This window comes from Pandoraea bronchicola, from assembly GCF_902459805.1.
Taxonomy (GTDB): Bacteria; Pseudomonadota; Gammaproteobacteria; order Burkholderiales; family Burkholderiaceae; genus Pandoraea; species Pandoraea bronchicola.
In genome coordinates, this window is record NZ_CABPST010000012.1 from 1 (window position 1) to 112,233 (window position 112,233).

At 61.9% G+C, this 112,233-nt stretch carries 114 protein-coding genes, 1 tRNA gene, 7 pseudogenes and 1 riboswitch (1 of these 123 only partly in view); of the genes and pseudogenes, 45 read left to right on the forward strand and 77 right to left on the reverse strand.

Annotated features, from left to right (window positions below; genetic code table 11):
• The first annotated feature begins 142 nt into the window (after positions 1–142).
• Entirely contained in the window at positions 143–1,186 is a 1,044-nt protein-coding gene (locus PBR20603_RS18915) for an IS110 family RNA-guided transposase (RefSeq protein WP_174977985.1), read from the forward strand.
• Positions 1,187–1,432: 246 nt separating this feature from the next.
• Here PBR20603_RS18915 and PBR20603_RS18920 read toward each other — a convergent pair.
• The 5 genes and pseudogenes from PBR20603_RS18920 to PBR20603_RS18940 all read right to left on the reverse strand — a co-directional run.
• Positions 1,433–1,696 (reverse strand): annotated as a pseudogene (locus PBR20603_RS18920) (transposase); the annotation flags it as partial.
• 221 nt (positions 1,697–1,917) lie between these two features.
• On the reverse strand, positions 1,918–2,394 hold the full coding sequence (locus PBR20603_RS18925; protein ID WP_246174840.1) for an ATP-binding protein: 477 nt from the start codon (positions 2,392–2,394) through the stop codon (positions 1,918–1,920).
• 203 nt (positions 2,395–2,597) lie between these two features.
• Positions 2,598–3,374, reverse strand: coding sequence for an enoyl-CoA hydratase (locus PBR20603_RS18930; protein ID WP_150561045.1), 777 nt, complete (start codon positions 3,372–3,374; stop codon positions 2,598–2,600).
• A gap of 79 nt (positions 3,375–3,453) precedes the next feature.
• A complete protein-coding gene (locus PBR20603_RS18935; protein WP_150561046.1) occupies positions 3,454–4,398 on the reverse strand; it encodes an electron transfer flavoprotein subunit alpha/FixB family protein in 945 nt (314 codons plus the stop codon).
• A gap of 12 nt (positions 4,399–4,410) precedes the next feature.
• The gene (locus PBR20603_RS18940; RefSeq protein WP_150561047.1) at positions 4,411–5,160 is read right to left on the reverse strand and encodes an electron transfer flavoprotein subunit beta/FixA family protein; all 750 of its coding nucleotides are present in this window, start codon (positions 5,158–5,160) and stop codon (positions 4,411–4,413) included.
• Positions 5,161–5,364: 204 nt separating this feature from the next.
• On the opposite strand from PBR20603_RS18940, the gene PBR20603_RS18945 reads away from it, so the two are divergent.
• From PBR20603_RS18945 to PBR20603_RS19015, 15 genes are all read left to right on the forward strand, one after another.
• Entirely contained in the window at positions 5,365–6,582 is a 1,218-nt protein-coding gene (locus tag PBR20603_RS18945; protein ID WP_150561048.1) for an acyl-CoA dehydrogenase family protein, read from the forward strand.
• Positions 6,583–6,666: 84 nt separating this feature from the next.
• The gene (locus tag PBR20603_RS18950) at positions 6,667–7,461 is read left to right on the forward strand and encodes an enoyl-CoA hydratase/isomerase family protein (RefSeq protein ID WP_150561049.1); all 795 of its coding nucleotides are present in this window, start codon (positions 6,667–6,669) and stop codon (positions 7,459–7,461) included.
• Positions 7,462–7,566: 105 nt separating this feature from the next.
• A complete protein-coding gene (locus tag PBR20603_RS18955) occupies positions 7,567–8,724 on the forward strand; it encodes an acyl-CoA dehydrogenase family protein (RefSeq protein WP_150561050.1) in 1,158 nt (385 codons plus the stop codon).
• Positions 8,721–9,584: an SDR family NAD(P)-dependent oxidoreductase gene (locus tag PBR20603_RS18960; protein WP_150561051.1), complete on the forward strand. Its 864-nt coding sequence runs from the start codon at positions 8,721–8,723 to the stop codon at positions 9,582–9,584. The genes PBR20603_RS18955 and PBR20603_RS18960 overlap by 4 nt, the downstream gene beginning before the upstream one ends.
• A gap of 83 nt (positions 9,585–9,667) precedes the next feature.
• The gene (locus PBR20603_RS18965) at positions 9,668–10,951 is read left to right on the forward strand and encodes an ABC transporter substrate-binding protein (RefSeq protein ID WP_150561052.1); all 1,284 of its coding nucleotides are present in this window, start codon (positions 9,668–9,670) and stop codon (positions 10,949–10,951) included.
• A gap of 18 nt (positions 10,952–10,969) precedes the next feature.
• Positions 10,970–11,845, forward strand: coding sequence for a branched-chain amino acid ABC transporter permease (locus PBR20603_RS18970; RefSeq protein ID WP_150561053.1), 876 nt, complete (start codon positions 10,970–10,972; stop codon positions 11,843–11,845).
• Positions 11,842–12,906 (forward strand): branched-chain amino acid ABC transporter permease, encoded by a 1,065-nt coding sequence (locus PBR20603_RS18975; RefSeq protein ID WP_150561054.1) that lies wholly within the window; start codon positions 11,842–11,844, stop codon positions 12,904–12,906. Before PBR20603_RS18970 ends, PBR20603_RS18975 begins: the two co-directional genes overlap by 4 nt.
• Positions 12,903–13,694, forward strand: coding sequence for an ABC transporter ATP-binding protein (locus PBR20603_RS18980; RefSeq protein WP_150561055.1), 792 nt, complete (start codon positions 12,903–12,905; stop codon positions 13,692–13,694). Before PBR20603_RS18975 ends, PBR20603_RS18980 begins: the two co-directional genes overlap by 4 nt.
• Positions 13,687–14,391 carry an ABC transporter ATP-binding protein gene (locus PBR20603_RS18985; RefSeq protein ID WP_150561056.1) on the forward strand — a complete coding sequence of 235 codons (705 nt, stop codon included), beginning with the start codon at positions 13,687–13,689 and terminating at the stop codon, positions 14,389–14,391. Before PBR20603_RS18980 ends, PBR20603_RS18985 begins: the two co-directional genes overlap by 8 nt.
• Positions 14,392–14,435: 44 nt before the next feature.
• Positions 14,436–15,095 carry a TetR/AcrR family transcriptional regulator gene (locus tag PBR20603_RS18990; protein WP_150561057.1) on the forward strand — a complete coding sequence of 220 codons (660 nt, stop codon included), beginning with the start codon at positions 14,436–14,438 and terminating at the stop codon, positions 15,093–15,095.
• A 235-nt stretch (positions 15,096–15,330) separates the two neighbouring features.
• The gene (locus PBR20603_RS18995) at positions 15,331–17,016 is read left to right on the forward strand and encodes an AMP-binding protein (RefSeq protein ID WP_150561058.1); all 1,686 of its coding nucleotides are present in this window, start codon (positions 15,331–15,333) and stop codon (positions 17,014–17,016) included.
• A gap of 132 nt (positions 17,017–17,148) precedes the next feature.
• Positions 17,149–18,375, forward strand: coding sequence for an NADH:flavin oxidoreductase/NADH oxidase (locus PBR20603_RS19000; protein WP_150561059.1), 1,227 nt, complete (start codon positions 17,149–17,151; stop codon positions 18,373–18,375).
• Positions 18,372–18,860, forward strand: coding sequence for a PaaI family thioesterase (locus tag PBR20603_RS19005; protein ID WP_174977986.1), 489 nt, complete (start codon positions 18,372–18,374; stop codon positions 18,858–18,860). Before PBR20603_RS19000 ends, PBR20603_RS19005 begins: the two co-directional genes overlap by 4 nt.
• Positions 18,857–20,548, forward strand: a complete 1,692-nt coding sequence (locus tag PBR20603_RS19010; protein ID WP_174977987.1) for a class I adenylate-forming enzyme family protein — start codon at positions 18,857–18,859, stop codon at positions 20,546–20,548. Before PBR20603_RS19005 ends, PBR20603_RS19010 begins: the two co-directional genes overlap by 4 nt.
• A gap of 102 nt (positions 20,549–20,650) precedes the next feature.
• Entirely contained in the window at positions 20,651–21,778 is a 1,128-nt protein-coding gene (locus tag PBR20603_RS19015; RefSeq protein WP_150561062.1) for an iron-containing alcohol dehydrogenase, read from the forward strand.
• Positions 21,779–21,856: 78 nt separating this feature from the next.
• Here PBR20603_RS19015 and PBR20603_RS19020 read toward each other — a convergent pair whose 3' ends face one another.
• Entirely contained in the window at positions 21,857–22,246 is a 390-nt protein-coding gene (locus tag PBR20603_RS19020) for a hypothetical protein (protein ID WP_150561063.1), read from the reverse strand.
• Between the two features lie 64 nt (positions 22,247–22,310).
• Here PBR20603_RS19020 and PBR20603_RS19025 point away from each other — a divergent pair, with 64 nt between their 5' ends.
• The gene (locus PBR20603_RS19025) at positions 22,311–23,015 is read left to right on the forward strand and encodes a hypothetical protein (protein WP_150561064.1); all 705 of its coding nucleotides are present in this window, start codon (positions 22,311–22,313) and stop codon (positions 23,013–23,015) included.
• 67 nt (positions 23,016–23,082) lie between these two features.
• Here PBR20603_RS19025 and PBR20603_RS19030 read toward each other — a convergent pair whose 3' ends face one another.
• Positions 23,083–23,574, reverse strand: a complete 492-nt coding sequence (locus tag PBR20603_RS19030; RefSeq protein WP_150561065.1) for a GNAT family N-acetyltransferase — start codon at positions 23,572–23,574, stop codon at positions 23,083–23,085.
• A gap of 21 nt (positions 23,575–23,595) precedes the next feature.
• Here PBR20603_RS19030 and PBR20603_RS24380 point away from each other — a divergent pair.
• From PBR20603_RS24380 to PBR20603_RS19055, 5 genes and pseudogenes are all read left to right on the forward strand, one after another.
• Positions 23,596–23,857: pseudogene (locus PBR20603_RS24380) on the forward strand (IS21 family transposase); the annotation flags it as partial.
• 288 nt (positions 23,858–24,145) lie between these two features.
• Positions 24,146–24,592, forward strand: coding sequence for a hypothetical protein (locus PBR20603_RS19040; RefSeq protein WP_150561066.1), 447 nt, complete (start codon positions 24,146–24,148; stop codon positions 24,590–24,592).
• 75 nt (positions 24,593–24,667) lie between these two features.
• Entirely contained in the window at positions 24,668–25,039 is a 372-nt protein-coding gene (locus PBR20603_RS19045; RefSeq protein WP_150561067.1) for a PAS domain-containing protein, read from the forward strand.
• On the forward strand, positions 25,036–26,376 hold the full coding sequence (locus PBR20603_RS19050; RefSeq protein WP_150561068.1) for a sensor domain-containing diguanylate cyclase: 1,341 nt from the start codon (positions 25,036–25,038) through the stop codon (positions 26,374–26,376). Before PBR20603_RS19045 ends, PBR20603_RS19050 begins: the two co-directional genes overlap by 4 nt.
• 66 nt (positions 26,377–26,442) lie before the next feature.
• A complete protein-coding gene (locus PBR20603_RS19055) occupies positions 26,443–27,234 on the forward strand; it encodes an EAL domain-containing protein (protein ID WP_150561069.1) in 792 nt (263 codons plus the stop codon).
• 57 nt (positions 27,235–27,291) lie between these two features.
• Here PBR20603_RS19055 and PBR20603_RS24625 read toward each other — a convergent pair whose 3' ends face one another.
• The 6 genes and pseudogenes from PBR20603_RS24625 to PBR20603_RS19080 all read right to left on the reverse strand — a co-directional run bounded on the left by PBR20603_RS24625 (position 27,292) and on the right by PBR20603_RS19080 (position 30,724).
• Positions 27,292–27,564, reverse strand: a complete 273-nt coding sequence (locus PBR20603_RS24625) for an integrase core domain-containing protein (protein WP_150561070.1) — start codon at positions 27,562–27,564, stop codon at positions 27,292–27,294.
• 92 nt (positions 27,565–27,656) lie between these two features.
• On the reverse strand, positions 27,657–27,788 hold the full coding sequence (locus tag PBR20603_RS24385) for a hypothetical protein (RefSeq protein WP_246174843.1): 132 nt from the start codon (positions 27,786–27,788) through the stop codon (positions 27,657–27,659).
• A gap of 382 nt (positions 27,789–28,170) precedes the next feature.
• Complete coding sequence (locus PBR20603_RS24475; RefSeq protein WP_343041967.1) at positions 28,171–28,482, reverse strand: FAD-dependent oxidoreductase; 312 nt, start codon at positions 28,480–28,482, stop codon at positions 28,171–28,173.
• Between the two features lie 34 nt (positions 28,483–28,516).
• Positions 28,517–29,005, reverse strand: a pseudogene (locus tag PBR20603_RS24480) (FAD-dependent oxidoreductase); the annotation flags it as partial.
• A gap of 620 nt (positions 29,006–29,625) precedes the next feature.
• Entirely contained in the window at positions 29,626–29,934 is a 309-nt protein-coding gene (locus PBR20603_RS19075) for a DUF4148 domain-containing protein (RefSeq protein ID WP_150561071.1), read from the reverse strand.
• A 598-nt stretch (positions 29,935–30,532) separates the two neighbouring features.
• On the reverse strand, positions 30,533–30,724 hold the full coding sequence (locus PBR20603_RS19080; protein WP_150561072.1) for a GMC oxidoreductase: 192 nt from the start codon (positions 30,722–30,724) through the stop codon (positions 30,533–30,535).
• Positions 30,725–31,228: 504 nt separating this feature from the next.
• Here PBR20603_RS19080 and PBR20603_RS19085 point away from each other — a divergent pair.
• From PBR20603_RS19085 to PBR20603_RS19120, 9 genes are all read left to right on the forward strand, one after another.
• A complete protein-coding gene (locus tag PBR20603_RS19085) occupies positions 31,229–31,447 on the forward strand; it encodes a hypothetical protein (protein WP_246174844.1) in 219 nt (72 codons plus the stop codon).
• 10 nt (positions 31,448–31,457) lie between these two features.
• Positions 31,458–31,592 carry a hypothetical protein gene (locus PBR20603_RS24485; RefSeq protein ID WP_281356073.1) on the forward strand — a complete coding sequence of 45 codons (135 nt, stop codon included), beginning with the start codon at positions 31,458–31,460 and terminating at the stop codon, positions 31,590–31,592.
• Between the two features lie 147 nt (positions 31,593–31,739).
• Positions 31,740–32,708: a DUF932 domain-containing protein gene (locus PBR20603_RS19090; RefSeq protein ID WP_150561073.1), complete on the forward strand. Its 969-nt coding sequence runs from the start codon at positions 31,740–31,742 to the stop codon at positions 32,706–32,708.
• A 73-nt stretch (positions 32,709–32,781) separates the two neighbouring features.
• Entirely contained in the window at positions 32,782–33,777 is a 996-nt protein-coding gene (locus PBR20603_RS19095) for a YqaJ viral recombinase family nuclease (RefSeq protein ID WP_150561074.1), read from the forward strand.
• Between the two features lie 41 nt (positions 33,778–33,818).
• Entirely contained in the window at positions 33,819–34,745 is a 927-nt protein-coding gene (locus PBR20603_RS19100) for a recombination directionality factor (protein WP_150561075.1), read from the forward strand.
• The gene (locus PBR20603_RS19105; protein ID WP_150561076.1) at positions 34,742–35,713 is read left to right on the forward strand and encodes a hypothetical protein; all 972 of its coding nucleotides are present in this window, start codon (positions 34,742–34,744) and stop codon (positions 35,711–35,713) included. Before PBR20603_RS19100 ends, PBR20603_RS19105 begins: the two co-directional genes overlap by 4 nt.
• Before the next feature lie 98 nt (positions 35,714–35,811).
• Positions 35,812–36,618 (forward strand): DUF4942 domain-containing protein, encoded by an 807-nt coding sequence (locus tag PBR20603_RS19110; protein ID WP_150561077.1) that lies wholly within the window; start codon positions 35,812–35,814, stop codon positions 36,616–36,618.
• Between the two features lie 123 nt (positions 36,619–36,741).
• Positions 36,742–37,038 carry a hypothetical protein gene (locus PBR20603_RS19115; protein WP_150561078.1) on the forward strand — a complete coding sequence of 99 codons (297 nt, stop codon included), beginning with the start codon at positions 36,742–36,744 and terminating at the stop codon, positions 37,036–37,038.
• A gap of 2 nt (positions 37,039–37,040) precedes the next feature.
• Positions 37,041–37,679, forward strand: a complete 639-nt coding sequence (locus PBR20603_RS19120; protein WP_150561079.1) for a hypothetical protein — start codon at positions 37,041–37,043, stop codon at positions 37,677–37,679.
• Here the strand turns inward: PBR20603_RS19120 and PBR20603_RS19125 are convergent.
• The gene (locus tag PBR20603_RS19125; protein ID WP_150561180.1) at positions 37,657–38,001 is read right to left on the reverse strand and encodes a helix-turn-helix domain-containing protein; all 345 of its coding nucleotides are present in this window, start codon (positions 37,999–38,001) and stop codon (positions 37,657–37,659) included. The genes PBR20603_RS19120 and PBR20603_RS19125 overlap by 23 nt on opposite strands.
• Before the next feature lie 431 nt (positions 38,002–38,432).
• Here PBR20603_RS19125 and PBR20603_RS19130 point away from each other — a divergent pair, with 431 nt between their 5' ends.
• Together PBR20603_RS19130 and PBR20603_RS19135 are read left to right on the forward strand one after the other, a co-directional pair.
• Positions 38,433–39,608: a toxin-antitoxin system YwqK family antitoxin gene (locus PBR20603_RS19130; protein ID WP_150561080.1), complete on the forward strand. Its 1,176-nt coding sequence runs from the start codon at positions 38,433–38,435 to the stop codon at positions 39,606–39,608.
• A 62-nt stretch (positions 39,609–39,670) separates the two neighbouring features.
• Positions 39,671–40,009 carry a hypothetical protein gene (locus tag PBR20603_RS19135; protein WP_150561081.1) on the forward strand — a complete coding sequence of 113 codons (339 nt, stop codon included), beginning with the start codon at positions 39,671–39,673 and terminating at the stop codon, positions 40,007–40,009.
• A gap of 95 nt (positions 40,010–40,104) precedes the next feature.
• On the opposite strand, the gene PBR20603_RS19140 is transcribed toward PBR20603_RS19135, so the two are convergent.
• From PBR20603_RS19140 to petA, 14 genes and pseudogenes are all read right to left on the reverse strand, one after another.
• A complete protein-coding gene (locus tag PBR20603_RS19140) occupies positions 40,105–40,776 on the reverse strand; it encodes a hypothetical protein (protein ID WP_150561082.1) in 672 nt (223 codons plus the stop codon).
• Positions 40,773–41,687 carry an abortive infection family protein gene (locus PBR20603_RS19145; RefSeq protein WP_150561083.1) on the reverse strand — a complete coding sequence of 305 codons (915 nt, stop codon included), beginning with the start codon at positions 41,685–41,687 and terminating at the stop codon, positions 40,773–40,775. Before PBR20603_RS19145 ends, PBR20603_RS19140 begins: the two co-directional genes overlap by 4 nt.
• A gap of 329 nt (positions 41,688–42,016) precedes the next feature.
• Entirely contained in the window at positions 42,017–42,316 is a 300-nt protein-coding gene (locus PBR20603_RS19150) for a hypothetical protein (RefSeq protein WP_150561084.1), read from the reverse strand.
• Positions 42,317–42,477: 161 nt separating this feature from the next.
• On the reverse strand, positions 42,478–43,665 hold the full coding sequence (locus PBR20603_RS19155; RefSeq protein WP_150561085.1) for a YagK/YfjJ domain-containing protein: 1,188 nt from the start codon (positions 43,663–43,665) through the stop codon (positions 42,478–42,480).
• Positions 43,666–44,264: 599 nt separating this feature from the next.
• Positions 44,265–44,489 carry a helix-turn-helix transcriptional regulator gene (locus PBR20603_RS19160; protein WP_150561086.1) on the reverse strand — a complete coding sequence of 75 codons (225 nt, stop codon included), beginning with the start codon at positions 44,487–44,489 and terminating at the stop codon, positions 44,265–44,267.
• 317 nt (positions 44,490–44,806) lie between these two features.
• Positions 44,807–45,478 carry a hypothetical protein gene (locus PBR20603_RS19165; protein ID WP_150561087.1) on the reverse strand — a complete coding sequence of 224 codons (672 nt, stop codon included), beginning with the start codon at positions 45,476–45,478 and terminating at the stop codon, positions 44,807–44,809.
• 440 nt (positions 45,479–45,918) lie between these two features.
• The gene (locus tag PBR20603_RS19170; protein WP_150561088.1) at positions 45,919–47,118 is read right to left on the reverse strand and encodes a tyrosine-type recombinase/integrase; all 1,200 of its coding nucleotides are present in this window, start codon (positions 47,116–47,118) and stop codon (positions 45,919–45,921) included.
• A 196-nt stretch (positions 47,119–47,314) separates the two neighbouring features.
• Positions 47,315–47,390: transfer RNA gene (locus tag PBR20603_RS19175), tRNA-Thr, on the reverse strand.
• A 123-nt stretch (positions 47,391–47,513) separates the two neighbouring features.
• Positions 47,514–47,972, reverse strand: coding sequence for a ClpXP protease specificity-enhancing factor (locus tag PBR20603_RS19180; protein WP_150561089.1), 459 nt, complete (start codon positions 47,970–47,972; stop codon positions 47,514–47,516).
• Positions 47,973–48,048: 76 nt separating this feature from the next.
• Positions 48,049–48,660: a glutathione S-transferase N-terminal domain-containing protein gene (locus PBR20603_RS19185; protein WP_010808196.1), complete on the reverse strand. Its 612-nt coding sequence runs from the start codon at positions 48,658–48,660 to the stop codon at positions 48,049–48,051.
• An 83-nt stretch (positions 48,661–48,743) separates the two neighbouring features.
• Positions 48,744–49,463: a cytochrome c1 gene (locus PBR20603_RS19190; RefSeq protein ID WP_150561090.1), complete on the reverse strand. Its 720-nt coding sequence runs from the start codon at positions 49,461–49,463 to the stop codon at positions 48,744–48,746.
• Positions 49,460–49,699, reverse strand: a complete 240-nt coding sequence (locus PBR20603_RS24660; RefSeq protein WP_484549332.1) for a Bbp19 family protein — start codon at positions 49,697–49,699, stop codon at positions 49,460–49,462. Before PBR20603_RS24660 ends, PBR20603_RS19190 begins: the two co-directional genes overlap by 4 nt.
• Positions 49,639–50,733, reverse strand: a pseudogene (locus tag PBR20603_RS19195) (cytochrome b); the annotation flags it as partial. The gene PBR20603_RS24660 and the pseudogene PBR20603_RS19195, both read right to left, overlap by 61 nt.
• A gap of 149 nt (positions 50,734–50,882) precedes the next feature.
• Positions 50,883–51,497: a ubiquinol-cytochrome c reductase iron-sulfur subunit gene (petA, locus tag PBR20603_RS19200; RefSeq protein ID WP_150561092.1), complete on the reverse strand. Its 615-nt coding sequence runs from the start codon at positions 51,495–51,497 to the stop codon at positions 50,883–50,885.
• A 416-nt stretch (positions 51,498–51,913) separates the two neighbouring features.
• Here petA and mscL point away from each other — a divergent pair, with 416 nt between their 5' ends.
• A complete protein-coding gene (mscL, locus tag PBR20603_RS19205) occupies positions 51,914–52,360 on the forward strand; it encodes a large conductance mechanosensitive channel protein MscL (protein WP_150561093.1) in 447 nt (148 codons plus the stop codon).
• A 47-nt stretch (positions 52,361–52,407) separates the two neighbouring features.
• Here the strand turns inward: mscL and PBR20603_RS19210 are convergent, their stop codons facing one another.
• Entirely contained in the window at positions 52,408–53,157 is a 750-nt protein-coding gene (locus PBR20603_RS19210; protein ID WP_150561094.1) for a Nif3-like dinuclear metal center hexameric protein, read from the reverse strand.
• A gap of 18 nt (positions 53,158–53,175) precedes the next feature.
• Between PBR20603_RS19210 and PBR20603_RS19215 the strand changes: the two genes are divergently transcribed.
• Complete coding sequence (locus PBR20603_RS19215) at positions 53,176–54,393, forward strand: Do family serine endopeptidase (protein WP_150561095.1); 1,218 nt, start codon at positions 53,176–53,178, stop codon at positions 54,391–54,393.
• Positions 54,394–54,775: 382 nt separating this feature from the next.
• Here the strand turns inward: PBR20603_RS19215 and tatC are convergent, their stop codons facing one another.
• The 26 genes from tatC to PBR20603_RS19345 all read right to left on the reverse strand — a co-directional run bounded on the left by tatC (position 54,776) and on the right by PBR20603_RS19345 (position 73,531).
• Positions 54,776–55,567: a twin-arginine translocase subunit TatC gene (gene tatC, locus PBR20603_RS19220; RefSeq protein ID WP_150561096.1), complete on the reverse strand. Its 792-nt coding sequence runs from the start codon at positions 55,565–55,567 to the stop codon at positions 54,776–54,778.
• 68 nt (positions 55,568–55,635) lie between these two features.
• Positions 55,636–56,178: a Sec-independent protein translocase protein TatB gene (tatB, locus tag PBR20603_RS19225; RefSeq protein WP_150561097.1), complete on the reverse strand. Its 543-nt coding sequence runs from the start codon at positions 56,176–56,178 to the stop codon at positions 55,636–55,638.
• Between the two features lie 12 nt (positions 56,179–56,190).
• On the reverse strand, positions 56,191–56,436 hold the full coding sequence (gene tatA / locus PBR20603_RS19230) for a Sec-independent protein translocase subunit TatA (RefSeq protein ID WP_150561098.1): 246 nt from the start codon (positions 56,434–56,436) through the stop codon (positions 56,191–56,193).
• Between the two features lie 250 nt (positions 56,437–56,686).
• Positions 56,687–57,061, reverse strand: coding sequence for a histidine triad nucleotide-binding protein (locus PBR20603_RS19235; protein WP_150561099.1), 375 nt, complete (start codon positions 57,059–57,061; stop codon positions 56,687–56,689).
• Positions 57,062–57,115: 54 nt separating this feature from the next.
• Positions 57,116–57,538 (reverse strand): DUF4870 family protein, encoded by a 423-nt coding sequence (locus tag PBR20603_RS19240; RefSeq protein ID WP_246174847.1) that lies wholly within the window; start codon positions 57,536–57,538, stop codon positions 57,116–57,118.
• Positions 57,539–57,605: 67 nt separating this feature from the next.
• Positions 57,606–57,962 (reverse strand): phosphoribosyl-ATP diphosphatase, encoded by a 357-nt coding sequence (locus tag PBR20603_RS19245; RefSeq protein WP_150561100.1) that lies wholly within the window; start codon positions 57,960–57,962, stop codon positions 57,606–57,608.
• Positions 57,963–57,967: 5 nt separating this feature from the next.
• A complete protein-coding gene (gene hisI / locus PBR20603_RS19250; protein WP_150561101.1) occupies positions 57,968–58,366 on the reverse strand; it encodes a phosphoribosyl-AMP cyclohydrolase in 399 nt (132 codons plus the stop codon).
• Positions 58,367–58,383: 17 nt separating this feature from the next.
• Positions 58,384–59,157, reverse strand: a complete 774-nt coding sequence (gene hisF / locus PBR20603_RS19255; protein WP_150561102.1) for an imidazole glycerol phosphate synthase subunit HisF — start codon at positions 59,155–59,157, stop codon at positions 58,384–58,386.
• A 38-nt stretch (positions 59,158–59,195) separates the two neighbouring features.
• The gene (gene hisA / locus PBR20603_RS19260; RefSeq protein ID WP_150561103.1) at positions 59,196–59,945 is read right to left on the reverse strand and encodes a 1-(5-phosphoribosyl)-5-[(5-phosphoribosylamino)methylideneamino]imidazole-4-carboxamide isomerase; all 750 of its coding nucleotides are present in this window, start codon (positions 59,943–59,945) and stop codon (positions 59,196–59,198) included.
• 193 nt (positions 59,946–60,138) lie between these two features.
• Positions 60,139–60,777: an imidazole glycerol phosphate synthase subunit HisH gene (hisH, locus tag PBR20603_RS19265; protein ID WP_150561104.1), complete on the reverse strand. Its 639-nt coding sequence runs from the start codon at positions 60,775–60,777 to the stop codon at positions 60,139–60,141.
• On the reverse strand, positions 60,774–61,400 hold the full coding sequence (locus tag PBR20603_RS19270) for a MarC family protein (RefSeq protein ID WP_150561105.1): 627 nt from the start codon (positions 61,398–61,400) through the stop codon (positions 60,774–60,776). The genes hisH and PBR20603_RS19270 overlap by 4 nt, the downstream gene beginning before the upstream one ends.
• A gap of 111 nt (positions 61,401–61,511) precedes the next feature.
• On the reverse strand, positions 61,512–62,099 hold the full coding sequence (gene hisB / locus PBR20603_RS19275; protein WP_150561106.1) for an imidazoleglycerol-phosphate dehydratase HisB: 588 nt from the start codon (positions 62,097–62,099) through the stop codon (positions 61,512–61,514).
• A 27-nt stretch (positions 62,100–62,126) separates the two neighbouring features.
• Positions 62,127–63,191, reverse strand: a complete 1,065-nt coding sequence (hisC, locus tag PBR20603_RS19280) for a histidinol-phosphate transaminase (protein WP_150561107.1) — start codon at positions 63,189–63,191, stop codon at positions 62,127–62,129.
• 30 nt (positions 63,192–63,221) lie between these two features.
• Positions 63,222–63,779, reverse strand: coding sequence for a hypothetical protein (locus PBR20603_RS19285; RefSeq protein WP_150561108.1), 558 nt, complete (start codon positions 63,777–63,779; stop codon positions 63,222–63,224).
• Between the two features lies 1 nt (position 63,780).
• Positions 63,781–65,103 (reverse strand): histidinol dehydrogenase, encoded by a 1,323-nt coding sequence (hisD, locus tag PBR20603_RS19290; protein WP_150561109.1) that lies wholly within the window; start codon positions 65,101–65,103, stop codon positions 63,781–63,783.
• Positions 65,100–65,780 carry an ATP phosphoribosyltransferase gene (gene hisG, locus PBR20603_RS19295; RefSeq protein ID WP_010808174.1) on the reverse strand — a complete coding sequence of 227 codons (681 nt, stop codon included), beginning with the start codon at positions 65,778–65,780 and terminating at the stop codon, positions 65,100–65,102. The genes hisD and hisG overlap by 4 nt, the downstream gene beginning before the upstream one ends.
• Entirely contained in the window at positions 65,777–67,117 is a 1,341-nt protein-coding gene (gene murA / locus PBR20603_RS19300) for a UDP-N-acetylglucosamine 1-carboxyvinyltransferase (RefSeq protein WP_150561110.1), read from the reverse strand. The genes hisG and murA overlap by 4 nt, the downstream gene beginning before the upstream one ends.
• Entirely contained in the window at positions 67,114–67,353 is a 240-nt protein-coding gene (locus PBR20603_RS19305; protein ID WP_150561111.1) for a BolA family protein, read from the reverse strand. Before PBR20603_RS19305 ends, murA begins: the two co-directional genes overlap by 4 nt.
• A gap of 18 nt (positions 67,354–67,371) precedes the next feature.
• Positions 67,372–68,127: an ABC transporter permease gene (locus PBR20603_RS19310; protein WP_150561112.1), complete on the reverse strand. Its 756-nt coding sequence runs from the start codon at positions 68,125–68,127 to the stop codon at positions 67,372–67,374.
• Positions 68,124–69,050: an ABC transporter ATP-binding protein gene (locus PBR20603_RS19315; RefSeq protein WP_150561113.1), complete on the reverse strand. Its 927-nt coding sequence runs from the start codon at positions 69,048–69,050 to the stop codon at positions 68,124–68,126. The genes PBR20603_RS19310 and PBR20603_RS19315 overlap by 4 nt, the downstream gene beginning before the upstream one ends.
• Positions 69,051–69,370: 320 nt before the next feature.
• Positions 69,371–69,628: an STAS domain-containing protein gene (locus PBR20603_RS19320; protein WP_150561114.1), complete on the reverse strand. Its 258-nt coding sequence runs from the start codon at positions 69,626–69,628 to the stop codon at positions 69,371–69,373.
• Positions 69,629–69,632: 4 nt separating this feature from the next.
• A complete protein-coding gene (locus PBR20603_RS19325) occupies positions 69,633–70,253 on the reverse strand; it encodes an MlaC/ttg2D family ABC transporter substrate-binding protein (protein ID WP_150561115.1) in 621 nt (206 codons plus the stop codon).
• 188 nt (positions 70,254–70,441) lie between these two features.
• Positions 70,442–71,335, reverse strand: a complete 894-nt coding sequence (locus PBR20603_RS19330; protein ID WP_150561116.1) for an MlaA family lipoprotein — start codon at positions 71,333–71,335, stop codon at positions 70,442–70,444.
• Positions 71,336–71,340: 5 nt separating this feature from the next.
• Entirely contained in the window at positions 71,341–71,895 is a 555-nt protein-coding gene (gene mlaD / locus PBR20603_RS19335; protein WP_150561117.1) for an outer membrane lipid asymmetry maintenance protein MlaD, read from the reverse strand.
• A 53-nt stretch (positions 71,896–71,948) separates the two neighbouring features.
• Positions 71,949–72,716, reverse strand: coding sequence for a lipid asymmetry maintenance ABC transporter permease subunit MlaE (gene mlaE, locus PBR20603_RS19340; RefSeq protein WP_150561118.1), 768 nt, complete (start codon positions 72,714–72,716; stop codon positions 71,949–71,951).
• Complete coding sequence (locus PBR20603_RS19345; RefSeq protein WP_150561119.1) at positions 72,713–73,531, reverse strand: ABC transporter ATP-binding protein; 819 nt, start codon at positions 73,529–73,531, stop codon at positions 72,713–72,715. The genes mlaE and PBR20603_RS19345 overlap by 4 nt, the downstream gene beginning before the upstream one ends.
• A 341-nt stretch (positions 73,532–73,872) precedes the next feature.
• On the opposite strand from PBR20603_RS19345, the gene PBR20603_RS19350 reads away from it, so the two are divergent.
• A complete protein-coding gene (locus PBR20603_RS19350) occupies positions 73,873–74,367 on the forward strand; it encodes a GNAT family N-acetyltransferase (protein ID WP_246174850.1) in 495 nt (164 codons plus the stop codon).
• Between the two features lie 51 nt (positions 74,368–74,418).
• Here the strand turns inward: PBR20603_RS19350 and PBR20603_RS19355 are convergent, their stop codons facing one another.
• The 4 genes from PBR20603_RS19355 to PBR20603_RS19370 all read right to left on the reverse strand — a co-directional run bounded on the left by PBR20603_RS19355 (position 74,419) and on the right by PBR20603_RS19370 (position 77,869).
• Positions 74,419–75,612, reverse strand: coding sequence for a thiamine phosphate synthase (locus PBR20603_RS19355; RefSeq protein ID WP_150561121.1), 1,194 nt, complete (start codon positions 75,610–75,612; stop codon positions 74,419–74,421).
• A gap of 65 nt (positions 75,613–75,677) precedes the next feature.
• Entirely contained in the window at positions 75,678–76,523 is an 846-nt protein-coding gene (locus PBR20603_RS19360) for a thiazole synthase (RefSeq protein ID WP_150561122.1), read from the reverse strand.
• A 1-nt stretch (position 76,524) separates the two neighbouring features.
• Entirely contained in the window at positions 76,525–76,722 is a 198-nt protein-coding gene (thiS, locus tag PBR20603_RS19365) for a sulfur carrier protein ThiS (protein WP_150561123.1), read from the reverse strand.
• A 16-nt stretch (positions 76,723–76,738) separates the two neighbouring features.
• On the reverse strand, positions 76,739–77,869 hold the full coding sequence (locus PBR20603_RS19370; RefSeq protein ID WP_150561124.1) for an FAD-dependent oxidoreductase: 1,131 nt from the start codon (positions 77,867–77,869) through the stop codon (positions 76,739–76,741).
• Between the two features lie 133 nt (positions 77,870–78,002).
• Positions 78,003–78,130: riboswitch (TPP riboswitch) on the reverse strand.
• A 241-nt stretch (positions 78,131–78,371) separates the two neighbouring features.
• On the opposite strand from PBR20603_RS19370, the pseudogene PBR20603_RS19375 reads away from it, so the two are divergent.
• From PBR20603_RS19375 to PBR20603_RS19385, 3 genes and pseudogenes are all read left to right on the forward strand, one after another.
• Positions 78,372–79,890 (forward strand): annotated as a pseudogene (locus tag PBR20603_RS19375) (ABC transporter ATP-binding protein/permease).
• 110 nt (positions 79,891–80,000) lie between these two features.
• Positions 80,001–80,804, forward strand: a complete 804-nt coding sequence (locus PBR20603_RS19380) for an SDR family NAD(P)-dependent oxidoreductase (protein WP_150561125.1) — start codon at positions 80,001–80,003, stop codon at positions 80,802–80,804.
• 83 nt (positions 80,805–80,887) lie between these two features.
• Entirely contained in the window at positions 80,888–82,147 is a 1,260-nt protein-coding gene (locus tag PBR20603_RS19385; RefSeq protein ID WP_150561126.1) for an MFS transporter, read from the forward strand.
• Positions 82,148–82,351: 204 nt separating this feature from the next.
• On the opposite strand, the gene PBR20603_RS19390 is transcribed toward PBR20603_RS19385, so the two are convergent.
• From PBR20603_RS19390 to PBR20603_RS19415, 6 genes are all read right to left on the reverse strand, one after another.
• On the reverse strand, positions 82,352–83,284 hold the full coding sequence (locus PBR20603_RS19390) for an SMP-30/gluconolactonase/LRE family protein (RefSeq protein WP_150561127.1): 933 nt from the start codon (positions 83,282–83,284) through the stop codon (positions 82,352–82,354).
• The gene (locus tag PBR20603_RS19395) at positions 83,281–84,105 is read right to left on the reverse strand and encodes an NAD-dependent epimerase/dehydratase family protein (protein WP_150561128.1); all 825 of its coding nucleotides are present in this window, start codon (positions 84,103–84,105) and stop codon (positions 83,281–83,283) included. The genes PBR20603_RS19390 and PBR20603_RS19395 overlap by 4 nt, the downstream gene beginning before the upstream one ends.
• Before the next feature lie 175 nt (positions 84,106–84,280).
• Complete coding sequence (locus tag PBR20603_RS19400; protein WP_150561129.1) at positions 84,281–85,591, reverse strand: MFS transporter; 1,311 nt, start codon at positions 85,589–85,591, stop codon at positions 84,281–84,283.
• Between the two features lie 459 nt (positions 85,592–86,050).
• Positions 86,051–87,517, reverse strand: coding sequence for a glutamate synthase subunit beta (locus tag PBR20603_RS19405; RefSeq protein ID WP_150561130.1), 1,467 nt, complete (start codon positions 87,515–87,517; stop codon positions 86,051–86,053).
• Positions 87,518–87,613: 96 nt separating this feature from the next.
• A complete protein-coding gene (locus tag PBR20603_RS19410; protein ID WP_425495833.1) occupies positions 87,614–92,347 on the reverse strand; it encodes a glutamate synthase-related protein in 4,734 nt (1,577 codons plus the stop codon).
• A gap of 375 nt (positions 92,348–92,722) precedes the next feature.
• Positions 92,723–93,427 (reverse strand): transposase, encoded by a 705-nt coding sequence (locus PBR20603_RS19415; protein ID WP_150561131.1) that lies wholly within the window; start codon positions 93,425–93,427, stop codon positions 92,723–92,725.
• 198 nt (positions 93,428–93,625) lie between these two features.
• On the opposite strand from PBR20603_RS19415, the gene PBR20603_RS19420 reads away from it, so the two are divergent.
• From PBR20603_RS19420 to PBR20603_RS19430, 3 genes are all read left to right on the forward strand, one after another.
• Entirely contained in the window at positions 93,626–94,474 is an 849-nt protein-coding gene (locus PBR20603_RS19420) for an OmpW/AlkL family protein (RefSeq protein ID WP_150561132.1), read from the forward strand.
• A 267-nt stretch (positions 94,475–94,741) separates the two neighbouring features.
• Positions 94,742–95,491 carry an OmpW/AlkL family protein gene (locus tag PBR20603_RS19425; RefSeq protein ID WP_150561133.1) on the forward strand — a complete coding sequence of 250 codons (750 nt, stop codon included), beginning with the start codon at positions 94,742–94,744 and terminating at the stop codon, positions 95,489–95,491.
• A gap of 293 nt (positions 95,492–95,784) precedes the next feature.
• On the forward strand, positions 95,785–96,162 hold the full coding sequence (locus PBR20603_RS19430) for an ElaB/YgaM/YqjD family protein (RefSeq protein ID WP_174977988.1): 378 nt from the start codon (positions 95,785–95,787) through the stop codon (positions 96,160–96,162).
• Positions 96,163–96,302: 140 nt separating this feature from the next.
• Here the strand turns inward: PBR20603_RS19430 and PBR20603_RS19435 are convergent, their stop codons facing one another.
• The 6 genes and pseudogenes from PBR20603_RS19435 to pilM all read right to left on the reverse strand — a co-directional run bounded on the left by PBR20603_RS19435 (position 96,303) and on the right by pilM (position 103,653).
• Complete coding sequence (locus PBR20603_RS19435; protein WP_150561135.1) at positions 96,303–97,439, reverse strand: deoxyguanosinetriphosphate triphosphohydrolase; 1,137 nt, start codon at positions 97,437–97,439, stop codon at positions 96,303–96,305.
• A gap of 16 nt (positions 97,440–97,455) precedes the next feature.
• The gene (aroB, locus tag PBR20603_RS19440; RefSeq protein WP_150561136.1) at positions 97,456–98,532 is read right to left on the reverse strand and encodes a 3-dehydroquinate synthase; all 1,077 of its coding nucleotides are present in this window, start codon (positions 98,530–98,532) and stop codon (positions 97,456–97,458) included.
• Positions 98,533–98,759: 227 nt separating this feature from the next.
• Positions 98,760–99,278, reverse strand: a pseudogene (locus PBR20603_RS19445) (shikimate kinase); the annotation flags it as partial.
• Entirely contained in the window at positions 99,184–101,949 is a 2,766-nt protein-coding gene (gene pilQ, locus PBR20603_RS19450; RefSeq protein WP_150561138.1) for a type IV pilus secretin PilQ, read from the reverse strand. The gene pilQ and the pseudogene PBR20603_RS19445, both read right to left, overlap by 95 nt.
• A complete protein-coding gene (locus PBR20603_RS19455) occupies positions 101,939–102,604 on the reverse strand; it encodes a PilN domain-containing protein (RefSeq protein ID WP_174977989.1) in 666 nt (221 codons plus the stop codon). The genes pilQ and PBR20603_RS19455 overlap by 11 nt, the downstream gene beginning before the upstream one ends.
• Positions 102,601–103,653, reverse strand: coding sequence for a type IV pilus biogenesis protein PilM (gene pilM / locus PBR20603_RS19460; protein ID WP_174977990.1), 1,053 nt, complete (start codon positions 103,651–103,653; stop codon positions 102,601–102,603). Before pilM ends, PBR20603_RS19455 begins: the two co-directional genes overlap by 4 nt.
• 242 nt (positions 103,654–103,895) lie before the next feature.
• Between pilM and PBR20603_RS19465 the strand changes: the two genes are divergently transcribed.
• Positions 103,896–106,343 carry a penicillin-binding protein 1A gene (locus PBR20603_RS19465; RefSeq protein WP_150561141.1) on the forward strand — a complete coding sequence of 816 codons (2,448 nt, stop codon included), beginning with the start codon at positions 103,896–103,898 and terminating at the stop codon, positions 106,341–106,343.
• A gap of 93 nt (positions 106,344–106,436) precedes the next feature.
• Here PBR20603_RS19465 and cyaY read toward each other — a convergent pair whose 3' ends face one another.
• Positions 106,437–106,757, reverse strand: coding sequence for an iron donor protein CyaY (cyaY, locus tag PBR20603_RS19470; RefSeq protein ID WP_150561142.1), 321 nt, complete (start codon positions 106,755–106,757; stop codon positions 106,437–106,439).
• 57 nt (positions 106,758–106,814) lie between these two features.
• On the opposite strand from cyaY, the pseudogene PBR20603_RS24390 reads away from it, so the two are divergent.
• Positions 106,815–106,880 (forward strand): annotated as a pseudogene (locus tag PBR20603_RS24390) (hypothetical protein); the annotation flags it as partial.
• Positions 106,881–106,900: 20 nt separating this feature from the next.
• On the opposite strand, the gene PBR20603_RS24220 reads toward PBR20603_RS24390, so the two are convergent.
• A complete protein-coding gene (locus tag PBR20603_RS24220; protein ID WP_174977991.1) occupies positions 106,901–107,050 on the reverse strand; it encodes a hypothetical protein in 150 nt (49 codons plus the stop codon).
• A gap of 56 nt (positions 107,051–107,106) precedes the next feature.
• Between PBR20603_RS24220 and lysA the strand changes: the two genes are divergently transcribed.
• On the forward strand, positions 107,107–108,375 hold the full coding sequence (gene lysA, locus PBR20603_RS19475) for a diaminopimelate decarboxylase (RefSeq protein ID WP_150561143.1): 1,269 nt from the start codon (positions 107,107–107,109) through the stop codon (positions 108,373–108,375).
• Here the strand turns inward: lysA and PBR20603_RS19480 are convergent.
• The 4 genes from PBR20603_RS19480 to PBR20603_RS19495 all read right to left on the reverse strand — a co-directional run.
• Positions 108,303–109,055 (reverse strand): protein-methionine-sulfoxide reductase heme-binding subunit MsrQ, encoded by a 753-nt coding sequence (locus PBR20603_RS19480; RefSeq protein ID WP_150561183.1) that lies wholly within the window; start codon positions 109,053–109,055, stop codon positions 108,303–108,305. The two genes, lysA and PBR20603_RS19480, sit on opposite strands and share 73 nt — an antisense overlap.
• A gap of 41 nt (positions 109,056–109,096) precedes the next feature.
• A complete protein-coding gene (msrP, locus tag PBR20603_RS19485) occupies positions 109,097–110,095 on the reverse strand; it encodes a protein-methionine-sulfoxide reductase catalytic subunit MsrP (protein WP_150561144.1) in 999 nt (332 codons plus the stop codon).
• 197 nt (positions 110,096–110,292) lie between these two features.
• Complete coding sequence (gene ccsB / locus PBR20603_RS19490; RefSeq protein WP_150561145.1) at positions 110,293–111,477, reverse strand: c-type cytochrome biogenesis protein CcsB; 1,185 nt, start codon at positions 111,475–111,477, stop codon at positions 110,293–110,295.
• 11 nt (positions 111,478–111,488) lie between these two features.
• A protein-coding gene (locus tag PBR20603_RS19495) for a cytochrome c biogenesis protein ResB (protein WP_246174852.1) crosses the window boundary here: on the reverse strand, positions 111,489–112,233 show its final stretch. The gene runs 1,391 nt beyond the window's last position; 745 of the gene's 2,136 nt are visible here — the last part of the coding sequence; the start codon falls outside the window, past its right edge; its stop codon occupies positions 111,489–111,491.

Below are 112,233 nucleotides of genomic sequence, written 5' to 3' on the forward strand. Positions count from 1 at the left end.
ACACTTTGGTCAGGCTTGCCCGATACCGATCACGCAACTCGTCGATCAGTGCCCGTTTGCGAGAAGGCTTCAGAGCTAATAGGATGGTCCGCCCCTCCCCGAAGGGGGATACTGAAGCCCCCGAAACCGTTGGAGAATGATCATGCGTATCGTTCCTCACAGCTGCGCCGTCTACGGTGTCGACCTGGGCAAGACGACATTTCACATCGCCGGAGCCGACCAGCATGGACGGCCCATACTGAGAATCAAGCTTCGCCGTGACGCGTTGCTACAGTTCTTTGCGACAGCTTCTCCCGCGCGCGTGGGCATGGAAGCTTGTCCTGGAGCGCATTGGCTGGCAAGGAAACTGATCGCGTTCGGCCACGACGTCAAGTTGATACCAGCCCAATTCGTCAAGCCCTACCTGAAGTCAAACAAGAATGACACCCTCGACGCCGAGGCAATCGCCGAAGCTGTAACGCGCCCAACAATGCGCTTCGTCCCTGTCAAACGCCACGAGCAACTTGATATGCAAGCGCTACATCGTGTGCGAGCCCAATTCGTTCACCAGCGCACGGCGATTGTGAGTCAGTTTCGCTGCTTTCTGCTCGAATACGGCATCGCCATCCACACTGGTATCGGCACGTTCCGACGCGATGCGACTCGCATTCTCGCAGATGATTCCAACGATTTGACGCCGACCATGCGACAGCTGCTGACGGATCTGTGGTCGGACTTCCTGCGCATAGACGAGCGCGTCATCACACTTTCCGGTCAGATCGAAGCGTCCGCTAAGCACGATGACGTTGTACAGCGCCTCACGACGATTCCGGGAATTGGCCCGCTTGGGGCAAGCGCTTTGTGCGCAGCCATTGGAAATGGCAAGCAGTTCCGCAGCGGACGCGACTTGGCTGCATGGATCGGCCTCGTTCCGCGTCAGCATACGACTGGTGGTAAGCCAACGCTTCTAGGTATCAGCAAACGCGGCAATACGTACCTGCGCCGCTTACTCGTATTGGGTGCTCAATCCTGTCTGATGCATCTGGACCGCTCAAAAGATCGGCTCGGGCGATGGCTCGATACGCTCGAGAGCAGGATGCATCACAACAAGGTCGTGATAGCGTTGGCCAACAAGCTCGCCCGAGTCGCGTGGGTTGTTCTCACGCGTCCAGGCGCCCTGTACGAAAAAACGGATCCACGCTTTTAAAACCGAACCGACCTCAAGTTTGCAGGGACGTGGAATCGAGATGACGCAACAGTTGACTGGCGTGCTGTAAGCCTTGGTCAAAAAAGCGGGCTAGCAAGCCCGGGCCAACTTATTAGGAACGGTACGCGCAGATCTCATCATGGCCTGAACGCCAAAAGCGTTCGACTCGCGAGAGGCCGGATACATTTACGCAAACTGACATGCGTCGGATCGACAACGCTCGCCTTGCAAAGCCGGGGCGGACCATACATTTTTTGACAGGACATCCTGCAACATCGCCTTGTCCAGGCTCAGATCGGCAACCAAGCGCTTGAGCTTCATGTTCTCCTCTTCCAACTGGCGCATTCTGCGAAGCTCGGACGGGCCTACGCCGCCGTACTTCTTCTTCCAGTTGTAGAAGGTCGCCTCGCTGATCCCCAGCTTACGGCACACCTCTTCGACCTTCGTACCCAGCTCCGCTTGCTTCAAAGCAAACGCGATCTGTGCTTCCGTGAACTTGCTCGTCTTCATGGCATGTCTTCCGTTTCAAACTGTCAAAATCATGCCGGATTTTCTACTTTTCAGTGGTACTGTTTTCTGGGGTAGGGTCAGGTTACCCGACCCCACGTCAACGCTCGAACGGAACGGGGCGCAGCCACTGCAACACCAGACTGCTGGATGTCATTGTAGCCCACTGGACGATGCCCGACGGGCCGGAAGCGGCTTGAGACTGTGCTCTGACGCCTTTTATATTAGCCACCTCGCAGCTCTTCGACCGAACGGGCTCCAACACCTAAGTCGCGCCACTTCTCTGGGTGGCAGGAGAACAGCAGTATCTGATGCCGCGTCGCCGCGTCAAACAGTACGCGCTTCATCTGCGCGAGGCGCCCGTCATCGCTGTGCACAAGGGCGTCGTCGAGCATGATCAGTGTTGGCCGCCCAGCCTCCTTGAGCAGGTCTGCGTAGGCTAGACGGCTGATCATGCCCATCTGCTCGCGTGCGCCGAAACTCATATCGTGGAAGTCGCCCGCCTCCGTGCCTGGCCGGTTGAGCAAACGCGGCACGAAGTCCTCACCTAGTTCGAGCGTCGCCTGCGGAAACAACAGCTGTGCATAGTGGTTCAGATGGCGCTGTAGCGGCGCATGCAGGCGCTGAGTAACCGCGGCACGCTTACGCCGCAGCAGTTCGAGCAGGTGATCGAGCGCATTCGCGCGACGCTGCATTTCCACGCATCGACTTTGCCTATGGCTTTGTCTTTGAACTTCCGTCGCGACAGATTCAGCGCAAGCGCCACGACCATGCAAACGGGGATCAGGAAAGACAGGAGCGTAACGGGTGTCAGGGTCATCCAGCACCTCCATTTTCTCTATCGAGGCATTCTGTGGCGAATTGATGTCGCGTTACGCAGCATTTTTAATACGGGCTCGTTCAATCAAGCGTTTGAGGACTGACACCGAAAGTCCGGCCTTCGCTTCTCCAGGAACGCGCCCAGTGCCTCACGTGCTGCCGGCTCGCTCAGCATCCAGATAAAGGCGGCTTCTTCCTCCGCCATCTGCCGCGCCACTGCGAGACGTTGACCCGCCTTCATGAGCCGCTTCGTCTCGACCAGACTCGAAAGCGGTTTCTCCGCGAGCTTTCGCACCTGATTCTCGGCGTATGGACTCAATTCTGCGACAGGGAGAACACGGGTCACCAATCCATGGGCACGCGCATCGGCCGCAGAAATCGCCTCGCCCAGCAGCAACATCTCGGCAGCTCGCAGATAGCCCAGCATCAACGGGCCGAGCAGACTGGACCCGGCTTCGGGACAAAGCCCCAGATTGACAAAAGGCATCGAAAACGTCGCGTTATCCGCCGCGTACACGAAGTCACAATGAAACAACAACGTTGTCCCTACCCCGACGGCAGGCCCACAGACCTGCGCGACCATCGGTTTTGGAAACTCGGCGAGCGCTCGGAGAAACGCGAACGCAGGCCCATCATCGGCAGTCGGGGGATGCGTCAAGAAATCCCGGATATCGTTTCCCGCAGTAAACACCGAGTCATTCCCACGCAGCACACAGACACGCACATCCGGATCTTCAACAGCGGCATTGATCGCTTTCGTGACGATCCGATACATCTCGGCGGTGAGCGCATTCTTGTACGCAGGGCGATTGAAAATTATCGTGAGAACGCCGTCATCGATGCCAATCGTAATTTCACTCATTTGACCGGATTTCCTTGAACAGGCAGACGTTGATACGTTGTTGGAGCGAGTGCCCCGAATCACTCGCACGGCGCAGGCACTAAGTTCCACTCACCCATTCGGGTACGGCAGCGAACAGATCCCCCACCAGACCGTAGTCCGCCACCGAGAAAATCGGCGCTTCCGGATCCTTGTTGATCGCCACGATCACCTTCGAATCCTTCATCCCGGCCAAGTGCTGGATCGCCCCCGAGATACCTACGGCGACGTACAACTGCGGCGCCACGATCTTGCCCGTCTGACCGACCTGATAGTCGTTCGGCACGTAGCCTGCGTCCACGGCCGCGCGCGACGCGCCCAGCGCCGCACCCAGCTTGTCCGCTAGCGGCTCGAGCACCTTCGTATAGTTCTCGCCCGAGCCCAGGCCGCGACCACCCGAGACGATGATCTTCGCGTTCGTGAGTTCCGGACGGTCCAGCTTCGTCACCTCACGGCCCACGAACTGCGACACACCCGCGTCCGGCGTCGCCGCCACCGACTCCACCGCTGCGCTGCCACCCGTGGTCGCCACCGCGTCGAAGCCCGTCGAGCGCACCGTGATCACCTTGATCTTGTCCGCGCTTTGCACCGTCGCGATCGCGTTGCCCGCGTAGATCGGACGCTCGAACACATCACGATCAAATGCGGCACTGTCGACCTTCGTGATGTCCGAGATCTGCGCCACGTCGAGCAATGCCGCCACGCGCGGCGCAATGTTCTTGCCGTACGCCGTGGCGTTGGCCAGGATGTGCGTGTAGCCGCCCGCAAGCGACGCCACCTCGTCAGCGATGTTCTCGGCCAGACCGTCGCCGAAGTACGGCGCATCGGCCAGCAACACCTTCTTCACGCCCGCGATCTGCGCGGCCGCATCGGCAGCCGCCTTCGCGTTGCTGCCCGCGACCAGCACATGCACGTCGTCGCCGCATTGCAGCGCCGCCGCTACCGTGTTCAGCGTCGCCGCCTTGATCGACTGGTTGTCGTGTTCTGCGATTACCAGAATGCTCATCTCGTCGTCTCCTTAGATGACCTTGGCTTCGGTCTTCAGCTTCTCGACGAGCGTTGCCACGTCCGCCACCTTCACCCCCGCGCTGCGCTTGGGCGGCTCGGCCACTTTCAGCGTCTTCAGGCGCGGGCTCACATCCACGCCCAGATCCGCCGGCTTCACCGTCTCCAGCGGCTTCTTCTTCGCCTTCATGATGTTGGGCAGCGTCACGTAACGCGGCTCGTTCAGACGCAAATCCGTCGTGATCACCGCCGGCAGCGACAGCGACACGGTCTCCAGACCGCCATCCACTTCGCGCGTGACCTGCGCCCGGTTGTCCGCCACGCTTACCTTCGAGGCAAACGTTGCCTGCGGCAGCTTCGCGAGCGCCGCGAGCATCTGACCCGTTTGATTGGAGTCGTCGTCGATCGCCTGCTTGCCCAGGATCACCAGTTGCGGCTGCTCCTTGTCCACCAGCGCCTTGAGCAACTTGGCCACCGCCAGCGGTTGCAGCTCTTCGTCCGACTCGATCAGGATCGCGCGATCCGCGCCGATGGCCAGTGCCGTACGCAGCGTTTCCTGCGACTGCGCCACGCCTGCCGACACCGCGATCACTTCGGTCGCCACGTCCGCTTCCTTCAGACGCACCGCCTCTTCCACCGCGATTTCGTCGAACGGATTCATCGACATCTTCACGTTCGCGATGTCGACGCCACTTCCGTCGCTCTTCACCCGAACCTTTACGTTGTAATCCACTACCCGTTTGACCGGTACCAGCACCTTCATCGAACTCCCCCTTCGGTTATCCCCTTGCCCGGGCGCCCCTTCGGAAAATTCCCGTCAGTTCACCGCCCATTGCGTCTTCACCGGCACCCGATCCCCCCCCGATGCCGCCCTCGCCGACCGGTCCCCGCTGACGGTTTTCACCAGCGCTCAACGTTAACCCTAAAATGACTCAATAATCATTTAATGACTATTGACTCATAAATCATGTTATCGGAAACTCCATCCATCGACAACATCGACAGCACGCTGGAGGGAGACGAAGTGGATTTCGCCGAGACAACCGAAACAAAACAGCTGCGCGCTACGCTGCGCCGCTTTGTCGAGAAGGAAATGCCGCGCGAAGCGGCAGCGCGCTGGGATCGCGAGAATCACTTTCCACGCGACGTTTTCGACAAGCTCGCCACGCTCGGCGTGATGGGGCTGACCGTGCCGGAGCAATACGGCGGCGCCGGTCGCGACATCGTCGCCACCATGATCACCATCGAAGAACTCTCGCGCCGCAGCCTGGCCGTTTCGGTGCCTTACATCATGGCAGCGTGCTATGCGGGAATGAACCTCGTGGAATGTGGTTCCGAAGCGCAGAAAGAAGCCCTGCTGCCGAAAGTGGTCGACGGGCGTCTCATGTTCGCTTACGGATGGACCGAACCCGACATCGGCGCCGACCTGGCGAGCGTCAAGACCCGCGCGGAACGTGTGGGCGAGAAGGTGGTCATCAACGGTGCGAAGCGATTCTGTTCCGGCGCGGCCATCAGCGATTACATCTACACTCTCGTGCGCAGCGGCGCCGAAGGCGATCGCTATCGCAACCTCTCGATGGTGCTGGTGCCGCCCAACACCCCCGGCGTCACGATCACCCCGATCGATAGCCTGGGCATGAAAGGCGCCGCCACGACCGACGTCACGTTCGAGAACGTCGAGGTCCCCGCGTCGAACATCATCGGGGGCGACGCCGGCTGGCATCAGGGCTGGTCGATGCTGGTGGGCTCGGGGCTCGATGTCGAGAAGCTAGAGGTGGCAGCCGTCGCCGTCGGCGTCGCGACCGCAGCGCTCGAAGACGCATGGCAATACGCCCACGAACGTCGCCAGTTCGGCAAAACCATCAACGAGTACCAGTCGATCCGGCACAAGCTCGCCGACATGCAGACCCGACTGCACGCCTCGCGTCTGATGCTCTATCACGCGGCATCGAAAGCCAACCGGCACGAGCGCTGCGCGGTCGAAACCTCGATGACCAAACTCTACGCTGCCGAAGCGGCCAAGGAAATTGCGCTCGAATGCCAGACGATTTTCGGCGCCTACGGCTACGTGAAGGAATTCGACGCGGAGCGCTACGTGCGCGACGCATTGCTGATCCCGATCATGGGCGGCTCGTCCGCGATCCAGCGCAACAACATCTACAAGTGGACCAATGCCGGCCTGTGAGCGCATTCGTCGTCGCGCCGTGCGCGCGGCATGAGTCAACGCCATCGCCATCGGGCATGTCAACGTCAAACGCCAGGAGACATCATGAATTTCGAAGCTTACCGATCGATCACTTTCTCTCGTCGCAACCGCGTACTTACGATCACCCTGAATCGCCCCGACAGCCTGAACGCGGTCGATGCGCAGATGCACGAGGAACTCGCACAGGTGTTCGTCGACGCGTCGCGGGACCCCGAATCGGATCTGATCGTCGTCACCGGTGCCGGCCGTGCCTTCTGTGCCGGCGGCGACATCGACTGGATGCAGGAAGCCATCGACGTTCCTGCCCGCTTCGAAAAGACCGCACGCGAAGCCAAGCAGATCGTCTATTCGCTGCTGGACTGTGAGAAGCCCGTGATCGCCAAGGTCAACGGGCACGCCACCGGGCTGGGCGCCACCATCGCCCTCTTCTGCGACCTGATCTTCGCCTCGAAGCGCGCCAAGATCGGTGACCCGCATGTGAGCGTCGGCTTCGTCGCAGGCGACGGCGGCGCCGTGATCTGGCCGCAGCTGATCGGCTATGCACGCGCCAAGGAATATCTGCTGACCGGCGATCTCATGCCCGCAGAAGACGCCGCGCGCATCGGACTGATCAATCGCGCCGTGGACGGCGAGGAACTCGACGCACTCGTCGACAGCTACGCCGACCGACTCAACGCCGGCGCCATCAAGGCGATCCGCTGGACGAAGATGGCCACCAACATCGGACTCAAGCAACTCGCACATTCGATGATGGACGCGTGCCTCGCCTACGAATCGCTTTCGAATGTCACGCGCGATCACCAGGAAGCCGTCAACGCATTCCGTGAAAAGCGGGCCGCGATCTTTACCGGCGAATAAGACCGCCACAGGGGCACGAAAGCGCCGGCAACGCCCACGGCAAGACCGCGCAAGACACGTCGGCGCGCCGCGCCACGTGATCGAATTCACTAAGGAGTGTTCAACTTGGACTTTACGGAATCCGACGACATCCGCGCACTGCGCGACACCCTGCGTCGCTTCGTCGAAAAAGAGATGCCTCGCGATCGCGTGGCGCAATGGGACAAGACGAACACGTTTCCGCGCGATGTCTTCGACAAGCTCGCCGGCCTGGGCGTACTCGGCCTGACCGTACCGGAAGCGTATGGCGGCCTCGGACGCGATATCGTCGGCGCGATGGTCGTCATCGAAGAGCTTGCGCGTCGCAGCCTGGCCGTGGCCATTCCTTACATCAACGCCGCCTGCTACGCGGGCATGAACATCGACGAGTGCGGCACCGAGGCACAGAAGGCGCAGATCCTGCCGCGCGTAGTCGAGGGGAAGATGATTTTCGCCTACGGCTGGACCGAGCCCGATGTCGGGTCGGACCTCGCCTCGATTCGCACGCGTGCCGAGCGGCGGGGTGACCGGATCGTCGTGAATGGCGCAAAGCGCTTTTGCTCCGGCGCCGCGCACAGCGACTATATCTACACGCTCGTGCGCACCGGCCCGGAAGGCGAGCGCCATCGCAATCTCACGCTGCTGCTGATTCCGCCGTCCACCCCGGGGGTGACGATCGAGCTGATCAACGGCATGGGTCTCAAGGGATTTCCGACCACGGATGTCACCTTCAGCGATGTCGAACTGCCGCTCGACGCCATTGTCGGCGGCGAGGCGGGATGGAATCATGCCTGGCCGATGGTCGTGGGCTCGGGACTCGATGTGGAGAAACTCGAGGTTGCCGCGATGGCCATCGGCATCGGTCAGGCCGCGCTGGACGACGCATGGGCCTACGCCGGAGAGCGCCAGCAATTCGGCAAGGCAATCGGCAACTACCAGTCGATCCAGCATAAGCTGGCCGACATGAAGACGCAGTTGCATGGCGCGCGTCTGATGCTGTACCACGCAGCGCATCTGGCAAACGAACATCGCCCCTGCTCGGGCGAGACGTCGATGGCCAAGTTGTTCGCCACCGAAGCGGGCAAAGCCATCGCGCTCGAATGCCAGACCATCTTCGGCGCCTATGGCTACGTGAAGGACTTCGATGTCGAGCGCTATGTGCGCGACGCCCTCGGCCTGCCGATCATCGGCGGCTCCTCTGCGATTCAGCGCAACAACATCTACAAATGGATGGCACGCCAATGAACGCGCTCAACGCAGAACACAGCGGCAAGCCCGTCGACACGATCGATGATCGCATTGCACTGCACGGACGCGTCGCGCTGGTCACCGGCGGGGCGAGCGGCATCGGTCTGGCCGTCGTGCAGCGTCTGGTCGCACACGGTGCCACCGTCGTCATTGCCGACCGTGCCGACGCCGATCACCTGCCTGCGGCGGCTCGGCCGGGCACACATGCCACCGGCACGCCGGGCGTCGCGGCGTATGTCCGCGGTGACGTGCGCGAGGAGGCAGACATCACCCGCATGGTCGACACGGCGATCCGCTGTGCGCAAACCGGCGGCCTCGTCTTCGATACGGTCGTGACCTGTGCGGGGATTGCCGATCAATTGGTCCCGACCATCGAGCAGGATGCCGATGTGTGGCAGAAGGTCCTCGACGTCAGCCTGCGAGGCACTTACCTGACGTGTCGCGCCGCAGGCCGTCACATGCTGCCGGCCAATCGGGGCACGATCGTGAACATCTCGTCGCTGACCTCATTGGGCGGCTTTCCACGGCGTACCGCCTACGGCCCGGCGAAGGCCGCCGTCGCCAACCTCACGCGCGCGCTCGCCTGCGAATGGGGCGGATCGGGCATCCGCGTGAATTGCATCGCCCCCGGTTATATCGCGACACCGCTGGTCGACGCCCTTTGCCGCGACGACAAGATCGACCTCGAGCGCCTGCAGCGGCGCACGCCGATGGCGCGCCTCGGTCAGCCCGACGAGATCGCGAAGGTCGTCGCATTTCTCGTATCGGACCTGGCCTCCTTCGTCAGCGGGGTGGAGTTGCCCGTCGATGGCGGCTGGAGTGCCTTTGGTGGTTCGGGCGACGTGGCGACAGCCTAGGAGACGTCGCCCGATCCGGCAGTCATCACGCAGCAGGCGGGACACAGCAAGCAGTCATAACGTAAAACCATCAGGAGACAACCGTGGCAATCAATCGTAGAGACGTGCTCAAAATCGCTGGCGCGGGCGTCACGCTCGCGGGTGCAGGTCCGTTGGCCAGTTCGCTGGCACGCGCGCAGGCAAAGACTGGCGGCCCCATCCAGCTCGGATTCATTTCCTCGCTGACCGGCGCGCAGGCCCCACTGGGCCAGCCCATGTTGATGGGGGCGCAAATTGCCGTGGATCAGATCAACCAGGCGGGCGGCGTGAACGGCCGCAAGCTGGAACTGGTGGTGCGTGACGACAAGGCAAAGCCGACCGATGCGACCATCGCCTCGCGCGAACTCGCCGGCAATGGCGTGAATCTTCAGCTCGGCGTGGTGTCGAGCGCCGTGGCGCTGGCCCTCACGGCGATGCTCGAACAGCAGAAGGCCATCCTGATCACCTGCGCGGCCCACTCCGACAAGCTCACCAAAGAGAACTTCAACCGCCATTACTTCCGCGTGACCGACAACCCGTACATGAAGCTTCGCTTCATGGCGGCGGCGGTCGCCGAACGCTATGGCAGCGTGTCGCGCTGGAGCGGCGTGATCCCCGATCACGAATACGGCCGCACCACATGGAACTGCTTCGAAGAAGGGCTGCTCGAGTACTACCCCACCGTCGCCAAGGCCAAGCCCGCCATCGCCCAGGCCGTGCGCACGCAGTACGGCGCTACCGACTACCGCAATGTGATCGGCTCGGCGATGGGTTTGCCCGCCGAAGGCTTCCTCGTGTCGGTGTATGGCGGCGATGCCGTCACGCTGTTCAAACAGGCACTGCCTTACGGCTTCTTCAAGAAGGCGAAAGTCATCATCGATCCGGCGAACGAGTTCGTCGTCGCGAAGGCAATGAAGAGCGAGATGCCCGAGATGTGGTGCGGCACCCACTGGTATGCGGGCGCCTTCACCGATCTGCCGATGTCGAACGCGGTGCTCAAGGAACATATTCGCCGCACCAACGGCGACGCCTTCCCGACCGGATGGGTCGGTGAGGGGCATGCCGCCGTGATGGCCTATGCCAAAGCCATCCAGGCGAGCGGCACGACCGAAACGCAGGCAGTCATCAAGGCGCTCGAATCGGAAACGTTCGACACCACGTGTGGGCCGCGCTACTTCCGCAAGGAAGACCACCAGGCGATCAAGCCGGTGCTGATGTACCGCTTGCGCGGAAGCAAGTCGGCGAGCGCGGGTTTCGAGGTGCTGGAGTTCATCAAGAAGGACGGCAAGGACTTTGTCGATCCGCCGACGCCCGGCAAAGCGCTCACGTTCAAGTACGTGACTGTCTGACGCTTCGTGGAGCCTCACATGGATCAGTTTGCGCTGACCTTGATAAACGGCCTGTCGTGGGGAATGACCGTGTTCCTCACCGCGGCAGGCCTGTCGCTGGTTTTCGGGATTCTGCACGTGCTGAACTTCTCACACGGCGGCTTCCTGATGATCGGCGCTTATCTGTCCTATGCCATCGGGGCGCGGCTCCAGGCCGACTCCCTGTGGTCGTTCCTCGGCACCGCCGTCGTCTGTGCGGCGGCGGTCGGGGTGCTCGGTGCCGTGGTCGAGCGCGTTGTCTTCCGACGCCTGCGGGCGGTGAGCGAGGCGTACTCGCTTATCGCCACGTATGCGCTGCTGATCCTGTGTCAGGGTGTGGTGAAGCTGATCTGGGGCATCGACTTCCTGAGCGTTCCACCGCCCGAGGCACTGGGCGGTGCACTGAGCCTGGGCGACGTCATCGTGCCGACCTTCGTGGTTTGCGTGATCGTCTGCGGCGTCGTGGTGTTTCTGGCGATGGACGTCATCTTGCATCGCACCGGCATCGGCAAACGAGTGCAGTCGGTGGCGGTCGACCCGTGGATGGCCAGCCTGCTGGGGATCAATGTCCAGGCCGTGTTCGCATGGACCGTTGTGTGCGGTTTCGCGCTCGCGGGACTGGCCGGGGGGCTGTTGTCGATCAACCAGAGCCTCTCGCCTGCGATGGGCAGCGCGCTGATCATTCAGGCCTTCGGCGCGCTGATCGTCGGCGGGCTGGGCAATATCCGCGGCGCGTTTATCGCTTCGGTCCTGCTCGGCCTCGTCACCTCGTTCGGAGACCGCTTTGTGCCCGATGTGCCCGGACTCTTCTTCTTTGTTTCTCTTGCGGCAATCCTGCTCATTCGCCCGCAGGGGCTGATGCGAGGTCTGCGATGAACGCCTTCCTTCACGGGCGCGGCAATGCGCGCCGCGCCGACGTGCTCATCTTCGCGCTGCTGCTCGTGCTCTTCGCGTCGGTCCCGGCGTGGGCCGACCAGGGGTTCGTGTTTCTCGCAGGGGTAGCGCTCGTGCAGATCGTCTTCGCCCTGAGCTTCAACACGATCTTCGGTCTCGCGGGCATGGTCAGCTTCGGACACGCCGCGTATTTCGCCACAGGCGCGTACGCCGCAGGCATTTTGCTGCGCGACTTACCCGGCGTGTCGCTCGCGACCATCTTGCTGGCCGGCGGCGCCGCCGGTGCCATCATGGCGGCCCTGATCGGCTTCGTCGCCTTGCGACGCGCCAGCGGAAACTACTTCGCGATTCTCACGCTCGCGCTGGCCGAGCTGCTGCATATCGTGATTGCGAAATCCGACTGGCTCGGCCGCGAAGACGGCATGACCGGGATCGTGCGCCCTTCCCTGCTGGGCATCGACCTGAACCAGGGCGCCTCGCTGTATTACGTACTGCTCGCGCTCGCCGTGATATTCGGATTCGGCGCGTGGCTGATGTGGCACGGGGCGTTCGGCCGGATGCTCGGCGCGATTCGTCAGGACGCCGATCGCATGGCATTCCTCGGCGCGAACGTGCATCTCGCCCGGCTCGCGGCGTTCACCGTGAGCGGTGCAGGCGCCGGGCTGGCAGGCGCGATGTACGCCCCGCTCGCGCAACTGCTCACGCCGGAGGTCGCTCACTGGACGTATTCGGCACTGCCGATACTGTTCTGCCTGCTCGGTGGCACGGCGTACTTCTGGGGGCCGGTGCTCGGCGTGATGCTGTTCCTCGGGCTCGAACACGCCACGCGCAACATCGTGGGGCTGTCGGAGGTCGTCATCGGCACCACACTGCTCGTCGTGGTGCTCGCCTTCCCGGGCGGCATTGCCGGCGGCATTGTCCATCTGCTGCGCCGACGCGCCTTGCCGACGCCCTTGCCCACACGTGTCGCACCGGAGGCCGCGGGATCGGCCGCCACCGGCAATGCGACACCGCTCACCCATCGTGCGGAGGCCGACGCATGACACTCGCTACCCAAGCGCTTGCGCAAGCCAGTCTGTGCGCCCGGGGCATCTTCAAGGACTACGGGACGGTCAAGGTGCTCAAGGATGTCTCGATCTCGGTCGCGCCCGGGACGACGCACGCGGTCATCGGTCCTAACGGCGCGGGCAAGACCACCCTGTTTCGCGTGCTTTCCGGCGAGGCGCTGGCCGATCGCGGCGAGGTCGCCTTTGAGGGGCAGGATGTCAGCCGGTGGTCGGGCTACCGGCGCGTTCGCCAGGGCATTGGCCGCACGTTCCAGGTCGCGAAAGTGTTCAGCGAAATGCGCGTCATCGACAACGTCGTGCTGGCGCTGGAGACGGGCGGATCGCCTGCGCTGCGTCGCAGCGTATGGCGCTTCGTGCAACCCGCCCCGGCCGCCGCGCTTCGCACGCAGGCGATGGCCTCGCTCGCCACGGTCGGGCTCGAAGCCCGCGCCGGTGAAATGGCGGGCGTACTGGCCTACGGAGAAAGAAAACGCCTGGAGCTGGCCATGGCGCTGGCGCTGCAGCCGCGCATGCTGCTGCTCGACGAACCGATGGCCGGCATGTCCCCGGGCGACCGGATCTCGGCCGTGGCCTTGCTCAAGCGCATCGGACGCGAACTCGGCATGTCGATCCTGCTGACCGAACACGATATGAGTGTGGTGTTCGCGCTTGCCGATCACATTACGGTGCTCAACTATGGGCAGGTGATCGCCTCGGGTACGCCGGAAGCCGTGCGTGCCTCGCCGATCGTGCGTGAGGTCTACCTGGGACACGAGCATGCTTGATATCCGGAACGTTCACGCCTATTACGGCGACAGTGTGATTCTCAACGACGTCAGCCTGAGCATTGGCGCCGGCCAGGGCGTCGCCCTGCTCGGGCGCAACGGTGCGGGCAAGAGTACGCTGCTCAAGAGCATCGTCGATGCCGGCCCTCGCGTGACAGGTGAGATCGTGTTCGACGGCGCATCGCTCGCCAATGTCGCCACCCACCGGCGCATTCAGCGTGGCTTGGGGTTCGTCCCCGAGGATCGTCGAATCTTCGGCCATCTGAGCGTCGCGGAGAACCTCACGCTCGCCCGGCACGGGGCGCGTCCCGGCCATGTGTGCCATGACGTCGCGCAGAGCTGCCGACTGTTTCCGCTGCTCACCGACCTGCTCTCGCGCGGCGGCAACCAGTTGTCCGGCGGGCAGCAGCAGGTACTTGCCGTTGCGCGCGGCATGGTCACTCGACCCCGTTGCCTGCTGCTCGACGAGCCGACGGAAGGCGTCGCACCGCTGATCGTCGCCCAGATGGCCGAGCAGATCCGAGCCGCCTGCGCGCAAGAAGGGACCGCGTTGCTCGTCGCCGAACAGAACGTGTGGTTTGCCCGCCAGTGCAGCGAATACGTCTATGTCATGGACACCGGTAACATCGTGTTTTCCGGCACCTGGGACGAGTACGATGAGCATCCGGAAATCGCCGAACGGTATCTGGCACTGTAGGATGCCGGCTGCACGTTGCGCCCCCTATTCAAAGTGAAATCGCCATGAGCACAGACACACTCGAGAACGAAACCGACGGCGGCACGGTCAGCGCCGCCCCCCGCCGACGCCGTAGCCCGACGCGCGAAGCCCGTGCCGCAGCGCTGCGTGACAAGATCTTCGAGGCAGCGGCACAGGTGGTCGGCCAGTACGGCTACGCGGACGCGTCGATTGGTCGCATCACCGAGGCCGCCGGCATTGCGCAAGGCACGTTCTATCTGTACTTCGAATCGCGTCAGGCGTTGTTCGACGAACTGCTGCCCCATGTGGGCGCCGACCTGCTGGTCTACATCAGCAAGAAAGTGCGCGGCGCCGCCACCTTTTACGAGGTGGAAGAACGGGGGTTTCGTGCGTTCTTCGACTACCTGCGCAGCAATCCCGGCTTTTTCCGCGTGCTGAACGAGGCCGAAGTGGCGGCCCCGGTCGCGCACACGGCGCACATGAAGCTGTTGACCGAACACTATGTGAAATCGCTGCAGCGCAGCGTGGAGAGCGGTGAAATCCGTCTCTTCAAAGGCAAGGAACTCGAAGCACTCGCCTATGTGTTCCAGTCGGCACGCAGCTATCTCTACCTGCGCTATGTCAAGGGGAGCGAGAAAACCCGAAAACTGCCGGACTGGGTGGTCGAGACGTACATGAAGCTCGTCAAGAACGGCCTCAAGTGATACGCCGGACAACCCGCGACTGACGTATCGCGTCGGCGAGCGCAGTCATCAAGGGCGTGGATTTGAACAGCAGTGATTGACGGCCTGCGCCGTCTTTGCAGTCATGAAGTACAGGCATGTCCGGGGAGACACGGACGCCCTGCCCGCGATGCGGGTTGAATGCGTGAGCGGTGGACATTGCGTGCACCGGTTCATGTGTAACGGCTCGCCAGACGATAAAAGCAACGGGATTCGTATGAGCAAAGATGCAAGCGGTTGGACGACGCGCCTCACGGCGCAGATGATCGATCAATACACGGCCAGCGGTGCGTGGCGCAATACCACCATCGCCCAACTCGCGCAGCAGCGGGCCGGCGCCACGCCCGAGCGCGTCTGCGTGGTGGATGGCGTGCATCGCATGACCTATGCGCGCTTGTTTGCCGAAGCCCGACGCATCGCTGCCGGACTGCGCGACATGGGGCTCGTTCCCGGCGATGTCGTCAGTTTTCAGTTGCCCAACTGGTGGGAGGCCGTGGTCGTCAACCTCGCCGCAGCGATGGGCGGCTGGGTAGCGAATCCGATCGTCCCGATCTACCGCGACGCCGAGGTCGGCTTCATCCTCGACGACTCACATTCCAGCGTCATCTTCCTGCCGGAGCGTTTTCGCAGCATCGACTATCTGGCGATGATGCAACGTCTCGCGCACACCTCGAACATTCGCACCCCGATCGTGACCGTGCGTGCGCAAACACCAGGCGCACACGGACTCTCGGACTTCTCCACACTCGGGAACCACGCCGCACCGTGGGAGGCATTCGATGTCTCCCCGAACGCCGTCAAACTCGCGCTGTACACCAGCGGCACGACGGGTCGCCCGAAAGGCGTGCTGCATAGCCACAACACGCTCGCCACTGAACTCGATGCGGTGTCGCGTTTCTGGCACGTCGACGAAGACGACGTCGTGTTCATGCCGTCTCCCGTCACGCACATTACCGGCTATACCTACGCACTCGATTACGTTTTCGTTGCCGGCGTTCGCGCCGTGCTGATGGACCAGTGGGAAGCGACGGCCGCCGTGGCGCTCGCCCGCCGCGAGCACGCGACGCTCACGGTCGCGGCCACGCCCTTCCTGGCCGAATTCGTCGACGCCGTCGCGCAAAGTGGCGAGCCGCTACCGGCGTTTCGCATGTTCGCCAGCGGCGGCGCCCCGGTGCCGCCGGAGCTAGTCCATCGCGCTGCGCGCATCATGCCGGATTGTGTCTTCTGCCGCGTATATGGGAGCAGCGAAACGCCGACCGTCTCGCTTGGCGTGAACCAGCGTGGCGAGCAAACCATCGGCGCAGAAACGGATGGCCGCATCTTCAACAATGAGGTGCGCATCGCCGACCCCGTCACCGGCGCACCGTTGCCCGCCGGGCAAGTGGGCGAGATTCTGGCGCGAGGGCCGGAGATCATGCTCGGCTACTGCCGCGACACCGACACGCTCGACGCGTTCGACGCCGACGGCTTCTTCCGCAGCGGCGATCTGGGCTGGGTGTCCGATGACGGTGTGATCACGGTGACCGGCCGCAAGAAGGACCTGATCATTCGCGGTGGCGAGAACCTGAGCCCCAAGGAGATCGAGGACATCCTGCACACGCACCCGGCCATCGCCGAAGCGGCTGTCGTCGCGATGCCTCACGCGCGTCTGGGCGAAACGCCCTGCGCGTGGGTGGTGTTGCGTGAAGGAACGTCGCTCACATTCGAGACGCTGATCGAATGGCTCGAGACGGCCCGATTGGCCAAACAAAAGCTTCCCGAGCGGCTCTTCGTGGTCGAGGCCATGCCGAAAACGCCGTCGGGGAAAATCCTCAAGCATGTGCTGCGCACACGCAGTGCGGAGGCTGTCGCGTCCGAGGCGCCCTCCACGTCTGCCACGTCTATCGCGACCACAGCCGCCTGACGCACCCCGACTGAGCCCCACCGTCGAAGCCGTTTTGCCGAAGGCTGCGCCATCCACCGGCGCAGCCAGTCCGACGTCGCGCCTGTCGCGGGCGTCGATGCCGCCACGCTAGTCACGTTTTCGGGAGTTTCCATGTCTGCCAACGCTAAATCGCCTGCCCGCTCGCACCTGTTCTCGCCGTTGACGTTGCGCGCCGTCACGCTACCGAACCGGGTCGTCATCAGCCCCATGAGCCAGTATTGCGCACGGGACGGCATTGCCGACGACTGGCATCTCGTCAATTACGGCAAGCTTGCGCAAGGCGGTGCGGGCATGGTGATCGTGGAGACGGCCGCCGTTGAGCCGCGCGGGCGCGGCACGTATGGATGCCTCGGCCTTTGGAATGACGCGCAGATTGCGCCGCTCGCACGAATTGCCGACTTTATCCGCGCCCAAGGCGCGGTGCCCGCCCTGCAAATCGGCCACGCGGGTCGCAAAGGTAGCGTGCAGCGCCCTTGGGAGGGGTACGCCCAACTCACGCAGCGAGAGCGCGAACGCGGAGAAACCCCCTGGGAGACCATCGCGCCATCGGCCACGTCGGCGGGTCCCGATTGGCCAACGCCTGCAGCGATGGACAGCGCAACGCTCGAGTCGGTGGCACTCGCCTTCGTCGCCGCAACGCAGCGGGCGGCGCGCGCTGGGTTCGATGTGATCGAGTTGCACGCGGCACATGGCTATCTGCTGCACGAGTTTCTCTCGCCGATTGCGAACACCCGGGACGACGCCTGGGGTGGCGATGCCGCGCGACGGATGGCGTGGCCGCTCGAGGTCATCCGACGCGTGAGGTCGGCGTGGCCGCAAAGCAAGCCGTTGCTGCTGCGCGTGTCCAGCGTCGATGGCATCGATGGCGGCTACTCACTCGACGACACCGTGGCGTTTGCCCGGGCTGCGAGCGCCGTGGGCGTCGATCTCGTCGATTGCTCTTCCGGGGGAATTTCCGGTCTGGCCACCGCCGCCAACCGCCTGCCGCGAGGGTATGGCTTTCAGGTGCCGTATGCGAGTGAAGTGCGGGCGAAAGCGGACGTGGCGTCGATGGCCGTCGGCCTGATCGTCGACGCCCACCAGGCCGAGCGCATTCTGGCCGACGGGCACGCCGATCTGGTGGCAATCGGACGAGAAGCGCTGGAAGATCCGAACTGGGCACTGCATGCGCGCAGGACGCTGGAAGGCGAGGCGTTCGACGCATGGCCTGCGCAGTACGGCTGGTGGCTCGCACGGCGTGCACGCGTGATCGATGCGTTGTCCGAAGCCGGTCATCCGCGGCCCGGCGACGCTCTGCCGTCGAGCGGCATGCCCGGCGAGCAACGGAGCGTCGCATGAGCGTGCCAGGCCATCTCTCTCTGGCGCAGGCCCGGCACGTTGCCGAACCGACGGACATCCCCGCCGGCTTCGTCCCCGTCGCGCCCGAACGGTTCATGGAAACCGTGGGCCCCGTGTACGCTGCGCCGAAGCCACCCGGTGCCCCGCCCGACGTGGCGGCAAAGATCATCGGGTGCCTCGCCATGCCGCAACACGGCAATCGCTTCGGCGGCGTTCACGGCGGCATGCTCGCCACGCTCGCCGACTATGCGATCGGCATCAACATCCTCGGTGACGCACCGGAGCGCTGGCGGCTCGGCACCGTCAGTCTGAATCTCGACTTCATCGCGAGTCCGCACATCGGCGAATGGATCGAGGCGACGGTGACGATGGACAAGTCGCATGGACGGTTGCGGTTCTCCACCTGTGTACTGCGCGGCGCAGGCCAGCGTCTGCTGGTGCGTGCCACGGGCGTTTTCTCCGCACTGGAGGTGGCGCAGCCATGACCACACGCCCCGTTACGGCACCGCGCTCGTCATCCCGGGCATCGGTGTCCTTTCCGCAGCCGCCCTGCCCTAGCGCTCAGGCGAGACACCCCGATGCCATGCTGGAGGAAGCGTTATCCGCGTTTCCTGATGTGAATGCACTGATCGATCATCACGCGGAACATCGCACCGACCATGTGGCCATCGATGCGCCGAGCGTCGCCGATGTCGGCACGCTGCGCGTACGGCTGACCTACGGAGAACTGCGCACCCAAACCGTGGCACTCGCCAATGCGTTGGCGGGCATCGGCGTGCGCGCGAATGACCGAATCGCTGTCATCGCGCGCGGCGAAGCGCATGCGCAATGCATCCTGATCTACCTGGCGCTACTGCGGCTGGGTGCGACCCTGGTGCCGATCAATCCGCGCTTTACGCCGGACGAGGTCGCTCAGGCACTCTCACTGGCCCGAATCGATGGCGTTGTCGCGCACGCCGACTTCGCGGCACGATTGGACTCGCTCGCCGAAGCCAACGATCTGAAAGTGAAGATCGTGCTCGATGCGATGGCAGCGCTGTCGCCCTGGCATCGGTGGCAAACCCTGCTGACGGGTAGCTCGACCGCCGCGCCGGAGCGCCCGGAAATCCCGCCGGACACGCTCGCCAATATTCTGTTCACGTCGGGAACGACGGGACGGCCCAAAGGCGTCATGCACACGCACGCCACTGCGCTGGCGACCGGTGCGATCTTCAGCCGGGCGCTGGGCCTCACGTCGACCGACGTCTTCCATAACGCGATTCCGTTCTTCACCAGCTCCGGGACGCAATTCACACTGATGGCTTCGCTGTGGGCAGGCGCGACCATGATTACCGAGCCCGCTTTCGATGCCGTCCAGATCCTTGAGCGCATGCGAGAGCGTCGCACCACAGTCTATCTCGGCGTGCCCGCGCACCTGCTCTTCCTGATCGATGCGATCGAGCGCCGCCCCGGGCTCAAACTCCCCCACCTGCGCCTTTGGGACTATGGCGGCGCCGCTATGCCACTCGATGCGATCGCGAGACTGCAAGCGCGCTTTCCCGGCGTCGACCAGCGGCAGAACTACGGCTTGACCGAGACCGGACCGACCGGCGCCCTGATGGCCCCCGACGACTTTACGACGCACCCGGGGGCCATTGGACGACCGATGCCGTTGTGCGAATTGCGAATCACGTTGCCTGACGGCAGCAACGCGGCCATCGGCGACGTGGGCGAGATTTGCGTGCGCAGTCCCGCAAACATGGTGGGCTATTTCGCGGATGCCGATGCGACGGACAAATCGATGGATGGTCGCTGGGTAAGTACCGGGGATCTCGGGAAGCTCGACGCCGACGGCTTTCTTTACTATGTCGACCGCCTGAAGGACGTGGTGAACCGCGGCGGGTTGAAGATCGGCTCGGTGGAAGTGGAAGACGCGATTCATCGCGTGCCCGAAGTCCTCGAGGCGGCGGTCGTTGCTGTCGCCCACCCGCGGCTCGGCGAAGACCTCGTGGCCTTCGTGGCGCTGCGTGCCGGATGCTCGCTCGACGAGGATGCCCTGCGCAGCACCCTGTCGACGTCGCTTGCGGACTATAAGGTGCCGCGCGACATCCGCTTCGTCGACGCATTGCCCCGCAATCCGATGGGGAAAGTGCTCAAGACGACGTTGCGCGATATCGCGTCGCGCCCTCGGTAGTCAGTCGCGTACAACGCGCAAGATCATGGATCGTGACGCGTGCCTCGCACAGCGCGAGGTGAACGCTCACGGGAGTCTCACGTACCACGAACGGAGTTTGCAATGCCACTCGCGGCAACCTCGACACGCGACACGCCTTCCCTGGTCCGCTTCGTTGCGCCAGGCGACTACCTTCAGGGCTGCGGCGCGCTTGCGCACCTGCCCGACCTCACTCGTCGTCATGCCGGGCCCGCCTGGTATGTGTCCGATGTTGCGGTGGCATCGTGGCTCACCCCCCGCTTGCAGGCACTGGTTGATTCGGCGCTGCAGCTAAACACGTTCGACGGCGAGATCACATATGCAGCCATCGACGCGATGGCTGCGCGCGTACCGAACGACGTCGGCGTCATCGTTGGCATTGGCGGCGGCAAGGCGATCGACATGGCCAAGGGGGTGGCGGTGGCGCATGGTTTGCCGATGATATCCGTGCCGACGGTGGCGTCGAACGACGCGCCGACCAGCCGCGCTTACGCGATCTATGACGACCAGCACCGCATGGTGGCCGTGGAGCGAATGCCGGCGAACCCTGTCGCAGTGCTTGTCGACATCGACGTCCTGATCGGCGCTCCGGTGCGGATGATGTCGGCCGGGATTGGCGACGCGTTGGCCAAGTGGTTTGAAGCCGATGCGGCGGCACAGGCGGACAGCCGCAACATGCTGGGCGCGACAGCACCGGCACTTGCTCGCGTGATCGCGCGCGCCGCCTACGATACGCTCCGGCAGGACGCAGTTGCCGCGCTCGCGGCCATGCGTCGTGGCACACCCGACGCGGCGTTCGGGCAAACGGTCGAAGCCTGCCTGCTGATGTCCGGGCTCGGATTCGAAAACGGCGGGCTGTCCGTTGCCCATGCCATGACTCGCGGGCTCATGCGCTCGCGTCATGGTCATGGCGCACTGCATGGTGAGCATGTGGCCTACGGTGTGATGGTTCAGCTTGTCCTCGAAGGGCGCGACGATGCGACGCTTGCCGATATGGCGAGCTTTCTCGCGGCCGTTGGGTTGCCGTCGTCGTTGCGAACGATGTCGGGGAAGACGGCAATGCCACAGGACTTCGACGACATTGCGGCCGCCAGCTTGCTGGCACCCCATTGGGGGAACTTCGCGCGGCGGGTGGATGGACAATGCCTGGTGCAAGCGCTCCGATCGCTCGAAAGCATGACGTTCCATGCGTCTGGATCGCTGGACCGGTAGCCAGACACGACAAAGCCCGCGAGGCGTTCACCGTCGCGGGCTTTCGAGGCAAGGATTCATCACCCTCGCATTGCGCATTCAAGTGTCAATGACGCTCAGTACGTAATAATCGCCGACCGCCGACGATGCAGGCGTGAGCATCTGCAACGCATCGTGCTGCGTACCGTCTGGATTCGCGGTGTTCAGCATGAAGTTGACCAGCGCCAGCAGATCACCTGCGGCCGACACGAGCTTTGTGTCCTGAGGAAAACTGTGCTCCCACGTACCGCCGTCGACACCCAGCAAGTTGTGAGGGTCGCCGGACGTCTCCCACGTTCCATCCGAGCGAAGCGTCACCCCTGCTAGGGCGCTCTGTACCACAAGCCGTAGGTTCGCCGCTCGCCCCATACACCCTCCCATGACATCGGCAAGAAATACGATGTAATCCGAAAAGACGATACTCTCAGTCCTTACGAGAAGCACAGCCATGAACTATTGTAGGTAATGCAAAACGTCACAACGCAAGAATTTGGCTCGACGAGGAGGGACAGAAATGCCGCTCTTTTCCATCAAGACAATCGCGTGTTCGGCAACCCTCTCGTTTTCACTTGTCCTTTCGGCCTATCAGGAAGTTCGCGCTGAAGCACCGACGGTCCTGTATCCCATCAAGACCCTGCGCGGAAGTGTTCATGTGGAATCCGGAACCGCTGCCAACATCACTTGCCGGCTCGACCCGAATGGCTGCGGCGAAACCGCTACCGGCGGAATGCAAATATTGGCGACACCGCCAGCCGGACATTCCTTGTGTTACGCAATCGTTCGCGACGTCAACTGGTCGGGCGGGGGCGCGAGCACCGGCTATAACCTGGCAGGTCAACCGAACGTCGGGAGCTTTGCTACTTACCGCCTGACCGTCGGTGCGGCAGCGGATTCCACGCCCTTTGGGGGCGGCAATACGGCGAATCTCAACTTCATCATCGTCGCCGTTCGAAACGATTATGCAGATTTTGCCAACTCGCACGTGGTCAACGCGTTCCCTGCCGTGCTCACCGCTGATAACGATCCCTCACGTATCGTGTGCCCACAGAATATTGCGCATGACGGCAATGGAAATGTCGCCATGCACTTCAGCAAGACGGAGGACTGGAGCAACCAGTGGCACGACGAAATTATTCCGCTTGATCTGTCAATGCCCGGCGGATGCATCGCCGGTGGCTTCAGTCCGGATCCGAATGATCGCTGCTATAAAAAGCACTGATCACCTTCACTTTTTAGAGGCCAATTCCCTTTGACGATCGCCGGCGATAAACCTCGCCCGAACAAGGTCAAAGGTTCTTGCGGTACTTCACGAAGCCGGGCTTCTCGGCGACGTCGTCATACAGCCGCATGGCGGTGTGATTCGTTTCGTGCGTGTGCCAATACACGCGCGAGGAATTGGATGCTTTCGCGTGGGCGTACACGGCCTCGATCAGTGCGCGGCCTACCCCCTTGCCGCGCGCGTCTTCCACGGTGAAGAGATCCTGCAAATAGCAGATCGGCCCTTCCAGCGTCGTGTTGCGGTGATAGAGGAAGTGCACGAGACCGAGCATGCGTTCTCCCGGAAGCGCGATGAATGCGTGCATGGGCTCATAGCCGTCGAAGAAGCGCGACCAGGTCGTGCGCGTGACGCGCTCCAGGAGCGCCGTTGCGGCGAAGCGGCCATAGAAGCGGTTGTAGCCTGTTGATGTGCACCAAGAACTGACCCTTTGAGGGGTGTAGTTTTCATCGAAAATTGACCCACGTGATTCAATGTCCTGCTCAACCTTTGAGCAGGACATACCAAAGTGATCACGGTGGGCATGCTAGCCAAGATCAGGCGGATGTATTTCCGCGAGAAGGTACCGCTGCGAGAGATTGCGCGCCGCACGGCGCCTGTCCCGAAACACCATTCGCAGCTGGCTGCGCCAGACCGATGCGGTCGAGCCACATTACCCCAAGCGAGCCAGCCCCAGCGTCGTCGATGAGTGGGCCGAGCAACTGAGTGGCTGGTTACGTATCGACAGCCATCGGCCGAAGCGCGATCGCCGTACGGCTCGCTTCATGTTTGAGGCGATACGTGCATAGGGTTATGCCGGCAGCTACGCCGATTCGCGCTCACACCCGTGCTGTGCAAATACGTCCATAAGAATTTTCCATACCGAGTCGTTAAAGACTATGCGGTCGCGTGCAGATGTCGTACACCGTCATGCAGATCAATGGGCACCTTCCTCATTAGATGCTTATCACTCTCGGCTTTCGCCGCATCAATAGTCGCGCAACCAATGGACCCCCGGTGAGGCAGTGGAGGCGGCAAAGACCGGGCCGGATGCCGAACACTGATCCCCATCCCTCATCTTTCAGAAATTTTCAATGCGCAAACATTTGCTGATGCTTCTGTGCTGTGTCGCCGCGCCCGCAATGACCTCCGTCAAGTATGAAACGCAGGACCTCAACGGTCATAGCACCAATATCTGCGTGAGTTCGGGTAAGTTCTCGCACGATTACTACACCCTCGTCGTCGACAAGAATGTGTTGTTCAATCTTCCCGACGATTATGTTGAAGACATCGTCCTGACCCACCGCGCCCCGGAAGACGCCGCCATTGAATTCCCGGCTCAGGCCAGCAGTGCTGCCTGGACGGTCGTTCGCATCATCGGGGGTTGCGTGCCTGTCAGCGAAAAGAAGCGCCTCGGCGGGAAAGTGATTGGTGTGGAAGTCGCGCGGGTCTGCTCGTTCAAATGGGTCTACGCTAAAGTTTCATCTCTTCCAGCCGATAACATGCTTTGTAGGTTTCCATCTTGCAGATGGTTGCGGTAGGCCTGCGTCGCGCGACAATTGGCTAAATAATCGGCCAAATTAAACTTGGTGAAATGAGGTCAGGTGGGGGGAGGTGTGAACAATGAATTTGAAGACGTACGAATAACAGAGCTGGCTGGATTGGATGCCGAGCGGTTAGATGCGTTGCCATTCGGCGTAATCGGATTTACACCAGATGCGATTGTCATGACCTACAACGCCACCGAGTCGAGAAATGCCGGATTGAGCCCGCAGCGAGTTCTAGGCAAGCATTTTTTTGAAGAAGTCGCACCGTGCATGAACAACTTCATGGTTGCGCAACGTTTCGACGACGTGGACGAACTAGACGAGATTATTCCCTACGTCTTGACCTTGCGCATGCGCCCGACTCCGGTACGGTTAAGGCTGCTGAAGGCACAGGGCTGCGCGCCTCGATTTGTCCTGATTGAGCGGAGGAAAGCAAATTGAGTGCGCCGAACACGGACAAAAACGACTTGGAGTCCGAGTACGAAGCATTACTCTCATTCATGTACCTATCGCCGGTCGGGATTGTCCGCAGCGACAAATCAGGCTTCGTTGACATGATGAACCCTCTCGCCGCGCAGCTGCTCATGCCTCTGGTAAGAGGCGGGAATATCGAGAATATTTTCGACAGCCTTGCGTCGGTCGCCCCAGAGCTGCGCAATCTGGTGGCCAGTTTCGAGGCGGCGCGAGGACCTGTGTGTGAAAACCATCGGGTTTTCGTGACGCCGGCCAAGGATGACGCAGTCGTTCTGTCATGTTCCATCATCAAGGTGAGTACGGATGTGCTGATGATGGTGTTGACGGACATCTCACGGCAGGTCGCCGCTGAACGTCGAGCTCGGCGGACCGAGTCATGGCTTGCCGGAATCTATACCGGCGTCAACGATTTTGCGTTTTTTACGCTCGATGCTCAAGGCTGCGTCGATAGCTGGAATCCATCTGTTGAGCGCTTGACGGGGTTTCGTGAGGCGGAAGTTATCGGGCATATGTTGTCGCGCTTCTATGCCAACGATGAGATTGTTTTGCACCGTTCACCTGAGCACATCGCGCTGACGCGCGACGATGGTTGGCACGTTGAGGAGTTCTGGTGCGAGACGAAAACTGGTCGGCGCTATTGGGGGCAAGTTCTCGTTGCTGTGCTCCGTGAGGAGGACTGTGAGATTTCTGGGTATTCGGTGGTTTTGAGGGACATCACGGAGCGGAAGGTCCACAGCGACAACCTCGCACGTCTTCTGACGACAGACCATCTTACAGGCGTAACGAACCGTGCTCACTTCTTTGAAATTGCGGAATCTGAGGTTGCACGGGCCGGGCGTCACGGCCGGGCATTATCGCTGGTTATGCTCGACGCCGACCACTTTAAGCGGATAAATGATACGGCCGGGCATCAGGCTGGCGACGATGTTTTGAAGCGGATTGCTGGTGAAGCGAAAGCGCTTTTACGAGGGTCCGACATTGTCGCGAGACTCGGTGGAGAGGAATTCGTTCTGCTGCTGCCGTCCACAACTGCAGGTGAAGCGATGGTGGTCGCGGAGCGACTGCGCGTTGCCGTCGAGCAAGCACTTATTGAAACAGCTGTCGGACAATTGAAAGCAACGATTAGTCTTGGCGTAGCAAGTCTAGGTGATGAAAGCCAGACGCTCCAGGACCTACTAGCTGCCGGTGACCACGCCCTCTATGACGCGAAACAAGCAGGGCGCAATTGTGTGCGTGGTGCCATTGCGGAACCAGAGGGCGCAGCGCTTTCCGTCAGAGAAGAAGGCAACCCGGTTCCAACTTGACGGGTGCCGGGCCACGGCGCCAGTAGATGCACTCCCAAACAGAAAATAAAAGCGGCTCATTGACAGATGGTTTCTTTCAAGATTCATAGCCACGACGAGGTGGCTAGTCAATCGAAAAGATGTTCCGGATGCACGGACACGCCCCCCTTGCCAGTCGAGATAGATTTCGCATTTCAGCCAATTGTCGACGTGAGTGCCAGGGCTGTGTTCGCGTGCGAGGCGCTCGTGCGTGGCGCGAATGGGGAGTCCGCGCATTCCGTGCTGTCGCAAATCGACGATGCAACGAAATACCGGTTCGACCAGTACTGCCGGCAGGTTGCAATTGCCAGTGCGGCCGCATTAGGTCTTGACGCGTTTCTGTCCATCAATTTCATGCCTAACGCGGTCTATAGGCCGGAGGTCTGCATAAGGAGCACCCTGGACGCAGCGCAGGCGAATGGTTTCCCGATTGAGAGGATCATATTCGAGACGGTCGAGGGTGAACATCTGGCTGACCGCACTCACTTGGTTCATATTTTCAGAGCCTACAAGGAATACGGATTTCTGACTGCAATTGATGATTTTGGGGCTGGTTACTCGGGGCTCGGGCTTCTGGTGGATTTTCAGCCCGACATCATCAAGCTCGATATGGGACTTCTCCGCGGCATCGACACCGACTCGGTGCGTCAGCGCATCGTGCGAAGTGTCATATCAATGTGTCACGACCTCGGCATCCGTGTGATCGCGGAAGGCATCGAGACCAAGAGCGAGCGCGACTTCTTTGTTGCGCATGGGGTGAGTCTGATGCAAGGCTACTTTTTCGCGAAACCGGCTTTCAAATCAATTCCAACAATCGATGAAATGTCGTATTTCACTTAATGCAAAGTCGCCATTCGACTGCTTGAAGGCGACCGTCCCGTTCGTCGGTCATGTTTTTCAGCACGACGTGTCCGCGCCTCCACATCGGAGTGGCGCCTCAGGCGTCTGATCAGAGAGACTCGAATGGGGCCGCTTCCGCTTGTGCCGGTCGATGTATTCACCCATGGAGCGACGAGCAGGGGCGACCGAATCATCCGCATTCAGGTAGACATCTTCGGACTTGATGCTGCGCCACACGCGCTCGACGAACACGTTGTCTGGCCAGCCTCCCTTTCTGTCCATCGACAGCCGCACGCCACGGCCCAGCACTGCCTCGGAGAACTCGCCCACCGCGAACTGGCTGCCACGATCGGTGTTCGCGATGTCCGGCAGTGTAATGACCCAGCGGGACCTGCACAGGTTAAGCGGCTAACGCGAATGCCTCAGCCGGGGCTTTCATCCCACGCGCCTTGTGTGGGCGCAGGTGGTTGGAAAAAGCGTATGCAGTCGCCTATCACGCGAGCGGCATGCTGGATCGTTCCGAAGCGTTGCCGATGCACGCATTGCTCTTTCAACGTACGGATGACGGGCTCAACGATGCCGTTCTGTTGCGGGCAATGCGGTGCGATGAACGCTTAGCGCAATCCGTCCGTACCTTCATGCGGTTTCGATGACATGCGCCGGATCGTTCGTCAATCGCGTTCCTGTACCCGCTGGACATTGCTTTCGACGCACCGCTCATTCTCGCACTCGACGAACTGTGCGACCTTCGGCGCTACTGCGACGATAGGCAACTGGAGATCGACACACGCTTGCCATTGTCGCGGCCCGCACTGCCAGCAATGCTGTTTCCGAAACGGGCAGCGCCGGTATCACCAAAGCAGACGTACGACAGGATATCGACCTCATGTGCGGCTGCCGATCGGCTCCCTCTGGGGTGAAGGCGACTCCATCACGTCAACTCAACTGGTCAAGCAAGCGGTACCAGTTCACGGCGGCGGCAAAGTGCAAGCGTTGCAAGCCGTGAAATGGGATCGGCTGATTGGGCGTGACGGGAAAGCGCAGTGCTGCGCGACCGGTAATGTGGCCGGCCAGTTCGCGCCCCAGTGTCGGCGCAATTGCGATACCGCGACCGTTGTAGCCGAGCGCCACGGTCAGCCCGGGCGACGGCGCGTGAACGTGCGGCATCGCATCCGGGGTACCGGCCACCCGCCCCGCCCAACGATACTCGATAGGAACCCCCTCCGTCTGCGGGAACAGCCGGATCAGCGCGCGCTAAGTGCTCCCATGCGTTTACAGTGCCGGGATCGGAGAACGAACCACGGCCACCGAGCAGCAAACGACCTGCTGCATTCTTGCGAAAGTAGAGCAGCAACCGGCGTGCGTCGGAAGCGACTTCGCCGCCAAGCAGGTCGGTCGCCGCGACGCTATCGGGCAGCGGCGTCGTGGCAACGATGAAGCTGTTGGCACCGATCAGGGTACGTCGCAGGTTGGGCCACAGATCGCCCGTATAGCCGTTGGTTGCGATCAACAAACGTGCCGCGGACCGTATGGCCCGAGGCGGCGGTGACCTGCCAGCCCCCGCAGCCTGCCGCAATCCTACGACGGGGGTATTGCCGTGTATCGCTGCACCCTGCCCGGTTGCCGCACGGACCAGACCTCGCAGGTAGCTTAACGGATGCAGGTACCGGCACGCCGGTCGATCCAGCCTCCCTAGTAAATCGCGCAGCCAATGCGCGCGGTCACCTCGTCGCGGTCGAGCATTTCGACGGGCGCCCCGCGTGCGCGCCATTGTGCCACGCGCAAACGCTGGGCCGCCAGCATCAGCTCCGAATGCGCCGGCGCTGAAGGCATGTACCCACTAGCACGCAGGAACTCGAGGCGCATCTCAGCCTCGCACCTCGAACGCCTGAACGGGGTTGCAGAACTAGCGGGAACGCGATCAAGAAAACAGCGTGACCTCTCCACCACGATGAAAAAAGACCCATCACGATGGATGGGCCACAAATCCGTGGAGCGGGGGGCACAACATTGCGCCACGGTCATGCCAGTCTATGTGTAGTAGCTAGCCGAGAAATTATGGAATACCCGGCCAGACCATACGTGCGTTTGAAAAAGTGATGGGTTAAGCGACTCAGAAGGGGACAGGAATCCCGGAAAATTCCGCCCCCGTTGCATGTGACGCGAGAGGGGTAAGGTCACCCAAGGAGAACGTATGCCTCGCAAACCGAAAGCTCAGCAGGTAGATCTTCCGGCGATTCCGTCCGAGCGGCTTGAGCAGTTCGTCACACATCGCGACAGGAGCACAGATTCAGATTCGCCGGTGATCTGACACCGGCACTGACCGATTTTCTCTGCGACAGGCTGTCTTTCAAAAACAGCCCGTCAAATTCCAGTCGTCAATCGCAGGAATTAAGCACCCGCGAAGATCGATTTATTCATTTCACCCGAAACGCGCGCTTGCGACAAACCAGACTTCACTGCAGCACGGCTCATATGCGAGGCCGTAGCGGCCAGCGACGGGTAGGTTTGATCGTTCAAGGTCAGTTGACCGGCGGCACCGGCTTGCGCCAGTTCGGCCTTGACTTGGGCTTGGCACAGGCTTTGGCCTTGCGTAACAATTTCGGGGTAGTTATTGCCGTTTTCAACAGCAAACGAAGCAGTGGCACCCAGCGAAAGGGTCACAGCAACTAGGGCGATGGCGATGTTCGAGCGGGTCATAATGTTTCTCCTGTCAGTTTTGTTAGTGGCGATGTATTTGTTTTTTATTGCACCACCCACAACTGCAGTCTATTGCCATACACAAATGCAATAAATTAGACTTTTTTCAATTCATCGTTTCTTATATTGATCCCAATCGAGGTAAAAATGAAAGCCTAACGGGCGCAAGCTGGCGCAGTACGAGGACAGTGCGGCCCACATGCTCTTGGCCGCAGGCCGACCGATCTACTATCACCACGCGATGTATGGGATCTTGTACGGGAGTGGCCCGACGGGCGCATTATCGTGCTTTAGCAGCTTGCAGCAGAGTTATCGGGAGTACTGACCTGACTCGCTTTGACGCAGTGCCCTATCCATGTGGCAACTTGATTTTTGGAGAGCCTTTGATGACCCGATGTCTCCCCCGATTCAGTTTCCGGCCTGTCTTATTGTTTGATGCGGCCGCTGCCAGCCGCGCCGCGCCGTTGCCTCGTGCTGTTGCATGGTGTTGGGAGTAATACACATCGATGGCTGGCTTAGCGCACGGTGTCGACGCCGATACTCTGGTGGTACTGGCGCGCGGCCCGTTGACGTTGGGGCAGCAACAATTCGCTTGGTTTCAGGTGACTTTTACTTCGACTAGGCCACGCATTGTGCCCGAGCAGGCCGAGCACACCAACGCGACACCGTTCCCCGTCGAATTGCAGGTGCCTGCCGTCGACAAGACGCCGGTGCTCGCGAAGAACAGATTCTCGTGATCGTGAGCGCGCCCCCATTTGTCACACACGAACTGCGCCGGGTCATCGCCCATTCCTATGCTGAGGGCAGCAATCTAGATTATTTCAAACACATATCACTTCATTGAGCCTGCCAGCGTGTGCCGGCTCCCTTCGTGCAATCCCGCTCGAAGGCTGTCTCTGGAGGATATGTGACCCCGAACTTTCTCTACCCAACACTGTTTGTCTGTGTCGCAATGGTGTGCCTTGCCGCCTGGCTTATCGCTTCGCGCGTGCACAGACACTACAGTCCCCGTCAAGCCGAAATGACGGCGCAAATGCCGGTGGCCGAAGTCACGGACAACGAAATCACGGACGTCGACGCGCGCTATTACACGTATTCGGCCAGTCACAGGGAATGGAGCGACAGCGGCAGTAGTGCTGAAGCTCCTGCATTTCCGGAGGCACCGGAAACGCCCTCGGTCCCAGAGCATCGGCTATGCCCTCGGTGCGGATCCGAGCATGTTGAAAAGCGCAATCAGGCTCGCAAAGCAGGGAGCACCATTGGCGCGGTCGCTGGTGCGACGAGCGGTGTCGCCATGACGCTCTCGGGCGCAGAGGTCGGCGCGACGGTTGGGTTGATCGCTGGGCCTATCGGTGCTGTATTCGGCGGTCTTGCCGGCGCGATTCTCGCGGGACTCGCCGCCAGCACCGCCGGTTGTGCGGCAGGTGCGGCAATGGGCGAGCTCATCGACGAAAACGTCCTCGACAACCATCGTTGTGTGGCCTGCGGGCACATGTTCAACGCTTCGGTTTGAGGGAGCGACGATGATCCAACCGTCCCCGCTCGAATATCTGATGGCGTTCGCCATCGCCTTCTTTGCCGGAGCGCTCTGGTCCGCGCTTCTGCGCCGCTTCTCGCAACGAACCGCGGGTATTGAAATGATCTATCCGGTGAGCTAATGCTCGCACCGGCGGCTCCAGCCCCGTTCCCTGTCTGTTCGCGCCCGTGCGGCGCCCATCTTCCCCTTTCCGTACCGTCATAACGCCCGGCCTACGCCGGGCCTTATGCCGCTTATCTGCCTTTGTTTATCCCTAACAGGAGAATCCATGCATCTTGTTCAATCCATGGCCTACGTCGGCGCCACACCCTGGCACGGCCTCGGCAGCCGACTCGCCCCGAAACAACCGCTCGACGTCTGGGCCAAAGCCGCCGGCATGGACTGGCGCATTGAAGAAGCTGAAGTACGCTTCGTCGCTGCTGACAACCGTGATCTTGGCTCGATCCACGCGTTTCCCGATCAGAAAGTTCTCTACCGCTCCGACACCAAAGCACCGCTGTCCGTGGTGTCTGCTCGATACCAAGTCGTGCAACCCTCCGAGATCCTGGACTTTTACAAGGACCTGACGGAAGTCGGTGGGTTCGAACTCGAAACGGCGGGTGTGCTCAAGGAAGGGCGCAAGCTGTGGGCACTCGCCCGCACGGGCCAAAGCGGCACACTCAAAGGCCGAGACGAAATCAACGGCTATTTGCTGCTCGCCACTGCCTGCGACGGCACACTCGCGACCACGGCCCAGTTCACTTCAGTTCGCGTGGTGTGCAATAACACGCTGGCGATCGCGCTGGATAACAACGTTGGCGCCGTCAAAGTCCCGCACCGCTCGCAGTTCGACGCGCAGGCTGTCAAGCGTCAACTCGGCATTGCGGTGTCGTCTTGGGATGCGTTCATGGTCCGCACCAAGGCGTTGGCGGAGCGCAAAGTCTCTGACACCGCTGCGGAGGCTTTCTTCCGGCGTGTGCTGACCTATTCGACGACCACTGCGTCAGATCGAGACGCCATTGCCGTCAACGAGCGTGCCGTCAAGGCGGTCGGGCAGTTGTATGCCGGTCGCGGCAAGGGGGCGACTCTGGCCTCATCGGCCGGCACCGCATGGGGACTGGTGAATGCCGTCACCGAACACGTCGATCACCATCGGCGTGCGCGCAGCGACGATCACCGACGCGACGCCGCCTGGTTCGGTGCAGGCGCCACACTGAAGCAAAAAGCCTGGGACGAAGCGATGAAGCTGGTTGCCTGAATCCTTGTTCACCACACTCGACGGCCCGGCCGGGATCTTCCCCGCCGGGCCTTTCTTATATTAGGAGGTTGCCATGCCACACCCCGAACCGGTCAGACGTGACCGACATCGCGCCGCCCTTCGGCTGGTCGATACCGTATCCCTGTCCCGCGAGGACTGGCTATCGGTGAGAAGAACCGGGATCGGCGGATCTGACGCCGCTGCCGCCGTGGGGTTGAGTCCCTACATGAGCCCGCTGGAGTTGTGGATGATCAAGACGGGCCGAGATGCGGACCTGCCTAAACCCGATCCCGATGACACCACCGATCCCGTGTACTGGGGCACGCTGCTTGAACCGGTCGTCGCGGCGTCCTATACGAAGCAAACCGGGCACCGGGTACGGCGAATCAACGCGGTGCTTCGGCACTCAACCATCCCTTGGATGATCGCCAATATCGACCGTGAGGTCGTGGGCGCTCCGGACGTGTCGATTCTCGAATGCAAAACAGCGGGCGAGTTCGGTGCACGACTCTGGCGCGACGGGGTTCCGGAATATGTACAGATCCAGGTTCAACACCAACTCGCAGTCACAGACAAGCACGCCGCTGACGTGGCGGTACTGCTATGCGGTCAAGCACTCGAAGTGCATCGGATTGTTCGCGATGACGCGCTGATTTCCCGACTGATCGAACTCGAAGCGGCGTTCTGGCATTACGTGAAGACCGATACGCCACCACCCGCCGACGGCTCGGCCTCGGCAGATCGGGCGTTGCGCTGCCTCTATCCGGGAGCCGGCGGTACGGTCGATTTCACCGACGACCGGGCATTGTCCGCGACGTTCGCCGATCTCGTCTCGGTACGCACCGAGATCGAATCTCGCCAGGCAGTGGAGGCGCAGTTGAAACAGACGCTCGCGCAAGCGATGGGTGAAGCCGACCGGGCGCAGTTCGAGACCGGTTCCGTTTCCTACAAGCGCAGCAAGGACGGCACCGGCATTGACCTCAAGCGGCTGCTAGTCGATCAGCCCGAACTCGCTATCCAGTATGCCATCACGAAGCCCGGTTCTCGCCGGTTCCTTGTGCAGGTCTAGATCTTCACTACCTTCCCCTTCGCATCAACAAGGAGTCCCTTATGCTCAAAGGTCTTGCGATTACGCCGCCCGTCATTGGGCGGATCTCCATTGGTCGTGTCGTCGAGAAGAACGGCAAACGTCTTCCCGAAAAGGACGACCAGTTCACCCTGACCACCCAGATCCAGCAGCGCGACGGCTGGATGTTGCACCCCCTGAATGAATCTCTGCGTAAAGCCAATACCGGCAAGCTGCGTGCAATTCCCGTTCAACTCCTGTTCAACGATCCAGACCTGAACCTTCGCGCCGAGTACTCGTGCTTCGACCGTGAGTCGGGCCGTCCCGTGTGCGTCGGCAATGGCGAGACTTGTCGACGAGCCGGCGGCGGCGGTATCGAGGAGTTGCCGTGCCCGTCCCCTGAAGCCTGTGACTTCGGTCGAGGTGGCGCCTGCAAACCGTATGGGCGCCTGAATGTGCTCATTGGGGACGAAGACGAAATGGGTTCGTTTATTTTCCGGACCACCTCATACAACTCGATTCGCACACTTGCCGCACGCCTGCGTTACTTCAGCGCCGTGTCGGGCAACCGGCTCGCATGTCTACCACTGGAACTGAAGCTACGCGGCAAGTCGACCACGCAAAGCTACCGCTCGGCCATCTACTACGTGGACGTCGGCGTGCGAAGCGGGAGTACGTTGGAACAAGCGATCACCGTTGCGAGCGAACTAGATGCGCGGCGAAAGGCGGTTGGGTTCGATCAGACTGCACTCGACGCCGCAGCACGTGCCGGATTTCGGAACGGCACGTTCGAAGAGTCCATCGAAGACAGCGCGGCGGTTACGGAGGAGTTCTATCCCGCGGAATCACGTGACGATGAACCGGATGGCAACAGCGGGGTGCCCAGTTCCACTGCGCCGTCTAGTCTCAAGGAGCGGCTGGATCGGCGAGCCGCGTTACTCGGGGCCGATCAGCGAGATTTGGCGGCATGATCCGGGATCGTCCTGCCCTGTGGCTGGCCGTAGCGGCCACGGCCACTGCGATCAGCATTTCGGTCATTGCTGGCGGGCAACGCGGCGGCACGCTCGCCGAGCGGGTCGTGTGGGTCACGTTAGGCGTCGTGCTGGTAATGAGCGCCCATCTGTTGCCCGCGTTGCTGCGAGGTGTTACGGGTGGCATCCGGTGGGTAGGCTACTGGCTGTGGGCCGCATGCATGCTCGCGATCATCAACAGTCACGCCTACTTCTTCCTATTCGCCCAGCAGCACGCCGCGCAGATCCGCGCTGACGCCGTGCCCATTGTCCTGGCTACACCTCTGAAGCGCAGTCTTACCGTTGTCATGGGAGAGCGAGCGGACGTCTTGGCACGACTGGCGGTCGCTAACGCCCAGTCGTGTTCCGGTAAATGCACGACTCTGGCGGTACGACGTGCCGCGCTGGCTGCCCGACTCGATGCACTGGAAGCAGAGGCCAGCGATATTCGTCGCGCGCAAGCGTTGGACGACCGCGCCATCGCCCAACACGACGCGTTGACGATCAATCCCGTGACCGCACGACTCGCTGCGTTACTCGGTACAACGGGAGCGCGCGTCGATCTGTTGACTGGGCTGGCATTTGCGGCAGTCCTGGAAGGCGTAGCGTGTCTCCTTTGGACCATCGCGCTTCGCCCTTGGTGCAAGCCACCCGTCGCGGCGGTCGTGCCCGCAGTCGCGCCGGAAGTCGCAGAAAGTCACGACGGCGCCGACGCTGACTGTGACGGTCACGCCATGCCGGAACAGCCCGTCACGCCATTGTCGATACCGTCACCTACGCCGGAAGCCGTCGATCACGGCGCCACCCAACTCGCTCGTGACATTGCTGCCGGGAGGCTGCGCCCCACCGTTGCAGACATCCGTCGGCACCTCGGCTGCTCGCAAGCTCGGGCTATCGCCCTGCGCCGCCAGTTGGCCGACCTGTCCTAGCCTGCCGATCGTGACATCACGGCATAGCCGCCGGGCACGCTGCCCGGCGCTTATGCCCGCGCTCATCTTTCCCGTTCAAACCGAGCCCACCATGCCCAATGGACACCACCGACCTCGTCAAGAGCATCAGCATCGCCAACCTCGCCAATCAGCGCACGGCTATCGTCGAGCGCATCCACGCCGCACTCGACCTGCTCGGCGAAGCCCAACAACTCGCCACCGCAGCGCATCTACGATTTCCCCGGCTTGTCCTCGACGAAAGTTATGGCTGCCGCGGCCGTCCCAGCGTCACTGGCGACTATGCCAATCGCGACGAAGCCCAAGCCGCCATGGTGCGCCTCATCGATGCCCACGGCTGGAACTACCTGCTGTCGGAATCCGGTATGCGTACGTTCATGGACGCCAAGGCACGTGAGCAGTGGAACCGGCAGATCGCTGAGGGTGACGTACCAGAACTCACCGTCGCCAATATTGAAGCCACGTTCGCCCAGCTCTACGGCGCGCGCGGCGACATGTTCGAGCGCGGCGTGCTTCAGTGCTTTCGCCGGCTGTCGTGGGACTACCGCACGAACCAGCCATTCCGATTCGGCAAGAAGATCATCGTCAAGTACCTCCTTTCCCAAGGGTGCTCGAATTATCACGTCACCAACGAACTGGACGATCTAACGCGAGTGTTCAGCGTGCTCGATGGCAAGCCCGAACCGGATCATCGACGTGGCGTATCGTCGCTCATTTCGCACGCCCAGCATCTACGCAAGACGGAGGCCGAGAACACCTATTTCCAGTTGCGTTGGTTCAAGAACGGAAATGGTCATTTGACGTTCCTGCGCGCCGATCTCGTCGACCAAATGAACAAGATTCTCGCCAAGCACTACCCCAACGCGCTCGCATCCGAAGTGCGCTAGTTACCGCGCCAACCATCACCTACGGACGCGTTCTGCGTCTGGCATTTCCCCATTGGTTCCATTCAACGGCACGTCCGATTCGTTCGGAGGTATCTGCTCGCCCCTATCTAGGAGGATATTTTGATGAATTCCACTTTACCCATCCGGCGCGCCCGCCTACCCCTCGGCCGCTTGCTGGCAACGCCCGCCGCCGTCGATGCGATCCAGTCGGCTGGCGCCTCGATCTTTGCCTTGGTCAACCGACATGCTTGCGGTGACTGGGGCGAACTACCCGAAGCTGATAGGGAGCAAAACGACCTGTCGGTCGTGGCAGGGCGACGTGTGCTGTCCTGCTACCCGCTTGGCGTCGAACAGAAGGTGTGGATCATCACCGAAGCCGATCGGTCGACCACCACTCTCCTGTTGCCCGATGAGTATTGATCATGGTGACTCACAAATTTCATCAGGCAATCCGGCTCGGTCAGCAACCCGCCGTCGCTCAAACCGGTAACCCACTGTTCAGCCGACAAGGGCACTGGGACGGCGGTAGCACGCTGCACTGTGTTGCCATGGCACTGGCGCTGCTTGGCAAATTGGCGGATCCAGTCTATCTGCCGTACCACGGCAGCGGTCCGGAGCAGAAGGTATGGGACGACGCTTGGCCGCATTATCTAGACGGGATGACGTTGCCAGAGCTGGCGAGCTTTATCGCGGCGTTGAATCTCGGCGTGCGGCCTGCGACGTGTACGGCCACGGGGCGTGACCTACTGTGCTTTGTGCAGCGCGAGCTGGACGCCGGATGGCCGGTCATTATCGGCTGGCAGCAACGGCACCCTGTCAAATGGCGGGCTGCGCTCATTGTCGGTATTGAGGGACGTGGAGGCGGTCGCGCTTTTGATACGCAAGCACTGTTGCTCATTGACCCGGCGGGAAACGAGCCTGGACTTGCCGGGTTCAATGCGCGTCTTGCCCGACACAACGACACGCTATTTCGATATCAGTCGCCATCGGCTTCCCGAGGCGTTCAATTACTTGGCGGCGTGTCGATCCGCGATGTCATTAGCGCAGGCGCTGACGCTTGATCTCCGGCGGCGTCGCCACATTCGCACGGCGAGTGCCAGTGGGCGCCAGAGACACTTTGCCTAACGGCTCGAACAGTTCGGCGAGCGTCACACCCAACACATGGCAAATGTTAGCGATCGTCTCAATCGACGGGTTCGCTACCCCACGTTCGATCGCAGAGATGTACGTGCGATCCACATGTGCCTCGAACGCCAGTGTCTCCTGAGACTTCTCCGCAGTATGCCGGCATTGCTTGATCCGCTTGCCTAGGGCAAGCGAGATGGGGGCCGGTTGGCGAGCGGCGGGGGCGTCCTGGCGTTTGGCAGTCATGAACGGCAGGATGCCCGCTTGACGACTGATTAACGACGCTGTAAACACATCAATTAATGATGACTATATACTACAAATCTTACTTTCTCCGCCCGGTAAATCCGCCGCGACGCAGTTGTCATTTGGCGAGGTAAAAGCTCACCCATCTTTGTAGAGTAAACACATCAAACATTTATGGAAAAAGGTGCTTCATGACGGACTCATGAAATTACGAATAGAACGGCCAATGCATCGGCGCCATCAGCGCCGCCGAGATCGGGACGTAAATTCAGAACAGCACTATCGATGGGAAGCCCCTTGTCTGATCGCAAGGCTGGCAGATTGGTCGCCGCTTGCTGAGACTGCTCTGGCCATGCATTTGTGTCGGGCGGTTGCCACCAGCAAGGGTATTGACTTGGCTCTAAATCGTCTACGGGCGAGCCCAACAGCGCCCAAATCAAAATATGAAACAAACTAATCGCACGCTTTTAGCTCGTATTTCAGTCCTGTCACTGCTGGCGCTTGCCGCCTGCGCAGGTCAGGAGCTCGATTTCCGGAACGCGCTAATCGTCAACGGTAAGGTCTACGCTGAGGGTGCCAACAAGCCCTTCTCCGGAAAACTGACAAACGTCCCCAACGGCGCCATCTTGGACAATCTCGCTAGCTTCGCAAAGTTTTCAAACGCGATACGGACGACCCTGCCACAACTTGCAGTGAATCCAGCTCGAGCGGCAAGTCTGGCCTACTTCTACAATGGTGCCCGCGAAACCGTCGGAGTCTACTGTGATGCAGAGGTTAGCGACGGGCTGCTGGATGGACCAGCAACATGCAGCACTGCGAATAGCGGAAATATGCTAATCACGATGAAATTCTCGAGCGGAAAACTCGACGGCAAACTTACATCGTACGCTCCTGGAGGGAATAAGCAGATCATCTCCGAGGTAGCGTTCGTGGACGGGCAACCTGATGGCACGCAAGAGATCTTCAGCCCGTCAACCAAGAAGCGGATCCACGTCATCCATTGGGACAAAGGTGTGCTAACGGGGGCAGAAGAGGGATTTGACGAAAATACCGGAAGCCGAATTCTCGAAGCCACCTATGTCAATGGCCAGTTGGACGGCCCGCTCACGCGATATGCGCCCAGCGGTGATCAGGTGATCATGAAGGCAACGTTCGCCGGCGGCAAACAGGTTGGCACCCAAGAGGGCTTCGATCCGCAAACTGGTCGCCTGATCAGTCGAGCCGAGTTTGTCGACGGCAAGGTGCAGGGCATTGCACGGCGATGGGACAACTCCGGCAAGCTCGTCTTCGAGAACGAGTACCGCGACGGACAAGTAATGCCCGACAGTGAACCGGTCAACGACTGCCTGGCACGTAAGCTCAGTGTCTATGAACGAACGTCCAGCACCTCATGGACCCCGGACCAACGGGAAATGTGGCATGCAGAATGCCGCCACGCCTCGATCTCAGTTGCAAACATCCCTGCAGACCAACCCTCGCAACCGAATGGCGGCAAGCCGAACTGCGTAGACAGTTGGACCGCAGCCTTTCGCAAAGAAAACGGTGACGACGCGATCGTCACCGTTGACCAACTGGGTGAATGGAAAATCTGGTGTGAGCAAGGAAAACTGCCCCATTGATATCACCAAGCGATACAGTCCCCCTCAAGTTCAATCCCAAGTATCCCAGGAGAAATCCAGACATGTCCGTCGACATTCCAAAATTCGCAGCCGACGAACTCGACACCAGCAGGCTCAACCAGTTGATCTCCACTCGCGCCTCATTTCAGGTCGTGGGCGTCGCCGACATCGGCAAAGTCGTCGAGATGATCGAAGGAAGAATCGAAAAATCCGATTTGAAATGCCGCGTGTACACGGAATATCGCTCCGCCTCGCTGGCAACGATATTTAGCCCGGCAGCCATTCTGGGCGTTGGTGCGGCCATCGGTATTGCTGCGCACAATCTCGCCACTTACGATCCGGACTATGAAATTGGGAAGAATAAGGTCGCTGGCACTGTGACCGTCAAGTACATGAAGTAGTTCATCTATAACGGTAAGCACCCGATCGGGCGCTTACCGTTCATCTGTCACATCTTTTTCTTTCCACGTGTCTAACCACCACTCACGAATGACCGCTAACGGCTGCGGATCCAACTATTCTTTGTCATTTGATCAGTGCTCTGTCCTACTCCATTGCCGAGCTCTTTATCGAGTTGGTAAAGCACGCGATCGGTGTGCGAGAAAGGCAGCGACTCACCGCTAATCGCGTGGAGTGCGTCGAGGTAGCGGAAGTAAATATCGCAGCAACGCACAAGATAGCCTTCGGTGCGGGTTTCGCCATAGGGTGCAGGAATTTTCTCGTCGGGCAATACCATTCGAATTGCCCGCTCGTCGATGATCTGAAACGTGTTCGGATTGGTGAAGCGAAGAAACGTCGAGGTCATCGCCAAGCGAGCGCCTTTGGCGTTGAGCAACGCGCGCAGCAACGGCTCAGCCTGGCGATGCTCGCGAGGCTGGATCGAACGCGCGTCGCGCAATAACGGTAGCACGGCATCATCAAACCACACGAAGCGCGAGAGCTTCCAGAGGATCATTTCGTAGATCATCGGACGATTGGGCGCCTCGTCCTCAGTCAAGGCGTCGAGGCGCGCTTCAATTTTTGCGGTGAGCTCCGGCTGATAGTTGTATTTTTTGAGCAGTTTGACCGCGTCGAGCATTTCTATTGGCGATACACCTTTGGCGGCTGCCTCTTCGGCGCGCAATCGGTTGAGCGCTGCTAGGTTTTGCTCGAAAGCTCCGGCGCTCATTCGGAATCCTTGCCCGCGTTCGGAAGGGCACGAATAGACGGCGCGTCCGGTGCCGGGATCGCGGATGTCGCTATGAAGCCCTTGGCTTGTTGATACGCCTTCGTCTCGAACAGGAAGTCCGCAAGCGTCATAGCGCAGTTGACAGCGAGCTTGGCATGATGACGCGCGGGCTTATAATTCGTGCCATGGCTGTCCGACATCTTATTGCGCATCGTCCCGAGGCCATGGATGATCGAGGCAAGGCCGCTGATCACTTGCCGGAGCGCGTCGGAAATATCTTTTCGGCTCGGGTCAAGATTGAGCAGCGAGCGCACGCGGTTGAATAGCCGCCCCAAGTCGCCGTCGAACGCGGGCGGTGGCTCAATCGAGAGCTCCGCCTCTATCGCGAGGAGCAAATGTTCGAGCAATGCGCGAGCGTTCGTGATCGCGCCGTCGTAGTCGCCAGCCTCGATCTTCGCGCGGCATTTTTGAATCTGCGCGTCGATCGACGAGGCCGACGCCGCCGGAAGATCCTCTGGGATCGACTCGACCGGAATCAAGGTTCCGTCGAGACTCCGCACTCTGTAGCAAAGGCCCTCGCGCACAAGTTGCACTTTATCGAACGCGAGCAGCTCGTTGAGCTTCGCGACGCAGTCATCGTGAGTCGGTGTGTCGATCGGTGGATTCAAATCGAACCACAGGCGCGGATCGACGATCACGCAGAGCAGATCGGACATAGCTGGTTTGCCAGCGAGGGCCGTGAGCTTTTCCTTGGCAAACGCGGAGCGACTTGGGAAACCAGACTCGTAGACGTCGCGGAAGCCAAACTCATTGAAGAGATCCACCAAATCCGTCCCACGGCGATAGGGCCAACCATTACCACCGCAGACGATATCGGCTAGTTTTGAAATGGTGTATGCAGAGAGCTTCATAAAAATGCGATCCCGAGCGGGGGCTTCACATGCCGATGGCTTTAAAAGCCTTTCGGCCGAGCGTTGATCTCAATGTAGCGCGCAACGCGCCATTTTATCGCTCCTTTGCGGTTTGTTGAGAAACGGCGGTTAGCTCGGCGCGCGACAACGGGCCGCGTAGGGGAAACTTGGCTGAGGCGCGTCCGACAGCGTGGATCGACATCTTCAGACGATTCTGAGCGAAGCCAATCGGCGCCCGCCTCTCAGAACAGCCTTGCAATCGTTGTCGAATCGATGGTCGGCTCAGGGTCGTGTTGAGACAGTTGTATTTGTCTGAGCCGAAAATGGATTCAATGATTGGATGCAATCCTCTTCGCAACCGAGCCCCGCTCAAACGCGTCTCCGTGAACTGCGCTGGGAATCGATCTCATATCCAAAGAAATCCGCCGCAAAGCCGACTTGAATCCCGAATGCGTCATTTCCAATCCACCAGCACGCAAATCCTCCCATATCGCCTTCACCGTGAAACCTGCATTGCGAAGCGCTTGTATCTGGTCGTAGGCTGCTCGTATCTGATCCGCTTCATTGCGACGAACCTTCACACGCTCGCCGTATGTTTGAAGACGCGCCCCCACATCGTCGATTGCCATCACATAGACCCCAATTAAATCGTCACGAATCCCGTACGCACCCCTGACGACGCCCACCAAAATCCCGGTGAGCGCTTGCCTTACGTAATCGGAATCCAAAACGCGGCGACGAGCGCCGCCGCGAGAACACTGAACAGCCGCCACGGCGCCTGCACAGGCACTTACGTCGTCGACTTCTTGGTCGTACGCCGTACGCTAGCTGCCTTTGGCGCCTTCTTGCGTTTCCGACCCGCTGTCTGAAACACGCGACACTTCGCGGTCGGTTTCACACGAACATACTGGTCACGCTTGACGAGGTAGCACAGCGCCTTGTCGAGTGCGATGCGTTTAGGCGAGTCCTTGCGGCTGACCATACCAATGCCATCGGCACGGTACTTACGGCGGTCTTGATTGCAGTTATGGGCGAAGCCACGGCCGTCAGTCACCTTCACCCAGTGCTTGCAAATCTGCATAGCACGGTAGACGTCATTTCGGACGTCTTCACCATCAAAGAAAAAAACACAGTGATAGTGAAAGCCGCTCCAGCGAGACCATTCCATCTTCCAAACGTACCCTTCCAAGTGCTCGAAGACCGGATTGCGTTCGATGTGGCCCATGAACGCCTTAAAATCGCTGCGAGCGGTCACGCCGTCGATACGAGCCGGATTCTCCGGAGTGCGTTTGATGTCGAGCCCCCAGAATGAATTCGTATCTGCTTTCGCGGCCGCCGCACGGAACCTCGCATTGATCTGCTCGAGGTCCTCCTCCTGGACGATGGTCTTGCGGTACAGCAAGTCAACACGAACCACCAGCAGACGGGACTTACGTTTGAACAAAGCCTCGACGAGGGCACGCAGGCTATCGCGATTCTTATCCGGATTGCGCTTCCAGGCTTCCATCTTTGTGCGAGTGTCGAGCTTGAGAGCTTCGCTGCGGAGCAAAGCGACAAAATCGTTCGCAACTTCGCCGAGGATTATGTTGTTGCCTACCTCCTTGCTGGGAAGAGGACGGCCATCGAGATTCTTGATCTCGTGCTTGCACAAACAGCCGAAGAGCAGCGCCAAATCCGGGCTGAATTCAAGGTCGGGATCATTCAGATCGTTGAACCGGTAGAACTTGGCCGTGTAGTTTGCGAGCTCGGATGCCGCCACGGCTCGCTTTCTGCCATTCGCCACGATGATCGTGTACGGCACGTCGTCTGTATCGAGCACGAGTTCCATGTAGCGAACCGCGTGGTTAAGGCGAGTCGGATATTCACCGACCAACCACGGCTTTCCAGATGCACCAATGACACCATTGAACTCTCCATCCAAGGCCTCTCGGCAAACGTCTTCGACAGTCAGTTCTTCGTAAGCAATCTTGTCTTCCATTTTCGTTCAGATAATAGGTGCGTGATGTCACGCATTGTTTGGTTGCATCGCTTTGGGGAGACGGCTTTGCGATTCGACTGCCATCCCCGGTCTGTAATCACCTTTCGATCCTTGAAGGTCACTCGCCATGGGGAACATGCCCCTCGGCTGAGGGCATCAGGTTGTGATTCTTTTGGCATTGATCGATCACATTGCTATAGCTGATGCTATTGCTTGAACTCTCTTTGATAATTGATCTCACTTATATCCAGCCACTCGTCGGCACGAATGCCCGGTGGCCCCTGGCATTCGTGCCCCCGAAAGTCCCACATCGATAGCGATTTGCCGACCATGTGAATTGGGTGAGTTATGCCGGATTAAGGAGACGGAAATGCCGGGAAAAATCGCAACCCGCTAGCACCGGCGAGCGATGCTATCTCCGACAAATCCTGATAATCGAATCGAGCAGCCCTGGTCGAAGAAATCGGCGAAAAACCCCGATGCATAAAGGACCGGAACTAACTTTCCAGCCGCTATCGAACTAACTTTCCAGTCACAGATAACGAACCCGGACTTCGGCAGACAGCGGATATCCGCACGCTTCGACTGTTTCTTTGGGGTTAGCTGCGGGCCGCCAGAACACGAGACGCCAACCACGCATTCACCTCAGCTTCAAGCCAACCGACGGATCCCGGTCCGAGGCGGATCGGCTTCGGGAAAGCGTCGTCGTAGTACTTGCTCTTCGGATTGATCTTGTTATAGACGGTGCTACGAGATATTCCCGTCTTTTCCTTCAGACGATTGAGGCGCAGAACATTCGTGGTCGAGTTCGTACTGGTATTCATCGATTTCTCCTTAGGTTTGGTTGAGGTCGATGAGCGCAGTTTAGAAAGCCTTGTGAGGCCAGACTAGCCAGTTTGCTAGCAAACCGTGGAGAAGATTTCTGCGTCAGGAGTTGGGAGAGTTCGACGTCAAATGCGTCGTGCCGAACAATGACTGACGGGGGCAGGTGGATTCCACGCAGAGGGAAGTGAAGTAGACAACGCGGGAGACGGGCAACATATCGTTGCATCGGACGCGAACCCTCGAAGGCCGGGGGTTCGTTCAAGCTGAAAAACGTTGCGCTTAACGCAGTGGTATCTCGAAGCGGTTCGCTGTGCTTTTATTTTTTTGCGAACCAGGTCGAAGCATCAGGCATTGCCTTCAACCACTCATCGATCGTGCGCACCCCGTCCCCTCTCATTTTCGGGCCGTCGGATTCCGAACGCGAAAGTACGTGTGGCGTGATAACAGTGACGGCGTGGCTACGGGAGCGCCAGCCTCCCGGCGGGGGCTTTCTTGCCAGTTCAAAGGCATATTCGCGCAGCGCCTCATATTTTTTTTCTCTGGCTTGAGCTCCCGATTTTGCGTTCTCCTTGCGCGCCTCTGACGACGCTAGCATTACCGTCTTGTCATGAGCAACGTCAATGCCTCGGCCCGCATGGGCAACTCCGCTCCAGTATCTCGCATCAGCTAGGTATCGCCATGCAAGTTCAATATCGCCACGAATTTCCGCTTTGAGAGATCGAAAGCAAAGTGCTGCAGAAACAAGGATAGGAGTGACCGGAGACTTCGCCATTGCGGCGGCCCCGTTCGGTTTGTCCGCGTCAGAGAGAAACTGAATCGCAATTTCCAGAGGCACCACGACCTTCTCGTCGTCGTGCTGCCTGATCGGTATAAGTACGTCCGTCGTAAACGACACACCGGGCTTGGATTTCTTTAGCTCTGCGTGGCATTCAGCGAGTGAGTCGAGCGTTAAATCGATGCAATCCCGAAGTTCGAGCGTTCTGTCCATGATTCCTTACGTTGAATTACAAGCGAAGGATCATGATAGCCGCAGCGGACTCTGACACGCATATACGAGCCTAGGCTGAGAACCTTTGAGCAATCGCCTTGCAACAGAAAGATGTACTTCACGTCGTCCGTCGATTTAGTGGCTTTTCCAGCTCCCGGGGGGACCATCATAGCGTCCGGATGGACCATAAATCGTAAATTCGAAATCACCGGCGGTGCAAAATATCAAAACCCCGGCAGGCCCTTCTGCACAGGGCGCAAGTAAACCATCTGCCGCTGCAGACAACAGATCGACCAGAAAACAACCCAGGCGAATCGCCGCCTCATCGAGTCGGCACAAGGCTCGGGGAGAAACGGGGTACCGCCAGATGAGCGGCCTTTTGCATGCACTGCAAGCGTGCGATCGATGAGTTCAGTCTCCACACTTGGCTGCAATGCGTTTCACGGATGGGGCCCATCGTCTGCTTTCAGTCTTTCAAGATAATCAGCCCATTTCTGCATCATCGCTCGCCGTTCCTTGATGAACTTCGTACGGTTGTAAGCCTTGCCGAGCGTGTCGGGCACCGCATGCGCAAGCTGATGCTCGATCACTTCGGGCTTGTGCTCCAATTCTTCGTGCAGGATCGTTCGCGCCATCGCCCGAAAACCGTGGCCGGTAATTTCAGTTCGGGTGTCGTAGCCTAAGCGCCGCAGAGCGGCATTGATCGCCGCATCGCTCATCGGGCGTTGAGCCGAACGGGCCCCCGGAAAGACGTAACGCCCATTGCCAGTGAGCGCCTGGAGTTCTCGCAGAATTTGAACAGCCTGAGTTGCGAGCGGAACTAGATGCTCAGTTTTGGTCTTCGTGACAAGATACTTCCACTCGCCTTTATCAAGATCGAACTGAGACCACTCGGCCTTGCGCAGCTCGCCTGGCCGAGTAAATAACATGGGTGCTAGCTTGAGCGCGCACAGGACCGGAAACGTACCGGAAAATCCATCGAATGCCCGAAGCATAGCGCCTACCTTCGCCGGTTCGGTAATCGAAGCGAAGTGCGTCGTCTGCGCCGGTGGGATGGCATTGACCAAATCACGAGCCGGGTCAAACTTGCAGTAACCTTCCTTGATCCCATAGCGAAACGCACGACTAATCTCTCCGCGGACCTTGTGAGCCGTGAAACGAGCACCACGGCTGTCGATCCGTTTAAGGACCGTCAGCACTTCAGGGGCATCGATCTCCGCTACCGGTCGCTTGCCGATCCAAGGGAAAACATCCTTCTCAAAGCGAGCCTTGGTCTTCACCATCGACTCAGCCGTCACATACGGCTTGAGCTCATCCATCCAGCCAAGCGCAACTGCCTCGAAGGTATTGGTCGCTGCCAGACGAGCGGCCCGCTTATCGGCCTTCTTCGACTCTCCGGGATCGACGCCAGCCGCAAGCTTCCTCCGAGCGTCCTCGCGCTTTTCCCTGGCAGCGACCAACGGAACATCCGGATAGACGCCCAAAGCCAGACGCTTTTCCTTACCCAAGAAGCGGTATTTGAGCCGCCAGTATTTCCCGCCAGACGGCGAGATTTCGAGGTACATGCCACCGCCATCAGCAAGCCTGTACGGCTTTTCACGGGGAGCGGCTTTGCGAATCGCGATGTCAGTCAACGGCATAAGGCACCTACCTTATAGCGCTTGGGGGCACTTTTCCCGGGGGCATTTGCGAGATTGCTGAGATTCCCCCGGTGGTGCCCCCACATGCCCCCGGATTCAGACGGGCACCATTGGACAGAACTGGAATAAAAAAACCCGTGAAGCCTTATGCTATCACGGGTTTTTGGATTTCCCAGGACAACCTGGGAATGGTATTTGGTGCCGGCTGCAGGACTCGAACCCGCCACCTGATGATTACAAATCAACTGCTCTACCAGATGAGCTAAGCCGGCGAAGGCGCGTATTGTAACCGATTCATTGGCTACTGCGGCTACCTGAAGGTGAAAAATTGTCCGTCGACGCAGGCAATTGAGGGAATACTCAAACGTATCGCCCCGCTCACCTGCTATCGGGAATTACTTCACCACCTTGAGGTGAGAACGCCCGGCATTACCGCCCGCCGGCGCATTGCCGCCCGGTCGCGGCGGTTCCGGATCGTCGTCGCCCGGCGCCTGCACCGATGGCACGGCTTCCAGCTCCGTACCCTCTTCCGCAGACGCCTGCTTGTCGACCGGGAATGCCATCCCCTGACCATTCTCGCGGGCATAAATCGCCAGCACGTTCGGCACCTGCACTTCCACCTTCTGTGAGATGCCGCCGAAGCGGGCGCTGAATTCAATCCAGTCGTTGCCCATCTGCAATCCGCTCGTGGCGTCGAAGCTGATGTTCAGCACGATCTCGCCATCTTTCACAAACTCGCGCGGAACTCGCGTCTTGGCATCGACATGCACGGCCAGATACGGTGTGTACCCGTTGTCGGTACACCACTCGTACAGCGCGCGCAAAAGATAAGGCTTGGTAGACGTTTCAGGCATATGACCAACTCATCCCGCCGCGAAACCCGCTCACCACCCTTGGCAAGCCAGCTTCGCCAGCGGGCAAATCAACGCATTAGCGACGCATGACCTTTTCAGACGGCGTCAGCGCTTCAATGTACGCCGGACGGCTGAAAATCCGCTCGGCATACTTCATCAACGGCGCAGCATTCTTCGACAATTCAATGCCGTAGTGATCCAAACGCCACAGCAGCGGTGCAATCGCCACGTCGAGCATCGAGAACTCTTCGCCCAGCATGTACTTGTTCTTCACAAAAATCGGCGCAAGCTGCGTCAGACGATCGCGAATCGCTCCACGCGCCTTCTCGTGCGTCTTTTCAGCCGCCTTGCCCTTCTCGTTCTCAAGCGAGCTGACATGCACAAACAGCTCTTTCTCGAAATTGAACAGGAACAGGCGCGCACGCGCACGCTGCACCGGATCAGCCGGCATCAACTGCGGATGCGGGAATCGCTCGTCAATGTACTCATTGATGATGTTCGATTCGTACAAAATCAGGTCGCGCTCGACAAGAATCGGCACCTGACCGTACGGGTTCATCACCGCAATGTCTTCCGGCTTGTTGAACAGGTCGACGTCACGGATTTCAAAATCCATGCCTTTTTCGAACAGAACCAGCCGGCAACGCTGGGAGAAGGGGCACGTAGTGCCCGAGTACAAAACCATCATAGCGCGTCTTCCTTAAAAACCAACGGGGCCGGGGCGGGAAACCGACGCTTCCCAAACCCTGGCCCCGTCGTACAGACGTTATTTTACTTCACGTCCTTCCAATAGGCCGCATTCAGGCGCCAGGCAAGTACCGTAAAGAGTCCCAAGAACAACAAAACCCAGACACCCAACTGCCGGCGCGTGCGTTGCGCCGGTTCTGACATCCAATCCAGATAAGATACCAGATCAGCCACGGCAGTATCGAATTCCACCGGTTTCATCGTCCCTTGCGTGATCTGCACGTACTGCGCCGGACCATGCTCCGCGCCCTCCCAATGCTTCAATCCACGCTGCCCCTGCAACTGCCAGAACGGGTTCGGCATGCCCACATTCGGGAACGCCAGATTGTTCCACCCCGTCGGCCGGGTGTCGTCCCGATAGAACGTACGCAAGTAGGTGTACAGCCAGTCCGTACCCCGTGCACGTGCCTCAACCGACAGATCCGGAGGCGCCGAACCGAACCACTCCTTGGCATCCGCCGTGCGCATGGCCACGGTCATCGTCTCGCCAATCTTGTCGGTCGTGAACAGCAGATTGTTCTTGATCTCCGTGTCCGACAATCCCAGATCTTTCAGGCGCGAATACCGCATCGACGCCGCCGAGTGGCAGTTCAGACAGTAGTTCACGAACAGCTTCGCACCGCGCTGCAGCGAGGCCAGATCGTCGATCCGGTTGGGCGCCGTATCGAGCGCCACACCCTCTTCAGCAAAAGCCGGCGCCGTGAAACCACTCAGGAGCGCCAGGATAAGCAACAGTTTTCTCATCTTGATATCCCTAGTCGTCGTTTGCGTACGCTCAGTGCGCCGCGAAAGTCACGCGCTCCGGCACCGGCTTGAACGTGCCCCGTTTGCTCCAGAGCGGCATCAGCCAGAAGAATCCGAAGTAGTAAAGCGCGCCGACCTGCGAGATCGCGGTCTTCACGGGCGTCGGCTCCTGGATCCCCAGATACCCCAGCACGGCAAAAACGACGACGAGAATACCCAACAGCACTTTGTGGAATCCTGGACGGTAACGAATCGACTTCACCGGGCTATGGTCCAGCCACGGCAGGAAGAACAGCGTCACCACCGCCCCCCCCATCACCACCACCCCCCAAAACTTGGCTTCGGTCAGATACATCGCCAGCAGCAGCAACACCACACCGCCAGACGCTGCCACCTTCGTGGTCGCCGCCGCCTTGCCCTTGATCCACCAAATGGCCGTAACGATCACCGCCAGCCCCATGAGCACGTGCTTGAAGTCATCGGTCGTGGCGCGCAGCATCGAGTAGAACGGCGTGAAATACCATACCGGGGCGATATGCGGCGGCGTCTTGAGCGGATCGGACGGGATGAAGTTGTTCGCCTCCAGGAAGTAACCGCCCATCGTCGGCGCAAAAAACACAATCGCCGAGAACACCATCAGGAACACGCCAACGCCCATGATGTCGTGCACCGTGTAATACGGATGGAACGGAATGCCATCGAGCGGGCGGCCGTTAGCGTCTTTCTTGTCCTTGATTTCGATGCCGTCCGGGTTGTTCGACCCGACTTCGTGCAGCGCGATGATGTGCGCGACGATCAGCCCGATGAGCACCAGCGGGATGGCGATCACGTGGAACGCGAAGAAGCGGTTGAGCGTGGCGTCTGACACCACGTAATCGCCGCGAATCCAGAGCGACAGGTCCGGGCCGATGAACGGGATCGCCGAGAACAGGTTCACGATCACCTGTGCCCCCCAGTACGACATCTGCCCCCAGGGAAGCAGATAGCCCATGAAGGCTTCGGCCATCAGGCACAGGAAGATCAGGCAGCCGAACACCCACACCAGCTCGCGCGGCTTGCGATACGAGCCGTACAGCAGCCCGCGGAACATGTGCAGATACACCACGACGAAGAACATCGACGCGCCCGTCGAGTGCATATAGCGAATGAGCCAGCCCCACGGCACCTCCCGCATGATGTACTCGACCGACGCGAACGCGAGGTTCGCGTCGGGCTTGTAGTTCATCACCAGGAAAATGCCGGTGAGGATCTGAATCACCAGCACCAGCATGGCCAGCGATCCGAAGAAATACCAGAAGTTGAAATTCTTGGGCGCGTAATACTCGGACGCATGCTCGCGCCAGAGCTGACTGAGCGGAAACCGGCGATCGATCCAGCCCAGCAAGCCCGTCGTGTCGACCTGTTTGTCGGCGGCCATGATTACGCTTCTCCTTTTTCGTCTTTACCGATCACGAGCTTGGTGTCGTTCACGAACATGAAACGAGGAACGTCGAGGTTCTTTGGCGCCGGCTTGTTCTTGAAGACGCGGCCCGACATATCGTAGGTGGAACCATGGCACGGGCACAGGAAGCCCGGATCGTGGCCCAGCGCGGCGTTGGTGTTCGCCTGATAGGGGCCGGAAGGGATACAACCGAGGTGGGTGCAAATGCCGACGACCACGAGCAGATCCTTATGCTCGGCACGCGCGCGGTACGCGTTCTTGCAATAGTCGGGCATCGGGTAGGAAAACGTTTCCTTGGAGTCCGGATCAGCCAGCTCTGCCGTCACTTTGGACAGCGAAGCCATCTCGTCCGGCGTGCGGCGCACGATCCACACAGGCAGACCACGCCACGCCACGGTCATCTTCTCACCGGGCTTGAGATTGCTGATGTCGGCCTCGACCGGCGCCCCGCCTGCCTTGGCGCGCTCCGAGGGTTCGAGGGAACTGACGAAAGGAACCAGTGTTGCAACGCCGCCCACGCCTCCAGCTACGGACGTCGCAATCAACAGATTCCGGCGGCTACTGTCGACGGCCTTTTCTTGATTGTCACTCATCACAAGCCCCACACGGTTGAATTGGTATTTCCGTCAACCTGAAATCATACGCGAGCGTAAATGCCTGAAACAACGGCAAAACGCCCCAGTCTCCTAGTGGTTTTCGCGTATTTTCAAAGGATTAACGTACCCTGCGGGCGGCTGGCGCTCACCCGGGGTTTCGCTTCTGGGATGCTGCACGAGAACCGCTATCATCGCTGCTTTCGTTGACGCGTGCACGACATTTAGTCATCATTTTCCTTGTCTCGTCCCGGTGACATCGTGCGCGGCCTGTGGCAATCGCGTGACATTGCTCGAGGTCACCGATGCCGCAGTCGTGCGGCCCGCATGTCGTTACCGGTCAATCAATGCCAATTCGTGAGGGCTGGCGCAGCGATGCTCCCCCCGGCCACTCATCAAAACAGCGGAGGAATGGCATGAGCTTCATGTCGGAATTCAAGGAATTTGCCGTCAAAGGCAACGTGATCGATCTGGCCGTCGGTGTGATTATCGGCGGGGCCTTCGGCAAAATCGTCGATTCGATCGTCAAGGACCTGATCATGCCGATCGTCGGCGCGATCTTCGGTGGCCTCGACTTCTCGAGCAAGTTCATCCTGCTCGGCAGCATCCCCCCGGACTTCAAGGGCAACCCGACGTCTTACGCCGATCTGACCAAGGCCGGCGTGGCCGTGTTCGGTTACGGCAACTTCATCACCGTCGCCCTCAACTTCCTGATTCTGGCCTTCATCATCTTTCTGATGGTCAAGCAGATCAACCGGCTCAAGCGCCCGGCCCCGGAAGCCCCAGCAGCGCCGGCCGCCACCCCGGAAGACATCGTTCTGCTGCGCGAAATCCGCGACAGCCTCAAGAAGCAGAACGGGTAATGCCGCGCAGGGCGGCGGCACGCCGCCCTTGCCGATGCCGGCCCGGGTCAGGCCGGGTTCGGCATGTCGAAGAATCGATGTTCGAGCCCGAAGCGCGCCGCGACATGCTCGCCAACGGCCTTCGCGCCACCGCGCTCCGTCGCGTGATGTCCCGCCGCCAGATATCCCGCCCCGCTTTCGAGCGCGAGATGCTGGGTCGGCTCGGACACTTCGCCACTGATATAGACGTCGGCCCCAGCCGCGATCGCCGCCTCGAAGAAGCCCTGCGCCCCGCCGGTACACCACGCGATCCGGCGCACTTCCCGGTTCGGCTCACCCAGCATCAGAGGTGCGCGCCCCAGCCGGGCCTCGACGTGCGCAGCAAGCGCAGCCAGCGTCGTGGGCTGCGCCGGGGCACCGAGCCATCCGAGTTGATCCGGACCGAAACGGCCGCCATCGTCGGTGAAACCCAGCAACTTGCCGAGTTGCGCGTTGTTCCCCAATTCGGGATGCGCATCGAGCGGCAGGTGGTAGGCGAACAGATTGATGTCGTTACCGATCAACACGCCCAGACGACGACGCTTCATCCCGGTAATGCGGGCATCTTCGTTCTTCCAGAAATATCCGTGGTGAACGAGAACGGCATCGGCGCCCCAATCGCGGGCTGCTTCGAGAAAGGCCAGACTGGCGGTCACGCCGCTGGCAATTTTTCGGATGTCGCTGCGCCCTTCGACCTGTAGGCCGTTCGGGCAGTAATCGCGAAATTGCGCGATTTGCAGGGTATCGTTCAGATACAATTCGAGTTCAACACGATTCATATAAGGCCTCGCTCTTTCATGCTCAGACGCTTCTGGCTACTGTTCGCGCAAGCGGTCACCGTGCTGCTTGCGTTGCTCTTCATCATCGCCACTCTCAAGCCTCAGTGGCTGCAACGCCAGGGTTCGTTCGGCAAGCAACTGGCCAATCCGATCATTGCCTTGCAGGAAGTCGCACCGAGTCTGGCGGACAAGCCGGCCCCCGGCTCGTATGCTGATGGCGCGCAAAAGGCCATGCCTGCGGTCGTCAGCATTTTTTCCAGCAAGGAGCAAAAGCAGAATCGCGATCCGCGCCTCGATGATCCGCTGTTCCGCTATTTCTTCGGCGACGGCGGCGGCACGGTGCGTCAAGATCCGGTGTCGAGCCTCGGCTCGGGCGTGATTGTGAGCAGCGAGGGCTATATTCTCACGAATCATCACGTGGTGGACGGCGCCGATGAGATCGAAGTCGCCCTTGCCGATGGCCGCAAGGCCCGCGCCAAGCTGGTCGGCAGCGATCCCGAGACCGATCTGGCTGTCCTCAAGATCACGCTCGACAACCTGCCCGCCATCACGCTCGGCCGCATGGAACAAGTGCGCGTGGGCGACGTGGTGCTCGCCATCGGCAACCCGTTCGGCGTCGGCCAGACGGTCACCATGGGCATCATCAGCGCGCTGGGCCGCAATCACCTCGACATCAGCACGTTCGAGAACTTCATTCAGACGGATGCCGCCATCAACCCCGGTAACTCGGGCGGCGCACTGGTCGACGTGAACGGCAACCTGCTGGGCATCAACACGGCGATCTACTCGCGCAGCGGCGGCAATATGGGCATCGGCTTCGCGATTCCCGTGTCGACGGCCCGCTCGGTACTCGAGAGCATCATCACCACCGGCGCGGTCACGCGTGGCTGGGTCGGGGTCGAGCCGCAGGACATCACCTCGGATATCGCCGAGTCCTTCGGGCTGCAACAGGACTCGGGCGTCATCATCGCAGGGGTTGTGCAGGGCGGACCGGCCGATAAGGCGGGCGTTCAGCCGGGCGACATCCTGACCAAGGTGAATGACGAGTCGATTCGCGACACGACCGAATTGCTCAACGTCATCGCCCAGATCAAGCCCGGCACGCAGGCCAAGCTGCATGTCACGCGCAAAAAGAAGGAGCTGGACCTCACCGTAATGATTGCCAAGCGCCCGCCGCCGCCCAAACGGCCGGCGCAGGAAGAAGACGACGGCAGCGACGACAACAGCGCCGACTGACCCGCGTCAGACTTCCCGGAAGGACAAAACGGCTGCGCTTCGGCGCGGCCGTTTTCGTTTGTGCCGATCGGATGACAATCCGCGCTCACTCGGCGCCGTCGCACCTTCCACCTTCCACCTTCCACCTCCCACCTTCCACCTCCCACCTTCCACCTCCCACCTTCCACCTCCCACCTTCCACCTCCCACCTGGCATCTGGCATCTGGCATCTGGCACCTTGGCACCTTGGCACCTTGTGGCCTTGCGGCCTTGGGGCCTTGGGGCCTTGGGGCCGATCCCCCATCAACGCCCGTCGCCAACAAAAAAGCACGGGCCAGGCCCGTGCTTTTTTGTGCTTGCATGCGCGTCGCGAGTGCTATGCCCTGCGACGGCTCAGGAGGCTTTACGGCGTCGCCTCGCCATTCCCTTCGCTTCCTTCACCCTCCGGCCGTCCCTGTTTGACGAAGAGCCTCGCGGCGATCAAGCCCAGTTCATAGAGGATGATGAGCGGAATGGCCAGCATCAGTTGCGAGAGGATATCCGGCGGCGTGACAACGGCCGCCAGAACGAAGGCGCCGACCACGACATACGGACGGATCTGCTTGAGCTTCTCGATGCTCACCACGCCCATACGCGCCAGCACCACCACGACCACCGGCACTTCGAAAGTCACGCCGAAGCATAGGAACATCGTGAGGACAAAACTGACGTAGTTGTCGATATCGGTGTTCATCTCCGCGCCCAATGGTGCGTTGTAATGCGCCATGAAGTGGAACACGGTCGGGAACACCAGAAAGTACGCGAACGCCATGCCGAGCAGAAACAGCGTGTAGCTGCTGATCACAAGCGGCATCACCAGCTTCTTCTCGTGCTGGTACAACCCCGGCGCCACGAACGCCCATGCCTGATACAGCACGACAGGCAGCGCAATGACGAACGCGACCAGCATCGTGACCTTCATCGGCACGAAGAACGAGCCGGTGATGTCCGTCACGATCATCTTGCCGCCAGCCGGCAGCGATTGCATCAGCGGGCGGGAGAGCAGGCGGAAAATGTCCGGTGCCCAGTAGACCAGCGAGAGGAACACCACGATCACCGCCGCACCCGCGCGAATAATGCGATTGCGCAGCTCGATCAGATGCGAGATGAAGGTCTCTTCGGTGCCCCCGTCGGGGATTTGCTTGTCGTCGCTCACGTCGACTTATCCAGGAATGAAGCCGGCAGCACAGTGCCAGACGGCGGGAAGTTCGGTGCGCAAGCGCCTCAGAAGAACTTGACGGGCCGGCGTAGCTTGGCCGGCGTGTGGCGCGCCACGCGTGCCGCCCCCGACTGCACCCGCGTGCGCGTGGTGCTGGCCTGCTTGAACCACATCGGCGTGGCTGCCCGGCGCACGCGCCAGTTGCGACGCTTGGTCGACGCGCGAATCCCCGGCGTTACCACCGGTTCGGCGAGATAGCTGTCGGAATACCCGGTCGCCGCGTCCGTGCCGCCACCGGCAATTTCGCCGCTCGACGTTCCGGTAGCACTCGCCCAGGCGTCGTTGAGCGACGTTTCCTGCTCGTGCAGTTGCTTCTGAATGGTATTTTGCGCGCTGCGGGCCGCGTCCTCGAACTGCGTGCGCATGTTGCGCAGCTCGTCGAGTTCCATCTCGCGGCTCACCTCGGCCTTCACATCGTTGATGTAGCGCTGCGCGCGGCCGAAGAGCGCGCCCGCCGTGCGGGCCACTTTCGGCAAGCGCTCGGGACCGATCACGACCAGCGCGACAACGCCGATCAACATCAGTTTGGAAAGGCCGAGATCGATCATGTCGACGCCGGCTTAGCCTTGCTTGTGATTGCTCGCGTCCTTGGCCTGCACGTCGATGGTGGTCGAATCGCGCAGTTCCTTGGCAGCAGCGGCGTCATCCTTGGCGGCCGGGGCAGCCTCACCCTCTTTCATGCCGTCCTTGAAGCCCTTTACCGCGCCGCCCAGATCGCTGCCCATGTTACGCAGCTTCTTGGTGCCGAAAACCATCATCACGATCACCAGCACGATCAGCCAGTGCCAAATACTCAACGAACCCATGACCACTCTCCTTGCGTTTCCCCACGCCTGCCGCCTCGCGCGACAGGGTCTTGTCGGGGCGCTCTGTGTTTGCCCCGGTGCCCGCAGCGACAATGCCCCATTGTGGCACATCGCGCGTCACGTCCTGCATCGTAACCGGGCCGGACGCCGGGTAGAAATAAATGTTTCGTGAAACCTTTCCCGATGCGGGACAGTTGCACGACATGGCAGCATAACGCGGCAGCACGTCACGATCTGCCGCCACCATCGCTTACATGCGCTTCCAAGGCCGCGGTCCGGCCAGAATGTGCATGTGAAGATGATAAACCTCTTGTCCCCCCCCGGGGCCGGTGTTCATCACGACCCGGAAGCCGTTGCCTTCAATATTCGACGCATCGCCGTCAAAACGATAGCCCTGCTCGGCGGCCAGCTTCGGTGCGAGCAGCATCATCTTGCCGAGCAGCGCCTGGTCTTCGGGCCGGCAGTCCTGCAGCGTGGCAATGTGCTTGCGCGGCACCATCAACAGATGCAGGTCGGCGGCCGGATTGATGTCCTTGAACACCACGACATCGTCGTCGGCATAGACCTGCGCGCTCGGGATCTGCCCGGCAATAATCTTGCAGAAGATACAGTTATCGTGCGTCATGCGTGTGTCTTCCTCTCGCATTCTCGAATGGGTCGAAGCACGGCCTGCAGGCGCTCAGGTGCGCGCAGCGTACATCGGCTTGTTGTCGTTCAGATAGAGCCAGCCCTTGACGATTCGGTACAGCGTCCAGATGCCCAGCACCCAGAGAATCGCGAAGCCGACCATCACGACGGCAAGCGCCACGCCAAGCACGCCCCAGGCCACCGACCACCAGAAGGTGCGGATCTGCCAGGTGAAATGCGAGGCGTAGAGCGTGCCGGTCACGTCGTCGCGTTTGACGTAGTTGATGATGATCGCCACGATGGCGGTCACGCCCCCGGTGAGCCAGAACAGCGCATAGAGCGCGTAGAGCACGTGCGTGAGCTTGCGCAACGCCCGCTCCTGCTCGGCGCTCGGTGCGCTGGGAATGTTGGCGATGTACGGGTTGTCCGTGCTGCCGGGAGAACCCGTCGTGCCGGGGGTCTGCGGATCGTTCATGAGGCGTTTTCTCGCGTGAGCCTGCCCGCCACAGGAACCAGGTCGGGCATGACGGCCAAAGGGGAAGTCAGTCCGCGTGTTCGCCGCGCGTACCGCGCTGCGCCTTCTCGACGAGTCCCGACAACCCTTCGCGGCGCGCCAGTTCGGCGAGCACTTCGTTCGGGCTCAGGCCGTGATGTGCGAGCAGCACCATGCAGTGAAACCACAGGTCGGCCGTCTCGTTGACGAGCTTTTGATGCAGGTTGTCGGCCCCGCCGATGCGAATGTCCTTCGCCGCAAGCACCACTTCGGTGGCTTCTTCGCCGATCTTCTTGCAAATCGCGTCGTCACCCTTGTGGAACAGACGGGCAACGTACGACTTGTCGGGGTCGCCCCCCTTGCGTGAGGCGATCACTTCGGCAACACGCTCGAGCGTATCGTTCATGGCGGTCACTTGTAGATCTTGTGGGGGTCTTTGAGCACCGGTTCGACGGTGGCCCACCGGCCGTCATCGACGCTGCCCTCGAACTTCTGGAAGAAGCAGGAATGGCGGCCCGTGTGGCAGGCAATACCGTCGATCTGCTCGACCTTGATCAGCACCACGTCTTCGTCGCAATCGAGACGAATCTCGTGCACTTTCTGGACATGACCCGATTCCTCGCCCTTGTGCCACAGGCGTTTGCGCGAGCGAGAATAGTAGACGGCTTCGCCGGTCTCGACCGTGCGTGCGAGCGCCTCGCGGTTCATCCAGGCGAACATCAACACGTCGTTGCTGCCGACTTCCTGCGCGATGACGGGCACGAGGCCCTGCGCGTCCCAACTTACCTTGTCCAGCCAGTCTTGCGTCATGATCCGTCGATTCCCGTTCAGAGCCGCACCGAAATGCCCTTGTCGGCCATGAAGCGCTTCGCTTCGCCGACGGTGTGCTCGCCGTAATGGAAGATACTCGCGGCGAGAACGGCATCCGCATGGCCTTCGGTCACGCCGTTGGCCAGATCGGCCAGCGACCCCACACCGCCCGAGGCGATCACGGGAATGCTGACGGCGTCTGACACGGCGCGCGTGAGCGCCAGGTCGAAGCCGCTCTTCGTGCCGTCACGGTCCATGCTGGTGAGCAGAATTTCGCCCGCGCCAAGCGCTTCGATCTGCTTCGCCCAGGCCACCGCGTCCAGCCCGGTGCCTTTGCGGCCACCGTGCGTGAAGACTTCCCAGCGCGGCGCTTCGCCGTCGGCCGAGACACGCTTGGCGTCGATCGCCACCACAATGCACTGCGAGCCGTACTTGGCTGCCGCATCGGCCACCAGTTGCGGATTGGCCACGGCAGACGAGTTCATGCTGACCTTGTCTGCACCGGCGTTGAGCAGGCGGCGCACATCGGCTACCTCGCGCACGCCACCGCCCACGGTCAGCGGGATGAAGACCTGCGCGGCCACCGCTTCGATGATCGGCAAGATGAGGTCGCGCCCGTCGGAGGTCGCCGTGATGTCGAGGAACGTCAGTTCGTCGGCGCCCTGCTCGTCATAGCGGCGGGCGATCTCGACGGGGTCGCCCGCGTCGCGAAGTTCGACGAAATTGACACCCTTGACCACACGGCCGGCCGTCACGTCCAGACACGGGATGATGCGTTTTGCGAGAGCCATGATGATGGCAGGCGAGGCGGCCGCAGCCGTGGACTCGCTTATGCCGCTCCTCCGGAAAGCTCGTCGGCACGCGCTTGTGCCGTCGAGAAATTCAGGTCGCCCGAGTAGATCGCGCGGCCGCAGATGACGCCTTCGATGCCCTCGCGCTCGACCTCACACAGCGCGTCGATATCGCCCAGATTCGACAGGCCGCCGCTGGCGATCACCGGCACGGTCACCGCTTGCGCGAGACGCACCGTCGCCTCGATATTGATGCCCTGGAGCATGCCGTCGCGGCCGATGTCGGTGTAGATGATCGACTCGACGCCGTAATCCTCGAACTTGCGCGCCAGATCCACGACTTCGTGGCCGGTGAGCTTGCTCCAGCCGTCCGTGGCGACCTTGCCGTCCTTGGCATCGAGGCCGACGATGATATGGCCGCCGAACGCGGTGCACGCATCCTTCAGAAAGCCGGGGTTCTTCACCGCAGCCGTTCCGATGATGACGTACGACAGGCCGTCGTCGAGGTAGCGTTCGATGGTATTCAGGTCACGAATGCCGCCGCCCAGTTGCACGGGAATATCGGCGCCGACTTCCTGAATGATGGCGCGGATCGCCGCTTCATTGCGCGGCTTGCCGACGAATGCACCATTCAAGTCCACCAGATGGAGGCGGCGAGCGCCTTGCTCGACCCAATGTCGAGCCATGGCGGCGGGGTCCTCCGAGAATACGGTGGCTTGATCCATGTCGCCCTGTTTAAGGCGAACACATTGACCGTCTTTAAGGTCGATGGCCGGGATGAGCAGCATAGGCAATCGTGAAACGTCGCTAGTGGGAAGTAAAAGAAATTCGCAAATTACGCGGGCAATACAAAACCGACCCCTGCCTTGCCGGGCACCGGCACATCGGGATCGGATTCGTCAACATGACACACAGTATAAGCCGGGACAGCGGGCACGCTCCGAGAGGAACCTGGGCGCAGACGCACCACTCGGTTCACGATCAGGGCTTCCACTGCGCAAAATTGCGATAAAGGGCAAGGCCAGCCTGAGCACTCTTTTCCGGGTGGAACTGGGTGGCGAAGATATTATCTTGGGCCACTGCACAGGTAAAGGGCACTCCGTAGACCGTCTCGCCGGCCGTCAGTTCGGGCTTCGCAGGCACAACGTAGTAACTGTGCACGAAGTAAAAATAGCTGTCGTCGGGCACGCCGGCCCAGATCGGGTGGCTGCGCGTCTGATGCACGCGATTCCAGCCCATCTGCGGCACCTTGAAGCGCGAACCGTCGTCCTGCACCTGGCCTTCGAGGTCGAAGCGCACCACGCGGCCCGGCAGCAGGCCGAGCGCGGGCGTGTTGCCTTCGTCCGACATATCGAACAGCATCTGCTCGCCCACACATACGCCGAACATCGGCTTGGTCGCGGCGGCCTCGACGACCGCTTCACGCAGACCCGACTCGTTCAGGCAGCCCATGCAGTCACGCATGGCTCCCTGCCCCGGCAGCACCACGCGGTCGGCGGCGCGAATCTCGGCGGCGTCGCTGCTGATGCTCACGTCGGCTTCCGGCGCGGCCGCACGCAGCGCCTGATAGACCGAGCGCAGGTTACCCATTCCGTAGTCGACAATCGCAATCTTATTCATCTCAAACCCGGCAGCAGTATTTTCAAACCATCGATAATGAATTCCACGGCCAGCGCCGAGAGGATCAACCCCATCAGGCGCGTGCCGATGTTGATGCCCGTGCGCCCAAGCCAGCCTTCGATGCGCCCGGCGCTACGCAGCGCCACCCAGCACACCGCGCCCACGCCCACGCCGATCGCCATGAGCGCCAGAATCTGCGCCCAGCCGTGCGCGCGGCCCGAGTAAATGATCACGGTACTGATCGTGCCCGGACCGGTGAGCAGCGGAATCGCCAGCGGCACCACGGCGATATTCGGCCGCTCCTCCGCCTCGTGACGCTCTTCCGCCGTCGACCGCGTGTTGCCCGTCTGCGCGTTGATCATGTTGACCGCCATGAGCAACATGATGACGCCACCGCCAACTTCAAGCGACGCAATCGAAATACCGAAGAAGCGGATGATCGCTTCGCCGAACAGTCCCGAACCCGCGACCACCAACGCCACGGCAATCGCCGCAACATCGATGGTATGGCGCTTCTCTTCGCGCGTCTGCGAAGACGTCAGGCTGATGAATAGCGGAATCGCCCCAAGCGGGTTGATCAGGGCCAGCAGCGAGATGAAGAACTTGAAGGCGTCGAGCGTCATAGGGGGCACACGGCGCCGGCGGCCGGCCGGTCGATGATGCGTCGCAGGGGGCGCCGGTCTTGCGAACCGGCGGGCTATCCAGTCCGGCGGGCAGCGCCGGTCAGTCTCGCGTTACAGGCTTCCCTTCGTAGACGGCACGACACCTGCGGCACGCGGATCGATCTCGACCGCCATGCGCAGCGCACGGCCAAACGCCTTGAACACCGTTTCGCACTGGTGATGGGCGTTGATACCGCGCAGGTTGTCGATATGGAGCGTGACGCCCGCGTGATTCACGAAGCCACGGAAAAATTCGATGGTCAGGTCGACGTCGAAATTGCCCACGCGCGCACGCGTGAACGGCACATGGAATTCGAGACCGGGACGGCCCGAGAAATCGATCACCACGCGCGAGAGCGCTTCGTCGAGCGGCACGTAGCTATGACCGTAGCGCACGATACCCTTGCGCTCGCCGATGGCCTTGGCGACTGCCATGCCCAGCGTGATACCGACGTCTTCCACCGTATGGTGATCGTCGATGAAGGTATCGCCTTTGGCTTCGACTTCCATGTCGATCAGCCCGTGGCGCGCGATCTGGTCGAGCATGTGGTCCAGAAACGGCACGCCGGTATCGAGCGCCTTCCGGCCGGTGCCGTCCAGATCGATCTTGACGCGTATTTGCGTTTCGCTGGTATCGCGAACGACTTCCGCAATGCGCATGATGGTGAGTTCTCGTCGTATAGCTTGTTAGAGTGATGCGGCCAGGGCTTGAACCATGGCGGCATTCTCCGTGGGGGTGCCGACCGTCAATCTCAGGCAATTGGCCAGCAATACGTGCATTTTACCCACGTTTTTGATCAACACCTTGTGTGCCAGCAGGCCAGCGTGGGTTTTGTCGGCATCGGGCACCCGAACGAGCAGGAAATTCGCGTCGCTCGGGAACACCGTCGTGCCGGGCAGCGCCGCCACTGACGCGGCCAGCCGCGTGCGTTCGGCCCGCAATTCGGCTGCCTGCGCGTCGAGCACGTCGAGGTGATCGAGCATGAATTCGGCGCACGCCTGCGTGAGCACGTTCACGTTGTACGGCGGACGCACCTTGTCGAGCTGGTCCAGCCAGTCCGCGCTGCCCGCCACGTAGCCCAGCCGGATCCCCGCCAGACCGAGCTTCGAAACGGTGCGCATGACCAGCAGATTCGGGAATTCCGGCAGACGCGGCATCCACGTCTTGCCGGCAAACGGCTGGTACGCCTCGTCGATCACCACCAGCCCGCCGGCAGCGGCGCGCACGAGCGTCTCGACATCGTCATCGGCGAACAGGTTGCCCGTCGGGTTGTTCGGATAGGCCAGATAGACCACCGCGCCGGGATGCGCCGCAATGGCGTTCAGCATTGCCGGCATATCGAGCGAAAAGTCGGGGCGCAGCGGCACGCCAACGAATTCGACGCCCGCAAAACGCGACGACATCTCGTACATGACGAAGCCCGGCATCGGGGCGATCACCGCCGCGCCCGGGCGCGCCGTAGCCATCGCGATCATGCTGATGATCTCGTCCGACCCGTTACCCAGCAGCAACCGGCACCCGGCCGGCACGTCCATCGTGCGTGCGAGCTTCTCGAGCAGCGCTTGCGGACGCGGCGCCGGGTAGCGGTTGAGCGCCACGTCGGCCAGCCGCTGCCCCAATTCGCTGCGCAGCGTGTCCGGCAACCCGTACGGGTTCTCCATCGCGTCGAGCTTGAGGAACCCGCTGGCATCGGGCACGGGGTAGGTGCTCATGGCGAGCACATCGGGGCGGATCACTTGGTCGACGGACATGGCGATGAATGAGAAATCGTGCGAAGCAAATCAGTTAAAAGCAAACGTCAGCCGTCCCGCATCGGCACCGTCGATCTTGACGGTACACCGGCGTCCGGTTTCCACGCTGCCGAGCGCGTCGGTAATGCGTTGCACGCGCATGCCGGTCTGCCAGGACAGTGCCTGCGCCACGGCCGGACTCACGCGCGCGGGCGACTCCTCGGCTTCGCAGCGCATGGCCACGAGCCGGTTGCCGAAGCGGCCGAACACCCCGTGGGCGACTTCGTCGTCCGTGGCGCGCAGAGCGGTCTTGCCGCCGAGCCGCAACACGTAGACGTCATTGTCGAATGCCTGACGGCGCACGCACACCGTCACACGCTCGGCGGACGCCCCCTCGAACGTGGCGTGCTGGCAATATTGGCCGGCGGCATGCGTGGCGGTGCTGGCCGTGAACCCGAGGGCGAACGTGACGGCAGCACGCAGCACAGCCCGCTCGAAGCGGGCTGGCAGCGAAAACAGCGGGGAAGCAGCGATGGCGCGGGTCCGACGCCAGGCGGTGGCCGGCGTCGTTTGACAGTACGCGGGCCGCCGCAAGGCGTCGTCGCGCATGTCAGGACTCGCGATGCAAACGGTACTCGGCGCTGCGCGCGTGCGCTTGCAGCCCTTCGCCGTATGCCAGCTCAGCGGCGATCTCGCCGAGCATGCGCGCACCGCCCTCGCTCACTTCGATGAGGCTCGAGCGCTTGATGAAGTCGTACACCCCCAGCGGCGACGAGAATCGCGCGGTGCGCGACGTCGGCAGCACGTGATTGGGGCCGGCGCAGTAATCGCCCAGGCTCTCGCTCGTGAACTTGCCGAGGAAGATCGCACCGGCGTGGCGGATCTTCTCGCCCCACTGCTGCGGCGTCTCGGCCGAGATTTCCAGGTGTTCCGGCGCGATCACGTTGGCGATCTCGCAGGCTTGCGCCATGTCGCGCACCTTGACCAGCGCGCCACGGCCTTGCAGCGACGCGGCGATCACATCGCGGCGCGGCATCTCGTCGATCTGACGCTCCATCGAGGCGTGCACCCGCGCAAGGTATTGCGCGTCCGGGCACAGCAGAATCGACTGCGCGAGTTCGTCGTGCTCGGCCTGCGAGAACAGGTCCATGGCGACCCAGTCGGGGTCCGTCGAACCGTCGCAGATGACAAGGATTTCAGACGGTCCGGCGATCATGTCGATACCGACCGTGCCGAACACGCGACGCTTGGCCGCGGCCACGAAGGCATTCCCCGGACCGACGATCTTGTCCACTGCCGGCACCGTTTCGGTGCCATAGGCCAGCGCGCCGACGGCCTGCGCGCCACCGATGGTGAACACGCGATCCACACCGGCAATGTGCGCTGCGGCCAGCACCAGCGGGTTCTGCACACCGTCCGGTGTAGGCACCACCATGACGATGTCCTTCACGCCGGCGACGCGCGCCGGAATGGCGTTCATCAGCACGGACGACGGATAGGCGGCCTTGCCGCCCGGCACATAGATGCCCACGCGATCGAGCGGCGTGACCTTCTGGCCCAGCACCGTGCCGTCCGACTCGGTGTACTGCCAGCTATGGGTGCCGCATTCGATGCGTTGCTTCTCGTGATAGGCGCGCACGCGGGCGGCCGCAGCTTCGAGCGCGGCACGACGCTTCGGCTCGAGGCTCTCAAGCGCCGCCGCCAGTGCGTCGGCGGGCAGCTCGAGCGCCGTCATGTCGGGCGCGCTCAGCCGGTCGAACTTGTTGGTGTATTCGATCACGGCCGCATCGCCGCGCGTCTTCACGTCGGCGAGAATTTCGGCGGCCGCGCGGTCGATGGCGGCGTCTTCGCTCGCCTCGAACGCCAGAACGTCGCGAAGCTGCTTCGCGAAGTCGTCAGCGGAGGAATCGAGTTTGCGAATATCGAGTTTCATGCTGTTTGCCGGGAGGCCTGCTCGAAGGCATCCAGAATAGGCTGCAACGACTCGCGTTTCAACTTGAGCGCAGCCTGATTGATCACGAGGCGGGACGAGATGTCCATGATCTCTTCCACTTCCACCAGATTGTTGGCCCGCAGCGTACCGCCGGTACTCACCAGATCGACGATCGCGTCGGCCAGACCCACGAGCGGGCCCAGTTCCATCGACCCGTACAGCTTGATCAGATCGACGTGCACGCCCTTGGCCGCGAAATGCTCGCGCGCGGTCTGCACGTACTTCGTCGCCACCCGCAGGCGGGCGCCCTGACGTACGGCATTCGCGTAATCGAAGCCCTTCGGTACAGCAACAGACATGCGGCAACGCGCAATGTTCAAATCGATCGGCTGATACAGGCCGCCCCCGCCGTGCTCGATGAGCACATCCTTGCCGGCCACGCCGAAGTCGGCGGCACCATATTGCACGTAGGTCGGCACGTCGGTGGCGCGCACGATGATGACGCGCAGGTTCGGGTCCGTCGTCGGCAGAATCAGCTTGCGCGAGGTCTCCGGGTCTTCCGTGACTTCGATACCGGCTGCGGCCAGCAACGGCAGCGTCTCCGTGAAGATACGCCCTTTGGAAAGCGCCAGCGTCAGCGGTTGAGCGAGCGGCTGGGCCGGCTTGGCGGAACTCATGCGATCTCTCCCTGGCGTGCTTCGACACGCCGGATTCGCGCGCCCACGGCGCGCAACTTTGCCTCGATACGATGATAGCCGCGATCAAGGTGATGAATACGGTCGACGAGCGTGCGGCCATCGGCCGTCAGACCCGCGACGATCAGGCTGGCGGAAGCGCGCAAGTCGGTCGCCATCACATGCGCACCCGACAGGCGATCCACGCCCGAAATGCGCGCCGTGTTGCCGTCGATACCGATATTCGCGCCCAGCCGCATCAATTCCTGCACGTGCATGAAGCGATTCTCGAAGATCGTCTCGACGACCTGCGAGGTGCCCTCGGCAATGCAGTTCAGCGCCATGAACTGGGCCTGCATGTCGGTCGGGAACGCCGGATACTCCGACGTTCGGAAACTCACCGCTCGTGCGCGCCGATCCATCGTCACGCGCAGCCAATCCGCACCGGCACTCACGTTAGCGCCGGTTTCGCGCAATTTTTCAATCACGGCGTCGAGCGTGGACGGCACCACGCGATGCAGCGTGATATCGCCACGGGTGGCCACGGCAGCGCACAGGAACGTGCCGGCTTCGATCCGGTCGGGCACGACATCGTGCGTTGCACCATGCAAGCGCGCCACACCGGTCACCACCAGACGATCCGTGCCGATGCCCTCGATCTTCGCTCCCATCTTGACCAGCAAGCGGGCCAGGTCCGTGACTTCCGGCTCGCGGGCGGCGTTGGCCAGCACGGTCACGCCGTCGGCGAGCGTTGCCGCCATGAGCAGGTTTTCGGTGCCCGTGACGGTGATCATGTCGGTCACGAGCGTCTCGCCACGCAGGCGTGCCGCCTTGGCGACGATGTCACCGTGCGTCAGCGTGATCTCGGCGCCCATCTTCTGCAGGCCCTTGATGTGCTGATCGACGGGCCGCGCCCCGATAGCGCATCCGCCCGGCAGCGACACACGCGCGTCGCCGCAACGGGCGAGCAGCGGGCCAAGCACGAGAATCGACGCCCGCATGGTCTTCACGAGTTCGTACGGGGCGGCGGGCTCGGTGATCTGCGACGCGTCGAGCGTCACCGATTCGCCATGGCGCTCGACCTTGACGCCCATGCGCGCGAGCAGCGTCAGCATGGTGCGCACGTCGTGCAGATCGGGGACGTTACCGAGCACCAGCGGCTCGGCTGTCAGCAAGCTCGCACACAGAATGGGCAGGGCCGCGTTCTTGGCGCCCGAGACGGTAATCTCTCCCGCCAGCCGCTCGCCACCTTCGATCTCGAGGTGGTCCGCGGCGAGGCGCTCGCCGGCGGCAGCCTCGCTGTTGCCGGCTGCGCCAGCGCTATCTTGCGTGATCCTCATTGCGCCTGATACTCCGCGGGCGTGAGGGTCTTCATCGACAGTGCATGAATTTCCGCTTTCATGCGATCGCCCAGCGCGGCGTACACGAGTTGGTGGCGCGCAATGAGGCGCTTGCCTTCGAACTGCGCGCTCACGATGGTCGCGAAGAAGTGCTGGCCGTCACCTTCGACGGCCACATGTTCGCAAGCCAGGCCGGCTTCGATGTACTGTTTGATTTGTTCGGGGGTAGGCAGCATTGCCGATCCTAGAGAAGTTCAGTGACGCAGTTTGTAGCCGCGGCGCAGCAGCGTCAGCGCCACAATAGCGAGTATCAGGAAAGTCGCGCCGACGACAGCGAGGCTGGTCTGCGGAGCCACGTCGGACACGCCGAAGAAGCCGTAACGGAACCCGTCGATCATGTAGAAGAACGGATTGAAGTGCGAGACAGCCTGCCACAGCGGCGGCAGCGAGTGAATCGAATAAAACACGCCCGCGAGGAACGTTGCCGGCATGATCAGGAAGTTCTGGAACGCCGCGAGCTGGTCGAACTTTTCAGCCCAGATGCCAGCGATCAGTCCCAGCGTACCGAGAATTGCCGCGCCGAGGAACGCGAAGCCGATGATCCACAGCGGTGCGGCGAACGACAGATGCGTGAACGCCGCCGTCACCACGAAGACCCCCAGACCCACCGACAGCCCGCGCACCACGGCGGCGAGCACGTACGCGCCGTACATCTCCCAATGCGAGAGCGGCGGCAGCAGCACGAACACGAGGTTGCCCGTGATCTTGGACTGGATCAGCGACGAAGAGCTGTTGGCGAACGCGTTCTGCAACACGCTCATCATCACCAGACCCGGCACGAGGAAGGACGTGTAGGTAATCTGGTCGTACACCTTCACGCGATCTTCGAGCACGTGGCCGAAGATCATCAGATACAGCAGTGCGGTAAGCACCGGCGCGCCCACGGTCTGGAAGCTCACCTTCCAGAAGCGCAGCACTTCCTTGTAGAACAGCGTGCGAAAGCCGATCATGCTGCCACCTCCTGCGCGCGCGAACCGGACATGATCTGCACGAACACGTCCTCGAGATCGGCCTTCTGAATGTCGATGTCCTCGACGATGCAGCCCGCCGCCCGGCAGGTGGCGAGAATCGATTCCACTTCGTCGCAGCCCGCCAGACGCAGCGCGAACTGATGGCCCCCCGTATCCTGGCCGTCGACCAGCAACGGACGCAGTTCGTCGGGCAGCGTGCCCTGCTTGAAGCGCAGCACGAGGCGTGTGCCCGCGAAGCGCTGGAGCAACGACGCGGTGCGTTCGAGCGCCACGACTTCGCCGCGCTTGAGCATGGCAATGCGGTCGCACAGCGTTTCCGCTTCTTCCAGATAGTGCGTGGTCAGCACGATAGTGTGGCCTTCGCGGTTCAGACGCGAGATGAATTTCCACAGCGTCTGACGCAGTTCCACGTCGACCCCGGCGGTCGGCTCGTCGAGCACGATCACCGGCGGACGGTGCACGAGCGCCTGCGCCACGAGCACACGTCGCTTCATGCCGCCCGAGAGCTGGCGCATGTTGGCGTTCGCCTTGTCGGTCAGATCGAGGTTGGCCATCACTTCGTCGATCCAGTCGTCGTTGCGCGTGAGCCCGAAGTAGCCGGACTGGATACGCAGCGTTTCACGCACGGAGAAGAACGGATCGAAAACGAGTTCCTGCGGCACCACGCCGAGCTTTCGGCGGGCATTGCGGTAGTCTCGCACCACGTCGTGGCCGAGCACGCTGATATTGCCTGCATCTGCGCGCGCGAGGCCCGCAAGAATGCTGATCAGCGTGGTCTTTCCAGCGCCATTGGGGCCGAGCAAACCGAAGAATTCACCTTCTTCGATCGAGAAGCTGACGCCCTTGAGCGCCTGCAACGCCTGATAGCGTTTTTTGACGTTACGGATTTCGATGGCGGCCATGGACTGCACGCACCCGTCTTGGCGGGTACGTCATTGTGTTCTCCGGTCACGGCCGGCCGTGTGCGCAGACCGCTGAGGTTGCGGCAGCAGCCATATCGGCGGCAAGGGAGCCCGGATGAGGATAACTGCCCAAAAGTTGGCAGAAAACCCCTGATTATAAAGGAAGCCGGTACCCGCCGTGCTCACAGCCGGCCGGATACCCCGTAATGCCCTGTAACCCCCGTAACGCGCGACGTTCCGCCTGCGCCACCGCCCGCCCATAAAAAAAGCGCCGTTGCGAGACGGCGCTTTCACGAGGGGCGGCAGTCCGGCCAGGCGCATCAGCTCGAGAGCAGATGATCGACACCGTACACCAGCGCAAGGCTAGCCAGCCCCGCGGGCAAGTTAGTGAACGCCAACGTCGCACCGCGCCGCACCGCGTGACGGCGCAAGGCCAGCAACACGGCGAGCGCCGACGAGTCGAAATGCGTCAGCCCGGCGCAATCGATCTGGGTCTCGCCCGCGTCGATGCGATCGATCGCCTTGGCGAGAACATCGCCGGCGGTGTCGTGCGTGAGGTCGGTCTGCAACGCTAGCATGCGCTTACTTGCCGCCTGCGAGTTGCTGGTTGCGCTCGGTCAGGAACTTGATCAGGCCATCGACGCCCGACTGATTGACCTTCTCCGAGAACTGGTTGCGGTACGTCTGAATGAGCCAGGCGCCCAGCACGTTCAGGTCATACAGTTTCCATTCGCCGCTGGCGGTCTTGTACAGACGGTAGTCGAGTTCGACCGGCTGACCGTTGTTGATCACGTCGGTGTAGACCACGGCATCGGTGTCGTTCGGCTGACCACGGAATGGCTTGTAGTTGACCTGCTGATCACGAATCTGGGCGATGGCACCCGCGTATGTGCGCAGCAGCAGGGACTTGAACTGTTCCGTCAGTTGCTGACGCTGGGCTTCGGTAGCTGTCGCCCAGGCACGGCCCGTTGCCAACTGCGTGGTCCGCTTGAAGTCGGCGTGCGGCATGATCTTCTGCTCGACCAGCTTCGTGATGCTGTTCAGATCACCCTTCTGGATATTCGGATCGCTCTTGGCGGCGGACATCACTTCGGTCACGGTCTGCTTGACCAGCACGTCCGGGGCCTGCGCCTGCGCCATCGCGGAGCCGGCAGCGGTGTAAGTCATGAACGCCATGACGGGAATGAGCCAGAACTTCTTCATTGTGGACTTCCTCTTTCGAGTGACGAGTATTGCGGGTTTGGATACCCGCGTCGCGCCTTGAGTTCTCGGGATGACGGCAGTGTCGTGTAACAAACTGTTGCCCGGTGGGCCTGCCGGCGACGCCCTGGCTAGCAGGGCGCACTGTCATATTTGCGGATCAACGCCGTGCCTTGCGCGATCAGCGTCGATCAACGACGGAACGGCAGGCCGCCCGGCACCATCGTGCCAGGCACTGGCGAGCCTTGCGGCGCTTCCGGTTCGGCTTGTTTGCCCGAGGTCGGGGCCGGTGCGCTCACGCCCGATGCGGGCGCAGCCGGCATCGGTTGGCCGCTCGTGCCGCCAGCGGCAGCCCCGGCCGCGCTCCCTTCGTCGTCATAGTTCGGCAGGGCGGCGTCGCCCGATGCACCGCCGTTGATCAGGTACTTGCGACGCGCCAGATAGGCGTCCCGAGTAAACGAGTACGGATCGAGTGCAGCCGCTTCGAGCAGGTTCGACGCGTCGAGCAGGTTCGCCCGCGTGTTCACCAGACGCACACCATAGACCGAGTAGCTCACCCAGTCCGGCTTGATGTAGGAGGTCGGGTCGATGAACATGTTGCCAGCCATGCCGACCGTGTCGCGCACCGTGCTCGGGCCGAGCAGCGGCAGCACGAGATACGGGCCGTCGGGCAAGCCCCATTTGCCGAGCGTCACACCGAAATCCTGGCTATGCTTGGGCAGCCCGGCAGGCGTTGCGAAGTCGAACAAACCGCCCACGCCGAAGACCGTGTTGATCGTCAGGCGCATCAGATCCTGCGTAGCGGCCGTGACCTGCAACTGCAACAGATTGTTGGCGAAGTTGTACACATCGCCCACGTTCGAGAAGAAGTTCGTGACCATATCGCGCGCCGGTTCCGGCACCGCGAACCGGTAACCCTTGGCCACCGGAACCAGAACCGCCTTGTCGAGCGTGTCATTGAACGTATACATCGAACGGTTGAAACCTTCGATGGGGTCAGCGGGACTCGGGTTGGTGACAGTAGCGCAACCTGCCAGCGCCATCGCGCCAGCGGCCAGCACTGCCGAAGTACGGAAGCTGGTCATTTCTTTTATTTTCCTTGGGTTACCGTTGCTGCCCCTTGCGCCGGCGTGGCAGCGGGCGCTGCCGGCGCCTGCGCAGCCGATGCGCCGCCCGCCTGGGCGCCACCGGCATCCGCCGCCTTGTTGTACAGGAACTGGCCGATCAGGTTCTCCAACACGATCGCGGACTGGGTGAGCGTGATCGTATCACCGGCCTTGAGCATCTGATCGTCACCGCCAGGCTCAAGTCCAATGTATTGCTCACCGAGCAGGCCCGACGTCAGAATCTTCGCCGACGAGTCCTTCGGGAACAGATATTGCGAATCGATATTGAGCGTGACATCGGCGAGATAGCGCTTGTCGTCAAACTTGATCGACGCCACGCGACCGATCACCACGCCCGCGCTCTTGACCGGAGCGCGCGGCTTGAGGCCGCCGATGTTGTCGAAGCGCACCGTCACCGGATACGAACTTGAGAACGACAGCGAACTCATGTTGCCTGCCTTGAGCGCGAGGAACAGCAGCGCTGCAAAGCCGAGAACCACGAACAGGCCAACCCAGAAGTCGAGGGGGTGTTTTTTCATTGTGTCAGTGTGCGCAAACTGTCTGTCTATGTCTTGGCAGGCACGTTGGCCCGTTAGCTGAACATGAGGGCCGTGAGCAGGAAGTCGAGGCCGAGTACGGCGAGCGACGCCTGCACCACCGTACGCGTGGTCGCACGCGACACGCCCTCCGGTGTCGGATGCGCCTCAAACCCCTGATACAGCGCGATAAATGTGACGGCAATGCCGAACACGATGCTCTTGATGACGCCATTGGCGACGTCGGCCCAGACGTCTACGCCGCCCTGCATCTGCGACCAGAACGCGCCGGTATCCACACCGATCAACTGCACGCCGACCAGATAACCGCCAAAAATACCCACGGCCGAGAAGATCGCCGCGAGAATCGGCATCGCGATCACACCGGCCCAGAAGCGCGGGGCGACCACGCGCGCGATCGGATCGATCGCCATCATCTCCATGGCCGTCAGTTGTTCACCTGCCTTCATCAGGCCGATTTCGGCCGTGAGTGAAGTACCGGCGCGTCCCGCAAACAGCAATGCCGTCACCACCGGGCCCAACTCACGCACCAGCGAGAGCGCCACGAGCAGCCCCAGCGCCTGCTCGGAGCCGTACTTGTTGAGCGTGTAATAGCCCTGCAAGCCCAGCACGAAGCCAACGAACAGGCCCGAGACGGCGATGATGACGAACGAATAGTTGCCGACGAAATGAACCTGGTCAGTCACCAGACGCGGCCGGCGCAGCAGCGCACCGCTCGACGAGAGCATGCGCAGGAACAAGCGAGCGCCGTAGCCGACACGCTCGACGTGGCCGCGAACAAAACTGCCGATGGTGGTAATCATGCACGCGCTCCGATACCGAAATCTTCCGCGAGCGGTGGCGCGGGATACTGAAACTTCACCGGGCCGTCCGGCTGCGCATCGATGAACTGGCGCACCGTCGGGTCGCTCGAGGCACGCAGCGCGTCGGGCTCACCCTCGGCAGCAATGCGGCCTTCGCTAATGAAATAGATGTAGTCGGCAATGGCAAACGTTTCCGAAACATCGTGCGAAACAATGATGGACGTAGCACCCAGCGCATCGTTGAGCTTGCGAATCAGATTCGCCGTAATGCCCATCGAGATCGGGTCCAGACCGGTGAACGGCTCGTCATACATGACGAGATCCGGGTCCAGTGCGATCGTGCGTGCGAGCGCCACACGGCGCGCCATCCCGCCCGAGATCTCTGCCGGCTTCATGTCGCGCGCGCCGCGCAGGCCAACCGCATTGAGCTTCATCAGCACGAGATCGCGAATGAGCTCCTCACCGAGCCGGGTATGTTCGCGCAACGGGAACGCCACGTTGTCGAACACCGTCATGTCGGTAAAGAGCGCGCCAAACTGGAACAGCATGCCCATGCGTCGACGCAACCGGTACCAGCCGTCGCGGTCGAGCGAAGCCACGTCGGTGCCGTCGAAATCGACCGTGCCTCGGCTCGCATGCACCAGCCCGCCGATCAGGCGCAGCACCGTCGTTTTGCCGCAGCCCGAGCCCCCCATCACAGCAATGACCTTGCCGCGGGGAAACCGCATATTCAACCCGGAAAGCACCAGCCGTTCGCCATAACCAAAGCTAACGTCGCGCAATTCGAGCAAATTTTCCGGATTCGGGGTAGGCACGTTTCGGGTCTTATAGTGCGGCGCAAAACGCCAATTATAGGGGGGAATGCCGATTGATGCCGCCCAAGAGGGGCGGGTGAAAGCGAGGATCGGCGTAGCCCCGCGGCATTCTACAGGGCCTTCGCGGGTTCGCCTCGCCGCGTTCCGATCTGTGCAACAGACAAAAAACACAACGGCGCCAAGGACTTACCGAGACCTCCGCCCGCATGGGTGTTGCGCCGTTGCTACAATATGGCGTTTCGCGCAATAACTCATTGACTCGGATGTCCCCTGCCAAGCCATCGCCTTTCCGCCCCCTTTCGCCGCAATCCACGGAGACGTCGAGATTTCGGATTCGTCCGATGCGACCCGGCGATATTTCCCAAGTATTGACCGTGCAGGCACAGGCCTATCGCGATCTGATGCACGAGTCGGAAGCCACACTGGCCTCGCGGCTCACGCTGTCGCCGTCCACCTGCTGGGTTGCGGTGGACGCTGGCTCGGCGGATGCGCCGGTGGCTGGCTACCTGTTCACGCACCCCTGGCACATTACCGCCCCGCCGCCGCTGGACACCGTGCTCGACGCACTGCCCGACGCGCCTGACTGCTGGTACGTCCATGACATGGCGCTCGCGCCCCGCACGCGCGGCGCGGGGGTGGCCAGCCAGCTCTATGCGGTTGCCCTGGCGTCAGCACAGTCGCTGGGTTTGCGGGCATCGGCACTTGTCGCGGTGCAGCAATCACAGGGATTCTGGGCACGCTTCGGTTACGCCGTCGCGACAGATGTCTCGCCAGTGATCGCCGCCAAGCTGGCGGGGTACGGAGACGGTGCGGCGTTCATGACACGCGGCCTGTAACGCCTCCCAAACCCTCCCACCCCCTCCCAACCCGCAGCACACTGCGGCGTGTCACCCGCGCCGCGCAAACTCCCGCTGCATCCCTTCCACGGCGGCCGCCACATCGGCGGCCTGCGTCACGGCGCGCACGACCGCCGCGCATCGCACTCCTGTATCGAGCACCCGCGAAAGATTATCCGCGTCGATGCCACCAATCGCGACCAGGGGGTAATGCGGCGCAACCAGCTTCACATACCGCGCCAGCTTCGCCAGTCCCTGTGGCGCGGTCGCGATCACCTTGGTCGTCGTCGGAAACACGGCACCGACCGCCAGATAGCTCGGCCGGAAGTGGTGCGCCGCGAGAATCTCGTAATAGCCATGGGTGCTGATGCCTAGCCGCATGCCACTCGCAAACAGCGTCGCCACCTCGTCGGCCGAGAGCGCCGCCATGTCCTCCTGTCCGAGATGCACGCCGTAGGCGTTTGCCTGCGCCGCCTCGCGCCAATGGTCGTTGATGAACCATGCGCTGTCGCGCGTCACGCGCCGCCCGGCGGCCACCGTGCGCGCAATCTCGGAACGCAACGCGGGGTGTGCAGGGTCCTTGATCCGCAACTGGACGGTGCCGACCTGAAGATCGGCCATGCGCTCGCACCAGCCGGCGTCGGGCAACACGGGATAGAGGCCGAGGTGTGACGGGCATGCCGGGAAGCCCCCTGGCGACGGCACCTGTCCGAGCACGGCGGGGAAGGTCTCGAGCACCGTCGGCCATGCGCCCAGCGTGTCCGCATCTTCCGATCGGGCGTGGCTGCCATCGGTGCGCCAGGCGCGCGCGAGAACGAGTGCGTCTTGCGGCACGAATCCGCAATCGAGAAACGCGGCGAACGCGGGGAAGAAAGCAGGATCGTCGACGCCCGCAATTCGATAGACGGCGTCGCGCGTATAAAGCGCATCTTCCACGTGCCCGTGCGCAAGCGCGTGCGAACACAGCACGACGGCACCCGCCGCGCGCCATAGCTCGATCTGCGCCGACGCTGCCGTACCCAGCGCGCCTTGCGGAGCGAGCGGCCACCAGACCACGTCGCCTTTGCCTGCGCTGGCGGGCGTCTGGGCATGCAGACGCCAATGCGGCGACGTGCTGTCCTCGGGCCACGGCGCAAGACGCGCACGAATGCCGGCAGCGGCCTGCTGCCATGCCGTGGCAAGCGGTGCGTCGGCGGGCAGGCATTGCACATGCGACAACGTGGCGGCGCCGGTATGCGTCGTCATGAATTTTCCTTGTGAATCGGGCGGTGCGGGGTGGCGGCGAAATCCGGGCGGGCGTCGAACGACGTTCAGACGCCCGTCTGGTGCCAGAACGGCACACCGACCACCGGCGTGCTGGCTTCGGCGCTCTCGCGTTCGGCCATCGGCCCGGCGAGCCACGCGGCCCGTCCCGCCTTGATCGCAGCGGCAAACGCACCGGCCATTTCCACCGGTTGCGCGGCGAGCGCCACGGCGGTGTTGAGCAGCACACCATCGTACCCCCACTCCATCACCTGACAGGCGTGCGACGGCAGACCGAGCCCCGCGTCGACGATCAGCGTCGTATCCGGCAGGCGGTCGCGCAGCAGCCGCAAACCGTACGGATTGATCACGCCCTTGCCGGTGCCGATCGGCGCGCCCCACGGCATCAGCGCCTGACAACCCACGTCGAGCAGACGACGGCACAGCACCAGATCTTCCGTGCAATACGGCAGCACCTTGAAGCCGTCGCGAATCAGTTGTTCCGCGGCAGTGACCAGACCGAACGGGTCGGGCTGGAGCGTGTAGTCGTCACCGATCAGTTCGAGCTTGATCCAGTCGGTCTCGAAGACTTCGCGCGCCATCTGCGCCGTCGTCAATGCCTCCTGCACGGAATGGCAGCCTGCGGTATTGGGCAGCACCGGCACCGCGAGACGGCGCAGCGTTTCCCAGAAATCACCTTCGGAGGCCTGCCCCCCAGTGCCCGACAGTTGACGGCGCAAGGCCACCGTCACCATGCCCGGACGGGCAGCGTCGATGGAATCGTTGAGCGCTTGCAGCGACGGGTAGCGCGCCGTGCCGAGCAGGAAACGGCTGCCAAAGCGGGTGTCGTACAGCGTGAGCGCGTCGCGCGCGCTGCCTGCGGCCACGTTGGCCGATTCGGTGAATGCGTTCATTTCAGCCTCCGGCCACCGGTTGCACGACATCGATCTTGTCGCCCTGCGCGAGCGAGCGCGCCGCATATTGTGTCTTGGGCACGAATTGCCCGTTGATCGCCGCCGCGAACGGCGGCTTGGCGCCGTAGGCGGCCAGCGCCTCGGCCAGCGTCGCCGTCTCGGCCACGCTCAATGTCTGTTGATTGATATGGATGTCCATCGCGTACAGCTCCCTCTCATGCCTGACGGAACAGGTCCGGCCACGGCCGGCTCGCTCGCCACGTCTCCCAGTCGAACGCGTGCCCCACTCCCGCTTGCGCGCCCGTCGATTGCATCAATGCCTGCGCCAGCGCGCAAGCCTCTCCCGTGACGGCCGGCGCCAGCAGATAGCCGTGCCGGTACAAGCCATTCACACGCAGCACGCGCGCACCGTCCCACTGCACACGCGGCAGATGATCGGGCAGCGCGGGGCGGCAGTTGACGTTCAACTCGACAATGCGCGCCTCGCCGAACGCCGGGTTCAGCGAATGCGCCGCCGATAGCAGTTCGAGCGCCGAACGCACAGTCATCGGCGACATGTCCTCGGACTCGAGTTCGGTCGCGCCAATCACATAAAGATCGTTTTCCTTGGGAGCGATGTAGATTGGGTAGCGCGGATGCAGCAACCGCACCGGCCGGCGCAACCCGATACCCGGCGCGTGAATCCGCACCACTTCGCCACGCACGCCGCGCAAGCGCGTCAGCGCCCCGCGCGCGCCCAGCCCGCGGCAATCGATGACGAGACCGGCGTCGGGATACTGCCCTTCAGCGATCTGCGTGTGCCAATGCAGTTCTGCCCCGGCCTTCGCAAGACCCGCCGCCAGCGCGCGCAGCAGTTGACGGTTATCGAGCTGGCCCTCGTTCGGCAGCAACCAGCCTTCCTGAAAACGCCCGGCAAGCGCGGGCTCGACATCGGCCAATTGCGCGCCCGCCACCCGCTCGACGCCCCCGCGAAGCAATGCCGGCGGGGCGTTCGCGCGCATGCGGCGGTCGAACATCACGGCCTCGGCCCGGTCGGGCTGATGCCACACGACCAGCGTGCCATTGCGTTGGAAGAAGACATGCTCCGGCAGGCCATCGATCAACGACGGCCAGCGCTCGAGACCGGCAGCCCCCATCTCGACGATGCTCGGCTCGGCCACGGCCGCTTCGGCCAACGGCGCGAGCATGGCAGCCGCCACCCAGCCCGCAGCGGACGACCCGTCGGCGTCACCCCGCTCGTAAAGCGCCACGCGCGCACCCGCGCGAATCAGTTGCCAGGCCAGAAGACGGCCGCAGAGCCCGCCGCCGAGTACGGCAATGTCGGCACGGGAGGTGGACGCGCTCATACGCGCACTGCCGCGCAAGCCGTCACGGCGCGCAGGCACTCAGGGGAATAAGCAGGATTCGTTGGAAGGCAGCGCATGGGGTCCTTTCCTCATGAAAGCAAAAGGACGAAACGGTGTCAGACACCTTACCCCACTGGAGGAGTCGGAAACTTCCCACGCCGGTATTACCCGGGTCGGGTGCAAAGGGTCTCTCTCAGCCCCGTGACATCGTTACGCATGGTCAACACCTGCGTCCGACACGGAGCACCCCTGTTTCGCCCGCAGCCATTACAACATAGATGCCGACGCCCGTGCAAGCTGGGTTTCCGGCCGGTTGCACGTCCGTTGCGTCTCGTTTTTTGACGAATCGCCCGGGCCTTGTAACGGCACGTAAACTGAATTTTGACGTGACGCGGGTCTCGGACTGTAATTCGTGCAACGCAGCATCCGGAACTGCGGTCAAATGAGCCGTCGTCCTCCTTATCACTAGCTTGCACTACTGCGGCAGCGCCGCCAGACGATCATGGTCCACACGCCGAAGCTCCCCCAGCCTCCCGAGGTGCCGCCGGGTGGCGAACCCATTAGCCCCGCGCCCAAGCCACCGAAGCACCCCACGGCCTGGCAGTTGATCCGCCCCTACTGGGTGTCGGAGAAACGTTGGGAGGGACGCCGGCTGCTCGCCCTCGTCGTGGCGCTCAACCTTGCGGTTGTGTTCATCAACGTGCGTCTGAATGCGTGGAATGCCGGTTTTTACGACGCCCTCGACAAGCGCAACTGGCCCGTCTTCAAGTCATCGCTCGTCGAATTTGCGGTACTCGCCTTCAGCTTCATCGTCATTGCCACGTTCCGCACGTACTTCCGCCAGATGCTCGAAATCCGCTGGCGGCAATGGGTGACGGACACGAATCTGTCGAAGTGGTTTTCCCATCAGGCGTATTACCGCATCGAGCGCGACCATCTCGCCGACAACCCCGACCAGCGTATTTCGGAAGACATCCGCACCCTTGTCAGTTCGTCGCTGGCGTTGTCACTCGATTTGCTGACGACGCTCGTCTCGCTGTTCTCGTTCATCACGATTCTCTGGACCATCTCGGGCGCGGTGTCGTTCGTGCTGGGGGGCATGAACATCACGATTCCCGGCTACATGGTCTGGGTCGCGGCGCTTTACGCCCTCGTGGGCTCGTACTTCATCTTCAAGGTCGGCCGCCCGCTTGTCGGGCTGAGCTATCGTCAGCAACAGGTGGAAGCGGATTTCCGTTTTCTGCTGGTGCGTCTGCGCGAGTCGGCCGAGCAGGTGGCGCTCTATCGCGGCGAAGGCGCCGAGCTATCGCGTCTGAAGTCGGCGTTCGGCGCCGTGCGCGATAACTGGTGGCAGATCATGGTCGTGACCAAGCGCCTGATCTTCGCGAACTCGATTTACGGGCAGATCGCCATCGTCTTCCCGATCATGGCGGCCGCGCCACGCTACTTTGCGGGCGCGTTCACGCTCGGCGTACTCATGCGGATCATCGATGCGTTCGGGCTGCGGCAAAAGCACCATGCTGCGCGCGCTCGCCGGCTTGTGGCCCTTCGGCAGCGGACGCATCGAAGTGCCCGCGAATGCGCGCGTGCTGTTCCTCTCGCAACAGAGCTATCTCCCCATCGATACGCTGAAGGCCGCGCTGGCGTTCCCCTCGTCGCCCGAAACGTTTACCGATGCCGAATGCCGCGAGGCGTTGAGCGCCGTCAGTCTCGATCAGTACGTTGACGAGCTGCACACGGTCGCGCACTGGGCACGGCGGCTCTCGGGCGGAGAACAGCAACGGATCGCCGCCGCACGCGCGCTGCTGCAAAAGCCCGACTACCTGTTCCTCGACGAAGCGACCAGTGCGTTGGACGTGGAAACCGAAGAGGCCGTGTACGAGGCGTTACACACGCGTCTGCCCGGCACGGCGATGGTCAGCGTCGCCCATCGCGAGACACTCGGGAGCTTCCATCAACACACCCTGACGTTGCATGCGGCGAACGATGTCGAACGCTCACGCGTCGTCGGAGCCGCTTAGGACGCATGCACACCAATTCATTCACTTCCTAAATAATATTGACGCGCCTGTCCCGGCGCACAAGGGCTTTGGCATAATCACGAGCACCCTTTGCTTGCCCCGGGCTCATCGTGACCACCCCTGTCTCTTCCTCCTCCGGCCAGTCTCACCACCGCGCCGGACGCACTATCGTCGTGACCGGTGCCGCTTCCGGCATCGGCGCGGCCATCGCCCGTCGGCTCGCCTGCCCGGATACCCGTCTGCTGCTGCATACCCGCGGGGCGTCCGAGGCAAGTCAGGCGCGGCTCGCCGAGGTGCGTGAGGCCTGCGAGGCGCTCGGTGCGCAGTGCGCCGTCTGGCTCGGCGATCTCACGGAAACGTCGGCCGCCGCACGTCTGATCGACGCCGCGCACGACGCCTTCGGGCCTGTCGACCAACTCGTGAGCAACGCTGGCTTCGCCACGCGGCAAAGCCTTGCCGACCTCGACGACGACGCCTTCGCCCGCACGCTCGCGGCAATGCCGGGCGCATTTGCTGCGCTCCTGCGCAGCGCGTTACCCGATCTGCAACGCTCGCCACAGGCCAGCGTGATTGCCGTCAGCTCGTTCGTGGCGCATCGCTTCACGCCGAATCAACCCGGCTTTCCCGCCACGGCCGCCGCCAAAGCCGCCATCGAAGCGCTCGCCAAGAGCGCCGCCGCCGAATACGCGCGCTCAGGCGTGACGATCAATTGCGTTGCGCCCGGTTATACGCGCAAGGACGGCGGACACTCGGCCATCGACCCGGCCGCATGGCAGCGCGCGGCCGACGCCACACCGACCAGACGTCTCTGCGAACCCGACGATATCGCCGCGCTCGCCGTCTTCCTGCTCGGCCCGCACGCGCGCCAGATCACCGGACAGGTGATTCACGTCGACGGCGGCCTGACACTCTGAATCACAAGTGACGCCGCGCACGCACAAGAAAAAACACACGTCACACACATAACGACAAGCACACGATCCACCGAGGAGTCTTCATGGCATTTTTTTCCTGGTTCAAGGAACTCAACACGAAGGAACGCAAGGCCCTGTATGCGGGCTTCGGCGGCTATGCCGTCGACGCGTTCGACTTCATGATCTATTCCTTCCTGATTCCCACACTCATTGCGGCATGGGGGATGACGAAAGGCGAAGCGGGCATGATCGCGACCAGCTCGCTCATCTCGTCGGCCGTGGGCGGGTGGCTCGCGGGCATTCTCGCGGATCGCTTCGGCCGCGTACGCGTGCTGCAATGGACGATTGCCACGTTCTGCCTGTTCACGTTCCTCTCGGGCTTCACGAACTCGTTCTGGCAGTTGCTCATCACGCGTACGTTGCAGGGCATCGGCTTCGGCGGAGAATGGACCGTCGTCACGATGATGATGGGCGAGATGATCCGCTCGCCCCAGCATCGCGCGAAGGCGGTCGGCACGGTGCAGAGCAGTTGGTCGGTCGGCTGGGCCGCCGCCGCGCTGCTGTACTGGTTCTTCTTCGCCGTTCTGGACGAAGGCACCGCATGGCGCGCGTGTTTCTGGATCGGTATCGTGCCGGCGCTGTGGATCACGTACGTGCGCCGCAACGTGTCGGACCCCGAGATTTTCACGCAAACCCGCCGCAAGATCGCCGAGGGCAAACTGCAAGGCAATTTCATGCAGATCTTCGCGCCTGAACACCTCAGGACGACGATCCTCGGCAGTCTGCTGTGCTCCGGCATGCTGGGCGGCTACTACGCGATCACCACGTGGCTGCCGACCTATCTCAAGACGGTGCGCGGCCTCTCGGTGTTCAACACGAGCGCGTATCTGATCGTGCTGATCGTCGGCTCGTTCGTGGGCTATATCGTCGGCGCGATTCTCTCCGACAAACTCGGACGCCGCGGCGCCTTCATCTTCTTCGCGGTCGCATCGTTCCTGCTCGGCATGGCGTACACGATGCTGCCGATCACCGACAGCGCGATGCTGCTGCTCGGCTTCCCGCTCGGGATCGTCGTGCAAGGTATTTTCGCGGGCATCGGCGCGTATCTGACGGAGCTGTACCCGAACCACATTCGCGGCTCCGGACAAGGCTTCTGCTACAACCTCGGGCGCGGAATCGGCTCGTTCTTCCCCATCGCCGTCGGCATGCTCGCGCAGACCGGCTCGCTCGTGAAGGCCATCGGCCTGGTCGCGGGTGGTGGTTATCTGCTCGTGGTTGTGTGCGCGCTGCTGCTGCCCGAGACGCGCGGCAAGTCGCTCGTCTCAGCAGACTTCACGCACTGAGCGCCCATTAGCGCCCATTAGCAGCCGTTAGCGCCATCGGCACGCCGATGGCAAAACGGGACGCCGGATCGCCTACCGCTGTCGATCCGACGTCCCGCCGCCTCACCGGGTGGCCATCCGTGTAAGCCAGCCATACCGGAACCACTTCCGCAGTGCTCGCCGCTTATGCGCTTACGCGCGGCGTCGCGACCGACATACCCCCGCCTACACACCTGCCGCCGAAAACGTGCCAGCCAATCCGGCATAGGGCACTTCCGGCAGTCCCTGCACGCCGCAACGCACGGCGAAAACATGACCATCGTGCTCGTTGGCGCCCGCGCCCGGACGAATCGACGTCACGAACAATGTATCGAAGTCGCGGCCGCCGAACGCGCACATCGACGGCTTCGACACCGGCAACACGATCTCCCGATCCAGCTCGCCCGCAGGCGTGAAGCGTAGCAACCGGCTGCCGTCGTTGGCGCAGGTCCAGTAGCCGCCATCGGCATCGACGGCCGCGCCATCCGGACGCCCCGGATACCGATTCATGTCGACGAACAAGCGCTGCGCGCTGATCGCGCCGGTGTCGGCATCGAAATCGAACGCCCATATGCGACGACGCGCCGGGTGCGAATCGCTAAGATACATCGTGCGGCTGTCGGGCGAAAAGCCCAGACCGTTCTGCGTGACGAGGCCATAGACGAGCGGCGCAGAGAGCCGGCCTTCGGCATCGAAACGGAAAAGCGACCCCGCGCTGCTTGCGAGCGACATGTCCTGCACCATCGTGCCCGCCCAGAAGCGGCCCTGACGGTCGCATCGTCCGTCGTTAAAGCGCATGCCCGGCGCGGGAAACTCAGGCGCGGCCAACCGCTGCCAATCGGATGCCGCGATGACGCCGGGTTGCCCCAGACGCACCGCAAAGAGCCCGCTTTCGCCCCCCGCGAGCAATGTGCCAAAGGCGTCAAACGAGAAGCACGCGACCTGCTCCGGAAAGGTCCATTGGCAGTGCTCGCCGTCGGCGGGCGTCACCCGATGCAATTGCTTCGCGGGGATGTCCACCCAATAGAGCGCCTGCTCGTGCGCACGCCATAGCGGACTTTCCCCCACGGCATGCGGCGTCTCGCGCGACGGCTCGAGCCTCTCGATGGACACGCTCATGCCTTGGACTCCATCGGCCCCAGCAACACGAACGGGCCCCCCTGGAAGCGCTGCGTCCAGTCGTCCATCTGTGGATCGGGGGCCGTGGGCGGGAACAGACCGGTGAATTCGGCCGAGCTGTCTTTCGGGCGAAAGCCGAGGAATGCGGCCTTCGTGTTGTCGACCCACAGTGTGGGGTTGTCCGACACGCCATAGACGATGGCATGTCCCACGCGATTCGTGAACAGCGAGCAACGCACGAGTTCGACGAAATCGCGATAGCTCAGGTACGTCACCATCATGCGCGGATTCTTCGGTTGCTCGAACGACGATCCGATGCGCAGGCACACGGTTTCGAGGCCGAAGCGGTCGAAGTAGTAGCGCGATAGGTCTTCGCCGAAGCACTTCGAGATGCCGTACATGCCGTCCGGGCGATGCGGTGCGTCGGCATCGAGCACTTCCGTCACGGGATGGAAACCGACCGCATGATTCGAGCTGGCGTAGACGATGCGCTTCACGCCCTGCTTCTGCGCCGCGCTGTAGACGTTGTACAGGCCAAGGATGTTGGCTTGCAGAATGTCGTCGAAAGGGGCTTCGACGGAGACGCCGCCCAGATGCACCAGCGCATCGACACCTTCGAGCAACGCGTGTACCGCGGCGCGATCTGCCAGATCGACCTGCATGGCTTCTTCGTGCGGTGCATCGGCCGTAAGCGGCACGATGTCGCTCACGCGCACGATGTCCGCCCATTCGGCGAGCTTGCCGCGCAGTTGTTTGCCAAGATTGCCCGCCGCGCCGGTTAGCAGCAGACGGCGGAAGGGTTTGCCGGAAGTCTGGCTCATGTCACTCCTTGTTCATCGGTAGATGCAATGCATGCCACGACGCATCGCCTCAGCAAAACCGACGCCACGCCGCATACCCAAGGGGGCGCGTGCAGCGCGGCGTACGTCAAATCATCGGGCGCCGATGTCGTGCACCGCTGCACCACTCGCCGTCGTTGGCACATGAAACCTTCCGCTACGCATTCGCCGTTCGCCCCATGTCGACTCGCTTGACCGGCGACGGCGTGGCCGTGCCCGTGACGCCGGGCTTGACCACCGTCCACAGAATCACCGCGCCGATCAGATCGCCCAGGCCGAGCGCCACGAAGAACGGGGCATAGCCGACGGCCGTCACGAAGGTGCCGATCACCAGCGTGAAGAGCAGGTTGCCAATGCCGGCAGACAGCCCGGCCATGCCCGTCACCGTTGCCACTTCATTGCGCGGGAACAGGTCGGCCGACATCGAGATCACGCTGATCGAGAGTGTCTGGTGGGCGAATCCGCCCAGGCAGAGCAGGAAGATGGCCATCATCGGATCTTTGACGAAACCCACACCGCACATCGCCGTCATGATGATGGCACCGATCGTGAACACGACGCGCTTGCCGTTGAAGATCGTGATCTTGAAATGCCTGTTCAGCCACACGGAGACCGTGCCGCCCATCAGACAGCCGATGTCCGCCGCCACGAACGGCAGCCATGCCGTCGCGGCAATGGTCTTCAGATCGAAACCGCGCGCCTGATTCAGGTATAGCGGCATCCAGAATACGATCGTGCCCCACACCGGATCGGCGAAGAAGCGCGGCAGGGCGATGCCCCAGAAATTGCGCTGGCGCAGAATGGAGATGAGATTCGGCTTGCGGGCATCGGCGGCGGCGTCAACGGTCTTGCCTTCGTTGATGTAGTCGGACTCCGCTTTCGTGAGCGCCGGATGATCGGTCGGGTGACGGTAGAACGCGAACCACAGCACGCCCCACACCAGACCGAGAGCGCCCGCAATCACGAACGCCGTTTCCCAGTTGTAGCGCATGATCGACCATGCGATCAGCGGCGGCGCCAGAATCGCGCCGATCGACGTCCCGATGTTGAAGATGCCGGCGGCGAGCGCGCGCTCCTTCGACGGGAACCAGAACGCTGCGGCGCGCATACCGGCCGGAATGAACGACGCCTCGGCCAGCCCCAGCAAACCGCGCAACACGAACAGACCGATCCAACCGTCTGCCAGACCGTGCAGCATGCACACCACCGACCACATCACACCGCACAGCAGAAAGCCCAATCGCAGGCCGATGCGGTCCATGAGGTAACCGGTGAGTGGCGCACCGATCGGATACAGCACGAGGAATGCGCCGGTAATCCAGCCGTATTGCTGGGTGGTAATGTGGAGATCCTTCATTACCGTGGGGGCGGCAACGGCAAGCGAGCTGCGCGCAAGGTAGTTCATGACCGTGCCGAGTGTCAGCAGTCCGATCATCCACCAGCGCAGGCCTTTGATCTTCAGTGCCATGATGGTTGTCTCTCTCCGTGAGTCTTCTTATTGCGAGTCCGTAACTCGCATGGAGAGGCATCCTACGTGAGACGATGTACGATGACAATGGCCGAATCTGCGGTTTACGGATAATCCCTAGTCTTTCTCCCGGCACCGTTCGCCAGCGCTGCGACCCTTATTAACACTGAATTTTTCACATTTTGGGAGAGTTTGCCCACATATGAATGGTCTGAAGCAATGTTTCGTTGTATGACATCCTATATTTAGCCATCTGCTGGGTTTCACTGCCCGCCAGTGTTCGCCAGATCCGTGAAAGCGGGGCAAATGGGCAAGAAAAAACCGCCCGGACGTTGCCGTCCGGACGGTTTCTCCACAGTGACGCAGTTGCCTACCCCTGCGCCCCTCCTCTCAACCCCGTATTTGTGGTTTTGGCAGGCATCACCTGCGCGCCCCCTCCCAGAAGGGGCGCTTTGATGCTTAGCGCGGCAGTTCCGAGTGCCCCATGAGGAACTCGTCGACGGCACGAGCGCACTGACGGCCTTCGCGAATCGCCCACACCACCAGCGACTGACCGCGACGCACGTCACCGGCCGCGAACACCTTCGGCAGGTTCGTCGTATAGGCACGCTCGCCTTCGGTCGAGGCACGCACGTTACCGCGCGCATCCTTGTCGACACCGAATGCTTCGAGCACGGTCTGCAGCGGCGAGACGAAGCCCATCGCGAGCAGCACCAGATCGGCCTTGAGTTCGAATTCCGAGCCGGGCACTTCCTGCATCTTGCCGTCCTTCCATTCGAGACGCACGGCGATCAGCTTCTCGACCTTGCCGTTCTTGCCCTCGAAGCGCTTCGTCGCCACCGACCAGTCGCGTTCGCAGCCCTCTTCGTGGCTCGACGACGTGCGCAGCTTGACCGGCCAGTACGGCCACACCATCGGCTTGTTTTCCTGCTCGGGCGGCTGCGGCAGCAGCTCGAACTGCGTCACGTGCTTCGCGCCGTGGCGGTTCGACGTCCCCACGCAATCGGAGCCGGTGTCGCCACCGCCAATCACGATCACGCTCTTGCCCGTGGCCAGCAACTGGTTCGCCAGCTTGTCGCCCGCATTGACCTTGTTTTGCTGCGGCAGGAATTCCATCGCGAAATGGATGCCCTCCAGCTCACGGCCCGGCACCGGCAGATCGCGCGGCTGCTCCGCGCCACCGGCGATGACCACGGCGTCGAACTGCGCCTGCAACTGTTCCGGCGAAATCGTCTCTTTGGAGAAGTTGTTGATGTGCGCGTCGGGGTCGTCCTTGCCGACGTAGACGCTGGTGCGGAACGTCACGCCCTCGGCTTCCATCTGGCGCATACGGCGATCGATCAGCCACTTTTCCAGCTTGAAGTCGGGGATGCCGTAACGCAGCAGGCCGCCCACGCGATCGTTCTTTTCGAACACGGTGACGTCGTGACCGGCGCGCGCGAGTTGCTGCGCCACGGCCATGCCCGCCGGGCCCGAACCGACGACAGCGACCGTCTTTCCGGTCTTGTGCTTCGCGGGTTGCGGCTCGACCCAGCCTTCGCTCCAGGCCTTGTCGATGATCGCGTGCTCGATCGACTTGATGCCCACCGCGTCGCTGTTGATGTTCAGCGTGCAGGCGGCTTCACACGGTGCCGGACAGATACGGCCCGTGAACTCCGGAAAGTTGTTCGTGGAGTGCAGCACCGAGATCGCCGACTTCCAGTCCTGGCGATACACCAGATCGTTGAAGTCGGGAATGATGTTGTTGACCGGGCAACCGTTGTTGCAGAACGGAATGCCGCAGTCCATGCAGCGTGCGCCCTGCACCTTTGCCTGATCGTCGGAGAGCGCGAGCACGAACTCCTTGTAGTGCTTCACGCGTGCCAGCGGTGCTTCGTACGACTCGCTCTGGCGCTCGAATTCGAGAAAACCTGTGACCTTGCCCATGTTTCTTCAGCCGGAAAGTTTTGTGGTTACCGTGCCTCACCCGCGCGCGGCACACCTGCGGGGCCCTCACCCCGAGGCGTTGCCGCGCGAGCGGCTTCAGGCCGCCAGTGCTTGTTTGTCGCCCGCCTTGGCCATTTCGCCCAAGGCTCGCTTGTATTCGCTCGGGAACACCTTCACGAACTTGCGGCGCGCGCCGTCCCAGTCTTCGAGCAACGCCTTTGCGCGCGATGAACCCGTGTACTGGAAGTGACGCTCGATCAGCTCGCGCAGTTGTGCCTCGTCGGTCTGACCGCGATGCCACAGTCCCTGGCTCACCGTGCGCTCTTGCTCCCCGTGCGGCAGCACCGGATCGAGTGCGACCATCGCCGTGTTGCACTTGGCGGCAAACGTGCCGTCAGCGTCGTACACGTACGCCACACCGCCCGACATACCTGCCGAGAAGTTACGGCCGGTCTCGCCCAGCACGACCACCGTACCGCCGGTCATGTATTCGCAACCGTGATCGCCCGTGCCCTCCACCACGGCGGTGGCGCCCGAGTTACGCACGCAGAAGCGTTCGCCGGCCACTCCGTTGAAGAAGGCTTCACCTTCGATGGCGCCGATCATCACCGTGTTGCCCACGATGATGTTGTCTTCGGCATTGCCACGGAAGTCGTTCGTCGGACGCACAATGATGCGGCCACCCGAGAGCCCCTTGCCCACGTAGTCGTTGCCGTCGCCCACCAGATCGAGCGTGATGCCGCGCGCAAGGAACGCACCGAAGCTCTGACCTGCCGTGCCCTTGAGCTGCACGTGGATCGTGTCGTCCGGCAGGCCGTCGTGACCGTAACGCTTGGCCACTTCGCCCGAGAGCATCGCGCCGACCGTACGGTTACGGTTACGCACCGGCTGGATGAACGAAACGTGCTCACCCTTCTCCAGCGCCGGCAGCGCCTTTTCGATGAGCGCGTGATCCAGTGCCGCCGTCAGGCCGTGATCTTGCGACTCAACGTGCAGACGCGGCACATCGGCATCCACTTCCGGCCGATAGAAGATGCGCGAGAAATCGAGCCCCTTCGCCTTCCAGTGCTCCACGCCCGACTTGGTGTTGAGCAGATCGGAGCGGCCGATCAGATCGTCGAACTTCGAGATGCCCAGTTGCGCCATGATTTCGCGCACTTCCTCGGCCACGAAGAAGAAGTAATTGACGACGTGTTCCGGCTTGCCCTGGAATTTCTTGCGCAGCACCGGATCTTGCGTCGCCACGCCCACCGGGCAGGTGTTCAGGTGGCACTTGCGCATCATGATGCAGCCCTCGACGACGAGCGGCGCCGTCGCGAAGCCGAATTCGTCTGCGCCGAGCAGTGCCCCGATCACCACATCGCGGCCGGTCTTCATCTGACCGTCGGCCTGCACCCGGATACGGCCGCGCAGGCGGTTGAGCACCAGCGTCTGCTGTGTCTCGGCCAGACCCAGTTCCCACGGCGTGCCGGCGTACTTCACCGACGACAGCGGCGATGCGCCCGTGCCACCGTCGTGACCCGCGATCACCACGTGATCGGCCTTGGCCTTGGCGACACCGGCAGCCACCGTGCCCACGCCCACTTCGGACACGAGCTTCACCGAAATCGACGACGACGAGTTCACGTTCTTCAGATCGTGAATGAGCTGCGCCAGATCTTCGATCGAGTAAATGTCATGGTGCGGCGGCGGCGAAATCAGGCCCACGCCCGGCACCGAGTAACGCAGCTTGCCGATGTACTCGGTCACCTTGTGACCCGGCAACTGACCGCCTTCGCCCGGCTTCGCGCCCTGCGCCATCTTGATCTGGATCTGATCGGCCGAAACCAGGTAGTCCGCCGTCACGCCGAAACGGCCCGACGCGACCTGCTTGATTCGCGAGCGCAGCGAGTCGCCGTCCTGCAGTTCGATATCGGTCTCGATGACGTCGCGACCGACGATCGAGGCAAGCGATTCGCCCTTCTTGATCGGAATGCCCTTCAGTTCGTTGCGATAGCGGCGCGGATCTTCACCGCCCTCACCCGTGTTCGACTTGCCGCCGATACGGTTCATCGCGACGGCCAGCGTGGCGTGCGCTTCGGTCGAGATCGAACCGAGCGACATGGCGCCCGTGGCGAATCGCTTCACGATGTCCTTGGCCGATTCCACCTGATCGAGCGGGATCGCGCGCTGCGGATCGACGCGGAATTCGAACAGACCGCGCAGCGTCATGTGACGCTTGCTCTGGTCGTTGATGAGGTTCGCGTATTCCTTGTACGTCTGGTACGAGTTCGAACGGGTCGAGTGCTGGAGCTTGGCGATGGCGTCCGGCGTCCACATGTGGTCTTCACCACGAATGCGGAACGCGTATTCGCCACCGGCGTCGAGCATGTTGGCCAGCACCGGGTTGTCACCGAACGCGTCGCGATGCAGACGCACGGCTTCTTCGGCCACTTCGAAGATGCCGATCCCGCCAACGTTCGATGCCGTGCCCTGGAAGTACTTATTGACCAGTTCCTGCGACAGGCCGATGGCTTCGAAGATCTGCGCGCCCGTGTACGACATGTACGTCGAGATGCCCATCTTCGACATGACCTTGTGCAGGCCCTTGCCGACGGCCTTGACGAAATGCTTGATCGCCTTCTCGGGCGTCAGGTCGCCGCCTTGCTTGCGAGCGATCTGGGCGAGCGTTTCCATCGCGAGGTACGGGTGCACGGCTTCCGCACCGTAGCCTGCGAGCAAGGCGAAGTGATGCACTTCACGCGCCGAACCGGTTTCGACCACCAGACCCGTGCTCGTGCGCAGACCCTGCGCGACCAGATGCTGGTGCACGGCCGACGTTGCGAGCAGCGCCGGAATTGCGACTTGTTCGCGGTTCGTCAGACGGTCCGAGACGATGAGGATGTTGTAGCCCGACTTCACGGCGTCGATGGCTTCGGCGCACAGCGATGCCAGACGTGCCTCGATGCCTTCCTTGCCCCACGCGACCGGATAGCAGATGTTCAGCTCGTACGAGCGGAATTTGCCGCCGGTGTACTTGTCGATGTGGCGGATCTTCGAGATTTCCTTGAAGTCCAGCACCGGCTGCGACACTTCGAGACGCATCGGCGGGTTGATGTTGTTCGTGTCGAGCAGGTTCGGCTTCGGGCCGATGAACGACACCAGCGACATCACCATGTTCTCGCGGATCGGGTCGATCGGCGGGTTCGTCACCTGCGCGAAGAGCTGGCGGAAGTAGTGATAGAGCGTCTTGTTCTTGTTGCTCATGACCGCGAGCGGGCTGTCGTTGCCCATCGAACCGACAGCTTCTTCGCCGTTGATCGCCATCGGCGTCATCAGCAGCTTCACTTCTTCCTGCGTATAGCCGAACGCCTGCTGCAAGTCGAGCAGCGGCGTGGCCGTGTCGTGATGCACGCCGGCCTCTTCGACCTTCGGCTCGATCTCGTCGAGCTTGATGCGCACAGCGTCGATCCAGCTCTTGTACGGCTTCGCGTTGGCGAGGTTGTCCTTGAGTTCCTTGTCGTCGATGATGCGGCCTTGTTCCATGTCGATCAGGAACATCTTGCCCGGCTGCAAACGCCACTTCTTGACGATCTTCGACTCGGGGATCGGCAGCACGCCCGACTCCGACGCCAGAATCACCATGTCGTCGTCAGTGATCACGAAGCGCGCCGGACGCAGACCGTTACGGTCGAGCGTCGCGCCGATCTGACGGCCGTCGGTGAACGCGATGGCGGCGGGGCCATCCCACGGCTCCATCATCGCGGCGTGATATTCGTAGAACGCGCGGCGGTTCTCGTCCATCAGCGTGTGCTGTTCCCAGGCTTCCGGGATCATCATCATCACGGCGTGGGCGAGCGGGTAGCCGGCCATCGTGAGCATTTCGAGGCAGTTGTCGAACGATGCCGTGTCCGACTGGCCCGGATAGATCAACGGCCACAGTTTTTGCAGATCGTTGCCGAGCACCGCCGACGAAATCGCACCCGTGCGGGCGTTGATCCAGTTCACGTTGCCCTTCACGGTGTTGATTTCACCGTTGTGCGCCACCATGCGATACGGGTGCGCCAGCTCCCAGGCCGGGAACGTGTTCGTCGAGAAGCGTTGGTGAACCAGCGCGAGCGCGGAGACAGTACGCGGATCGGCCAGATCGCGGTAGTAGCGGCCGACCTGATCGCACAGCAGCAGGCCCTTGTAGACGACGGTGCGTGCCGACATCGACGGCACGAAATATTCCTTGCCGTGCTTGAGCTTGAGCGCCTGGATACGGTGGCTCGCCGTCTTGCGAATGACGTACAGCTTACGCTCGAGGGCGTCCGTCACCATGATGTCCTGACCGCGGCCGATGAAGATCTGGCGGATCACCGGCTCGGTAGCCTTCACATTGGGCGACATCGGCATGTCGCGATCGATCGCGACATCGCGCCAGCCCAGCACGACCTGCCCCTCGGCTTTCACGGTGCGCTCGAGTTCCTGCTCGCAGGCCAGACGCGAGGCGTGCTCCTTCGGCAGGAAGATCATGCCGACGCCGTATTCACCGGCCGGCGGCAGGGTCACGCCCTGCTTGGCCATCTCTTCACGGTAGAACTGGTCGGGAATCTGCAGCAGGATACCGGCGCCATCCCCCATCAACGGGTCGGCACCGACGGCGCCCCGGTGATCGAGGTTTTCGAGAATCTTCAGGCCCTGCTCCACGATGGCGTGGCTTTTCACGCCTTTGATATGCGCCACGAAGCCGACGCCGCAGGCATCGTGTTCGTTGGCCGGGTCGTACATGCCCTGTGCGTCCGGCGCCAAGTACGCCTCACCCGGCAGCGCTGCTGCCGTCGCAATCGGTTGCTGTTTCTTTTCCACGAGTTACACCGTCTCTTGGCGAGGTCGCCGCGCGCATGCTCGTCGCGGTCGACCGGGTTAAGTGGGGTTGGCCGGGCGGGCCAGGGCTGCGGATTCGCGCGCGTCGAAGATCGTTCTCGGGCGTTGCCACAGGAACCGACTCAGCGCGCACGCTTTTGCGCATCGCACCAATCGGCCGAAGTTGGAATATACGCCATGAAATTCACAATGACAAAATATTTTAATGGGGTCAGATTCCAATTAAAAACCGCACCAAAAGAAAGCCTGTTTTTATTGGGGTCAGATATATTTCGGGCGGCGGAATTTTACTGAAAATATCGTCATTTCAAAGACTTGGAGGATGGCTGGCAGGCCGGAACCGGCCTGCCGAAGGGATTATCCGAGGGTGCTGGCCATCGGTTTGCGGGGACGACCGCGCGTGAGCGGGCTCACTCGCCGGTTCGCCGCTAGCGACATGCGCGCCTGATACTCGGGGCCACCGAGCAGCCACCCTTTCTGCGTGGCTGTACGCAGTGCGTCGATTTCGTGCGCCGGCAGTGGTGTCGAGAAACCCTCCGCGTAAGCACGCTGACGTTCGAACGGTGTGTTGCCGAGCGCCCAGTACAGCGCGTGGTCCGTCACCAGACTGTCGACCGTGAGGCCGACGTGGTGGTTGTAGCTCGACCACAGGTAATTACCCGGAGCGTCCACCAGGCCGGCACGCACCGGATTGAGTTCGACGTAGCGGCTGGCGAGCAACAAATAGTGCTCGGCCTCGATCACCGTAGCGCGATACCGGCCCTCCCACAGGGTGCCCGTGCGCTGGTGGCGACGATTGAAATACAACACGTAATAGCGGCCGACTGCCTGCAAGGTGGCCGGCAGGCTGCGTTCGTCGGACGGCGTAGCGACCAGATGCAGATGGTTCGGCATCATGCACCACGCGTGAATCGCCAAGCCGTTGGCACGCGCAGCGTCGCGCAAGCGGTCGTGAAACACGCGCCGGTCTTCGTCGTCGACGAAGATAGCTTGCCGGTTATTGCCGCGCAGAATGATGTGCTGCGGTTGGCGCGGAATGAAAAGTCTCGGTAATCGGGCCATGCTTATTTAAATGTAATGCTTTAAAGCTCGACATCACGATTTGCGAGAGGGTTTTACCTCGAAAAACCTCTTTAAATACTGATATCTAGCTAAACCCCGTTGATTCGTACAAAAGCTCTAGATCCGGCGATTGCGCCATCAAATCCCAAGCGCATAATGCATCGAAAAATAAATAAATAATCTTGGGAGGATAGACAAATGACAACTCGGACCTATCGGTCCGCGGCGTGCTTCTGCGCGCTCGGACTCGGCATTTCCCTGGCGTCCACCAGCGCCATTGCACAACAAGCCGGCGACAACGTCGTCAACCTCGGGTGGTTTCACATCGCCCCGCAAGACTCCAGCAAGCCGATGACCACGAGCGTCACCCAGGAGGGTCTCACGCCCACCCTGGTCCCGTCGAACTTCACTTCCCCCGGCAGCGGCGCGAAGGTCAGCAACGCCGACACGCTGGGGCTGGTCATTACTCACTTCTTCACCGACAACATCGCCTTGCAGTCGGTGGCCGGCGTTCCCGCCAAATTCAAGCTCACGGGTCAGGGCGTGATCGCTCCGCCGGGATTGGCCGGCGCGCTCACGAGTATCGACCTCGGCGCAGCGCAGAATAACCCGATTGTGCAAAGCGTTCGCCAATGGAGTCCGGCGCTCGTGCTGCAGTATTACTTCGGACAAGCCAATTCGACGTGGCGCCCTTTTCTGGGTGTCGGCGTGAGCTATACGTTCTTCACTAACGTCAGCCTCAATCCGAATTTCGAAGCGGCGCTGAATCAGAATTTCGGCAGTGTGCTCGCTTTTACTTCCGGGCATAACGGGCCGACGAGCGTGGAAGCGAAATCGTCGGCATCGTGGCAACCGGTTTTCAACGCCGGCTTTTCCTATGCCTTCGACAAGCACTGGGTCGCGAGCGCATCGGTTTCCTACCTGCCACTCAAGACCACCGCGAACATCAAAATCAAGGCGCAGGACGGCACGGTCCTTTCTTCCTCCGACGCCGAAATCAAGCTAAATCCGATTGTGACGTTCGTATCGCTCGGCTACAAGTTCTAAACTCAGTGTGCGGGACGCATAATGCGCCCGGCATATCGGACTCCGCAGTGAATTCCTAAAAGCGTGCCTGACATATAAGGGCACGCTTTTCTTTCGTCCAGCGCTTTTTCCTAGGGGCATTCCATGAGTCGATGCGTGGAAACAACACCTTTAGAGCGCGGCCTCCAGACTCTTGCTATCCGGCATTTTGCACGGTCGGCATAATGGCCCTGAATTTCATTTAACGAAATTCTCGACAATAAAGAATCTTGAGCAGGAGACGAATCGATGAAGTTTAAGCATCTGACGATTGCTGCCGCAGCCATGCTGACGGCATCGGGGGCCGCTTTTGCACAGCAAGCGGGCGATAACGTTGTCAACCTTGGCTGGTTCCACCTCTCGCCCCAGGTTAAGAGTGATCCGCTGCATGTCACGGGATCGAATGTGCCCGGCCTCGCCAATCTGGTGAATAGCCAGTTGGGCAACACCGGCGCACAAGTTGACGACGCCGACACCGTGGGCCTCACATTCGCCCACTTCTTCACCGACAACATCGCTGTGGAAGCCGTGATGGGCATCCCGCCGAAGTTCCGTTTGTACGGCCAGGGCAGCCTCGCACTGCCGGGTGGCGGCGCGCTCGCCTCGGCCAAGCAGTGGAGCCCGGCGCTGTTGCTGAAGTACTACTTTGGCCAGGCAAACGACACGTGGCGTCCGTTCGTGGGTATCGGTGCGAGCTACTTCTTCTACTCGAATATCGAACTCACGCCTGGCTTCCAGTCGCTGGCAAGCAATGCGCTGACCGGTGGCCCTGGCGGCAACACGACGGCGAAACTGACCAATTCGTGGGCACCTGTCTTCAATGCCGGTATCAACTACAACATGGACAAGCACTGGACGCTCGCTTTGTCCGTGTCGTACATCCCGGTCAGCACCACGGCCAAGTTGACGACGACCCGCGGCCCGATCACCACGACCAGCGAAGCCAAGGTCAAGCTGAACCCGGTGGTGACGTTCCTGTCGCTGGGTTACCGCTTCTAAGCCGCTTCCAAGCCGCTTCGACGCGTCGAAAGACGCACCAAGCGACTCCGAAAACGCCGCCTCGTGCGGCGTTTTCGCGTTTCTGGCGACAACGTAGGCGCCCTCCCACACGATCTTCAGCAAACGCGCTGCAACTTTCCGTTTTCGTCCAAGGTCTCTGAAGGTGTACGCACGCGAACTGCCGCGCCATAATGGCCGTTCGCCTCAGGGTTCCACCGGCGTCGGTCCCCCCGGGTTCATCGAGCGCCGCGTTTCAACACCACCTCTTGGTACCACCTCTTGGGAGTCTGAAAATGGGAATTGCCTCGAAAGCGGAAACGGCACTTAACAGCGGTCTGGAAGATGCGCGCTACGCGGGTCGCCGCGCGGCACGCGCAGCGCGTCTGGCAAGTGGCGATGTTTCGTCGCGTGTCCGCGATCTGCTCGACGATCTCGATCACGCGCTTTCCAACGCGAAGTCCGCCTCGGATGTCGAAGCGCTGCGAGCCGAAATCGGCGACAAGCTGCGTCAGGCCCGTAGCGACTTCGGCGATGCTCGCGCCAACCTGCGCAACCGCGCCAACGAAGTCTGGGAAGAAGCCGACGGCTATGTGCACGAACGCCCATGGCAGACTGTCGGCACCGTAGCCGCCGTCGCACTGGTGCTCGGCTTCATCGCCGGACGCAGTTAATCCCTCCGGGCGTGCCGTTGCGCACGTCCAGGTCCTCGGGCTGACGAATGGCGATGCAGGCCATCACCGTCACTGTCACCGCCAAAAATGCAAAACAGCCGGCAAATGCCGGCTGTTCCGTTTTATTCCCGCACCATGCGTCAAAGCGTCGGTTCGATCGTGAAGAGTCTGCGGTACTCCTTAATGGCGTAACGATCCGTCATCCCGGCGATGTAATGCGCAATCCACCGCGGCTGATCTGCGACGCTGTCGGTGTGGTAGTTCGGTGGCAGCAAACGCGGGTCGGCGAGGAAGGCGTCGAACAGCTCATGAATGATGCGCTGCGCTTTCGCGGACATACGCATGACGAGGTAGTGCCGATACAGGTTATCGAACAGAAACCGCTTGAGTTGCCCTGCCTGCTCGCGCATCTCGCCGCTGAAGGCCACCAGCGGCCCCGCGCCGCGCACGTCATCCATCGAGGATGGCGAAGCGTCAGCTACGCGTTGGCGCGTGGTTGTGATCAGGTCGACGATCAGCGCATTGATGATCCGTCGCGTCGTTTCATGCACCAGTCGCCGGCCAGAAATTTCCGGCCACGCGAGCCGTGCTTCGGTGCAATAGCGCTTCCAGAGCGGCACGTCGTCAAGCTGCTCGAGCGACAGCAAACCCGAACGCACGCCGTCGTCGATATCGTGATTGTTATAGGCGATTTCGTCGGCAAGATTGGCAATCTGCGCCTCGATGCCGGGCTGTCGTCCCTTGAGAAAACGCTCACCAAGCTCGCCGAGTTCTCTCGCATTCGCGCGAGAACAATGCTTGAGAATCCCTTCGCGAGTCTCGAAACAGAGGTTCAGGCCATTGAAGCCGCCGTAGTGCTCCTCGAGTTCGTCGACGACGATCAGGCTCTGCAGATTGTGCTCGAACCCGCCGTATTCCCGCATGCAAGCGTTGAGGGCGTCCTGCCCCGCATGTCCAAAGGGCGTGTGCCCCAGGTCATGCGCCAACGCTATCGCTTCGACGAGATCTTCGTTGACGCGCAAATTTCTCGCGATCGACCGGCCAATCTGGGCGACCTCCAGACTATGCGTCAGGCGCGTACGGAACAAATCGCCCTCGTGATTCACGAAGACTTGCGTCTTGTATTCGAGCCGGCGAAATGCGGTCGAATGAATGATGCGGTCGCGATCGCGCTGGAATTCCGTGCGCGTCGTGGGCGCCGGTTCCGCAAACTGCCGCCCGCGTGACGCGTTCGAGCGCGCCGCGTAAGGGGCAAGCGACGCTTCGTAATCGATCATCGCCAGCCCTCCGTCCTCAGATATTGGCGCGCAAGGTTGCGCGAAGTTCGGCGTCGGGTACGCTCGTCATGAACGCCTGCCCCAGCCGGTTGAGCAGCACAAAGCGGATATCCCCGCCCTCCGCCTTTTTGTCGACCCGCATGAGGTCGATATAGCGGTCTTCCCCGAGATCCGGCCCCGTCACCGGCAGCTTGGCCGCGGTGACCAGCGCCTTGATGCGCGACACGAGCGCTTCATCGATGAAGCCCAACCGTGCCGACAGGTCGGCGCCCATCACCATGCCACACCCCACGGCTTCGCCGTGCAGCCATTCGCCGTAACCGAGTCCGGCTTCGATGGCGTGACCAAATGTATGGCCGAAATTCAGCGTGGCACGCAGACCTTGTTCGCGTTCGTCGCTGGCGACGACTTGCGCCTTGATTTCGCACGAACGTTGCACCGCATAAGAGAGCGCCGCCGTATCACGGGCATTCAATGCTTCGATGTTCGCTTCGATCCAGTCGAAGTACTTTTCATCGGCAATCGCACCATGTTTGATCACTTCCGCCAGCCCCGCTGCCAACTCGCGGTCAGCCAGCGTAGACAACGTGCCAATGTCAGCGAGCACTGCGCTCGGCTGCCAGAACGCCCCGATCATGTTCTTGCCCAGCGGGTGGTTGATGCCCGTCTTGCCGCCGACGGACGAATCCACCTGCGCGAGCAGCGTCGTCGGCACCTGCACAAACGGAACCCCCCGCATGTAGCAGGCGGCAGCAAACCCGGTCATGTCGCCGACGACACCGCCACCCAGCGCGATCAGCGTGGTCTTGCGGTCCGCCTGCGCCCCTAGCAGCGCGTCGAAAATCAGATTGAGTGTCTGCCAGTTCTTGTGCACTTCGCCATCGGGCAGCACTGCGGTAACCACGCGTTTGCCAAGACGTTGCAGCGTTGCCGCGACACGTTCCGCGTAAAGCGGGGCGACGGTCGTATTCGTCACGATCACGGCGTGCGTGCCGCGCACGTGCGGCGCAAACAGCGCCTCCTGCGTGAGCAGATCGGTGCCAATGTGAATGGGGTAGGCGCGCTCGCCCAGATCGAGTTTGAGGGTAATCATGCCGCTTGTTGTCATGTTCTGCGATATCGGCGGAATCAGCGAGGAAAGGTATCGGGTGTTGGCGGCACCGGCGCCGTCTGCAACGCCTCATCGCGATCGGCTTGTGCCACGTCCCCGTCGCCGCCATGCGCTGTCGCGTGGTGCGCGCTGTCGTGCGCGACTTCGGGCGTCTCGGCTTGCGCGCTCTCGGCGGCGTCGGGCGCATCGTGTGCCCCGGCGTTGCTCGGAACGATCCCCGCCATCTCCAGTTGCATCAGCACCATGTTGACGAGCGCATTGACACTTGGCCGGCCTGTCTCGATGACGAAGGTCGCGCACTCGCGATAGAGCGCGTCGCGTTCCTGAAACAACTGCTCGAGACGTGCGCGCGGGTCTGCGGTTTGCAGCAACGGCCGGTTCTTGTCGCGGCGCGTGCGCAGCCAGAGGTCATGCGGATTGGCGCGCAGGTACACAACCGTGCCTCGCGACTTGATGTTCTCGCGATTTTCCGCACGCAGCACCGCGCCCCCGCCGGTGGCGAGTACGATTCCGCTGCGTTGGGTGAGTTCGTCGATGGTCTGGGCTTCGCGCTGACGGAAGCCGTCCTCGCCTTCGTGCTCGAAGATGACCGGAATGCGCACACCCGTGCGCGCCTCGATCTCATGGTCGGAGTCATAGAACTGCCGTCCAAGACGTCGTGCCACTGCGCGTCCAACCGTGGTCTTGCCCGCCCCCATCAATCCGACAAGTATTACGTTTTCCAGCATAAATCGCTGATATTTGGGTTCCAGTCCCTGATGATACCGGGATATGCGTCGGGCGTGCGGAACGCGTCGCTTCGGGAGCGCCTCCAGTGAGCCGGGGATGGCCGGACGGCAGGTCGTTTTGCGCGGGGCTGGGTGGCAGGTCCAACGGCGCTCGCGGCGCAGACGCGGTGGTGGCCGGTCGCAGGAAAGCCGGGGTTGAACCCCGTGCGAACGCCTGCTCGGGCGCCGATTCATGCGCCCCAATGAGGCGGCGATCCCCGGTATGGGCGTCAACGACCGGAGACGACACCCCTGCCGGATCGCCAGCAGCATCTTCTCCGCGACGGCTCCCCGGCACTACGCTCGGCGTCAGAAACACCAGCAGTTCGGTACGGCGGTCGTCGTTGGCGCGATTGCGAAACAGCGCCCCCAGCAACGGCACGTCCCCGAGCCATGGCACGCTGGCACGGCTGTCGCGCCGCTCTTCCTGGTAAATCCCGCCGATGGCGACCGTCCCGCCATTCTCGACCTGCACCTGCGTCTTGACGTGCCGGGTGTCCACCGCAAACCCCTCGGCCACCGCCTGCCCAACACTGTCCTTACGCACATCGACATCCAATATCACCTGACCGTCGGGTGTGATCAACGGCGTGACTTCCAGCCTCAGCGTGGCCTTGCGAAACTGGACGGACGTCACGCTGCGACGACCGCTCCGGATCTGGTATGGCAACTCCGTGCCCTGCTCGATGATGGCTTGAATTTTGTCCGCCGTGACCACGCGCGGCCGGGAGACGACGCGCCCGCGTCCGGTGCTCTCGAGCGCTGACAGTTCCAATTGCAGGAAGCGCGTTGCCGAGCGGCCGAATAGTGTGATTGCCAGACTCGGCGGCGTCACACCGGCCAGCGCCGCCGCGGACAGGCCGACGTCGAGTGCGCTGCCCGATGACGTTCCATCGCCATGCTTCGTGTCTGCGTTGCCGGACGAGCTGCCCGTCGCCGGCCGAGCGCCCTTTTCCCGCCCGCCCTCGCCACGACCGTCGTATCCGGCCAGCCGCACGCCAAGCGACTCACTGAACCGATCATCGGCTTCGACAATGCGCGCTTCGATCAACACCTGCCGGACAGGCACGTCGATCCGCGCAATGAACGAGGCCATGGCATCGAGTTTTTCCGGCAAGTCGGTCACGAACAGTTGATTTGTGCGCGGATCAGCAATCAGACTGCCTCGCGAGGACAGCAACCGCTGCCCCTTGCTGTCCTTCTCGCCCATGATGATCTCTCGCAACGCCAACGCCCTCGGATAGTTCAGCGTAAAACGGCGGCTGGCCAGCGGCAACAACGCCTCACGCTTCGCCGCAGCCTCCAGTTGCGTCTGCTCGTCGGCCAGCAGGTCGGCACGCGGTGCAATCCAGTCAACGCCATTCAAGGATTGGACGCCGAGTCCCGCACTTCGGATCATGACGTCGAATGCCGTGGCAGCGGAGACGCCCAGCACCTCCATGTCGAGACGCCCCGCAACGCGCTCGCCGATCACCACACTTCGCCCGGTCAGGCGCGCAAACGCCCGCAGCGCATCGACCGCGTCGACACCGTGGAGCATTACATCAACGGACGGCGCATCGGCGCTCCCTTGCCGCGCCCGTCGCCGGGGTGGCGCTTCGCTCCATGTCGCCGTCAATCCGGTCGCTGAAGTCCGTCGCAATGTGACTTGGCGCGATCCCGACCGCATCGATCCGACCGCGTTCTCGCCGTCGACCGATGCCTGCGAGCCCGACGGTGTCATCGGCACAGCGTCCTGCGCGGCATGGCGCGTGAGCGGCGTGCGAAATACGTCAATTGCATCCTCGGGCATGCGCCAGCGAGGCGCGGGCGCGGGTAGCGTGGGTAATGCTGGTGACGCTGGTGACGCTGGTGGCGCCGGCAGAGAATGCGTAGCGGACGCGCCAGACAGGTCTACGGACCGCTGCCAGCGGTAGGCGGCAACCGTGACCGCGAGTCCGGCATCGGCATCACTCGCGTCTGCCGCGCCCGGCGATCCCAACCCGGGGCCCTCAAGCGACAGGCGTTCCACGGCCACATGACGCGGCACGCCATCGATCTCGGCAAGCCAGCCGAGCAAATTCGCGACCGGCCCCCTGACCCGTATTTCTGCGCGCTCGATCTCGATATCACCCGCCGATGCTGATGGCCCCGACCGAGCCATCTCCAGTGTCAGGCCCGCGCGAACGGCGAGACGCTCAATATCCCCGCGCCACGCCGAATCGCCTTCATTCACCGAATCGGAAGGCGGGACCTCAGACTGGCCCGGCGCGGGCGCATCATCGCCCCCGTCAATTTCCGAAGCGCGCGGCAGCAAGCGCCGCCAGGCGATCGACTCGGCCTCTGCGTCTTGAAGCGTCGCCATCAGGACGGGCAATCGACGTGCAGCATCGTTAGCGCGGTCCAATGTCTGCTGTTCGACACCGAGATCCTTCTCCAACGTCGCCCGTGCAGGCAGGCCCATCAGCCACCAAACCGACCACGCCATCGCAAAGCCCGTCAACCACGCAAGGGTTGCCAGCGTCCAGTGTACCGGTCTCGCCCACTCGGCCGGCGAGACCGACATCCACGCCGCCCATCGCGCGCGCCAACGGGCCACCACGTCGTGAAGCATGTCGCGGACATCGTCCTGCGGAGGGTGCTCACCGTACATCGGGCACCTCCTCTACCGATACGTTGCCGATATCCGCACTGACCGCGAGTGCCGTCGGATTGGAGACAGGCTTCAGTTCGATACGTAACGTGAATCTGCGAATATTGGGCACAAGTGTCTGCGTCGCCGTCCCCGCCCACTGGCGCCGCACGCTCTGCGGAACGACGCTCGATTCGACTTCCGCCACTTTGCGCACCCACGGCAGCGCCCTCAGGCGCTTCTGTGTTTCGCGAACCCGCGATTGCGTCGTTGCATAGCCTTCGACATGGAGTTGATCTTCGCCGGTCTTCACCGAGGTCAATCGCACGCCATCGGCGCAGGCGCGCATGATGTCCAACAATCGGTAAGCGACAGGTTGGCGGCGTTCGACCAACGTGACGGCGGCCCGGCGATGCGCCCCCATGACGGCGAGCTTGCGCCCCGCGGTGTCGAACGCTGCCAGCGTTCCGCTCAACTTGTCGCCCGCTGAACGTAGCGCCGCCAATTGCGCCGACGCCTCCCGACGCAGGTGGATATCCCGGGCGATCGGCGCAAGCGACGCCAGCGCCCCGAATGCCGCTACACACGCCCACGTGCGCCATTGCCGCCGGAATTCACGCTGTCGTAGCTGGGCCAGTGTGGGAAGAAAATCGAGTGGCGCGAGTTTCCTGCTCATGCGCATGCCACCCCCTGCATCGACATCGCACGCAGCGCCAGCCCGCAGGGCACGGCAAGCGATGTGCGCTGCGCGAACGTCTGACGCCTGGGCCCGGCCTGCCCCGGCGTCTCGAATCGTCGCATTGGATCGAATGGCCGCACCGGTATGCCGCACGCCGCACTTAGGGCATCGCAAATCACCACGAGCCCGCCGGGACTCGCGCCTTGCGCGGCCACATACAAGACTCCCGGACCAACCGGCAGCTTGCTCACCAACTCGCGCACGACGCTCGCCAACGCGTCCGGATGCGCGCCGATACCGTCAAATCGCTCTCGCACGTCGGCAACACAAGTGTCCGAGTCGAATACCGACAGATCAAGATCGTGAGCGTCCACCTGCAACAATGCCATGGGCGCGCCGGTTCGCTCGGGCGCACTCATCTCCCCATCGGTCGGCCGCGCCCATCGAAACGCTCGTCGGCCGGCCTCATGCGCCGCATCGATCGCATGCACCCGAAGTCCGGACATCTCCAGCACGGCGACGCGATCATCCACCAACTCGGCCTCGCAGGCGTACAACCGCAGCCGATGCTGACCCGGGTCCGCCCACGTCACACCTACGCGATTGCGTAAATCGGGATCGCCATCCCCAGGTAACAGCAGGGCCGCGCGCCGCTCACACCACGCGCGCAGCGCACGCACCGGGAGGCCCGCCGGATAGTCCACAATCTGCGTTTTGAGCCCATGCGCAGGAAGTGCGAGCACGATGGTGTCGTCGCGCAAGTCCTGCGCATTGATGCCGATCCGCTCCAATAACTCCTCCAGACGACGTGCTACCGCCTCCGGCTTGGCGATCAGCGCGCCGCGCAGCATGTCGTCCTCGAGCACAGCGGACCCACAGCCGGTCAGACGCAATCGCGCAAGCCCCGCCACACGCGTCAGGCGAACGAAATGCAGGCCGCCAGCGTCAAAATGAATACCGCAACCACCGCCACCGCCGGCGCGCGGCACCACCGCCGCCAGTTGACTGCCCACATGGCGCGCGCTGCGCAGGACCGCTTCGATCATGACGTCCTCCCGTCTCTCCTTGTCGATGTGATCGATGCTATCCAGCGCAACGCGGCCGCCCAATCGGACCAATCCGAATCCATGCGACAACGGGGCGGGCGAGATGCGCTTTAGGAATTCGTGCCGCTTTTTCCTCGTCCAATTCCTATGCCGCATGGGCCGGAACTCCGATTTCGGGGGCCTGGAACAGGAGGTTGCGGGTCGTTCGTTATAATCGGCCCATCGATTTTTCCGGTTCCCCCATGGCAAGCACACCGCAAACCGAGACACCCCGTGACAAGCGTCCGCCCAAACCGCGCCGCTCCCTCTGGCTGCGCATCGCGCTTTGGTTCGCCGGCCTGATTGCCGCGATGGTCGTATGTGGCGCGTTGCTCGCGGGGTACATCCTGGTGGTGATGACGCCGCAGTTGCCTTCGCTCGACACGATCGTCGACTATCGGCCCAAGATCCCCCTGCGCATCTACACCGCCGATGAAATCCAGATCGGCGAGTTTGGTGAGGAGCGCCGGAATCTGGTGCGCTTCGCCGATATTCCCGACGTCATGAAGAAGGCGGTGATCGCCATCGAGGACGACCGCTTCTATCAGCACGGCGGGGTCGACTTCATTGGCATTTTCCGCGCGGGTGTAGCGAATTTCACGCGCGGCGGGTCGTCGCAGGGCGCCAGTACGATTACGATGCAAGTCGCGCGTAACTTCTTCCTGTCCAGCGAGAAGACCTATACGCGCAAGATCTACGAAGCACTGCTCGCCTACAAGATCGAGTCGCGTCTCACCAAGGATCAGATTCTCGAGCTGTACATGAATCAGATCTATCTGGGAGAACGCGCATACGGCTTCGCCAGTGCAGCACGCGTCTACTTCGGCAAGGATCTGAAGGACATCACGCTCGCGGAAGCCGCCATGCTCGCCGGATTGCCGAAGGCGCCGTCGGCGTATAACCCGATCGTCAATTACAAGCGCGCCCGCGTGCGTCAGGAGTACATCCTCAAGCGGATGTACGACCTCGGGTACGTCTCGAAGGCCGAATACGATCAGGCCATCGCGCAGGAACTGGTGGTACGCGGGCTGGGCAGCGAGTTCAGCGTCCATGCCGGGTATGTGGCGGAAATGGTTCGCCAGTTGCTCTATGCCCAGTTCAAGGACGAGATCTACACACGTGGCTTCAACGTCTACACGACCATCAATTCGGCCGATCAGGAAGCCGCCTACGAAGCATTGCGCGCCGGGGTCATGGCCTACGAGTTGCGTCACGGCTACCGCGGCCCGGAAGCCAACATCGATCTTCCGGACGATCAGGACGAGCGCGAGCAATTGATCGACGACACGCTGGTCGAGCATCCTGACAGTGGCGACATGATTGCTGCCGTGGTGCTCTCCGCGTCGCCTCAGCAAGTCAAGGCCGTGCTTCTGAACGGCGACGACGTCACCGTGACCGGCGACGGCTTGCGCTTTGCCGCCGCCGGGTTGAACGCGAAAGCCCAGCCCAAGCAGAAGATTCGCCGGGGCTCGGTGATTCGTGTGACAAAGGACGCGAAGGAAAACTGGCGGATCGTGCAGATGCCGGATATCGAAGCGGCGTTCGTGTCGCTCGATCCGCAGAACGGCGCCATTCGCTCACTGGTCGGTGGCTTCGACTTCAATCGGAACAAGTTCAATCACGTCACTCAGGCGTGGCGTCAGCCGGGTTCGAGCTTCAAGCCGTTCATCTACTCGGCCGCCCTCGAAAAGGGCTTCGCGCCGGCGACCATCATCAATGACGGGCCGCTGTACTTCACAGCAGCGCAGACGGGCGGGCAGCCGTGGGAGCCGAAGAACTACGGCGGCGGCTTTGAAGGCCCGATGCCGATGCGCGTTGCGCTGATGCGCTCACGTAACCTCGTCTCGATTCGCATCCTGCAAAGCATCACGCCGGGCTATGCCCAGAAGTTCATCGGACGATTCGGCTTCGAAGCAGACAAGCATCCGGCGTATCTGCCGATGGCGCTGGGGGCGGGGATGGTCACGCCGTTGCAAATGGCAAGTGCCTATGCCGTCTTTGCCAACGGTGGTTTCCGTGTGAATCCGTTCATCGTGGCGCGCATTACCGACTCGAAGGGCAGCGTCATCATGGAGGAAAAGCCCTCCACGGCGGGCGACGAGACAATCCGGGCCATTCCGGCACGCAACGCGTTCATCATGAATTCGATGTTGCACGACGTTGCGACACGCGGCACGGCGGCCAAGACCAATGTACTCAAGCGCAGCGATCTGGCTGGCAAGACGGGAACGACGAACGATTCGCACGACGCCTGGTTCGCCGGTTATCAGTCACAACTGGTAGGGGTGGCGTGGATCGGCTTCGATCAGCCGCGCAATCTGGGCGATCGCGAAACGGGCGGCGGCCTGGCGTTGCCCATCTGGATCGACTACATGGCGAAGGCCTTGCGCGGTGTGCCCGAATCGACGCGGGCGATGCCGCAGGGAATCATTCAGGCAAATGGCGATTACTTCTACGACGACTATCCGCCGGGACGCGCCGTCAGTACGGTCGGCCTGAGCGCCGATACGGCGCCGGACGGTTCGGCGGCCCCCGGCCCGTCGGCCGGATCGCTGCCCGGTCAGATGCCTGCTCAACCGAACCCGGCGCCTGCACCGGTGGACCGTCAGGAGCGTCAGCGCATTCTGGACATGTTCAACACCAAGCCCTGACGGGTCGCCTGAGCCAGCGCCCCGAGAGTCCCCGGGACCGCCATGCGGCGCAGTACCTCCAGCCACGCGGGAGGCGCTGCGCCGCGTTTTTTGTCAGTTGGCCTGCAACGTCACCGTCTCGCCCGCCTGCTGCGACGCAAAGCGCGACAGCGCTTCGAACAGTTCCGAGTCGTCGCGTGTGTCACGCCATTCGTCGCCCCTGAGACGGAAGTGGAAGCCCCCCGAGCGTGCGGCGACCCAGATCTCGCTCATCGGCGTTTGCAGGTTGACGATGATCTTGCTGCTGTCTTCGAATTCGAGTGTCAGGACGTTGCCCGTACGTTCGCAATCGATATCCACGTCGCAGCCTTCGACAGCCGCCTCCACCCGCGCCAGCACTGCCTCGGCGAGCGCCAGGAATTCACTTTCCGTCATGCTAAACTCCACGCTTTGCGTCATCGTTTGCATGCCGCACCACGCGGCGATACCCCCATGACTGCACCTATTCGAACCAGCGCGATTGTAGCCTCGATTGCCCTTTTGAGCGTGTTGGCCGGCTGCGGTCAGGCCGGGCCGCTTTACTTGCCCGCCCGTCCGGTGAAACCGGCGCCGCCTCCGGGTGCGCCGCTGCCCCCGCCGCCGCGCGTACCCGAGCCGCAGCGTGGGCCGTCGGTCGACGTCCCCTCGGCCGCTTCGGTGCCCGCAGCGAAGCCGGAATAAGCAGGCATAAGCCACATACCCTCTGGCTTGCCTGCGCACGCTAGTTGATTACCGAGTTTTTGCGATGTCCGACGCCATCTTCTCCTACCGCAACAACGTACTCCACGCCGAGAACGTTGCCCTGCCCGCCCTCGCCGAGCGTTTCGGCACGCCGCTGTACGTCTATTCCAAAGCGGCGCTGACCAACGCCTATCAGGCCTACGCCAAAGCCTGCGAGGGGCGCAACGCCGCCGTGCACTACGCCGCCAAGGCCAACTCGAACCTCGCCGTGCTCGGTGTGTTCGCCAAGCTCGGCGCGGGTTTCGATATCGTGTCGGCCGGTGAACTCGCCCGCGTGATCGCAGCAGGCGGCGACCCGAAGCGCGCTGTGTTCTCGGGTGTCGGCAAACATGCGGACGAGATGCGCTACGCGCTGGAAAAGGACGTCTTCTGCTTCAACGTGGAATCGCGCCCGGAACTCGACCGCCTCAATGAAGTGGCAGGGCAGGCCGGCAAGCGCGCTCGTGTGTCGCTGCGCGTGAACCCGAACGTCGACGCCAAGACACACCCGTATATTTCCACGGGTCTGCGCGGCAACAAGTTCGGTGTGGCTTACGAAGAAGCCTTCGACGCCTATCGCGCCGCCGCCGCCATGCCGAACCTCGAGGTCGTCGGCATCGACTGCCACATCGGCTCGCAAATCACGGAAATTTCGCCGTATCTCGATGCCACCGACAAGATCCTCGATCTCGTCGAAAAGCTCGAAGCGGTGGGCATTTCGTTGCACCACATCGACGTTGGCGGCGGGCTGGGCATCACCTACACGGATGAGACGCCGCCCGACATCACGGCATTCGCCACCACGCTGCTCGATCACATCGCCAAGCGCGGTCACGGCCATCGTCAGGTGATGTTCGAGCCGGGTCGCTCGCTCGTCGGTAACGCAGGCGTGCTGCTCACGCGCGTGGAATTCCTCAAGCATGGCGAGACGAAGAACTTCGCCATCGTCGATGCAGCAATGAACGATCTGGCGCGCCCCGCCATGTACGAGGCTTATCACGGGATCGATCCCGTCGAGCGGCGGGCCGCCGACGAGGTGACCTATGACGTCGTGGGCCCCGTGTGCGAAAGCGGCGACTGGCTCGGCCGTGACCGCACGCTGGCGATCGCTCCGGGCGATCTGCTCGCGATCCGCTCGGCCGGCGCCTATGGCTTCACGATGAGCTCCAACTACAACACGCGGCCGCGCGCCGCCGAAGTCATGGTCGACGGCAACGAGGCCTACCTCGTTCGGGAACGTGAAACGGTCGAGTCGTTGTTCGCCGGCGAACGACTGCTGCCCGATAACGCCTGAACCCGCTGTCTGCGAAGCGCCCAGATCACCCGGGCGCCGAGCAGGGCTGCCACCACGATCGCATAGATCGCTGGCTGGGCAAGATCGTTCTTGCCCGCCTTCATCCACCAGTAGTGCAGGATCGCCAGCACGGCAATCGCATAGATCAGGCGATGCAGCCGCTGCCAGCGCTTTGCGCCCATGCGCCGCACCATCGCGTGTGGCGATGTCAGCGCCAGCGGCAGCATCAACGCGAACGCGGCAAATCCCACGGTAATGAACGGCCGCTTGCCCGACACGTCGCGCAAGATGCTCGCCCAATCGAACCACTGGTCCAGCCAGAAATACGTCGTGAAATGCAGCGCGCCGTAAAAGAACGCAAACAGCCCGAGCATGCGGCGAAACCGCAGCAACCCGGACAATCCCGACACGCGACGTGCCGGCGTGATCGCGAGCGTGAGGCAAAGCATGACCAGCGTCCAGGTGCCTGTCGAGCGCGTGATGAACTCGACGGGATTTGCCCCCAGGCTGTCCGTCGTTGCATAGACGACGAGCCGTAGCAACGGCACCGCCGCCAGCAGGAAGACGACCGCTTTGGCCCACGGCAGCCAGCGCGGTGCGTGCGGTGAGCGCTGCGCCGGGCGGCGGGGCGTTCGGACGCCGGTGCTGGCCTCAGCCGCTTTGGTGGCTGCGCCGGGCATATCGCCCGAATTGGATGGCGTGATCGGCACGAGGTGTCGGCTCAGAAGAATTTGCGCAGGTCCATGCCCTGATACAGGCTGGCGACCTGTTCGCCGTAACCGTTGAACATCAACGTCTTGCGCTTGGGTGTGAAAATGCCGCCATCGCCGATGCGCCGCTCGGTCGCCTGGCTCCAGCGCGGATGATCGACACCGGGATTCACGTTGGAATAGAAGCCGTACTCGTCCGGCGCGGCGCGATTCCAGCTCGTCAGCGGCATTTTCTCGACGAAGCGGATCTTCACAATCGATTTGGCGCTCTTGAACCCGTATTTCCACGGCACCACCATTCGCACCGGCGCACCGTTCTGGTTCGGCAGCACCTCGCCATACAGGCCGAACGTGAGCAGGGAAAGCGGATGCATCGCCTCATCCATACGCAGGCCCTCGACATACGGCCAACTCAGCACAGGGTACGACAGCCCCGGCATCTGCTTCGGATCGGCCAGCGTGACAAATTCCACATACTTCGCGTTTCCCGTCGGCTGCACCTGCTTGATGAGTTCCGCGAGCGAGTAACCAATCCATGGAATCACCATCGACCAGCCCTCGACGCAGCGGTGGCGATAGACACGCTCCTCGAGCGGCGCGAGCTTGAGCAACGCATCGATGTCGTAGACCTTCGGCTGCTTCACCTCGCCTTCGATGGCGATCTGCCACGGGCGAGGTTTGAGTGTGTCTGCCCGGCGTGCCGGATCGGACTTGTCCGTGCCGAATTCGTAGAAGTTGTTGTAGGTGGTGACGTCCTTGATGTCGGTCGGTTTGTCGGTCACCACGTAACGCGTGTTACGTGCGGCCTTCAGTGTCGCCAGACCCGTGCCGGGGCTGTCGGCAGCGAACACGACACGTTCCGGCAGCATGCCGAGAGCTGCGCCGCCCAACCCTGTCAACCCGGCACCGGACGCGCGCAGGAAGCGCCGCCGTGCCATGACGACCTCGCGAGGCGTGATGCTGCTCGCTGGAATGTCCGTGCCGCGCAGGCGCGATTTGCTCGTACTCATGACTCATCCCCCTGACCTGCCCGTTCTGTCGCTGTCGCCAATCCCGTCTACGGGCACACGCTACTGATCGTTGAGACCGGCGCTCGAACGACGCCGTTCCCGCCGTCACGCTGCGGGAAATCATACGGCATGATGAAAAAAGCCGCCGGCACCTGAGTGCGGCGGCTTTCCGAGCGGCCTCGACGCAGCAATTCGCGTCAGAGCTGTCCGTAGCTGTGCAGCCCCGAGAGGAACATGTTCACCCCCAGGAACGCGAACGTTGTGATCAGCAGGCCAGTCAGCGACCACCACGCCGCCACCACACCACGCAATCCCTTCATCAGGCGCATGTGCAGCCACGCGGCGTAGTTCAGCCAAACGATCAGCGCCCACGTTTCCTTCGGGTCCCAGCTCCAGTAACCGCCCCACGCGTCGGCGGCCCACAGCGCACCGAGAATCGTGGCGATCGTGAAGAAGGCGAAGCCTACGGCAATGGCCTTGTACATCACGTCGTCGAGCAGTTCGAGCGACGGCAGGCGCGACGAGAAGAAGCCGCTGTCGAGAGGCTTGCCTGCGGCCGCCAGACGCTTGTTTTCGCTCGACTTGAGCAGATACGCGACCGCGACCATCGCTGCGAGCGCGAACGTGCCGTAACCGATGAAGTTCGCCGGCACATGGATCTTCATCCACCAGCTTTGCAGCGCCGGCACCAACGGCTGGATCTCGTAGGCGCTGCGCGCCACGCTGTACCAGAGATTGAAACCGACCGCGGCGCTGATCACGAGCAGCACGAACGGACCGAGCGAGCGCGTTTCGTAGCGGCGCTCGTAGTAAAGGTAGAACAGGGCCGTGATCAGGCAGAAGAGCACGAAGACTTCGTACAGGTTCGAGATCGGAATGTGGCCAACGTCGGCACCCACCAGATACGACTCGTACCAGCGCACCATCATGCCGGTGAAGCCGAGCAGCACTGCCGCCCAGCACAACGCCGACCCCACGCTCGCACCGAACGGCGAACGGGCGAGCAGACCGCCCCAGTAGAAAAGCGTCGCAAGAAAGAACAGCGCGCTCATCCACAGGATGGCCGATTGACTCGAGAGGAAGTACTTGAGGAAGAACGCCTGATCGGCACGCGCCAGATCATGGTGATACAAGCCAATGCCCGAGAGCGCCAGAATGGCGATCCCGGCCATCAGCCAGCGCACGGACCGCCAATGCCAGCCGAGTAGTGCAAAGGTGGGCACGGAGAGCACCAGAATCGTGTGCTCATAGTAGTCCATGTAATGGCCGTAGCGATTGAGGGCAAAGCCCGCACCGATCGCCAGCGCCAGTGCGAACAGCCAGTCGCCGATGCTGCGGCGGCGCAGCCAGGAGACTTCCGAATAGCTTTGCGATAACTCCATCTGTCTCACCTTCATCGTTTTGTGACGATCTCGTCCATCTCCGCCTTCGTGCGGGCGAATTCCTTTTCGAAATCAAGCGTACGGCGCGTCGTCGACACCGCCATCAATACCGAACTGCCACCGTCCGGCGTGTCTTTCAGCCACATCCACAGACGCCGCTCGCGCACGTAGAACATCGAGAAGATGCCGAGTACCAGCAGCAAGCTGCCAAGATACACGATCTTCTTACCCGGCGAGCGCGTGAGCTGAAAGACGCTCGCCTGGATCTGTTCGAACGAATCGAGCTGCAGGAAGACCGGGGCGTCGTACAGGAAGTTGTCGGACAGCGCGTTGGTGGCCGTATGCACGAAACGCTCGTTCTCCGGTGAGGGCGTCATGGCCGGCTGCCCGGCCTGCTCGCGGGCGACCTGCCACAGTTGCCAGACCGTGCCGTCGAGAATGCGACGGAACATGTCCGCTGCGCTGGATTGCTGCTCCTGCGGCACCTTCTCGTTCACGAACTCCGCAATCGCCTGCAAACCGCCCTTCGTCTGGCTGGTTTTGCTCGCTGGAATCACGCCGGCGAACAGATCCAGTTCACGCTTTGCGCTCTCCTGCAACTGAGCGCGAAGCGCCGTCGAGGTCTGCGCCGGCAACGATTGTGCAGCGAAGCGGCGCGCGGCCTCGGCGCGTGCGCCGTCGTCCTGAAGGGCAGCGCGCAGCAGCATCCATTGCTTGACGGAGCCGTCGGCGTCCGCCGGAATGCGCAGGTACTGG

What these genes read in the sequence shown, in the direction of transcription:
- PBR20603_RS19395 (WP_150561128.1), bottom strand. Translation starts at nt 84,105, where the DNA reads ATGAGCCAGACTTCCGGCAAACCCTTCCGCCGTCTGCTGCTAACCGGC.
- PBR20603_RS19005 (WP_174977986.1), top strand. Translation starts at nt 18,372, where the DNA reads ATGAGCGTGCCAGGCCATCTCTCTCTGGCGCAGGCCCGGCACGTTGCC.
- mscL (WP_150561093.1), top strand. Translation starts at nt 51,914, where the DNA reads ATGAGCTTCATGTCGGAATTCAAGGAATTTGCCGTCAAAGGCAACGTG.
- PBR20603_RS18960 (WP_150561051.1), top strand. Translation starts at nt 8,721, where the DNA reads ATGAACGCGCTCAACGCAGAACACAGCGGCAAGCCCGTCGACACGATC.
- PBR20603_RS19190 (WP_150561090.1), bottom strand. Translation starts at nt 49,463, where the DNA reads ATGAGAAAACTGTTGCTTATCCTGGCGCTCCTGAGTGGTTTCACGGCG.
- PBR20603_RS19325 (WP_150561115.1), bottom strand. Translation starts at nt 70,253, where the DNA reads ATGAAGAAGTTCTGGCTCATTCCCGTCATGGCGTTCATGACTTACACC.
- PBR20603_RS19370 (WP_150561124.1), bottom strand. Translation starts at nt 77,869, where the DNA reads ATGAGCGCGTCCACCTCCCGTGCCGACATTGCCGTACTCGGCGGCGGG.
- PBR20603_RS19385 (WP_150561126.1), top strand. Translation starts at nt 80,888, where the DNA reads ATGGCATTTTTTTCCTGGTTCAAGGAACTCAACACGAAGGAACGCAAG.
- tatB (WP_150561097.1), bottom strand. Translation starts at nt 56,178, where the DNA reads ATGATCGATCTCGGCCTTTCCAAACTGATGTTGATCGGCGTTGTCGCG.
- hisB (WP_150561106.1), bottom strand. Translation starts at nt 62,099, where the DNA reads ATGCGCATTGCGGAAGTCGTTCGCGATACCAGCGAAACGCAAATACGC.
- PBR20603_RS19075 (WP_150561071.1), bottom strand. Translation starts at nt 29,934, where the DNA reads ATGACCCGCTCGAACATCGCCATCGCCCTAGTTGCTGTGACCCTTTCG.
- PBR20603_RS18970 (WP_150561053.1), top strand. Translation starts at nt 10,970, where the DNA reads ATGGATCAGTTTGCGCTGACCTTGATAAACGGCCTGTCGTGGGGAATG.
- PBR20603_RS18915 (WP_174977985.1), top strand. Translation starts at nt 143, where the DNA reads ATGCGTATCGTTCCTCACAGCTGCGCCGTCTACGGTGTCGACCTGGGC.
- hisD (WP_150561109.1), bottom strand. Translation starts at nt 65,103, where the DNA reads ATGAAACTCGATATTCGCAAACTCGATTCCTCCGCTGACGACTTCGCG.
- msrP (WP_150561144.1), bottom strand. Translation starts at nt 110,095, where the DNA reads ATGAGTACGAGCAAATCGCGCCTGCGCGGCACGGACATTCCAGCGAGC.
- PBR20603_RS19405 (WP_150561130.1), bottom strand. Translation starts at nt 87,517, where the DNA reads ATGGGCAAGGTCACAGGTTTTCTCGAATTCGAGCGCCAGAGCGAGTCG.
- PBR20603_RS19160 (WP_150561086.1), bottom strand. Translation starts at nt 44,489, where the DNA reads ATGAATACCAGTACGAACTCGACCACGAATGTTCTGCGCCTCAATCGT.
- PBR20603_RS19000 (WP_150561059.1), top strand. Translation starts at nt 17,149, where the DNA reads ATGTCTGCCAACGCTAAATCGCCTGCCCGCTCGCACCTGTTCTCGCCG.
- PBR20603_RS19025 (WP_150561064.1), top strand. Translation starts at nt 22,311, where the DNA reads ATGCCGCTCTTTTCCATCAAGACAATCGCGTGTTCGGCAACCCTCTCG.
- PBR20603_RS19180 (WP_150561089.1), bottom strand. Translation starts at nt 47,972, where the DNA reads ATGCCTGAAACGTCTACCAAGCCTTATCTTTTGCGCGCGCTGTACGAG.
- PBR20603_RS18950 (WP_150561049.1), top strand. Translation starts at nt 6,667, where the DNA reads ATGAATTTCGAAGCTTACCGATCGATCACTTTCTCTCGTCGCAACCGC.
- hisA (WP_150561103.1), bottom strand. Translation starts at nt 59,945, where the DNA reads ATGCTGCTCATCCCGGCCATCGACCTTAAAGACGGTCAATGTGTTCGC.
- PBR20603_RS19145 (WP_150561083.1), bottom strand. Translation starts at nt 41,687, where the DNA reads ATGAAGCTCTCTGCATACACCATTTCAAAACTAGCCGATATCGTCTGC.
- PBR20603_RS19430 (WP_174977988.1), top strand. Translation starts at nt 95,785, where the DNA reads ATGGGAATTGCCTCGAAAGCGGAAACGGCACTTAACAGCGGTCTGGAA.
- hisF (WP_150561102.1), bottom strand. Translation starts at nt 59,157, where the DNA reads ATGGCTCTCGCAAAACGCATCATCCCGTGTCTGGACGTGACGGCCGGC.
- PBR20603_RS19390 (WP_150561127.1), bottom strand. Translation starts at nt 83,284, where the DNA reads ATGAGCGTGTCCATCGAGAGGCTCGAGCCGTCGCGCGAGACGCCGCAT.
- PBR20603_RS19100 (WP_150561075.1), top strand. Translation starts at nt 33,819, where the DNA reads ATGCTCAAAGGTCTTGCGATTACGCCGCCCGTCATTGGGCGGATCTCC.
- PBR20603_RS18975 (WP_150561054.1), top strand. Translation starts at nt 11,842, where the DNA reads ATGAACGCCTTCCTTCACGGGCGCGGCAATGCGCGCCGCGCCGACGTG.
- PBR20603_RS19185 (WP_010808196.1), bottom strand. Translation starts at nt 48,660, where the DNA reads ATGATGGTTTTGTACTCGGGCACTACGTGCCCCTTCTCCCAGCGTTGC.
- PBR20603_RS19355 (WP_150561121.1), bottom strand. Translation starts at nt 75,612, where the DNA reads ATGACGACGCATACCGGCGCCGCCACGTTGTCGCATGTGCAATGCCTG.
- PBR20603_RS19435 (WP_150561135.1), bottom strand. Translation starts at nt 97,439, where the DNA reads ATGATCGATTACGAAGCGTCGCTTGCCCCTTACGCGGCGCGCTCGAAC.
- hisG (WP_010808174.1), bottom strand. Translation starts at nt 65,780, where the DNA reads ATGAGTTCCGCCAAGCCGGCCCAGCCGCTCGCTCAACCGCTGACGCTG.
- PBR20603_RS19350 (WP_246174850.1), top strand. Translation starts at nt 73,873, where the DNA reads ATGCGACCCGGCGATATTTCCCAAGTATTGACCGTGCAGGCACAGGCC.
- pilM (WP_174977990.1), bottom strand. Translation starts at nt 103,653, where the DNA reads ATGATCGAAGCGGTCCTGCGCAGCGCGCGCCATGTGGGCAGTCAACTG.
- ccsB (WP_150561145.1), bottom strand. Translation starts at nt 111,477, where the DNA reads ATGGAGTTATCGCAAAGCTATTCGGAAGTCTCCTGGCTGCGCCGCCGC.
- PBR20603_RS19080 (WP_150561072.1), bottom strand. Translation starts at nt 30,724, where the DNA reads ATGGGCGATGACCCGGCGCAGTTCGTGTGTGACAAATGGGGGCGCGCT.
- PBR20603_RS19320 (WP_150561114.1), bottom strand. Translation starts at nt 69,628, where the DNA reads ATGCTAGCGTTGCAGACCGACCTCACGCACGACACCGCCGGCGATGTT.
- PBR20603_RS19210 (WP_150561094.1), bottom strand. Translation starts at nt 53,157, where the DNA reads ATGAATCGTGTTGAACTCGAATTGTATCTGAACGATACCCTGCAAATC.
- PBR20603_RS18935 (WP_150561046.1), bottom strand. Translation starts at nt 4,398, where the DNA reads ATGAGCATTCTGGTAATCGCAGAACACGACAACCAGTCGATCAAGGCG.
- PBR20603_RS19285 (WP_150561108.1), bottom strand. Translation starts at nt 63,779, where the DNA reads ATGCGCGACGACGCCTTGCGGCGGCCCGCGTACTGTCAAACGACGCCG.
- PBR20603_RS19095 (WP_150561074.1), top strand. Translation starts at nt 32,782, where the DNA reads ATGCCACACCCCGAACCGGTCAGACGTGACCGACATCGCGCCGCCCTT.
- hisI (WP_150561101.1), bottom strand. Translation starts at nt 58,366, where the DNA reads ATGACGCAAGACTGGCTGGACAAGGTAAGTTGGGACGCGCAGGGCCTC.
- PBR20603_RS19240 (WP_246174847.1), bottom strand. Translation starts at nt 57,538, where the DNA reads ATGAACGATCCGCAGACCCCCGGCACGACGGGTTCTCCCGGCAGCACG.
- tatA (WP_150561098.1), bottom strand. Translation starts at nt 56,436, where the DNA reads ATGGGTTCGTTGAGTATTTGGCACTGGCTGATCGTGCTGGTGATCGTG.
- PBR20603_RS19360 (WP_150561122.1), bottom strand. Translation starts at nt 76,523, where the DNA reads ATGAACGCATTCACCGAATCGGCCAACGTGGCCGCAGGCAGCGCGCGC.
- PBR20603_RS19305 (WP_150561111.1), bottom strand. Translation starts at nt 67,353, where the DNA reads ATGCTGCCTACCCCCGAACAAATCAAACAGTACATCGAAGCCGGCCTG.
- thiS (WP_150561123.1), bottom strand. Translation starts at nt 76,722, where the DNA reads ATGGACATCCATATCAATCAACAGACATTGAGCGTGGCCGAGACGGCG.
- PBR20603_RS19055 (WP_150561069.1), top strand. Translation starts at nt 26,443, where the DNA reads ATGGTTTCTTTCAAGATTCATAGCCACGACGAGGTGGCTAGTCAATCG.
- PBR20603_RS19105 (WP_150561076.1), top strand. Translation starts at nt 34,742, where the DNA reads ATGATCCGGGATCGTCCTGCCCTGTGGCTGGCCGTAGCGGCCACGGCC.
- PBR20603_RS18985 (WP_150561056.1), top strand. Translation starts at nt 13,687, where the DNA reads ATGCTTGATATCCGGAACGTTCACGCCTATTACGGCGACAGTGTGATT.
- PBR20603_RS19120 (WP_150561079.1), top strand. Translation starts at nt 37,041, where the DNA reads ATGGTGACTCACAAATTTCATCAGGCAATCCGGCTCGGTCAGCAACCC.
- PBR20603_RS19140 (WP_150561082.1), bottom strand. Translation starts at nt 40,776, where the DNA reads ATGAGCGCCGGAGCTTTCGAGCAAAACCTAGCAGCGCTCAACCGATTG.
- hisH (WP_150561104.1), bottom strand. Translation starts at nt 60,777, where the DNA reads ATGAATAAGATTGCGATTGTCGACTACGGAATGGGTAACCTGCGCTCG.
- PBR20603_RS19420 (WP_150561132.1), top strand. Translation starts at nt 93,626, where the DNA reads ATGACAACTCGGACCTATCGGTCCGCGGCGTGCTTCTGCGCGCTCGGA.
- PBR20603_RS19155 (WP_150561085.1), bottom strand. Translation starts at nt 43,665, where the DNA reads ATGGAAGACAAGATTGCTTACGAAGAACTGACTGTCGAAGACGTTTGC.
- PBR20603_RS19165 (WP_150561087.1), bottom strand. Translation starts at nt 45,478, where the DNA reads ATGGACAGAACGCTCGAACTTCGGGATTGCATCGATTTAACGCTCGAC.
- murA (WP_150561110.1), bottom strand. Translation starts at nt 67,117, where the DNA reads ATGAGGATCACGCAAGATAGCGCTGGCGCAGCCGGCAACAGCGAGGCT.
- PBR20603_RS19110 (WP_150561077.1), top strand. Translation starts at nt 35,812, where the DNA reads ATGGACACCACCGACCTCGTCAAGAGCATCAGCATCGCCAACCTCGCC.
- petA (WP_150561092.1), bottom strand. Translation starts at nt 51,497, where the DNA reads ATGAGTGACAATCAAGAAAAGGCCGTCGACAGTAGCCGCCGGAATCTG.
- PBR20603_RS18930 (WP_150561045.1), bottom strand. Translation starts at nt 3,374, where the DNA reads ATGAGTGAAATTACGATTGGCATCGATGACGGCGTTCTCACGATAATT.
- PBR20603_RS19425 (WP_150561133.1), top strand. Translation starts at nt 94,742, where the DNA reads ATGAAGTTTAAGCATCTGACGATTGCTGCCGCAGCCATGCTGACGGCA.
- PBR20603_RS19245 (WP_150561100.1), bottom strand. Translation starts at nt 57,962, where the DNA reads ATGAACGATACGCTCGAGCGTGTTGCCGAAGTGATCGCCTCACGCAAG.
- PBR20603_RS19480 (WP_150561183.1), bottom strand. Translation starts at nt 109,055, where the DNA reads ATGCCCGGCGCAGCCACCAAAGCGGCTGAGGCCAGCACCGGCGTCCGA.
- PBR20603_RS24485 (WP_281356073.1), top strand. Translation starts at nt 31,458, where the DNA reads ATGATCCAACCGTCCCCGCTCGAATATCTGATGGCGTTCGCCATCGCC.
- PBR20603_RS19215 (WP_150561095.1), top strand. Translation starts at nt 53,176, where the DNA reads ATGCTCAGACGCTTCTGGCTACTGTTCGCGCAAGCGGTCACCGTGCTG.
- PBR20603_RS19455 (WP_174977989.1), bottom strand. Translation starts at nt 102,604, where the DNA reads ATGAGCAGGAAACTCGCGCCACTCGATTTTCTTCCCACACTGGCCCAG.
- pilQ (WP_150561138.1), bottom strand. Translation starts at nt 101,949, where the DNA reads ATGTACGGTGAGCACCCTCCGCAGGACGATGTCCGCGACATGCTTCAC.
- PBR20603_RS18980 (WP_150561055.1), top strand. Translation starts at nt 12,903, where the DNA reads ATGACACTCGCTACCCAAGCGCTTGCGCAAGCCAGTCTGTGCGCCCGG.
- aroB (WP_150561136.1), bottom strand. Translation starts at nt 98,532, where the DNA reads ATGATTACCCTCAAACTCGATCTGGGCGAGCGCGCCTACCCCATTCAC.
- PBR20603_RS19085 (WP_246174844.1), top strand. Translation starts at nt 31,229, where the DNA reads ATGACGCTCTCGGGCGCAGAGGTCGGCGCGACGGTTGGGTTGATCGCT.
- PBR20603_RS19330 (WP_150561116.1), bottom strand. Translation starts at nt 71,335, where the DNA reads ATGACCAGCTTCCGTACTTCGGCAGTGCTGGCCGCTGGCGCGATGGCG.
- PBR20603_RS19235 (WP_150561099.1), bottom strand. Translation starts at nt 57,061, where the DNA reads ATGACGCACGATAACTGTATCTTCTGCAAGATTATTGCCGGGCAGATC.
- PBR20603_RS19415 (WP_150561131.1), bottom strand. Translation starts at nt 93,427, where the DNA reads ATGGCCCGATTACCGAGACTTTTCATTCCGCGCCAACCGCAGCACATC.
- PBR20603_RS19015 (WP_150561062.1), top strand. Translation starts at nt 20,651, where the DNA reads ATGCCACTCGCGGCAACCTCGACACGCGACACGCCTTCCCTGGTCCGC.
- PBR20603_RS19150 (WP_150561084.1), bottom strand. Translation starts at nt 42,316, where the DNA reads ATGGCAATCGACGATGTGGGGGCGCGTCTTCAAACATACGGCGAGCGT.
- lysA (WP_150561143.1), top strand. Translation starts at nt 107,107, where the DNA reads ATGTCCGACGCCATCTTCTCCTACCGCAACAACGTACTCCACGCCGAG.
- PBR20603_RS19090 (WP_150561073.1), top strand. Translation starts at nt 31,740, where the DNA reads ATGCATCTTGTTCAATCCATGGCCTACGTCGGCGCCACACCCTGGCAC.
- PBR20603_RS19010 (WP_174977987.1), top strand. Translation starts at nt 18,857, where the DNA reads ATGACCACACGCCCCGTTACGGCACCGCGCTCGTCATCCCGGGCATCG.
- mlaD (WP_150561117.1), bottom strand. Translation starts at nt 71,895, where the DNA reads ATGAAAAAACACCCCCTCGACTTCTGGGTTGGCCTGTTCGTGGTTCTC.
- PBR20603_RS19130 (WP_150561080.1), top strand. Translation starts at nt 38,433, where the DNA reads ATGAAACAAACTAATCGCACGCTTTTAGCTCGTATTTCAGTCCTGTCA.
- PBR20603_RS18990 (WP_150561057.1), top strand. Translation starts at nt 14,436, where the DNA reads ATGAGCACAGACACACTCGAGAACGAAACCGACGGCGGCACGGTCAGC.
- PBR20603_RS19465 (WP_150561141.1), top strand. Translation starts at nt 103,896, where the DNA reads ATGGCAAGCACACCGCAAACCGAGACACCCCGTGACAAGCGTCCGCCC.
- PBR20603_RS18940 (WP_150561047.1), bottom strand. Translation starts at nt 5,160, where the DNA reads ATGAAGGTGCTGGTACCGGTCAAACGGGTAGTGGATTACAACGTAAAG.
- PBR20603_RS19135 (WP_150561081.1), top strand. Translation starts at nt 39,671, where the DNA reads ATGTCCGTCGACATTCCAAAATTCGCAGCCGACGAACTCGACACCAGC.
- PBR20603_RS18995 (WP_150561058.1), top strand. Translation starts at nt 15,331, where the DNA reads ATGAGCAAAGATGCAAGCGGTTGGACGACGCGCCTCACGGCGCAGATG.
- mlaE (WP_150561118.1), bottom strand. Translation starts at nt 72,716, where the DNA reads ATGATTACCACCATCGGCAGTTTTGTTCGCGGCCACGTCGAGCGTGTC.
- PBR20603_RS19315 (WP_150561113.1), bottom strand. Translation starts at nt 69,050, where the DNA reads ATGGCCGCCATCGAAATCCGTAACGTCAAAAAACGCTATCAGGCGTTG.
- cyaY (WP_150561142.1), bottom strand. Translation starts at nt 106,757, where the DNA reads ATGACGGAAAGTGAATTCCTGGCGCTCGCCGAGGCAGTGCTGGCGCGG.
- PBR20603_RS19170 (WP_150561088.1), bottom strand. Translation starts at nt 47,118, where the DNA reads ATGCCGTTGACTGACATCGCGATTCGCAAAGCCGCTCCCCGTGAAAAG.
- PBR20603_RS18945 (WP_150561048.1), top strand. Translation starts at nt 5,365, where the DNA reads ATGTTATCGGAAACTCCATCCATCGACAACATCGACAGCACGCTGGAG.
- PBR20603_RS19270 (WP_150561105.1), bottom strand. Translation starts at nt 61,400, where the DNA reads ATGACGCTCGACGCCTTCAAGTTCTTCATCTCGCTGCTGGCCCTGATC.
- PBR20603_RS19040 (WP_150561066.1), top strand. Translation starts at nt 24,146, where the DNA reads ATGCGCAAACATTTGCTGATGCTTCTGTGCTGTGTCGCCGCGCCCGCA.
- PBR20603_RS19115 (WP_150561078.1), top strand. Translation starts at nt 36,742, where the DNA reads ATGAATTCCACTTTACCCATCCGGCGCGCCCGCCTACCCCTCGGCCGC.
- PBR20603_RS19030 (WP_150561065.1), bottom strand. Translation starts at nt 23,574, where the DNA reads ATGTCCTGCTCAAAGGTTGAGCAGGACATTGAATCACGTGGGTCAATT.
- PBR20603_RS19020 (WP_150561063.1), bottom strand. Translation starts at nt 22,246, where the DNA reads ATGGCTGTGCTTCTCGTAAGGACTGAGAGTATCGTCTTTTCGGATTAC.
- PBR20603_RS19310 (WP_150561112.1), bottom strand. Translation starts at nt 68,127, where the DNA reads ATGATCGGCTTTCGCACGCTGTTCTACAAGGAAGTGCTGCGCTTCTGG.
- PBR20603_RS24220 (WP_174977991.1), bottom strand. Translation starts at nt 107,050, where the DNA reads ATGCCTGCTTATTCCGGCTTCGCTGCGGGCACCGAAGCGGCCGAGGGG.
- hisC (WP_150561107.1), bottom strand. Translation starts at nt 63,191, where the DNA reads ATGTCCGTCGACCAAGTGATCCGCCCCGATGTGCTCGCCATGAGCACC.
- PBR20603_RS19400 (WP_150561129.1), bottom strand. Translation starts at nt 85,591, where the DNA reads ATGGCACTGAAGATCAAAGGCCTGCGCTGGTGGATGATCGGACTGCTG.